Here is a 110156-nt window from a genome sequence, read left to right on the forward strand (position 1 = left end):
AGGTCGAGCGGCTGGTGCGGCGCGGCCTGCTCGACGCGGCGGTGATCGACGCCGACAGCCGCGCCGCCATGCCCTTCGCCGTCGCCGACTGGCTGGCCGCCGAGGAGGTGCCCTTCGCCCTCATGGTGGGCGAGGGGACTGAGCTGCCGCGCGAACACGCGCTGCGACCGCAGCTCACGCGGCCGGTCTCGCCGCGGGCGCTGGTCGACACGGTCGAGCAGATGATCGAGGGCAACCCGGCGGCGATGCCGGTGTCAGCCCCCCGGTGGCCGCGCCTGTTCCCGCAACTTTGACGCCGGCCCGTCCGCGCCCGTCAGTCTCCCGGGGCGGGCGGGGCGGCCGTGTTGGCCGCATTCAGGAGCTGCGACACCGCCGTCAGCACCTGCGTGGGCGCGAACGGCTTGGTGATCAGGATGGAATTGGGCACGCCCAGGGCGGCCCAGTCGGAACCCTCGGTCCCCGTCATGTAGACGACCGGCATGTCGGCCTTGAGCTGGCGGGCATGACGCGCCACGTCCCAGCCGGTGGCCTTTCCGCCCAGGTTGATGTCGCTCACGACGGCGCGGAGGTTGTCGCCCTGTTCGTCGAGCGCGGCGATCGCCTCCTCGCCGGTCGAGACGAGATAGACGTCGAACCCGCCGTCTTCGAAGGTGTCCTGCAGGAGATTGCGAATCTCCGCTTCGTCCTCGGCGATCAGCACGAGGACCGACGTCTTTTCCATCGCCCACACTCCCAAGCCGACCGTCCGGAAACAGTCCGGACTCCCCGCGCGGCTAAAACACCCGCGCGAGCAACGCCCGAGGGCTTGGGTTTGTTCCCGTACCTACGAAGAATGTGACGTCGGCGATCACACCAGCAGAAAGTCGTGCGGCGCCTCGGGCAGGACCGGGAGGGCGGGGGGCGGATCGCCGATCAGGATGCTGCCGAAGAAGCCGTTTCCGATCGGTGCCGTCACCATCGAGAAGGCGATGCTGAACTCCAGCAAGCCATCCTCGTTCAGGTCGAGTTCGGAGATCGGGCCGTAGTCGACGAAGTTGTCCGAGAAGAAGGCGAGGGCATCCTCCGGGTCGTTCCAGTCGAAGTCGGTGACCTCGACGCCGTCGACGGAAATGGTGAACGACATGGTCGTGAAGCCGTCGAGCTCGATATTCCCGTCGTAGAAGCCCATCAGCAGGTTGTCGACCGCCGGCAGGGCCGAGAGGTTGACGACGAAGTCGAGGGTGCCTCCGGCGGTCTGGTCGGTCGTGCCGTTGGCGCCGCTCGTCGCGCCCAGTTCCACGATCGCGAAGTACGAAGTGGCGTCCGAGAAGCCGGTGGCGATGTTCGGATTGCCGTCCAGGATCGCATCGACGTCGGCGGACGAGGGCGAGGCGGTGACATGGCCTAGCAGGGTCGCATCGATCGGGTCGGCGTCGTAGCCGTAGGAGGCGAGGGCCGACGCCGTCTGCAGGCCGTCGCCGGATCCATCCAGCTCGATGGAAATCGAGGTCACGACGTCGCCATCGACCGAGCCGGCTGCGAAGGCGTTCGCCGAGACGGTCGACGGGCCGGCGGCGCCACTGTCCATCGAGGCGGTCGCCCAGGCGGAGCCCGAAACGGAGTCGCCCCGACCACCATGGGCCGTGGCCGCCGCCGTGCTCGCTTGGGTCGACATGCCGCTGGCAAAGGCGAAGGCATTGCCGCCCACCTCGCCGTCGCCGGCCTCGGCATACGCGGAGACCTCGGCCAACTGCCCGCTCTCCACGCCGGGCACTGTCGCATGGGCCTCGGAGTCGCCGCCGTTGCCGCGCTCCACGCCCATGCCGCCGTCGCCGCCGAAGGCGTAGGCAGCCACGGCCAGGGTGGCGCTGTGCGTGGGTGCGGATTGATCGTCGAAACTCAGGGACGAGTAGGCGTCGCCGCCGTCGCCGCCCAGCCCGTCGGTCGCGTCGCCGCCGCCGCCGGCAAAGACAGTTTGGGAGAGCGTGGCCTCGCCGCCGTCGGTGAAGGCCCGTGCCGAGTCGGTCAGGCTGACGCTCGCGCCGTTGCCGCCCCGCCCGGACGTGGCGCCATCGCCGCCCTGGCCGCCCCAGGCTTCCGCGGTCGCCGTGGCTTGCGTGGTGCCGGTCGCGATCGCGAGCAGGTTGCTCACGGTGCCGCCGTTGCCGCCGGTCGGCCCGGCGCCGCCCTCGCCGCCGCGGCCGGCGACGGCGGCCGTCGCCGTGGAGCCGCCCGTGGCCGTGGCCGTAACGCCGTCGGCCGCCCCGCCGGCGCCGCCCGCGGAGAGCGTGGCGTTGGTCGCGCCGCCCCGGCCGCCCTGTGCGCTGGCCGTCGCCCCGGTGCTGGGCGTCGCGCCGGTTGCGTTGGAGATGGCCGACGCACTTGCGGCGGCTGCTCCGCCGGCGCCCGCGCGACCGAGGTCGGTGGTGGTCCCCTCGCCGGCACTCGCCTCGGCGAAGGCGGCAACCTGGTCGGTACCGGTCATCGACGTGGAAGCGAGGGCGTTGGCGCCCATCTTTCCGTTTGCCGTACCCGACATGACTTTGCCGTTGTCTCCCGAAACCGCCAGGGTCTTGCCGTTCAGCTCGGTCGGAAGATCATCGGTGGTCTTGTTCACCGACAGGATGGAACTGGCGGCGCCGCCCAGCCCGGCATAGCCGCCGCTGCTGTCGCCGCCGCGGCCGCCGGTCGCGACCTGTTCGAGTTCGAGATGGCCCGAGGTCTCGCCCGAGACCGCATCGGTCATGGAACTGGCCCGGCCGGCGCCGCCGTCGGCGCCGGACGAGCCATTGCCGCCGTTGCCGCCGATCTGCTCGGCGCGCACGTCGACGATGCCGTTGGTCTGCGCAATGCCCTCCGCCGTCGCCATGGCCCAGCCGCCAGCGCCGCCGCGCATTCCCGCCATCGCCGAATCGCCGCCGGCGCCGCCCTGCGCAGTGACGTCGACGGTGGTACCGCCGACAGAGGCATTGGCCGAAACGGTCGCGATGGCGTTGCCGCCGGTCCCGCCCTTGGCCGTGCTGCTGTCGCCGCCGGCGCCGCCGGTGGCGCTGCCGTTGCTCTCCAGCGCGGAGGCCGTGACGTCACCGTCGAGCGTCGCACGGCCGCCGGACTGACCGACATTGCCGTCGCCACCCTCGCCCCCCGCCGCTTCGATCGAAACGGAAACGGAGGAGGCGCCGGCGTTCACCAGGTTCAGGTTCGAATAGGCGCGGCCGGCCGCGCCGCCGGTTCCGCCGTCGCTCGCGCCGCCGCGTCCGCCCGTGGCCGACTGCGAAAGGGTGACAGTGGTGTCTCCACTCGCCTCCACGGCATTGGCCAGCACGACCGTTGCGCCGTCGCCGCCCGTGGCGCCGTCCAGGCCCTGGCCGCCATCTCCGCCGATGGCGAGGACGCTGGCCGATGCATCGGTAACGGCGTCTGCATCCGCGGTGACGCCGCTCACGCTGCCACCTGCGCCGCCGGCACGTCCCGCGCCGCTTCCATCGCCGCCGTTTCCGCCGATGCCCGATGCCGAGGCGCTCGCGGTCGTACCGGTTGCGTTGGCATTGGCACTCGCGAGCGTGACATCGCCGCCGCGACCGCCGTCGCCCGGCGCTCGGACACCCGACGCGTCGACCACGTGGCCGCCGTCGCCGCCCTGCGCCACCGTTTCGGCGTCGGCCTCGGCGCCCGAGGCCGAAGCCGATCCTTCCGCCGAGCCTCCGGCGCCGGCATCCGCCGCCAGCAGGGCGTCGCCGCCGCTGCCGCCGAGTGCATCGGCAATGGCGCCAGCTTCGGTCGTCGTGAGCAGGGTGGCCGTCGCCTTTGCGTCGCCGCCCTTGCCGGCAGCCTCGGTCGTGTCCGCGGCCATGCCGCCGTGGCCGCCGTGGACCATCACGCTCATGTCGATCGAATTGCTCAACTCCGCTTCCGCGTTCGCGTCGAAGCTCAGGAGAGAGGTGGCGGAGCCGCCAGCGCCGGCCGCTCCGCCCGTGCTGTCGCCGCCCCAGCCACCATCCGCGATCTGCCCCAGAATCAGGGCGCCACCCGCGCTGTACCCGGAGACGGCGTCGTTCTGGAAAACGGCGGCACCCGCGCCGCCGTCGGCGCCTTCGTTGCCTGAACCGCCGTCGCCGCCGGCCGACTCGGCGCCGACCAGGACGTCGAGGCCGAAATCGGACGTGCCGCGCGAGGTTGCCGAGGCCGATCCGCCGCTGCCGCCGGAAAAGCCGTCGCCCTCGCCGCTGCCGCCGCTGCCGCCCTGGGCGGAAGCAGAGGCGAAGACCGCACCGGTGTCGGGGTCCGTCCCCGAAGAGCTGACATTCGTCGAAGCCGTGGCCACGCCGCCATCGGCGCCGTGGCCAACACCGGTGCTGTCGACCGAGCCGCCGTCGCCACCGGTCGCGAGGGTGCTGCCGCGCACCAGGTTGGTCGCCGACAGGACGAGGGTGGCGGTGCCGGTGGCGCCGGTGCGGGCAGTCCCGATGCCGCCGCCGCCATTGCCGCCGGCCGCCGCGAGATTCACTTCCAGTTGGTAGGTGACGGCATCGTTGAGGGTGAGGGTGGAGGCCGCCGCGCCGCCGCGGCCGGCATAGACGCCGGCGGTGCCGGAATCGCCGCCGTTGCCGCCGATTGCGCCCTGGTTGAGGGTGAGGTTGGCGGTGCCGCCGCTGGTGAGGGCCGTGCTGAGCGTACTGGTGCCGCCCATGCCGCCGCCCGCGCCGGCCAACCCGTTGCCGCCGTTGCCGCCGATCTGAGTGAGGTTGGCCGCTGCCGTAGCGTCCGAGAGGGCCTGGGCGGTGCCGGCGTTCGTGAGGCTCGCCCCCATGCCGCCGTACTCGCCAGCGCCCGATCCGTTGCCGCCGGCGCCGCCGACGATGGCAACATTCGCCGCCGCGAGGCCAGAGCCGTTCGCGATGGCCGAGCCGCTGGCGCTGCCGCCGGCACCGCCCGTGACGGGGTTGGTACCGAGGGTAGAGCCACCCCTGCCGCCGACCGCCGTGACGTTCGCGGTCACGATGAAGCCGGTGCCGGACGACGAAGCGTCGGCCGTGCCGCCCTTGCCGCCGGTCCCGGCCGCGGTGTCGCTGCCGCCGCCTCCGGTCGCCAGGGTATTGGCCGTCACCACACTCACGGCTTCGGCGGTCGCGTCGGCATGGGCCGAACCGCCGGTGCGGCTGCGTCCCGCCGTGTCGACGCTGCCGGCGTTGCCGCCCTGGGCCATGGAGGTCAGCGCTGCATTGTGGTTGGTGGCGGTCCCGCCCTCGAGGCTGGAAGAGGCGGAGCCCGCGATACCGGCATAGCCGCCGCCGGTCGCCGCGCCGCCGTCGCCACCCGTTGCATACTGTTCGAGGCCGATAGAATAGGTCGACGGGCGGGCCGAAGCGGTGTTCGTCGCGTCGATGGACGCGCCCCTGCCACCGTTGGCGCCGGCGAGACCCAGGCCGCCGTCGCCGCCCGTGAGGGCCGCGATCGCCGTCATGTCGCTGAGCGCCGCCTCGACACAGGCGGTGGCGTCCGCCATGCCGCCGGTGCCGCCGGTTAGGCCTGCACCGCTGGCCGTTCCGCCGGTGCCGCCCTGGGCACTTGCACCGATCGAGAAAACGCCGCTTGCGGCGGTTGTGAGACCCGTCGCAGAGGCGGTCGCGCTGCCGCCAGCCGAGCCGTTGCCCGCAGCCGATGCGCCGGCATCGCCACCGACGGCTGCAGCGCCGCCGAAAAGCCAACCGGCGGCGGTAACGTCGAGGATTGCCGCGCCGGCGCCGCCGGTGCGGCCGGTCTGGCCGTCGCCGCCATCGCCGCCCGCGCCTGTCACCTGGACTTCCACGATGTTGCTGATGTCAGCCTGGATCGTGTCGTCGAAGTTCAGCATCGAGGTGCCGTTGCCCGCCAGGCCGCCAATGCCCGTGCCGCCCGCAGTGCCGCCGTCGCCGCCGGTCGCGGTCTGCCTCAAGATCAGCACGCCGTTTGGCGTCGAGCCGCTAACCGCATCGATCAGCGTGCTGGAGGCGCCGACTCCACCGGCATTGGCGCCGCTCGAATCGCCGCCATTGCCCCCGGTCTGGTTCACCGTCGCGCGTGCGTCGATGCCGGGGCCGGCGCCGGCGCGCGCTTCGGCCGTCGAGCCCACGGCGGCGCCGCCCGACCCGCCGATCGCTCCATTGCCGCCATTGCCGCCGGTGGCCGTGCTGGTGGCCTGGGCGGTGCCATCCGTGTTGCGCGCGGTCGACGTCGCGCGGGCGCTGCCGCCGCCGCCGCCCGCAGCGCCAAGACCGCCCGAAGCGGGCACGCCGGCATCGCCGCCATCGCCCGCCGCGGCCGTCGACGTGGCGGTCACCGGGGACGGATCGTTGATCCAGGCCCGCGCCGCGGAGATTGCCGAGCCGCCCTTGCCGCCCGCACCCGAGTCGCCGGTCGTCTCGGCACCGTTACCGCCGGCGCCGCCGGCGCCGCCATTGGCTGTCGCAATGGATCGGTTGTCGGTCGGAAGGGAGTTCGGGGCCGTCGCCTTGCCGCCGGCGCCGCCGGCGGTGCCGGGCGCGTTGACCGTGGCACCGTTTTCGCCGGCCAGTCCGGCAGTACCGTCGACGATGACTTCACTCATGACACACTCCACTCAGCCGTAGCTCTGCTGTTATCTGCAGCCACTGCGAAATTTACGCATTGTCCCTTAGCGAACAGACAGGAACTAGGGAAGCTCTTCGCGAGAGTGTGTCCGGACTTTCAGGAACGGCACGCGCCGGGGATCGATCGAGAATTGTGGCAACAGCGCGAGGACTTGGCGCCCGCTGCTACCGCACGCGATCGCCTACAAGATTCGCGGGGCGCATCATCAGGAAGGCGACGAGCGTGATCAGGATCAGCATGCCGATGCTGGCGAAGGCGAGGCCCCAGGCCATCGGCGACATGCCGCCCGCGAGGTCGAGGGTCCAGCCGACGACGAGGGGGCCGACGAAGCCGCCAGCATAGCCCAGCGTCGAATGCACCGCGAGAGTGGCGCCGCGGCGCGCGGGATCGGCGTTGCCGGCGGCGCCCGCCGTCACCGACGAGGAATCGAGCCACACGACCATGCCGTAGGCGATCAGCAGGCCGACCGCGAGCCAGTAGCTGGTCGAGCCCGCGAAGCCCACGATGGCGGCAAAGCCGATCGACAGGATCATCGCGGTGGCGACGAGGCGGCGGCGGCCGAAGCGGATCGAGGCCTCGTTGCCCACGACGCTGGCCAGCGTGCCGAGCAGCGCCAGCACCGTGACGACGAGGGCGGGCGAGAGCGTCTCGTCCTTGAGGCCGGTATGGGTGGCGACGAAGGCGAGGAAGGCCACGCCCCAGCCGCGCAGCGCGCTCATCTCCAGCGTGTGCACGCAATAGACGACCGAGTAGGCGAAGGACGATCTGTTGCGGATCACCGGCCGGAAGTCGAACAGGCCGCCGCCCGCCGATTTGCCCGGTGCCGATTTACCCGTCGTCGATGCCTGCGGCGCTGGCCGCGACGGCACGACCGAGGCCACCATCACCCAGGCGATGAAGGCGGTCGCGGCCGAGAACACGAAGGCCGAGCGCCAGCCGAACTGGTCGGCCAGCACGTCGCCCAGCAGGTACGATGCCGCGCCCGAGATGCCGATGCTGGCGGCATGGCCGGTGACGGCGCGCGACATCAGCTTGGGCGACACCTGGTCGGCGAGCAGCTTCAGCCCGGTCATGTAGGTGCCGGCCCAGCCCAGCCCGGCCAGCGCGCGCGTGGCCATCGCCGACCAGAAGCCGTCGGCCGTCAGCCCGAACAGCAGGTGCCCCGCCACGGTGCAGGCGACGCCGAACAGGTAGATGCGCTTGGCGTCGACACGGTCGGTGAGCGTCACCAGCACCGGCACCGAGACCATGTAGGCGCCGAAAAAGATGGCGGTGATCCAGCCGGCCTCGCTGTTGGAAAGGCTCCAGCGCTCCATCATCTGCGGCAGCAGCGCGGGCCAGAAGCCGGCGCCGAGCTGCACGAAGATCTGCGCCGCGCAGACGACCGCGACGAGGCGTGCACCCGATTTCATCCCTCCCGTCTCCGTCACTTTTTCTTACCTCCCGATCGCATGTCGACGAAGCCGAGTGTGGCAGCAACGACGGCGAACCCCAGAAAAACCGTATAGGCCGTCGGCGGGGACCACAGGAACGCCAGCGGTCCGGCTGCCGCGCCGGACACGCCGATCACGAACAGGGTGCCGCGGATGCTCCCGAGGTGCCTGAGGCCGAAGGACTCGGCGAGCCCGGCCGAATAGACGATCTGCAAGGTGCCGATCATGGCACCCAGCGTGGCCGCGTAGGCTGTCCCGCCCCCGAGCGTTGGCCGGGTCCACAGGCAGATGATGGAAAAGGCGAGGAAGCAGAGGCCAAGAAGCCCGACCGGCCGGGCTCCGAGGCGGTCCACGAGCGCGCCGCTGCACAGGGTGGCGATCGCCTGGGCCAAGGTCATCGCGCCCAGCAGGTGGATGGCGCTGTCGCGCGCGAGGCCCGCCTCGCCCATGGCGCGAACATGGTCGAGCATGAGCGCCGTGCCGACACCGTTGGAGAGTACGGTGATGAAACCGAAATACCAGAACGCGACCGTCCGCACGCTCTCGGCCAAGGTGAAGCCGATTGCCGGCATGGCTCTGCCGCCACGCGGCCGGCCGAAATCGCGGGTGTTGCCGTTGTCTTCGGGCTTGTTGCGATAGAATGCCAATCCAACGGGGAGCATGATCGCCAGCACGCCGCCGGCCAGTGCCAGATAGGCCGTTCGCCAGCCGTCGCTCTGGATGATGGGTTCGACCAGCGGTGGAATGACGAGGCCGCCCAGCGCCAGCCCCATCATCGCCAGCGCCGTGATGCGCCCGCGAAAGCGGTCAAACCAGAGATTGACCATCTGCATGGTGACAAGGCTCAACCCGGCAATGGCCGAAGCGCGCAGGACCAGGAAGCCGAGGCCCAGCGACCAAGCATTGCCGATCATGCTCATGACGGCACAGGCGCCGGCGACCGCGGCGACCACCGGCACGATCAGGCGGCGCGGACCGAAGCGGTCGACGAGCCGGCCGATCAAGGGCGCCGTCAGGATGCCCAGGAACGTGCCCAGGCTGTAGAGTATCAGGACCTGTCCGCGGTCGAGCCCGAGGTCCGACGCGATCGGATCGATGAAGGCAGAGACGCCGACGGTTTGGCCGGGCGTCGTGGCGAAGACGCCGATCAGGGAAGCAATCGCGACGAACATGCCGCGCCGCGCCGAGGGTTTTGACTGGTCAGTCGCCATGGTTCGCCTGCGCCGCAGGCTGGCGGATCATCCAGAGACCCACGAACGCCGCGACGCACAGAGCGGAGGAAACGAACAGGACCCCGGCGCCGAGCCGGTCGATCAAGAGGGCGAACACGAAGGGCGCGCCGGCCGACAGGAAGCGCGAGGGTGCGCCGAGGATGCCGAGTCGATAGCCGTAGTTGGCCGGGCCGTAGAGCGAGAGTGGCACCGTCCCGCGCGCGATGGTGAGGATGCCGTTGCCCGAGCCGTGCAGCACGGCGAAGGCGCTGGCCGCGACGCCGCCGCCCGCCGCCAGGATGACGGCCGCGCCTATGGGATGGGTCACGCAGGCGAGCCGCGCCGAGGTCAGCGGATGGAAGCGGCCGAGCGGTCCGGCTTCGAGCAGACGCGCGGCGACCTGCGCGGGGCCGATCAGCACGCCGGCGGCGATGGCCTGTGCCGGCGAGGCGCCCGCCGCTTCGAGGATGCGCGGGAAGTGCGCGGCCATGCCGGCCGACACGATCCAGACCGCCGAGAAGGCGAAGGCCAGCAGGATCATCGTGCGGTCGAGCGGCACGGCTTCGACCGAAGCCGCCTTGCCTGCCGGGCCGACTGCGAGTCCCGCGGGGCGCGGCAGCATCCAGTAATTGAGCGGCAGGCCGACGAAGAGATGCACGGCGGCCCACAGGAGGCAGGTCTCGCGCCATCCCAGCGTGGCGGCGCCCCAGGCGGTGAGCGGCCAGCCGATGGTGCTGGCGAAGCCCGCGATCAGCGTGATGCCGGTGATCGGCTTGCGCGCCGCCATGCCGTAGAGGCGGCCGAGCACGGCAAAGGCGGCATCGTAGAGACCGAGGCCCATGCCGATGCCGATGACGATCCACGCCGCGACCAGCAGCGCGAGCGAGTGCGCTGCGGCGAGCAGGCAGAGGCCGGTCGCGAACAGCACGCTCGACGCCGCGAGCACGCCGTTGCCGCCGGCGCGATCGATCGCCCGCCCGACCTTCGGCCCGAGCAGGGCCGACAGGACGAGGGAGGCCGAGAAGGTGCCGAACACCCAGTTGGTCGACACGCCGGTATCGCCGGCGATCCTGTCGGCGATGATCGCGGGCAGGTAGTAGCTCGAGGCCCAGGCCAGGGTCTGTGTCGATCCCAGGACGACAACGGTCAGGAATCGACTGTTATGCATCGAGGCCCGGTGCGATCACTGGACTTTAGGGCCGCAACAGCCCGTGGCCTGCGCGGCGGGCTTGGCGGGCGCGCCGCAGCTCGACGCGGTGGTGGTGGCGGCGGGCGCGGCACAGCCGGAGGTGGCCACGGGTCCGCAGCAGCCCGATGCGGCGGCGGCGGTACCCGCGAGCGCTGATGTGAGCGATGCGGGGGCACCGTTGCACACGCCGGTTTCCGGCAGGACCAGTTCGACCTTGCGCGCGGCTTCATGGTCGCCCGCGATCTCGGCGGCGATCGAGCGGACCTGCTCGTAGCCCGTCATCATCAGGAAGGTGGGCGCGCGGCCGTAGGACTTCATGCCGGCGAAGTAGAAGCCGGATTCGGGCTGGGCCAGCTCGCGCGCGCCGTGGGGGCGCACGCTGCCGCAGCTATGCTCGTTGGGATCGATCAGCGGCGCCAGCGCCGGCGGGCATTCGAGCGCGGGATCGAGCGACAGCCGGATCTCGCGCAGGAAGTCGAGGTCGGGCCGGAAGCCGGTCGAGACGACGAGTTCGTCGACCGCGACGTGGCGACCGGGGCAGCCCGCGGCCGCGACGATGATGCGCTCGCCCTCGCGCGCGATGCGGTTCACGCGGAAGCCGCTCTCGGTCTGGATGCGGCCGCTCGTCACCAGGTTGGCGAAGGCGGTGCCCAGCGCGCCGCGCGCCGAGAGCTGGTCGGCCGCGCCACCGCCGAACGACTTCTCCGGCGACTCGCCGCGCAAGAGCCAGACGATCTCGGTCGTTGGCACCTCGTCCTTCAGCCGGGCGAGGTCGATCAGTGTGCCGACGGCGGAATGGCCGGCGCCCAGCACGGCCACGCAGCGCCCGGCATAGCGCGCGCGGTCGCGGCCTAGCACGTCGGGCATGCCGTAGGCGATGCGGTCCTGCGCCTCGTGCTCGCCGACCGCGGGCAGGCCGTTGGCGCCGGCGGGGTTGGGCGAGAACCAGGTGCCGGTGGCGTCGATGACGGCGTCGGCGCGCAGCACCTCGGGGCCTTTGCCGTTCTGGTAGCGGATCTCGAACGGCGCGGCGTCACGGCCCTTCGTCTTCACCTTGTCGAAGCCGGCGCGGCCGATCGCCGTCACCAGGCTCTGGGTACGGATGCGGTCCTTGAGCGGCGTGCGCGTCGCCAGCGGTTCGAGATACTGCTCCACCAGCTCCGCGCCGGTCGGATAGTGGTCGGGTTGCGGCCGGTTCCAGCCGGCGCCCGCCAGCAGCCGCTCCGCCGCCTTGTCGATATTGTATTCCCAGGGCGAGAACATGCGGACATGGCGCCACTGGCGCACCGCATGGCCGACCGAGGAACCTGCCTCGAGCACGACGGGCTCCAGCCCGCGCTCCAGAAGATGCGCGGCAGCGGCGAGGCCGACGGGGCCGGCGCCGATGACGGCGACCGTCTTCGGACGGGTGATCGAATCGGGCATGTCTGATCTCCTATACTTCTAGAATATTGGAAGGACTGGGCGCAACAAAATCGTCATCTAGGCGACGCGCGCCGCCACGTTGGGCGGGCAGACACCGTCGGCGCAGCATTGCTCGGCCATGTAGCCCAGCAACTCGTGCATCAGCTCGTAGTTGGCATGGCACACCAGCGTCGCACCTTCGCGCACCTGCGTGACGAGGCCCACGATCACCAGCGACTTGATGTGATGCGAGAGGGTCGAGGCGGCGACGTCGAGTTTGGTCTGAAGCCGGCCGACCGGCATGCCCTCGGCACCGGCCCGCACCAGGGCGCGATAGATCTTCAGGCGGGTCGGATTGCCCAGCGCTTCGAGCCGGGCGGCGGCGTCGTCGAGTTTCATACTGTCGAATGTAGGCACGGCGCCCGGAGAGTCAAACCATATTTCTAGAATCTTGGAAATACTACGAGGCGTCGGTGGATGGGCGGAGTCTGCACCGTTCTAGACGACGAGGCCTGCCAAGGCCGTGGGCCCCTCGGGCGGGGCCGCCTGCCAGGGCAGCATGTAGAGTCGCCGCGCGAGGCCCTGCCGGACCCGGTCGATCTGTGCGCGCTCGCCGCGCAGGCGCCGGACGAGCAGGGGATCGCGTGTCCCGCTCCCCACCAGGCTGCGGTTGATGACCCATGCGTAGGGCTCGATGTTTGCCCGGCGCAGATCCTCCTGCAGCGCGGCGGCTTCCGAAACCGGCGTCGTCTCCGGCAGCGAGACCAGCACGATCCGCGAATAGTCCGGATCCTGAAGCCGCATCAGGGGCGTCACGATCCGTCCCGCGGCCGGGCTGCCGCCTGCGCCGACGCTGCGGATCATCTCGCGATGATAGGCGCCGGCCGCGTCCATCAGCAGCAGCGTGTGGCCGGTCGGCGCGGTGTCGAGCACGACGAAAGCGCTTCGTGCCTCCATCACGATTCGCGAGAAGGCATGGAAGACCGCGACTTCCTCCGTGCAGGGCGAAGCGAGGTCCTCGCGCAGCAGGGCGAGCCCCGCCGTGTCGAGATCGGCGGCGCGGGACGCCATGACCCGCGCAACGTAGCGCTGCGTTTCCTCGCGCGGATCGATGCGGTCGACCCGCAGGCCTTCCATCGTCGCTTCGATTGTCGAGGCGAGATGGGCGGCCGGATCGGTCGTGCTGAGGTGAACGCTGTGCCCGCGCTTCACCAGGCCGACCGCGAGCGCGGCGGCGATGGTCGTCTTGCCCACGCCGCCCTTGCCCATGACCATGATCAGCCCGCGGCCGGCCGCGGCGAGTTCGTCGACCAGCCGGCCCAGCGCCGGAATCGCCGCTGCCGCGGCTGGCTCCGCGTCGGCGACGGCTTCGATGCGGAGTTGCGGCTCGCCGGCGAGGACCTGTCGCAGTGCGTCCAGCCCCACCATGTCGAAGGACCGTAGCGGTACGCGGTCCTGCGGCAGGCTCCGCAGCGCCTCGGGCAACGCGGCGAGGACCTGCTCGCCGAGCGCCTCGATCGATCGTGCGACCGCATCGCCGCGATCCGTCGCGGCGAAGACGCCGTTGATGGCGAGATGCTGGTTGGTGAGGCCGAGCGCCCGCAGTTCGGCGCTGGTCCTCGCCGCTTCGCGCATGGCGCCGCGGTCCGGGCGGCTGACCAGCACGATCGTCGTGCTCTTCGGGTCGCCCAGCGTGGCGAGTGCTGCCTTGAATCTCTCCTCCTGCATCTTGAGGCCGGAATGCGGGCCGAGGCACGAAGCGCCGCGATCGTTGCCCTTGAGGAAGCCGGTCCAGGCGCGGGGCAGGCTGAGGAGGCGCAGCGTGTGCCCGGTGGGCGCGGTGTCGAACACGACGTGATCGAACGCGTCGACGCGGGTGGCCAGAAGGCCCACGAACTCGTCGAAGGCGGCGATCTCCGTCGTGCAGGCGCCGGAAAGCCGTTCACGCACGGACTCGCGTTCGGCGTCTGTGACCTCGGCGCCGAGCTGCGCCAGGACGCGAAGCCGATAGGATTCCGCGGCGGCTTCCGGATCGATGTTCATCGCCGACAGGCGGGGAACGCCCGGCACCGGCCGCGGCTCGTTCGACAGCGTCGTGGCGAACATCTCGTCGAGGTTCGATGCCGGGTCGGTGCTGATCAGCAGGACGGACCGGCCCCGGTCGGCCAGCGCGAGGGCGGTGGCGCAGGCCAGCGTCGTCTTCCCGACGCCGCCCTTGCCGGTGAAGAACAGGTGGCGCGTGGGACTCGCGAGGAGGCTGAGCGTGATCGCGGAAGGCATGTGTTCGCTCCGAGCGTGAACGGCCTGCCGGAAGGCCCGTGACAATCGTGACTTGGACCACGGCAATCGGACCCGCGCCTTGCGCCAGCGCAAGGCGGCGCGGCGCGGGTGCGACGGGTGTCAGGCCGTCCGCGGGCCGGGCACGTCGCCGCGCCGGGACGGCAGCAGGAAGGTGACGATCCAGCAGGCGAGCAGCATCGCCGCCGACGCCAGAAGGCAGCCCGCGATGCCGCCCCATTGATAGAAGAGTCCCGAGAGCAGCGTGCCGGCCAGCCGGCCGGCGGCGTTGGCGGCGTAGTAGAAGCCGACATCCTCGGCGGCCTTCTCCGAGCCGGCATAGGCCAGGATCAGGTAGGAGTGCAGCGAGGAGTTGACCGCGAAGGGCAGCGCGAACAGGGCGAGCCCCGCGGTGACGACGAGATCGGGCCGCAGTCCCGTCGGCTGGGCGAGCAGGAGGGCGATCGCCAGCGGCACGGCGAGCAGGAGGCCCGCCCACAGGCGCGCGCCCGGCACTTCGCGGCTGAGACCGTCGTCGCTGCGCGTCACGAGTGCGGGCGCCACCGCCTGCAGCCCGCCATAGGCGATCGTCCAGGCGGCGAGGAAGGCGCCCACTTCCACGAAGCGCCAGCCCGAAGCGTAGAGGAACACCGGGAGGCCGACGACGAACCAGACGTCGCGCGCGCCGAACAGGAAGATGCGCGCCGCCGCCAGCAGGTTCACGCCGGCCGATTTGGCAAACAGCTCGCGCATCGACTTCGAGGCCTTGGCCTTGCCGAGCTCGCGCGGCAGCAGCACCAGCCCGGCGACGAGCACGACCAGCAGCAGGCCCGCCATCAGCCAGAGCGCGGGCCGGAAGCCCACCGCGTCGAGCAGCAGCCCGCCCAGGAAGAAGCCGATGCCCTTCATTGCGTTCTTCGAGCCGGTGAACCACGCCACCCACTTGAAGAGACGCCCCGCGCCGTCGCCGGCCGTGGCCTTGATGGCCGACTTCGACGCGGTCTTGGTGAAGTCCTTGGCCAGTCCCGCGATGCCTTGCGCTGCGACCACCCAGGCGATGGAGACGATGGCGGTCCACGCGGGATCGAGCGCCGAGAGCAGCAGCAGGCTCGCGATCTGCAGCACCTGGCCGGTCATCAGCATGCGCGGGATGCCGAAGCGCGTCGCCAGCCAGCCGCCCGCGAGATTGGCGACGATGCCCGCGAACTCGTAGAGCAGGAACAGGAAGGCCAGCGTGAAGGGCGAGTAGCCCAGCTTGAAGAAGTGCAGCAGCACCAGCATGCGCAGCGCGCCGTCGACCAGCGTGAAGCCCCAGTAGGAGGCCGTGACGACCAGGTAGTTGCGCGCCGACGTTGCCATCACCGGCCCGCGTCGATCACCTGGCGGGCGAGATCGACCATGCGGCAGACATAGCCGACCTCGTTGTCGTACCAGGCATAGACCTTGAGCAGCGTGCCGTCGGTCACCATCGTGCTCGGCCCGTCGACGATCGAGCTGCGCGTGTCGTTGCAATAGTCGGCAGAGACCAGGGGACGCGTCTCGAAGCCCAGGATGCCGGCCAGTGGTCCGTGCGCCGCCGCGCGAAAGAGATCGTTGACCTCCTGTTCGGTAGTCGCGCGCGAGAGTTCGAACACGCAGTCGGTGAGGCTGGCGTTCAGCACCGGCGCGCGTACCGCATGGCCGTTCAACTTTCCCTTCAGCTCGGGATAGATGACCGTGATCGCCGTGGCGCTGCCGGTCGTCGTCGGTTGCAGCGAGAGCATCGCCGAGCGGGCGCGGCGCAGGTCCTTGTGCGGCGCGTCGACCACGACATTGGTGTTGGTCGGCGCATGGATGGTCGTGATCTGGCCGTGCCGGATTCCGATCTGCTCATGCACAACCTTGACCACGGGCGCGAGGCAGTTGGTCGTGCAGGAAGCCGCCGTCAGCAGATGGTGCCGGTCGGGCTCGTAGAGCCGATCGTTGACGCCGACCACGACGTTCAGCGCGCGCTCGTCCTTGACCGGCGCGGCCACGATCACCTTCTTCACGCCGCGGTCGAAATACGCCTGCAGCTGCTCGGGCTTCAGGAACTTGCCGGTGCATTCCAGCACCATCTCGCAGCCGAGATCGCCCCAGGCGACGTCGCCCGGCACGGCTGCGGCGCTGAAGCCCAGATAGGTGCCGCCGACCGCGAGGCCACGATCGCGATCGACCTCGAACGAGGTGTGCCAGCGGCCGTGCATGCTGTCGAACTCGAGGAGATGCGCCGTTGCCTCCACGCCGCCCTTGATCTCGTTGAGATGGACGACCTCGAGGCGGTTGTCGCGCCGCGGATCGTCGGCGGGCCGGGGGATGCCGCCCAGCGCCGCGCGCAGCGCCAGCCGCCCCATGCGGCCCATGCCGTTGATGCCGATCTTCATCGCCGTCTCTGCTCCTAGGCCGGCACGCGGGCGGAATCGCCGATCTCGTCGAGCCGCTTCTTCAGCGCCATCCGGTCGAGCGAGGCGTAGGGCAGGTTGACGAAGATCTCGAGGCGCCGGCGGATCATGCCGTAGAGCTCGTTGATCATCGTCGCGCGCTCGATCTCCGAGCCCATGAACTTGGCGGGGTCGGGCAGCGGCCACGCGCCCGTCACCGGCCGCTCGCCGAAGTCGGGACAGTGCTGGCCCTGCAGGATGTCGCAGAGCGTGATGACGAAATCCATGCGCGGCGCATCCGGTCCGGTGAACTCGTCCCACGACTTGCAGCGCAGCCCGTCGACCGGATGACCGAGGACCCGGAGCTTGGCGAGCACCTCGGGCATCGGCTGTCCGGCCGGGTCGGAGCCGGCCGAGTAGGCGTTGAAGCGGCCCTTGCCCACTTGCCCGAGGATCGCCTCGGCCATGAGGGATCGGGCGGAGTTGTGCGTGCACAGGAAGAGGACGTTGAAGGCGGGAGTCATGTGAACCTCGGGTTGATCCTCGGGGAGGAGTCGCGCCAGGTCGCCACAGAGGTCCGGTCGTCCGCCACAGCACGTCTCGGTCAGGAAGCTGAAGAGCGCGCGCAGGCCGGCGAAGCGGACCGCATAGATGATGTTGCGGCCCTGCCGGGTGGACTGGACGAGGCCGGACTGTTCGAGAGCGGCCAGATGGAACGACAGCGTCGAGGGCACCTGCCCCAGCGCGCTGGCGAGTTCGCCGGCCGCCATGCCGGACGCCCCCTTGCTCGCCAGAAGCCGCATCAGGTTGAGGCGGGTCTCTTGCGAAAGGGCAGCAAATCCGGCAGCTACGTCCGACGATTCCATAGTTCTCGAATAGTCCAATTATGTGACATAGGTATTACGCGGCCGGCCGGCGGGAGTCGACGGGCAATGGGCCGGGCGGGGGAGCGGGAGACGGCGAGATGTCCCTTTTTGAGCGTTACCTGACCCTTTGGGTCGCCGCCTGCATCGTCGTGGGCATCGGGCTGGGGCACCTGTTCCCGCAGGCGTTCCATGCCGTCGGCGCGGCGGAAGTGGCGCATGTGAACCTGCCGGTCGCGGCGCTGATCTGGCTGATGATCGTGCCGATGCTGGTCAAGGTCGACTTCGCGGCCATCGCCGAGGTGCGCCGGCACTGGCGCGGGATCGGCGTGACGCTGTTCATCAACTGGGCGGTCAAGCCCTTCTCGATGGCGGCGCTGGGCTGGCTGTTCATCGGCCATCTGTTCCGGCCGTGGCTGCCGGCCGACCAGATCGACAGTTACATCGCCGGCCTCATTCTGCTGGCGGCGGCGCCCTGCACCGCAATGGTGTTCGTGTGGAGCAACCTGTCCGACGGCGAGCCCGACTTCACGCTGACGCAGGTGGCGCTGAACGACGCGATCATGCTCGTGGCCTTCGCGCCGATCGTGGGTCTGCTGCTCGGCCTCTCCGCCATCGTCGTGCCGTGGCAGACGCTGATCCTGTCGGTCGTGCTCTACATCCTCGTGCCGGTGGTGCTGGCCCAGCTCGTGCGCCGTGCGGCGCTGGCGCGCGGTGGACAGGCGGGACTCGCACGTTTGCTTGCACGCCTGCAGCCCGCCTCGCTGGTCGCGCTGCTGGCGACGCTGGTGCTGCTGTTCGGCTTCCAGGGCGAGCAGATCATCGCCCAGCCGCTGATCATCGCATTGCTGGCGGTGCCGATCCTGATCCAGGTCTATTTCAACTCAGGCCTCGCCTATCTGCTGAACCGCGCGGCGGGCGAGCAGCATTGCGTCGCCGCGCCCTCGGCACTGATCGGCGCCAGCAACTTCTTCGAACTCGCGGTCGCCGCCGCCATCGGCCTGTTCGGCTTCTCCTCCGGCGCCGCGCTCGCCACCGTGGTCGGCGTCCTGATCGAGGTGCCGGTCATGCTCTCGGTGGTGAAGATCGTGAACGCGAGCAAGGGCTGGTACGAACGTGGCCCCTCCGTCGCCCGCCACCGCGACCCGAACGGCTGAACTTAGCTACGCGACGAGCAGGCCGCTGCCGGCGGTGCTGGTGAAGTCGAGCTGGACGACGAGGTCGTTGAAGTCGCGGTCGCCGCCGCCGTGCAGGTCTTCCCAGCCCCAGGTGTTGGCGCCGTAGTTCCACAGATGGGCGACATGCTCGCCGCCGACCATCTCGTTGGCCTGGCTGAACGCCCAGAACGTGTCGCCGTTGGTGACGTTGGTGAGCTGCATGGCGATCAGGTCGCCGGCATCGACGCCGGTGATCTGGCTCTGCCCGGCATTGCCGTCGCCCGGGCCGGCGATGGTCGTGCCGCCGCCCAGCATGGCGTAGGCGCGGGCCGCGGCCGCGGCGGCGTACCCTGCCTGGTCGGGGGCGAGGCCACCGATCGTGCCGTTATAGTCGTCGACCTTGTAGAGCATCAGTGTGAGGTCGGCACCGGCCACCTGGCGCATGCGCACCACGACGTTCATGTCGTCGGCGCCGCCTGCGGTCTCCGCAACGGCGACCGCCTGCGCGAGACGCACGGAGTTGGAGGCATCGGAGAAGAAGTCGGCGAAGCCGAACGAGGCGCTGAGATTGGCCTGTGCGGCGACGGCGGTACCGCTGTTGAAGGTGACCGAAACGCTGTCGCCGCTTGCGACGATGGCCTGGGTGAGCGCTCCCTGCGTCTGGCCGTCGAACAGTGCGAGCAGCGCGCCGTCGAAGTCGCTCTGCAGCGATTGCTGCGCGAGCTGGCTGGTCCAGGCGAAGGTGCCGGACGCGGCGCTGCTGGCGTCGGTTGCGGTCGAGCCGGTGTCGACGGTCACGGTCGCGGCGGCCGTCGCCGTGGTCTGCAGCAGCAGCGTCTGCGCCGTGCCGCTGGTCCAGCCGCCCGCGTCCGAATCGATCACGTCGGGCGTGGCGCTGAAGTAGACCTGCGAATGGGCGATCTCGGTCAGCGCACGCGCCAGCAGCATGCCGTTGGGCGAGCCCAGTCCGGAGGTGAGGTCGTAGCCCGCGGCGGCTTCGTAGCCATAGCCGGTCGGGTTGATGCCGCCATAGTCCGAGCCTTCCAGGGTGAAGCTCGATATGTTGTTGCCGAGCGTCACGTCGTTGAACGAGCCCGGCGTGATCACCGACGCGAGATAGAGCAGGTCGGTCATGTAGCCGAGGTTGGGCAGGCCCTGGTCGTTGAACACGTAGTTGATCTGCGTGATCAGGCCCGCCCAGAACGGCGTGGCGGCGCTGGTGCCGCCTTCGGTCGTCAGGTTCTCCATGTTCGCGCTGGGTGTCGTGTAGGCCAGGTTGCCGTCGGACGGCGCCACCACGTCGGGCGTACCGCGTCCGGTGAGGCCGAGGGCGGTGTAGATGGCCGAGGTGAGGCCGTAATCGAGCTGGTAGCCCGGCGTGGCCTGGGTCATGTCCATGCCGCCGGAGCCGGTATTGTTCTCCAGGTAGGATGAGCCGCTGACGAAGGTCTGGTGGTCCGTGGTCTCGTATTCGTTCCACACCGTCTCGACCAGCCAGTCGCCGAGCGCGGCCGTGCTCGGCAGTTGCGAGAGGCCGCCGCTCATCAGGCGCCACAGCGTGGCGGCATCGCCGGCCATGGCGAGGTTGTAGATCGGCGTGAAGTTGGCGTTGGTACCGTTCAGCGTCGGATCCTGCGCCGCCGTATTGAGGGTCGAGAGCGACGAGCCGCCGACCAGCAGGTTGTAGGGGCTGGTCTGGTTGTTCTCGACGGTGGTCAGGCCGTTGGCGGTCTGGAAACCCGAGCCGCTGTCGCCCAGCGCAATCAGCGTCGTCTGGTTGATCAGCGCCGCGTCGACGTAGAGCTGCATGTAGGCGTAGTAGAAGGGCGAATCCGGCGCCAGGAACTGGCCGTCGCCCCACGAATCTGTGGTGACCGGCGCGGGCCCCACGGACTGCGTGTTGCCGAGATTGGACGCCGTGCCAAAGATCGAGCTCTGGATGGCGGTGAAGACGGAGGCTTGGGCGTTGCCGGTCGCGTCCGTGTAGCCCGAGCCGTTGTACAGGGCGAGGTTGCTGTTGGGATTGACGGCCGCGACGATGCCGACGTCGAGCGAACGCTCGCCGGACTGGCCGCTCTGGCCGTTGATGCCCTGCACGAAGACGCTGCCGGTGCCGCTGGTGCCCATGGTGGTGAGATAGTCGGTCAGCCGGGCCTCGAACTGGGTGCCGGTCGGGTCGCCGGAGAGGTAGGTCCCTTCGCCCGGCTCGATCAGGCCGACCATGCCGGTCTGGTAATCGGCGCCGTTCAGGGGAAAGTCGTAGAGTTCGCCGATCCTCCGCGGGTTGGTGCCGTCCGCATCGAGTGTGTTGCCCATGCTCTGCATGCCCTCGAGCAGCGTCACCGACACGCCGGGCGCCATGTTGGTCGCCGCAGGCGCCGTGGACTGGTCGACCCACAGGCCGGCGACCGTGAGTTCGCTGGGCAGCGACAGCGAGCCGTTCCAGTACCAGACCTCGCCCTGCTGGCCGCCGGTCGGCGAGTATTTCAGCGTGCTACCTGGCCCGAACAGGGACTGCCATTCGGCCTGGGTGTTGATCTCGACCCAGATGGTCCGCGATTCCGCCGAGCTGACATAGTTGCTGTTGGTGCTGTCGAGCACCTTGAGGTCGAGCGTGTCTTTGATGAAGGCGACGGAGCTGGCGTACTGCGTGGCGTCGGCGCCGTAGGTGGTCCACAGCGAGTTGGTGTTGTTCAGCGCTTGCAGCGCTGCCTGCCGGCTGCCCCAGTCGCCCGCCAGCATCGCGGTCGGATCGTTGGCCCGCTCCAGCACCAGCGCCACGTTGATGCCGTAGGAGGCGCCATGGGGGAAATCCCCGCCGTCGGTCATCTGATAGGCCTGCTCGACCGTCTGGTTCTGGTCGGCGATGCCGTAGCCCGCATATTCCAGGAACGTCGAATTACCAATGGGATTGTACGTCGTCATGGCTACGCTTTCGCAAGGGAGTCGGACGGGCCGGATCATGCCGAAGGCTCATCATCCAAGCCACGTCGAAGTGCTCAGTCCCGGTGCAGAAATGCAGTCAAACTGAGGCGACAAAGCGTCTCAGCGAGCGATGACAGGAAAACGACGGACTTTCGTCTGCGCCACACCCTTGCCGGGAGGTCGGAAAGGCTGACGGACCGGCGTCACCGGCTCACGCGCACCGGCCGGGACGATGGAGGCGGCCTGGGGTCAGGCGACCGGGAAGGTCACCGTGAAGCGGGCGCCGTGGCTGGTGGGATGGTTGGTGGCGGAGAGGGCGCCGCCGAGCTGGGCCGCCAGCGCGTTCACCACCTTCATGCCGAGGCCCTTGCCCGCCGCATCTGTCGGCACGAACCCCGCCGGCAGGCCCGGCCCGCTGTCGAGCACGCTGAGCTCGTTCTGCGTCGGGTCGACACGCCGAAAAGCGACGCTGATCGGATCGCCGGCATGCTTGTGCGCGTTGGTGACCAGCTCGTTCACGATCAGGCCGATCGACAGGACCTGTGCCTTGGACACCTCGACCTCGTCGCGGCTCTCCAGCCGGATCTCGCTGCCGACGCTGCTCGACAGTTCCGCGCAGAGGGTGCGGAGATGGTCGAGGATCGGTACGCGGTCGGTCGTGCCGATCGTGGTGAAGGTGCGATGGACGCGCGCCACCGCCAGCACGCGATTGGCTGCCGCGCGCAACTGCTGCGCCGTCTCGGGCAGCACGGCGGCGCGGCTCTGCAACTGCAGCAGGCTGGCCACGAACTGCAGGCTGTTCATCGCCCGGTGATCGACCTCGCTGCTGGTCATCTCGGCCTGCGCCAGCGCGCGGCGCGCGGCGAGCCGCATCGCCAGCATGTCGGTCACCACGCCGCCCAGCGCGCGCAGGCGGCGCAACTGTTGCTCGTCGACGCGGCGCGAGCGCCGGTCGATCACGCACAGCGTGCCGATCTCGTGCCCGTCCGCGCAGTGCAGCGGCACGCCGGCATGGAAGCCGTTGGCGAACTGGGCGCGCAGCCACGGCGTCATGACCGGCGCGGCCGGGTCGGCGCCGCGGACGGCCTGCGTCGCGTCGAGCCCGTGATGCGACTTGAAGAAGACATGGTCGGTGCCGATGAAGCCCAGCACCGCGATCGGGGCGCTGAAGATGTCGGCGGCCAGCGCGGTGATGTGGTCGAAGGCGGGCTCCGGCGGCGTGTCGAGGATGCCGTAGCGCTCGACCGCCGCGAGCCGTGCGGCCTCGATCCCGGAGCGGAGCGCCGGGTCGGAGGAACGGTCGTGTGACGTCGAGCCCTGCGTGGGCGTTACGAGATGCAGCATGGAATGCGCCCCCCGGCGAGCATCGCGGGAAAGGTCCCCTGTCGCGATACACCACCAAGCTAGGTCCTGCGGTGCATCGAGTCTGTCCAATAGTGACCACGGGGACAGACGCCGCACCCGTTCATCGCGACGTCTACTCCTCCAACAGCACCGAGAGCAGCGAGCTGTGGACCTGCAGATGGCCGTTGTATTCGATGAAGCCCAGCTTCCTGAACTTGTTCATGAAATGGCTGACGCGCGGACGCGTCGTGCCGATGATCTCGGCCAGCGTCTCTTGGCTGATCTTCGTCGCGATCGGCTGCGGTCCGCCTTCCTTGCCGAAGTTCGCCAGCAGCAGCAGCGTGCGGGCCAGCCGCTTCTCGCTGGAATTGAACAGCTGGTCGACCAGGTCCTCCTCGACCCGGCTGTTGCGCGTCAGCAGGTGCTTCATGAACAGTTCGCCGAACGTCGGCTCCTCATGCAGCACGCGCATCATCTCGGTCTTGCCGACGCGCATGACCTCGCAATCGACCATCGCCTTGGCGGTCGCCAGGCGCAGCGGCTGGCCGATCAGGCAGCCTTCGCCGAAGAACTCGCCGGGGCCCATGATCCCGACCACGGCTTCCTTGCCCTGTTTCGAGGTGACGACCATCTTCACGCGGCCGCGCATGACGTAGAACACCGCGTCCGCCGGCATGGACTGGCGGTAGATCACGCCGTTCCTGCCATGCTCCGCCACCGTGCGGCCGCGGCTCACCGTGGCCAGGAAGGCCTTGGCATCGAAGCTGGGCGTTGCTTTCCTGGCCATGGAGTCTCCTTCGGCAGTGACCCCCGAGGCCGCAATGTAGTCTTCCAGACATAGCCTGTCCGATTAATCGCTGGCTATTGCAGGACTGAATCCCCATCTTGCAGATACGCGCCGCACCGCGGCCCGATCAGGTCTGCACATGCAGACCGACTCATTTTCAGAACACCTACTCGGGGGCGAAACGCCATGTCCGCTAAGGAAGTCCGCTTCGGCGGCGACGCGCGCGCGCGCATGATGCGCGGGGTCGACATGCTGGCCGATTCCGTGAAGGTCACGCTCGGTCCCAAGGGCCGCAACGTCGTGCTGGCCAAATCCTACGGCGCGCCGCGCATCACCAAGGACGGCGTCACCGTCGCGCGCGAGATCGATCTCTCCGACCGCTTCGAGAACATGGGCGCGCAGCTCGTGCGCGAAGTCGCGACCCGGACCTCCGACACCGCCGGCGATGGCACCACCACCGCCACCGTGCTCGCCCAGGCGATCGCCCGCGAGGGCGCCAAGTCGGTCGCCGCCGGCATGAACCCGCTCGACCTCAAGCGCGGCATCGATCTCGCCACCGGCTGGGTGATCGAGGAGCTGAAGCGCCGCGCCCGCAAGGTCTCGACCAGCGAGGAGATCGCCCAGGTCGGCACCGTGTCGGCCAACGGCGAAAAGGCGATCGGCAAGATGATCGCCGACGCCATGAAGAGGGTCGGCAACGAGGGCGTCATCACTATCGAGGAGGCGACCACCCTCGAATCCGAGCTGGAGGTCGTGGAGGGCATGCAGTTCGACCGCGGCTTCCTGTCGCCGTACTTCGTGACCAACGCCGCGAAGATGAACTGCGAGCTGGAGAATCCCTACATCCTGATCCACGACAAGAAGCTCTCGGGCCTCTCGACCGTGCTGCCGCTGCTCGAACTGGTGGCACAATCGGGCAAGCCGCTGCTGATCATCGCGGAGGATGTCGACGCCGAGGTGCTGGCCACGCTGGTCGTCAACAAGCTGCGGGGCGGCCTCAAGGTCGCGGCCGTCAAGGCGCCGGGCTTCGGCGACCGCCGCAAGGACATGATGGGCGACATCGCCATCCTCACGGCGGCGCAGGAGATTTCCGAGGATCTCGGCACCAAGCTCGAGGGCGTGACGCTCGAGATGCTGGGCACCGCCAAGCGCGTCGTCATCGACAAGGACAACACCACCATCATCGACGGCGCCGGCAACAAGAAGGCCATCGAGGCGCGCGTGAAGCAGATCCGCGCCCAGGTCGAGAAGGTCGAGTCCGACTACGACCGTGAGAAGCTGCAGGAACGCCTGGCCAAGCTCGCGGGCGGCGTCGCCATCATCAAGGTGGGCGGCGGTTCGGAGTTCGCGGTCAAGGAGAAGAAGGACCGCGTCGAGGACGCGATGCATGCGACCAAGGCGGCGGTCGAGGAGGGCGTGGTCGCCGGCGGCGGCGCGGCGCTTCTTTACGCCACCCGCGTGCTCAAGGATTGCCGCGGCGCCAATCCCGACCAGCAGGTCGGTGTCGAGATCGTGCGCCGGGCGCTGCAGGCGCCGGTGCGCCAGATCGCGCAGAACGCCGGACATGACGGCGCCGTGGTGGCCGGGCACATGCTGGAGCAGAAGGACGCCAATTTCGGCTTCGATGCCCAGAAGGGCGAGTACGGCGACATGATCAAGGCCGGCATCATCGATCCGGTGAAGATCGTGCGCACCGCCCTGCAGGGCGCGGCTTCGGTCGCGGGCCTGATCGTCACCACCGAGGCGATGATCGCCGAACTGCCTGGCGAAGGCGGCGGCATGCCGGGTGGCATGGGTGGCGGCATGGGCGGCGGCGGCATGGGCGGCATGGGCTTCTAGCGCGGGACCTCGTCCGGTCGACCCGGCCGGACGAGGTCCAGGCAAGAGCTTCCGTCGTCCTGCGCGCAGCGAAGCGAAGCATGGTCGAAGGACGACGGTGATACCTGCCGATCCCGAACTCACATCGCTGCGGTGCGCCCGCGCGATCCGGGAAACCCCAACCGAGAGGTCCCGTGACCCTGCGTCCGGAATATTCGCTCGGCCATTCGGCCTACAACGACTTCCTGTTCGGCTCGCTGGGCCCGGGCGAAGGCGGGACGGAGATCACCGTCCTGTCCGCCCTGTCGCGGCTCGGCATCGATCCGTGGCAGGAGGCCGAGCGTCTCGCGGCGCTGCCGCGCGAGGCCGCGGCGCAAGCGCTGTCCGACACCATCGCGCGCCTGCCGGCCGGCACCTGCGGCGCGTCGCCGGACTCGGCAGCCTCGATCGCCGCGCGGCTGGTCGCGCTGCTGCCGTCGGGCGTCGTCGCGGCTGTCCCGCAGACCGAGGAGGCCCGCGTCGCCTCGCTTGCCGCGGCCAAGTCGGAGCGCACGGCCCGGCCGGCTCCGGTTGCCAAGCCGTCGGTCGAGGCGAAAGCGCCGGCCGCGAAGACCGGCCTGACCTTCTGGCTGATGTGGGCCGCGCTGGGGCTCGCCTTCTACTTCCTGATCGTCACCCTGACGCCCAGCAACACGTTCGATACCTACGAGCCCTGGACGCCGCCACGCGCCTCTTCGGACTGACAGGCGCGAGCCGGCAGGCGTTCAGGCCGGCCGTCGGTGCTGCAGGAAGAAGCGCATGAACTCGGCGCTGGCATCGGGACCCGACGGGGCAGTGAAGGATCCGTCCACGCTGCCGCCGGACCAGGCGTGACCGATCCCCTCCAGTACCCAGTGTTCGCCGATCGAGCGATCCCGCGCGTCGTACCGGACGGTGCGCGCGAAGGCGACACCGTGCGCGGAGCGCCCGCGTGAGATGTCCGCCCGCCCGCCCGCTGCGCCGAATGCCTGTTCGCTGGCCTGGTCGCCGTTGACGGGATTGACGGTCGTGTCGCGATCGCCATGGAAAACGATGGTCGGCACGATCCGTTCGTTGCGTGCAAGCGTGGGCGCGGCGGGCGCGCCGCGGCGCATGGCGGAGAAGGCGCCCGGAATATCGCGCGCGGCGCCGCAGGCCAGGCCCGAATGGATGCCGACCGCGGCATAGAGATCGGGATAGGTGGCGCCCATGATCGCCGCCGCCGCGCCGCCGGCCGAGAGGCCCGCCACGTAGATGCGCGACTCGTCAACGGCATTGTCGAGCACGATCTGTCGCGTGAGGTGGGCGATCAACTGGGGCTCGCCCGCGTCGCGGCCTTGATCACCGGTGTTGAACCAGTTCCAGCACTTGTTGGGGTTTGCCGACTTCGGCTGCTCCGGATAGGCCACGAGGAACGTCTGCGCCTCGGCGAGGTCGTTCATGCGCGTGCCCGTCGCGAAATCTTCCGGCGACTGCGTGCAGCCGTGCAGCATGACGAGCAGCGGCACCGGCTGCCCGCGATGGCCGGCGGGGACGTAGAGCTTGAAACGGCGATCGCCGCCGGCGTTCCGCACCGGGTGATAGTCGAAAGACGATGCCGCGGCGGGCGGGACGATGCTGATCGCCGGCGCGCGCGGCGCCGCGAACATGTCGATCTGGGAAAACAGCCTGGAGAACAGCATCGGGGTACTCGCATTACGCTTTTGGAAAGAAACTCTTCGAAGAAGGCGTGTCCCCGAACAGACATCGTGGGCAGTAACTCTACCGACGGTGATCGAGTTGCCGACGGCCGGTGAGGTCTTTTAGCGCATCGGCTCGTCGCGCGCGCGTGGATGACAAGGGATGGCGCGCAGGCGCATAAAGAACTGGCCGTGCGCCTCCCTCGTCACCATATACGAGGTGCGCGGCCCGCGATCGCGCTCCCATCCGTCCGATCTGTTGCATGCTCCGGTGAGGGTCGTCGCCCGGCTCCTTGGCGTTCGCAATCCCAAGGAGTGCCATGACCGTCCGTCCCGACTATTCCCTGAGCCGCGCGCGCTACACGCACTTTCTCTTCACCGTGGTCGGCACCGAGACACACGAGGCCAGCAATCGCGGCGAGGACATCACCGTCCTGACGGCGCTGTCTCGGGTGGGCGTCGATCCGTGGCAGGAAGCGGCACGCCTGGCGCGACTGCCGCGCGGCGACGCGGCGCGCTCGCTGGCCGACACCTTCACGAATCTGCCGGATACGCACTGGGCCGAAGGCGATGCCCAAGGCACCGCGCATCGCATGATCGAGACGCTGCCGCAGACTGCGCCACGCGCACCGGCGACGCTCGGCGTCTGGATCTTCCTGACCTGGCGCTTCTGGGCCGCGGTGGCACTGGCGCTGGCAATGGTCGCGCTCAACGCCTTTGCCGAGAATCTCGGGCCACTGATCTGATCGTCAGCGCCTGGACGGAGTTTTAATCTTCTCGATCTGCCGGCAGATGAGCAACGTCGCTGTGCGGGGCACGTAGAAGCGCATGTCCCATGAATCGTCAAAGCAAGTGAAAGCCAATAGGGCCATGGCGGAACGCGCCCGGCGCCTCTCTCAGGTCGTGCCCGACGCCGATCGCGCGAAGCTGCTGGAACTGGCGGCCGAGAAGGAAGGCGAGGCCGACGCGCTGGAGCGCAACGGCGACGCTTGAGACGGGCCGGCAGGCCGTCCGTCCTAGCCAGCGGCGCGTGCGCGGGTGTGCTGCTTCACCAGGTCGTCACCCCGCCGTGTGCGGATGGGCATGCGCGACAGTCCGTTGCGCTCGATCAGTCCGAGGGAGCGCAACCGGATCTCGATCTCGGTGGATGGGCGTCGCTGCCCCAGGGTGCCGTCTATCGCCAGCAGGCCGGTGAACTCGTCGGGACTGAGATCGTGACCGCTCATTAGACGGGCGGCGTCCGCAGCAGGGCGTAGGAGACGATCAGCACGGCGAGAATCACCGGCAGCAGGAAGGGCGGATCATACCAATGGTTCATGCGTGCTCCTCCGGGAGGCGGGAGCACTGTCATCTCTCAGCCATCGCAAGCCAGGTGGTCGCGGGCGATGGTGACCCTAAGTACACGCTGGGCTTCGCCGTGTCGATGAAGCCGGCCGACCGACAAAGGTGTCCTGCCGAACGCAGCGACCGGCCGTTCGCATCTCTCCCGAAGGACTACGCGACCAGCAGGCCGCTGCCGGCGGTACTGGTGAAGTCGAGCTGGACGACGAGGTCGTTGAAGTCGCGGTCGCCGCCGCCGTGCAGGTCTTCCCAACCCCATGTGTTGGCGCCGTAATTCCAAAGGTGAGAGACGTGCTCGCCGCCGACCACCTCGTTGGCCTGGCTGAACGCCCAGAACGTGTCGCCGTTTGTGACGTTGGTGAGCTGCATGGCGATCAGGTCGCCGGCATCGACGCCGGTGATCTCGACCTGATTGTAGTTGCCGTTGCCGGGACCGGCGATCACGGAGCCGCCGCCCTGGACGCTGTAGGCGGCCGCCGCGGCGAGGGAGGCGTAGCTCGCCTGGTCGGGCGCCACGCCGTCGATCGTGCCGTTGTAGTCGTCGACCTTGTAGAGCATCAGCGAAAGGTCGGCGCCCGCCACCTGGCGCATGCGCACCACGACGTTCGCGTCATCGGCATGGTTGGCGGTCTCTGCGACGGCTACTGCTTGTGCAATCCGCACCGAGTTGCCGCCATCCGAGTAGAAATCGGCAAAGCCGAACGAGGCGCTCATGCCGGCCTGGGCAGCGACCGCGGAGTTGCCGTTGAACTCGACCGACACGCTGACGCCATCGGCGACGATCGCCTGGGTCAGGGTGCCCTGGGTCTGGCCGTCGAAGAGGGAGAGCAGGGCGGAGTCGAAGTCGGTGTTGCTCTGCAATGATTGCTGCGCGAGCTGGCTGGTCCAGGCGTAGGACGCGTGCGCCGCGCTGCTGGCGTCGGTGGTGTTCGCGCCGGTGTCGACGGTCACGGTCGCGTCGGCCGTCGCGGTGGTCTGCAGCAGCAGGGTCTGGGCGGTACCGCTGGTCCATCCGGCGGCGCCATTGGAATCGATCACGTCGGGCACCAGCGTGCTGACGCCTGGAACATCGGCGCTATAGAACGTCTGCGAATGCGCGATAGTGCTGATCGTCCGTGCCAGGAAAAGGCCGTCGGGTGACCCGAGGCCGCTCGCCAGATCGTACCCCACGTCCGCCTCGTAGCCGGAGCCGGTCGGGTTCATGCCGCCGTAGTCCGAGCCACGGTAGCTGAAGCTCGACGTGTTGTTGCCGACCTGCACGTCCTTGAAAGAGGCAGGCGCGATGACCGACGCCATGTAAAGCAGGTCGGTCATGTAGCCCAGGTTGTTGCTCAGCCCCTGGTCGTGAAGGACGTAGTTGATCTGCGTGATCAGGCCAGCCCAGAACGGCGTCGCCGCACTGGTCCCGCCCATGCCTGCGACGCCGTCCATGCCTGCGTTTGGAACGTAGTAGAACAGATTGCCGCCGGCATTCGCCGAGACGTCGGGCAGGGCGCGTCCGGTGAGGTTGAGATTGCTGTAGGAGGGCGAACTCAAACCGAAGGCGACCTGGTAATCGGGCGTGCCTTGCGATTGATCGACGCCGCCAGCGCCGGCGTTGTTGACATTGTAGGAATGGCCGCTCGGTCCGTTACCACCCTCGAACGTGTTGCCGGCCACGGTCTCGTATTCATTCCACACCGTTTCAATGAACCAGTCGGTGGCGGCGGCCGTTCCCGGCATATGGCGCAGTCCGCCGGCCAGGAGCATCCAGATCGTGCCGGGATCGAGCGCCATCGCCAGCGTGTAGATGGCCGTGAAGTTCGCGTTGGTGCCGTTCAGCGTCGGGTCGAGCGAGGCCTGATCAAAATTTGAAAGCGACGTCCCGCCAACCAGGATGTTGTAGGGGCTGGTGACGTTGTTGACGACGTTCGCCAGGCCGTTGCCGATCATGGCGCCCGACCCGCCGTCGCCGTTCGCGACCAGCACCGTCTGGTTCATCAGCGCGGCATCGATGAAGAGTTGCATGTACGCCTGATAAAAGGGCGACAAGGGCGACAGGCCCTGGAGGTCGGTATCCGAGCTAGAGATGACCGGTGCAGCTCCCACTGTCTCGGTGTCGGCATAGTTGGAGGCGGTAGCCCAGATCGCGGCCTGAAAGGCCGTAAAGACGGTCGAATTGGAGTTGGCGTTGGCGCCGTTCCCTCGTCCCGATCCGTTGTAGAGGGCGAGATCGCTGTTCGGGTTGATTGCGGAGGCGACGCCGACATCCAGAGAGCGTTCGCTCGAAGCCTCGACCTGACCACAGGCCCCTTGCACGAAGATGCCGCCGGTGCCCTGCGTGCCAACCGTGTCCAGGTACTGCGTCAGCAGGGTCTCAAACGTGGAGCCGCCCGGGTCGCTGCTGGAGACGTAGCTTCCCTGGGCCGGCTCGATCAGGCCGATCATCCCTGTCTGGTAGGTCGAGCCGTCGAGAGGGAAGTTGTAGGACCTGGCTACGGACTGAGGTGCCAGCGGCGGAATGTCCGCCGAATTGCCGGCGCTTTGTGGGCCAACCAGGAGGGTCTCGGTGGCGCCGCCCGCCATGTCCATGGGGCCCGGCCGCGCCTCCATGTCGACCCACAGGCCCGCGATCGTGAGTTCGTCGGGCAACGAGAGCCCGCCTTCCCAGTACCACAGCTCGTACCCTTGCCCGGTCGCGGGCGTGTACATCAGCGTGCTGTCGGGGCCGAACAGGGACTGCCATTCGGCCTGGGTGTTGATCTCGACCCAGATCGTCCGCGACTCCGCGGTGCTGACATAGTTGCTGTTGCTGGCGTCGAGCACCGTGAGGCCGAGCGTGTTCTCCAGGTAGGTCTGCGCGGCACTGTAGATCCCGGCGTTGGTGCCGTAGGTCGTCCACAATGAGTCGGTGGCGTTCAGGCTGTCGATTGTCGACTGCCGGCTGCCCCAGTCTCCGGCCAACATTGTGGTCGGATCGTTGGCGCGCTCGAGGACCAGCGCCACGTTGATGCCCGCCGGCGCGCCGTTGGGAAAAGCACCCGTATTCGTGATGTCGAAGGCTTCGGCGGCGGTAAAGGTCTGGTCGGTGATGCCGTAACCGGTGAAGTCAATGAAGGTCGAGTTGAGAATCGGGTTGTACGTCGTCGGCATCGTTATGCTCTCGGCGAAGGGAAGACGCGGACGGGAGTATGCCCGCCGGCATTCTCAGCGCCTAGCCTCGCAACGAAGCGCCACTGGCCGCGTTCTGCCGGTCCAACAAAGCAGGAGGCGTGTCGTGGGGTTGCTCGACGTCTTGACGGGAATGCGCAACGGTCCGCGCGGTGGCGGGGGCGGCATGTCGCCGATCACCATGGCCCTGCTGGGCCTGCTTGCCTACAAGGCGGTGAAGGGCTTCAGCGCGACCAAACCCGCAGGGCCGGGCATGGCGCCGGCTGGCGGTGGGCTGGGCGACATCCTGAAGGATGCGTTCGGCAATGCCGGCCAGGGCGGCCTCGGATCGATCCTCAATGGCGGGCTGGGCGATCTGCTGAAGCAGTTCCAGGGCGCGGGCAAGTCGGAGGTCGCCGACTCGTGGGTCGGCCGCGACGAGAACAAGCCGATCGGTCCGGGCGATCTCAGCCGCATCCTGACGCCCGAGCAGATCGAGTTCCTGAGCGAACGCACGGGGCTCACGCGCGAGCAACTGCTCGCCGGCCTGGCGGCGCAACTGCCGGCGGCGGTCGACGAGCTGACGCCGCAGGGCCGCCTGCCGGCGCCCGACGAGTTCGACCGTCCCGCCGGCAAGACTGCCTGACGGGGCTTCGCCATGGGCATTCTCTGGATCGTCGTCATCGGCTTCGTCGCGGGCATCGTTGCCCGTCTCGTCTCGCCCGTTCCCAACAAGCCGGCGGGTTTCCTGCTGACCACCCTGCTGGGTATCGGCGGCGCCTTCGTCGCGACCTTCCTCGGTCAGGCCGTGGGCTGGTATCGAGCCGAGCAGGGCGCAGGCTTCGTTGCCGCAACGCTCGGGGCGCTGCTTGTCCTGTTCATCTGGAACCGCTTCGCGGTGCGTCGTCCCGCGCGATGAGTCCGCTTCTCAGTCCGGTTCGACCGGATCCAGTGCGGGCTCGCGGTCGTAGAAATCGATCTGCATGCGCAGCTTGGACAGCGGCTCGACGCGATGCGTCTGCTGCGGTTGCACAAGGCCCGGCCGATCGGGCGTGAGGATCGTCTCGGTGCCGCTTTCGGCGAGAACGAACTTCAGTTCGCCCTCGAGCACGCGGATCACGCCCCACACGCCGTCCTTGGTGCGATGCTCCCGCTTCAGCGCCTCGGGCAGCGTCGTCTCGTCGAAGACGGGCGTCGAGCGGTAGGGCCCGATCATGCCGCCAGCCTGATCTCGTCGGCATGCTCGGGGTAGGGCGCCGTCGCCGTCGCGGCGGGGCGGCCGGCCAGCACGTCGGCGAAGCCGTGGTTGACGTCGCGGTGATGGGCTTCGTCGGCCCGCACCACCAGCACCACGTCGCGCAGGGTGGCGTCGTCCGGCAGCTTCCAGTAGTGCCGCGCGATGGCCGGCGCCGCCACGTTGGCCGCGCGGCCCTCGTCCAGCTCGGCGAGGAAGTGCGTGTAGCTGATAACCGCCTCCTCCTCGAAGTAACCGACGACGCGGTGCGCCGTGCGCGCGCTCACCAGATAGAGCGCGAAGAAGGCGAGGTAGAACACCCATTGCACGCCCAGGATCACGCAACGCTCGAACAGCGTGGGCTTCGCCACCTCGATGAAGGTCATGAGATGCATGCGCTCGTTCTCGGCCTCTTCCATGAGCGTGCGGATCCAGCCCTGGTCGTCGCACATGTTCCTGAGGCAGCGCAGGTGGGTGAGGGTCGCGCCGACCATGCCCGGCACCGCCGCCACGGTCTCCAGCACGATGGCGCGATGGCCGTAGCGCTTCGCGAAGAAGGTGTCGGCGCAGAAGCGCAGGGTCTTGGTGAAGCCGTAGGCCAGCCGGTCGCCGAAGCCGCGCGCCTTGTGGTGCATGCCGAGATCGACTTCGGGAATCTGGACGGGGTTCCGGGCGGCGATGGTCATGACACTCTCCTTGCTCAGCGTATGTTCGCGAGCGCCCGGCTTCCGAGCGCCAGTTTGAAGTTCTCGGCGATGCGGCTGGCCTTCGCCTGCATCGAGACCGCGACCGCGGGCGGCATCTCCGCCTCGGTGGCCTCGCGCCACAGCGCAAGCCAGCGGTCGAACATCGCCGGCGTGATCCGGTCGCGGTGCCGCAGGTGCGCGGCCATCGGCATGCCCTTGTAGCGGCCGCTGCCCAGCATCAGGGACGACCAGAAGGCGGCGAGTTTGCCGAGATGATCGGGCCAGTCGTGGATGGCGTCGTTGAACAGCGGGCCGATCATGTCGTCGGCGCGGACGGCGGCGTAGAAGCGATCCACGAGACGGGCCAGGCCCGCTTCGTCCACACAGTCGATCTCACCGTCCAGGCCGTCCATCGCCCGCTCCATTAATCATGTATCTTGCGTGCATGTATGGCAATCCTATAAACATGTAAATCCAATACATGTATTGTGAACGCCCATTCTCCAACGTGTCGCAGGACCCGACCGATGCGCCTGACCCGCTACACCGACTACGCGCTGCGCGTGCTGACCTATCTCGGCGCCCAGCCCGATCGGGTCTGCTCGATCGCCGAGATCGCGCGCGCCTACGGAATCTCGCAGAACCATCTGATGAAGGTGGCGCACGATCTTGGGAAGGCAGGCTACATCGAGGGCGTGCGCGGCCGTGCGGGCGGCATCCGTCTCGCCCGGCCGGCCGACCGCATCGGCATCGGTGCCGTGGTCCGCCAGACCGAGGAGGGGTTCGAGCTGGTCGAGTGTGGCGCCTGCGCGATCGCCCCGGCCTGCGAACTGACCGGCGTGCTGGACGAGGCGCTCGCCGCCTTCATGGCGGTGCTCGACTGCTACACATTGAGTGACCTCGTGAAGCGCCCGGCGAAACTGATGCGGCTCCTTGCAGCGGAAGCCCCTTGAATAGCCGCTACAATTGCGTAGCCTGTGCCAAATGTTGCGTCGGAATAACGTCCTGCTGCTTTTCGGCACCCTGCTCCTTGCGGTCGCGGTGTTCCTGCGGCCGGACGCCGTCAGCGCGCAACCCTGCCATCCCCACATGCACGCCGCGAGCGAGGCGCCTCCCGCCGCGCCGCTGGCTGAGGCCGAGGCAACTTCGCCGGCCCTGCGCGCGCCGGCCCACGCGCACATGACACTCGTGTCGAACGCCTTCGACAATGCCCCCGCCGTTTCCGGCGAAGTCCAGCTACACGCCGCACCTTTCGTCTCGATGGCCGACTGGAGCTGCTGTGGCGCGGGCTGCAAGAATGCGCGATGCGTGGGCGGCAAGAGCATGAGCGTTGCCACATTGTCCGTAGTGTCGGTCCCGGGCGGCGAGGCGCCACCGTTCGCCGTCGACGCCGGGCCTCTCGTCGGACGCACCCCGCAAGGGCCAAGGAAACCCCCCAGATCCTTCGTCTGAATCGTCCCGCGTGCGCCCGCGCACGCCCAGCGAATCACGATGAAGGATCACAATCATGTCTATCTCTTCAGCCGTCGCGCTTGCGGCGGCCCTGTCGCCGCATCCTCGTCCTGCGGAGCGGTGAGCCATGCCTCTTCACTGGACCATCGATTCACAGAAAGCCCTGTTCCACGTGATAGCTGAGGGATTCGTCGACAAGGCCGACGCGGACCGGATGATCGACGTCATGGTCGCCTCGGACATCCTGCATTACCGCAAGCTGTTCGACGGCAGTGCCGGCGACACCCGGTTGAGCCCGATGGATGTCTTCACCATCGGCGTACGCCTGCGCGAATTGCATGCGACCGGCCCGATGGGCCCGCTGGCGGTCGTCGTGCCCGAAGACAAGTACGTGCTGCTGTCGCGCGTGCTGGGCATGCTGGCCGTCGCGAAACGCCCGATGAGGATCTTCAACGATCCCGCGAAGGCGCGCGCATGGATGGAATCCGCCGCCATCCGCGCGAGCACGCCCGTGCCAGTGTCCGTCGTGGACGAGGGCGCCTCGCGCGAGAGTGACGAGGGCACCGGCCACCCGGAGGAGCGCCCGTCGCCATCGTGACACGCGCGCTCCGGGATCGCCGGTCGCCGGCGTTATGGAGTCAATCGAGGCTGGGCGTGGCTCGCCCGCTTTCGGCGTCGCGCCACTGCGAGGGGGCGCTGCCCGCACGGCTTCGAAAGGCGCGGGTGAACGCGGCAGCGTCGCTGTAGGAGAGCAGCGACGCGATGTCCCGCACCGGGAGGTCGGTGGCGGCGAGCAGTTGTCGTGCCACCTGGAGCTTGACCCGTTGCAGCTCGAAGCGCGCGGTTGTGCCGAAGACTGCCAGATGGCGGTTGAGCGAACGGTGGCTGAAGCCGGCCAGCCGTGCCAGTCGTTCCACGCTGGCATCGCCGATAAGGATCGCCGTCACGCACGCGCGACGGACCCGCAATGGCAGATCGACCGGATGAGCCTTGGCCATCTCCACCAGCGCCTCGACGCGCGGACCGCTGCGCTCGCGCACCGGCCGGGACAGCCAGCGCCGCTCGAAGGCCAGCGCATTGTGGTCGGCGTCGAAGCGCACCGGCGCCCGGAAGATGCGTCGGTAGGGCTGCGGATTGGCCGGAGCGCGGCGGGCGAGTTGCACTTCCCGCGGCCGCCAGCCGGGACCGCAGAGTTCCCGTACGAGATTGTGGCACGCCATCATCGTGAGATCGGCGACCTCCGCGCCACCCGCCGCCAGTTCCCCCAGGGGCACCGTGCCGAAGATGGCCGTGTCGCCGGCGGTGGAGAGGTTCGGCACGGTGGCCCGGTCGTGCAGGTGGAGCGCCAGGAGCAGCCCGCGCAGCGCCGCGCCCGCGGTCAGGGCCTGCCGCGCCAGAGAGCCGATCGCGCCGAGAGTCTCCAGTCCGATGGAGGCGCCCACGAGAAGGCCGAGATGGGGGCAGGCCGTGCGCTGCGCACAGGCGGCCAGCAGCCGGCCTCCGACCTCGATCGAAACCGCTGTTTCGGGACTGTCCACGAGATCGGCCGGCAGCCCCAGCTCCGTGCAGATGTCTTCGAAGGAGTGGCCGAAGTCCGCCACGACCCGTGGCAGGGCGCCGAGCGGCGCCGCGCGCAGCATGCCTTCCTGCAGGATGGGAAAGCCGGTGAGATCGTTGATCATGGGTCTTTGCCCGTCAGCCCGTCGCGTGCCGCCTTCGCGAGGCTTTATTGCAGCGGTGGCGCAAAAGGACAAGTCCCCGGAGGAGGCGAGCGGATAGTCTTGGCGGCCCTTGGAAAGGACCGATGATGGCGAGAAAGTTCAACATTTTGCGTGCGTTATTCGCAGGTGCCGCGCTGGCAACCGCGGTGGCTTCTGCCCCCACCTCGCACGCCATCGCGCAAACCGCAGCTGCGCCGCCGCCATCAACCGCCTTGACGGGGCCCTGCGAGGTCCGGGCGCTGAATTGGCGCGGCAGGGCCTTCTACGAAGTCCTGTTCATGAACCGCGTTCCCGGCGGGCCGGCCGGTAGCGGCAATTACTTCAACTCGATCGGGAGCCCGCTCGAAGCGCCCGGCGATGTGACGGATGCGCGCTTCCGGGAACTGAACGCCGACACGCTGCGGCGTGAGTATGGCGGCGACGGGGTCTTCTTCAACGGGCCGCGGCGTTTCGTGGCGAACGGCGTCACCGGCATTGCCTACAACAACTGCGCGCCGCGGGTGATGAACTCGATCACCTTCTATCTGTATGGCACCTTCGAAGTTCCCAATCTGGAGGCATTCGTTACCACCGCGCCGCCGGCCTATCGGCCGCTGGTTTCCAAGCGCACCAATACCTTCATATTCAATGCCGGCGAGAAGGTGCACGAGCTGATCACGCCCGAGGGCGAGGTCTACACGATGTTCAGCCTCTCCCTGAAAGTGGACCCCCAAAACTCCATCGAGAGGCTTGCAACCCTTGGGGAGCGCCTGACCTTGCCGGCGGGATGGCGGTACCGGGTCCGAACGCTGGACCGGGAACTGACCCTGTCGTCCAGCTACGACGCCAACCCGCCCAACACCATTGTTCTTGACCAGTTCGAGGGCAACTATCAGCACAACCCCGGCCAGCGATAGTGGCCTGCGTGCCGCGCGGCCGACCAAGGCGATGAGGGAAGAGCTGAAGAAGAAGCGCGACTGACGTGGCGCCCCCAAAAAATACCCGCGCCGCATCGCCTCGGTGAGGCGGGCGGGCGGGGCTGTGTTCGTCGAGCCGTCGCGGCTGCTACATGCACTGCGCCTGGAGGTTCATGGCCGTCTCGAGGCTCTTCATGACCTTGGGCGTCATCTCCGGCGAGGCGGGCGTGCCGCCCTTGGCCATCACGGCGTTCGTCGTGGTCATCGCCTGGATCACGTCGCCGCGATCCGCGCCGGTGACCTTGCTCGACATGCACGTGCAGATCTTTTCGGACTCCGGGCCCGGCGTGCCAATCTTGCACTGAGCCATGAAATCGTCGCCGGCCGCGGTCGCGATGAAGCCGGCCGACAGCGCGATGGCCACCGCGATGGCGCGGAAGCCTGTTCCCAAAATACGCATTGATTGTCCCGTGATGGCCGGTGCCGGAAGCGGCGCCGCGCGCCGTGACCTGCTCACAGGCGGCGCGCTGGCTCAAGCGGGAAAGGCGGCGCCCGGCCTGCGGCGTCAGGCCACGAACCGGTCCCGCACATGCCCGTCTGCGCGGGGCGTGCCTGTTTCCCGTGACGTCGCGGGCGAGCGCCACCTGTCGCTGTCGATCTCGGCGATCTGCCGCGCCATCTCGCGCGACACGACGCGCGAGAAGGGACCGAGATGGAGGTAGAAGGCGGCCATCGTGCCGACCGCCTGCAACGCACCGGGATTGGTGCGCCGGCAGTCGAGCAACGCTTTGACGTAATGGCCAATCAGCAGCGGCTGGCGTCGCATCACCGCGCGCAGGAGACGGTAGAGCGCGGTCCAGTCGCCGCGCCCGAGGCCAAGCACGCGCCGGGGCGGCTTCGATCCCGGCACCGGCTTCCTCGCTGGCCAGAAGCAGTCGAGCTGGCGCGCCGCGCGGCTCACCCGCCCGAAGAAGGCGCTCGGACTGTAGATGCGATCGATCACGCTCTTGTAGTCGGCCAGCACGTCGCGCCGCTGCCGCAGGGTCTCGAAGTTGAGCCCCAGAAGGCACTGGTCGCCGCCTTCGCGCAGCTTCTTCTGACTCCAGTCCTCGGGGAACATGCGGTTCTCGCGCTCGAGGCGCCGGGTGAGCTGCGTGTTCGGCAGCGCGGTCAGCAGCCCCGCCATGCAGATCGCAATGTTGGCGTCCTCGATGCAGTCGACCATGCCGTCTGCGATGCCTGCCTTCTCGCTGTCGAAGCCCACGATGAATCCCGCGATCACGAACATGCCATGGCGATGGATCCGGGCGACGCTGTCGGCGAGCGCACGACGGGTATTCTGTTTCTTCTGCATCGCCGTCAGCGTGTCGCCGTCGGGACTTTCGATGCCCACGAACACCACGAAGAAGCCGGCTTCGCGCATCATCGCCAGAAGTGCCTCGTCGTCGGCAAGGTTCACGGAGGCCTCTGTCGAGAAGACGAACGGATAATCGTGTTTCTTCTGCCATGCGATGAGCGCGGGCAGGAATTCCTTCACGGCCTTCTTGTTGCCGATGAAATTGTCGTCGACGAAATCGACGTGGCCGCGATAGCCGCTGCGGCGGATGGCGTCGAGTTCGGCCAGCATCTGCGCCGCGGTCTTCACGCGCGGCCGGCGGCCATAGAGCTCGATGATGTCGCAGAACTCGCAGTTGAACGGGCAGCCGCGCGAGAACTGGACGGCGAGGTAGAGATAGTCGCCGCGCTTCAGCAGGTCATAGCGCGGCACCGGAGTCGTGGTGACGTCGGTCTTGAACTTCTCGGCGGTGAAGGTGCCGCAGCGCTCGCCGGATTCCCATGCAGCGATGAAATCGTGGATGACGGACTCGGCCTCGCCGATCACGACGAAGTCCGCATGGGCATAGTATTTCGGCTCAGAGGTGACGTCGGGACCGCCCACGGCCACCGGCTTGCCGCTGGCCTGCGCCAGTGCGATCACATCCATGCAATCCGGCCGTTGCACGACCATCCCGCCCGTCATGACCAGATCGGCCCAGGCGAGGTCCGCCGCGCCGACGGCGTGGATATTCCGGTCTATCAGCCGGCACGTCCATCCGGGCGGCAGCATGGCCGCAACCGTCAACAGCCCGAGCGGGATCGCCGAATGGCGCGCGCCACCCGCTTCGCAGGTCGCCTTGTTGTTCCAGAATGTCGCCGCCGGAAACCGTGGCGCCACGAGGAGAACGTTGCAGCGTGTCATGCGATCCGATCACCCAGATCGGGCTGCCGATCGAGCGGAAGCCCATGACGCTATCGGCCACCCTATTGCGCCGAATTGTGGCTGCAGCAGGGCTGGCCGCGTGCTTTGGCGTCTGACACGGCGCAAGGCGGCGCTGCGGGAATGCCATGGTTCGTGCGGCGTCATCCGGGAGGGACCCCGACATGCGAAACCGGTGCCGGCATCTCCTTCAGCAGTTTGTCGAGGGTGATCGGATAGTCGCGCACGCGGACACCGGTGGCGTTGTGGATGGCGTTGGCGATGGCGGCGGCGGCGCCGCAGATGCCGAGTTCACCCACGCCCTTGGCCTTCATCGGCGAGGACAGCGGATCGGTCTCGTCGAGGAAGATCACCTCCTGGTGCGGGATGTCGGCATGGACCGGCACCTCGTAAGCCGCGAGGTCGTGATTGACGAAGAAGCCGTGCCGCGTGTCGACCGCCAGCTCCTCCATCAGCGCCGCGCCCGCGCCCATGGTCATGGCGCCGATCACCTGGCTGCGCGCGGATTTCGGATTGAGGATGCGGCCGGCGGCGCAGACCGCCAGCATGCGCCGGAGCCGCACCTCGGCCGTCGCCGCATCGACGCCGACCTCGACGAAATGCCCGCCGAAGGTCGAAAGCTGATACTTCTTGTCGAGACCGCCGAACTCGATCGTGTCCTCGGCCGCCAGCTCACCATCCCGGGCCGCCTCGACGAGGGCGATGCTTCTGTCACCCGAGCGGACCTTGCCGTCGGCGAACTCGGCGGCGGCGGCGTTGAGGCCGAGCTTGCCTGTCACCGCGTCACGCAGCTTGACGCAGGCGGCGTAGACGCCGGCGGTGGCGGAGTTGGCGCCGAACTGCCCGCCCGACCCCGCCGAGACGGGAAAGTTCGAATCGGCAAGCCGCACCACCACCCGGTGCAGCGGGACCCCCATCATCTCGGCCGCGGTCTGCGCGATGATCGTGTAGCTGCCGGTGCCGATGTCGGTCATGTCGGTCTCGACCGTGACGATGCCCTTGGCATCGAGCCGAACGCGCGCCGCTGACTTCACCACCGGCGCGCCGCGATAGGCAGCGGCCATGCCGAGGCCGACCAGCCAGCGCCCGTCGCGCACCTCGCCGGGCCGGGCCTTGCGCCGGGCCCAGCCGAATCGCTCGGCGCCGATGCGCAGGCATTCGGTGAGCTGGCGCTGCGAGAACTTGCGCCCGGGGTGCTCGGGATCGACCTGCGTGTCGTTGCGGATTCGGAACTCGACCGGATCGAGGCCGAGCTTTCCGGCCATCTCGTCCATGGCGATCTCCAGCGCCATCATGCCCGGTGCCTCGCCGGGCGCGCGCATCGAATTGCCTTCGGGCAGGTCGAGTTCGGCCAGCCGCTGCCGCGTCAGGCGATTGGCGCCGGCATAGAGCAGCCGCGTCTGCATGATCGCGGTCTCCGGCTTGCCGCCGGGCAGGTCGCCCGACCAGCTGTCATGGCCGATCGCCAGGAGGGCGCCGTCCGTGTTCGCTCCGAGCCGGATGCGCTGGATCGTGGCCGGCCGATGGGTCGTGTTGTTGAACATCAGGGGCCGGTGCAGCGCCACCTTGACCGGCCGCCGCGCCGCGCGTGCGCCCAGCGCGGCCAGCAGCGCATCGGCGCGCACCCACAGTTTGCCGCCGAAGCCGCCGCCGACATAGGGCGACATGAGGTGGACCTTGTCCTTCGCGATGCCCAACGTCTTGGCCACGTCGCCGACGCTCCAGGCCACCATCTGGTTCGAGGTCCAGAGCGACAGCCTGTCGCCCTGCCACGCGGCGACGGTGGCGTGCGGCTCCATCATCGCGTGCGACTGGTCGGGCGTGGTGTAGGTGGCGTCGACCTGTACGGCTGTGGCGGCGAAGGCGGCGTCGAAATCGCCGACGCGGCTGTCGGCCGGCTCGTCGTCCTTGCCGGAGGGCTTGGCCAAGTCGCGCGCCGCGGCGAGATCGTAGGCCCCTTTGGTCGGAGCATACTCGATCTTCACCAGGGCGGCCGCGTCGCGTGCCTGTTCGAAGCCTTCGGCGACCACCAAGGCGACGGCCTGGTGGTAGTGCTCGATCTCGGGCCCGCCCAGCAGCGTCGCGGTGTTGTACTCGCCCTTGCCGAGCTTGCCGGCGGTCTCGGCCGTCACGATGGCCAGTACGCCCGGTGCCGCCTTCGCCGCGGTGAGGTCCATCGAGGCAATCCGGCCTTTGGCGATAGCGGCACCGACGACATGGCCGTAGGCCGCATCGGGCGCCGCATCGTGACGCTCATAGGCATAGTGCGCTGTCCCGGTGGTCTTGTAGCGACCGTCGATGCGATCGACCGGCTGGCCGACGACCGTGAGGCGGTCGATGGGATTGGTGGTGGCGGGCGTGTCGAACTTCATGGCTCAGCCTCTCGCGTCGGCCAACACGGACGCGAGCGCGCGCTCGGCCAGCGGCAGTTTGAATTCGTTGTGTTCGGTGGGCCTGGCTTCCGCGAACAGCTGGTCCGCGACCGCCTTGGCGCCCTTGGGCATCTCGGCGTCGGCGGCGTCGAGGCGCCACGGCTTGGGCGCCACGCCGCCCAGCGCCACGCGGCCGCTGCCGTCGGGCTGGACGATGGCGGCCACCGAGACCAGTGCAAAGGCGTAGGAGGCGCGGTCGCGCACCTTGCGATAATGCTGCGTGCCGCCAGCCGGCCCGGGCAGCGTCACCGCGGTGATCAACTCGCCGGCCTCCAGCACCGTCTCGACCTCGGGCGTGTCGCCGGGCTGGCGATGCAGCTCCGCGATCGGGATCGTGCGGGTGGCGCCCTGCGGCTTCACCGTCTCGACGCGGGCGTCGAGCGCGCGCATCGCCACCGCCATGTCGCTGGGATGTGTGGCGATGCAGGCCTCGCTGGCGCCGACCACGGCATGCTGGCGGTTGATGCCGCCGATCGCCGAGCAGCCACTGCCGGGTAGGCGTTTGTTGCACGCCATGTTGGTGTCGTAGAAGTAAGGACAGCGCGTGCGCTGGAGCAGGTTGCCCGCCGTCGTCGCGCGATTGCGCAACTGGCCCGACGCGCCGGCCAGCAGCGCGCGCGACAGGACGGCGTAGTCGCGCCGCACCCGCGCATCGGCCGCGAGATCGGTGTTGCGCACCAGCGCGCCGATCCGTAGCCCGCCCTCCGGCGTGGCTTCGATCCGGTCGAGCGCCAGAGCATTCACGTCGATCAGATGGGCTGGCGCCTCGATCTGCAGCTTCATCAGGTCGAGAAGGTTGGTGCCGCCGGCGATGAACTTCGCCCCGGGCCGGCGCGCCGCCGCTGCCGCGGCCTCGGCGGGGGAGTTCGCGCGCTCGTAGGTGAAGGGCTTCATGCCTTGCTCCCGGCGACTTCTGTGATCGCGTCGACGATGTTGGAATAGGCGCCGCAGCGGCAGATGTTGCCGCTCATGCGTTCGCGCAGTTCGGCGCCGGTGAGCTGCGGCCTGGCATTGAGGTCGGCGGTGACGTGGCTCGGGATGCCGGCTTCGATCTCTTCCAGGACGGAGACGGCGGAGCAGATCTGGCCCGGCGTGCAATAGCCGCACTGGTAGCCGTCATGCTTCACGAAGGCGGCCTGCATCGGATGCAGGTTGTCGGGTTGGCCGAGCCCCTCGACCGTGGTGATGGCGGCACCGGGATGCATGACCGCCAGGGTCAGGCAGGAGTTGATGCGGCGGCCGTCAAGCAGCACCGTGCAGGCGCCGCACTGGCCATGGTCGCAGCCCTTCTTCGTTCCGGTGAGGCGCAGCCTCTCGCGCAGCGCGTCGAGGAGGGTGGTGCGAGGGTCGAGCTCGAGGTCGTGGGGCTGGCCATTCACGGTGAAGGAGACCTTGAACGCTGTGACCTTCGCGCCCCTGCTCGGCGTATCGGCGGGCGGCGTGCCGCCGGGCGATTGCGCCCGAGCGCCTGGAACCGTGCCGATCGCCGCCGTGGTCGCGGCCACGGCGATCACGCTGCGGCGGCGCAACTCCTGTTGCGGGGGGCTTGCCATGGCTGGCTCTCCTCTTGAGGGGGGCGCCGGCGATGGGTGGCGCTGCGTCGACCAAACGCTCGGCGTGAGGCGATCGTTGCCCGCAATTCGTGCCGCTTCGGCGCGTGCCACCTGCACGGACCGCGCTTCGGCATTTGACATGGCGCAAGGCGGGTTTCCCTCCGCAGGCCCACATTGACAGGGCGCCATCCCGGAGGGACCCCGACATGCGAGCCAGCGAGATCATGACGACCAACATCGTCAGCGTGAACGTCAAGGACACGGTATTCGACGCTGCCGAGATGCTTCTCGGCGCGCGGGTCAGTGCCGCACCGGTGGTCGACGAAGAGGGGCATGTGCTCGGCATCGTGAGCGAGGCCGATCTCATCCATCGAGCGGAGATTGGGGCCGGGGCCCGCAAGTCTTGGCTTGCCCGCCTTCTAGAGACGAACGCCGGCGCCGCCCGCGAGTTCGTGGCGACGCATGCGCGCAATGTCGCCGACGTGATGACGCGCAACGTCGTCACCGCCTCCGCCGATGCGACCCTGGGCGAACTCGTGGCCCTGATCGAAAAGCACAAGGTGAAGCGTATCCCGGTGGTGCGCGACGGCGTGCTGGTGGGCATCGTCAGCAGGGCCAACCTGCTCGAGGCGCTGCTTTCCCACGAACCCGGCGGTGCTGCGGCGGGCGCCGCGCCCGACGACAAGATGCTGCGCGAGGCGGTGTCCAAGGCCCTGGACGGTCAACCCTGGGCGTCCCGCTGGCCAACCACCGTCGTGGTCAGCGACGGCGTGGTCCATCTCTGGGGCTTCGTCGAGGGAGGCGCGGTGCGCCAGGCTTATCGGGTTGCCGCCGAGAACGTTCCCGGCGTCCGCCGCGTGAAAATCCACCTGCGGACGATGCCGGGCAGTGTGGGTATGGGCACCTGAGGCGCGAGCCGCCGGAGGGTCTACATCGCGTTCATGGAGCTGAGGTCGGCGATGGCGCCGGCGATCAGCCGGGTGCCGATGGCCATCAGCAGGATGTCGTTGGCGACGCGAACGTATTGGTAGCCTGCCGGAGCGGGAGCCAGTTGGCCGAGCAGGGTGCCGGGCAGCGGATAGAAAACGATGCTGGTCGGCAACGGCTGGCCGATGGCCCACAGCTTCTTCGCCTGACCTGGAGGCAGGCAGCCATTGTTCTTTTTTGCGAGCCCCGGCGGGCAGTTGCCTGCGGCGTATAGCGGTCGGTAGTAGCCGTATATCGCGCTTCGGTCGCCATCGGTCACGACGACGGCAGGAGCTGCGGCCTGGCTGGGCCCTTTGTCCTGACCCTGCCCGCGGCCCTGACCCGGGCCGTCCCCGCCCGGATTCTTTGGGCCGCCTTTGTCTGCCTTGTCGGCCTTGTCTGCCTTGTCGGCGCCGCGGCCATGACCGGAATTCTGAGCCGCTGCGGGCAGCGCGAGCGAAGCGGCGCACAGAAGGGCCACCGCAAGGTTGATCGTCTTCATGTCACGCGCTCCCAGTAAGCCGACATGTAGGAGCGCGTCCTCGCTATTGCTGTGACGGTCCTATTGGTCGGCAGCGAACCAACGCTGACCTTGGAGGAATGTTCCGGCTGAGAATGGTTTGCATGGGACGTCAAACACGGAAACCTTCCAACGGCGAAGCCGTTTGATTTGCATCACATCCGGTCATTCGGCGCAGGGCTACGGTATGGCCCACGGAAGGAACCATCATGCGTGCCTTGCAACAGATCGTGCGAACAGCCTTGGCGCCATTGGCGTTGACCATGGCGGTTGCCGGACCGGTTCTCGCGGAAGGCGCCGGGTGGACCGCGGAGCGTGATGTCGAGGCGCCTAGTTACGCCTATGTCGAACCGCGCAGGAGCGATCTCAACATCGACACGGTGGTGCTGGCCTGCGAGCCGGCGGATGATCGGCGCGTCCTGCAGCTCCAACTCTATCTTGTGAACGACGGTCCTCTCATCCCGGCCAACGCGACGGAGAACCGCCTGAAGACCGATCCGCGCGCGGAAATCTCGATCGACGGCAAAGTCTTCCCGGTTGAACTGCTGTTCGCAGGCGACCACGTCGTGCTGGCTGACGAAACGGACAAGATGTTTCCGCGCCTGTCCGAGCGGCTCCTGGATGCTCTGGAAGAGGGCCGTCTGATGAGCCTGCGGTTCGATCTCGTCGCCGAGCCAGGCGGTCAGCCGGCCGCCTTTGACGGCGAGGCGGTCGTCGAACTCCGGGATGCGGGCAGTGGCAGCACCGTTGCCGCCGTTCGACGCTGCGGCGCGAAAGCCGATCTGCAGAGCGCCGCGCTGGATGCGCGGCAGCGCTGAGGCCGGGGCGACCCACGCTCCGGGAACCTCAGTCGCGTCGATGTTCAGCGAAAGACGAGGACCGGTATGGTGCTGTGGGTGAGCACCTTCGCTGTCTCACTGCCCAGAATCAATGCGGCCGCGCCGCGGCGGCCATGCGAGGCCATGGCGATCAGATCGCAGCCCTTTTCCGTAGCGGTATCGATGATGGCTTTCCACGGCTGGGCGTGGGTGACTTGGAGGAGTGCGTGCGGGACGCCGAGAGCCTTCGCCTCACGCTCGGCTTCCGCGAGATACCGGTCGCCGGCCTGTTTCGCATGGGCCTCGTACTCCGACTTCGTATCGGAAAGCTGGGTGCTGTCCATCGAGATGATCTGGAACGGCTCCATCACGGTAAGGACCGTAACCTTTGCCCCGGCATCGCGCGCGAAGGCCACCGCGTTTCGAATGGCAGTACTGGAGAGCGTCGAGCCGTCCGTGGGAACAAGAATGTGACGATACATTTCCTGGATCCTCCCTCCTGCAATCCGGAAACAGTAGTGGTTCCCGGGTGCCCGTTCGTTGATCTGGGTCAATCGGCGAATGGCATTGCTTTGCGGCCGGTCGCGAGGCTCGCGCGATGTCGGGCCTCATGCATGTGGGCAGGGTCGAACGTCCGACCAGCGACCGCCTGTGGGGCAGGACAACGCGGTCGCGTGCCGCTAGATGATCAGGGACAAGATGGCTTGGATGCCACTGCCGGGAGAAAACGATGCCCATTCACATGGACATAATGCGGATTGACCGGCTGGTGGTCTTCGTCGCGCGCGGTCACGTCACGGCGGAAGAGATCGCCGAGAGTATCCGGGCGCTCGTGGAAGCCAATGTCCCGGGATTCGCCAAGATCGTCGATGTCGCGGGATCGGCGTCCGATCTCACGCGCGAGCAGGTCGAACGCATCGCGGCGCTGCTGCGCGGCGGTCCCGACGGGTCGCCGCGGGGGCCGGTCGCCTTCGTGGTCAATCCGCAGCGCACGGGATTTGCGGAGGCTTTCGCGGAGGTGACGCAGGGCGAGCGGCCGGTCGAACTCTTCAGCAGCCTGCACGCCGCGCGCCGCTGGCTGAAAGAGGCGGCGGTCGGTGTGCCCTCCGCGCCCGGTTCGCTCCATCAGGGTGTGCGCATCCGTGACTGACGCAGGTCAGTGCTTGATGATGCTGATGCGGCCATCGGCTTCGATGTAGGCAGCCTTTATCTCCCCGCAGTCCTCGCATCCTTTTTCCCGGATTTGCGCCATCAGCTCCTCCTCGGTCACGAACTCCCGACGCATGTTTTGCCGCAGCAGGTGGCCGTCCTCGATCAGCTTCAGCTTGGGCTCGCGGGTCAGGCGTTCGAAGGCGGGGAACCGGTATTGCAGCCACTCGATGGTGTAGCTGCAGGACAGGATCACCAGAATCACGATGGCGCTGTCGACGATGGAGCGAGAGTCGGGCAGGAACCCCTGGCCGGCCACTTCCGACACCAGCACGATCACGAGGACGTCCATCGTGCCGATGCCCCCAACGTTCCGCCGCAGCACCAGCCGCAGCAGCACGAAGACGATGACGTACATCAGCACGCCCCTGACCAGCAGCTCGGCCACGCCAAGTTCGGGCATGAAGATCGACCGCCAGTCGATCGAGGACAGCCAGGGCATCGCGCGCTCCTCCGTTTCAGCCGGCGTTCCAGCGGGCCGCTAAACGCTTTGGACTTGCCGTCGTTGCTCATGCGCTGCGGCGGGCCCGCGCTTTTGTCCGGAAGCGGGCGAGAGCTCACGTGTTCGTCGCGCGCCCGCAGCCTCGCGCAGGATGCAGCGTTGTGGCACCATGCTCGGGAACAGAATAGCGGTGTGTGCCAGCGGCGCGGGAGAAGACGCCCAGGACCTGCGGGCGCTGGCCGCGCGCATCGAGGCGCCGCCGCTCGCCATCGATGATGACGCCGACGAGGCCCAGCTCGAGGCGGCGGCGCTCGAGCTTCGCCGGCACTGCCTCGCGCTGGCCCATCGCCAGGCCGATCCCAGGCTGAAGAGTCCCTGTGCCGGCACCGTGGCGCGGCTGCCCTCGGGCAGCCGCGTGTCGCTGGGCTACGAACGCGATCTCGATGTGTCGGTGCTGGAGCGGCGCGGCGGCGAGGACTATCCCCCACCGCCCGGCTGGCGCTCGGTGCGCGTGCTCTGCCGCAGCGGACAGGCGGCGCTGGCTTGCCTGCTCCACCTCGCCCTGTCGATGGCACGGGACGGCACGCTAAGCACCCGGCACGCGGGACGCTACTTCGAGACCAAGGCGCTGCTCGACCTGTGGCCGCCTGGCGTGCTGCCGCGCGTGCCGGCCGGAGCCCACGACGTCGAGATGCTGATCGGCGAGCCCGCCGCGTGCAGCGGCCGCTTCGAGGTCGCCCGGCCCGAAGCGCTGCCGCGGGTACATCATGCGCTGCTGCTTGACACGACGCTGAGCGGGCCGGCGGTCGATCTCGCGCCGTGGTTCGCGCGTCACGACGGTGCGATCGCGGCCGTGTTTCGCTCGGGCCTGAAGCTCGACCAGGCGGGCCTGGAGCTGGCCAATGTCGGCATCGTCCAGCTCATGGTGCGCGAGGGCTCGGGGCTCGATCTCGAGGCGCTGGCCGAGAAGCTTCGCCACATCCGCGGCCTTACCGCCACGGGGCTGACGCTCGACGAGCTGGGCGCGCTCTCCGCGCCGTGGTTCCTCGACCGCGACTACTTCCACCGCTACACCGCGCGGCTGTTTGCCCACAACGAGGCGCTGGCGCGGGCGATCGGCCGGGAATCGCCCGTATTCGCACCGGACTGCCATCCCTGCCTGCTCTCCGACACCGCGCCGCCGGCAGCCTTCTGCGCCATCCGGTTGCGCGACGGCGACCTGGCCGACCATCACCGCCTGCTCGCGTGCGTCGAACGTGAAGTCGGGCGGCGCGGGATCGTGGCGACCAAGGGTGGCTCCTTCGGTTTTCGCGGCATCCGCTATGAACTGGTCGAGCCGGACCCGAAGGACGGCGTGCCTTTCCTGCGCGTGGCGCTGGGCCTTCGCGGCGGCACCGGCACCGCGGCGATGATCGACCTGCTCGCCGAACTCGCGCGCGGCAACTTTACGGCGGGCCGCGACGTTCATAGGCTCGCATCGACGAGGTGAAGCATGAGCAGTCTGGATGACGCGGTCAGGGTGGCGAGTGCCTTGCGCGAACAGAAGAAATATCCCGAGGCGATCGACCTGCTCCAGAAGGCGCTGGCCGCCGCCGCGCCCGACGACTTCCACCGCCTCGCTGCGAACCGCGAGGGCGTTCGCGCCGCGGAGGAAGCGGGCCTGCCCGCGGTCGCCAAACGCTTCGCCGACGCCATCGCGATCCGCGAAGAAGAGGGCGAGGAGGAGGCGTAGCGGCCTCTTGCTAGCCGCGCGTCTCGACATGACGGGCGAGCTTGTCCAGCGTCTGGCCGCCATAGGCCACGGCGCCGAAGCCGATGGCTGTGGCCCGCCGCTCCTTCGAGGGATGCATCTGGCGGAGCGTGAGCACCGTCTTGCCGTCGCGTTGCTGGTCGAAGGTGACGAGCATTCGGAACCTGTCGGGATCGGCGTCCCGGTCCGAACCGTGCTCGACCTCGATGAACGACGGTGCTTCCAGGCGCAGGAAGACCATGCGGTTGCCGTAGCGCGTGCCGTCGGGTGCCACCATGTCGAAGCGCCAGGCGCCGCCGGGCCGGAGGTCGATGGCGTGAGTCTCGATGGCGAACCCCTCGGGCCCGAACCAGGCCTGGATCTGCCCCGGGTCGGTCCAGGCGGCATAGACCAGTTCGCGCGGCGCATCGATCACGCGCGCGAGCACGATCTCGCGGTCCAGCGGCCAGTCGCGCCACGGAGAGGCGGTCTGCGGCGAGGATTCACTCATGGTCTCAGTTACTCTTCATTTTCATGCGCTGGATATGGGCCTCCAGCCGATCGAGGCGCTTCTCCCAGGCTGTCACATGCCGGTGGATCCACGACTCTGCTGCCAGCAGCGCGTGCGGCTCGATCCGGCAGGTCCGTACCCGCCCGGTTTTCTCGGAACTGACCAGCCCGCTCTGCTCGAGCACGCGCACGTGCTTCAGCAGCGAGGGCAGGGCCATGTCGAACGGCTCGGAGAGTTCGCTTACGGATTGGGGTCCCTCGCACAGCCGGCTGACGATCGCCCGGCGCGTCGGATCGGCGAGTGCGGCAAAGGCGCTGTCGAGATCGGGTAAATACTTAGCCATGTGAGAAAGTATCTACCGAATCGCGACGCCGATCAATAATTGTTTCTCAAATGGCTAACTATTACGTGCCGTCGCGCGACGCTGCCGCGTTAGGCCCGTGCCGGCAGCGCGCCCTTCGAGGCGCGGATCTGGGCGACGGCCTGATCCCAGGCGGCGATGCGCTCGGGGCCGGCGGGATGGGTGTCGAGCAGGCCGGTGTCGCGGCGGCCGGTGGCGCGCGCGAGCGTGACCAGCATGCCGCGTGCCTTGTCGAGGTCGACGTTGGAGCGATAGAGGATCACCGCGGCGAGATAGTCGGCCTCGCGCTCCTGCTCCTTGGAGAAGGAAATGCGGCCGATCGAGCGACCGACGGCGGCGCCGGTATCCGCCGCGGAGCGTGTCACCGTGCCGGCATAGGGGCTGCGGTACGAGGCGGCGGCGCCGACCGCACCCATCAGTACGGCGCCGATCAGCGCACCGGTCGCCTGGTTGCGCTGGTTGTTGGCCACGTGGTTCGCTGCCTGATGGCCGATCTCGTGCGCGAACACCAGGCAGACCTCTTCTTCGTTGGCGGCATACTCGACGACGCCGCGGTTGATAAAGATCAGGCCGTTGGGGCCGGCGCCGGCATTCATCGAGCGGTTCGCCGAGGCCCTGATGTTCCACTGGCACACGCCGACGTTCATCTCGGCGCACAACTGGTCGGCCGGCGGACGGATGCGGGCGAGGGCGGAGCGCATCATGTCGCCGGCTTCCTCGTCGGTCAGCACGCGGCGCGCCGGCGGCCCACCGGCACCCTGCACCTCGCTCTGCGCCAGGCTGAGATTGTTGTCGCTGATCTGCGGCAACTGATGCACGGCCCCCGCACAGCCGCAGAGGGCACAGGCGCCGCCCAGCGCGAAGAAAGTTCGCCGTTTCATTGCTCCCCCGTGCTGCCCCTGGTTGCGGAGTCCCGGCGAACGCTACCCAGAGGTATGTCGGCGAGTCAACGACGGCTCGCGCCGACCTCCTGTTTTGTATCAATCGTAACCGGGCGGCGCCGCGTGCACCCCGGAAACAGCCGTCCGTGATATTCTGTCCACAGCGGTTGCGAGGGTTGCCGGTGACCAGGGACGACAGAAAACTTGCCGAGCTCGAGAAGGGCCTCAATCAGTTGCGCGACGATCTCAACGATCTGTCGAAGGCGCTGAACGTCAATCCACGGAACACCAGCCTCGTCATCCGGCGCGTCAATCTGATGGGCCGCATCGTGGCCACGCAGTCCAGCGTCGAACAACTGCGCGGCACGCTGCGCCACGCCTGATCGCCACGCCTTATCGCCAAGCGATTTCGATTCGACACCTTGCCGCAGCGAAGGGCCCGTCGTCGCACTTCACAGCCGCGTTTCAGCGGTTATAAGGTGCCGATGTCCGATATTGAAACCCTGCGTAAGTCGCTGGCCCATTCCACCGAAGGGCTCTCCTCCGAAGACAAGAAGAAGATGGCCGTTTCCGCCATCACCACGATCCTCGATGCGCTGGGACGCGGCGTCGGCCCGTTCGGCGAATGGGAACAGCGTTGCCTGGCGGCGTCGATCATCGCGCTGCGTGCGAGCAAGTACGACGATTCGCGCGCGCTGGCGCGGCGGGCGATCTGGCCCGAGGAAAACCGCCGCAATTCCGGCGTCGCGCGCCTGCTGCTGCGTCCCGGCATGCTGACGCTGGACGAACTCGCCCGCGAACTGAAGATTGCCCAGGCGATGCCGCCGCGGCGCTTGCAGGCCGCCGCCTAACAAACCCGATCCGACGTCCGGCGCATGCTCCTCCCTCGTCGGGGAGGAGGAGCCGGCATTGGCGCGCCCGCGTCACCTGTATAGACGGGACGCGTCATGTCGATCGGCGATCCAGACCACGCGGAGACGAAGTCCGCCGCAGCGGCTGCCGTGCCGTCCGGCCGGTGGATGCTCGCGCGCTGGGCGATCGCCTCGTCGACGCTCGGCTTCCCGCAGGCAGCAGGCCCCGTCGCCTTCGCACTGGTGGCCGTCGCTCTCACGGGCGACGCGAGCGGCGGCGCGGCGATGATCCTCGCCATGACGCTGGCCCAGGTAGCCGGCGCCATTCCGCTCACGCGACTCGGGCGCGGCTTCGCGATGGCCACGTTCCTGCGGCTGCTGGTCGCCGTCCGCACCGTGGCGCTGGTGGCGATTGCGGTTGGCGCCGCATCGGGAGTCTCGCTGGCGTGGCTGATCGCTCTCGCCGCGGGCGCGGGGCTGGTGAACGGCGCGGCCTACGGCTACCTGCGCGCGGTGCTGAACCGGCTCGCGCCGGCCTCGGGCCTGTCACGCGCGCTGGGAATCGCCGCGACGCTGAACGAGCTCACCTTCGTGGCCGCGCCCGTGGTCGCCTCGGGCCTCGGCTCGATCTCGCCGGTGTTCGGCATCGTGGCAATGGCGGCCCTCGGCGCGCTACCGGCGCTGCTGGTGCCGAACCTCGGCCCGGCAGCCGCGGCATCGGGCGAGGGGGCGGACGAGGCGTCGCATCGCGCGGCGGGATCGATCCTGCGGCCCGCGATCCTGCTCTGGCTGCTGTGCGCAGCGGCTGGCGGCGCGACCGTGGCCGCCATCGAGATCGGCGCCGTCGCCCTCGCCTTGAACTTCGGTTACCAGCCCGCGCTCGCGATCCTGTTTACCGTGCTACTGTGCATCGCCTCGGTGGCCGGCGGCCTGTGGGTCAGCGTGCGCAATCGCCGCGCGCCGCGTGGCGTCGTGGTAGCGCAACTCGTCGTCATGAGCTCGGGCGCGGCCCTTGCGGCCTCCTGCCACTCCGTCGCCACCACGCTCGCGGGCGCGATTCTGATCGGCCTCGTGCTGGCGCCGCTCGCGACCCACTATTCGCTGATCCTCGATTCGCTCGCACCGCCGCACCGGCGTCCCGAGGTCTTCGCCCTCCTGCGCACCGCCAATGCGAGTGGAGTCATCCTCGCCAGCGCAATGCTGACGGCGGCGTCATTGTCCACCGCACTGCTCGTCATCGCGGGCGTGATGGCCGTCGCGACCCTTGCCGTGGGTATCGCATCGGCGAGACGCCGCTGACCGGTCGCCCGGGCCTGTCGTCCAGCCTTCTTTCCTTGTTGGGCAGGGCCGTCGTTGCTAGGTTCGATACAACCATCAGGCGCTCTGCGGTGATAAATTGCGATCCCCGGTCATGCGGCCGCTAACGCAAGGGAAGGAAGCACGTCGTCATGAGTACGTTGTTCCGGCTTCCGGACGATACGACCCTGACTCTCGAGCTCTACTACCTGCTCGTGACCTCCGGCTACGAAGACGAAGACGGAAACTGGATTCCATTCGCTTGGGGCCGTTCGGCACAACCATCGAGCTCGATCCGGGCAACCACACGCAAACGATAAACTACCCCGGCCAAGACGAATCCGATGTGTGGTTCGAGGAATACGACATCCCGATCGCCGGGGATGGCATCTATCGGCTGGGCATCGCCTACAGCGGCGCGGCGTTCGCGGAAGAAGGCGATGCGAGCGAGTTCAATATCGTCCTTGCCCGGAACGCGGCCTCCGGCGGCGTCTTTACGGCCCTCGACATGGGCAACGTCTTCTGGGGTTCGGCCTTCGCCGACAGCTTCACCGGACTGGGCTGGCGAGACCAGCTTGCGGGCCTCGATGGCAATGACTTGCTCACGGGCGGTGCGGGAGACGATTCCCTGGACGGCGGCAGTGGCGACGACCGGTTGACGGGAGGCGCCGGGATCGACGTGCTGTTCGGCGGAACGGGCGTCGACAGGATGGCCGGTGGCGCGGGTAACGACACCTATTATGTCGATGATGCCGCGGATCGCACCGTCGAGTTCGCCGGCGAAGGCATCGATCGCGTCTATTCGTCCATCGACATGACGATGAGGGCCGACATCGAGGAATTGAGGCTCACCGGGACTGCGGATCTCTTCGGCACGGGCAACCCACTCGACAACGACATGATGGGCAATGCCGGCGACAACCTGCTCTCCGGCCGCGGCGGCGACGACCGTATCGAGGGCGGCGACGGCGACGATACGCTCGATGGCGGGCAGGGCAACGACGAGCTTTACGGCGGCAACGGCAACGACAGCTTCCGCCTGTCCGCGGGCAACGACGAATATTACGGTGGTGGTGGAATCGACACGATCAATTTCTCCGCAACGTCGGGCGCCACGGTCTTTATGGGCGTTCTCGGCGCGGTGAATGGCGGCGCCGCGGCCGGCACCTACATGTCCGGTATCGAGACCTATATCGGCTCGAAGACCGGCGCCGACTGGGTTCAGGGTGGCGGTTTCGACGACAACACATTCACGGGTTATGGCGGCGACGACACACTGATCGGCCGCGGAGGCGAGGACGTCCTGAAGGGCGGCGACGGCAACGACCGCCTGTCCGGGGGTGCGGAGGCCGACATCCTGCGCGGCGATGCCGGACAGGACACGTTCGTGTTCGACGTGGCGCTCTCGCACGCCGATCCGGCCTTTGCGGCCGGCCGTGACCGCATGGTCGATTTCGAGACCGGGGTCGACAGGATCGAGATCGACGCTTCGGTGTTCGGAGGCGGTCTGGCCGCCGGCGGTGCCGTCGACCTCGTGACAAACGGCACCCCGAGTTCGGCCGGCCACCCGGGCGGCACGTTCCTCTACGACACCGATAGCGGGATGCTGAGTTTCGATGCAGACGGCGGCGGCGCCGGCGCGGCCATCACCTTCGCCTGGCTCCAGTTCGCGCCGACGCTCGTGGCGGGCGACTTCGTCCTCGTTGCCTGACGGGCGCGCACGCCCGCTCTACGGAAGGGAGCGCGACGGGTTCGTGGTCCTCGCGCCGTTGCGGCTGCTACTCTCGTCCCCACGACAATGGGTGTGGGGACGGAATGGACTTCAAGGAACTGGTGCACAGCCGGCGCAGCACGCGCGGCTTCGCGGACAAGGCGATCCCGAAGGCGGTGATCCAGGAGATCATCGAGGACGCCAAGCGTGCGCCGTCGTCGATGAACAGCCAGCCGTGGCACGTCCATGTGCTGACCGGCGCGCCGCTCGACGAGGTGCGCCGGCGCAACATGGAGGAGATGGTTGCGGGCAAGCCGTCGAAGCGGGACATCTTCACCCACGGCCCCTACGAGGGCGCCCATCGCGAGCGCCAGGTCGGCGTCGCCAAGCAGCTGTTCGCCGCCATGGGTATCGCGCGCGACGACAAGGCGATGCGTCAGGACTGGGTGCTGCGCGGCTTCCGCCAGTTCGACGCGCCGGTCTCGCTTGTGCTGACCTACGACCGCGTGCTCGATCCCGGCGCCACCTGCCACTTCGACCTGGGGGCGCTGTGCTACGGCATCGTGCTGGCCGCGTGGAACCGCGGCATCGGCGCGGTGGTGAACGGCCAGGGTATCGCCCGCTCCGACATCGTGCGCGAAGTCGCCAGCATCCCCGAGGACGAGGCGATCATGACCTGCGTGGCACTCGGGTATCCCGACGAGTCCTTCGCGGCCAACGCCGTGCGCTCCGAGCGCGTCCCGGCCGAGGCGTTCGTGCGCTACGTCGGGTTCGGGGAAGACTGATTTAATGGATGAATTTTTCGCCAGCGCGTGGTGGGGCGGCTCGGCCTGCGGCCTGAAAATTTCAGCAGCGGATCGAAATCGGTTTCTCAAGCGAGAGTGGGGTTCGGTCGATCTCTTGATACCGGATGAGCCGCATCCGACGCCGGTGAACATCGACAAGCCGTCGATGTGGGAAGGTACCTGCCGCGAATTGATTCATATCAAAATAAAATCTTGGTTCGTTCGATCCGGGAAGTTCCCTTGGCCCATGGGGAAGCCGCCACGTGTGCGATTACTACATAGTGGCCCCCGGTCGTTTACGTTGTCTTTCCTTGAAGATTGACAGCGTGCGTAAGGTCGCGTCGCCTTACTGCGATGCTGAATCGCCAACTAGCCAGCAGCGATTGCAACCTCGTTTCCAGCAATATTGAATCGAATGACTGAGATATTAGACCGCTGGAAAGCGGCCGCGATGTCAGCAGGAATAGTTTCGCCAGCTGGCAGGACAATATGACGTTTGCACGTGCCGTCTGCGTATCTATCGTACACCATTAGCTGCCCGAGGGCGGAATAGAGTTCGGAACGCTCGCAAGTTGGCTTAACCTCATAGAGTTCGATCAATCTCCGCTCCTTGAGAACGCCAAGATCGATGTACCGATTCTTGACCGTGCGGTCGCCAGGGCGCAGCGATGGGCGGCGCCACTCGTGGAGTGCAGCGACAATGTCTCCATGCCTTGAGACATACTCGAGAGCGTCAATTCGAGCTCGCTTTGAGCGTCCGGAGAACTCAGCGTAGTAATCCTTGTAGCTTTGCTCAATCTGCTGGAATTCGGTGCTTGCCGTGGCGCCGTTTCTGACTGCCGCTTTGAAGTCAATGACCTGTTGTACGAAGCGTGCAACATTTGCGCCTACCTTAGGCGAATCAATTCTCGTCACGACTAATCCGAGACGGGGGCCATTCTTGGAGGTGGCGACTTCAAGTGGCCGAGCGCCAGTTTTCGCCAGGAAAGCGCTGCGACCGATTCCAGGTTGACCGCCGCCGACGCCGCCGTCGTGCATAAGGAGGGTTGCTCCGCTCAATGCGTCTCTCGCGAAGAATGCTGACACCCGCCTTGAATTTGTATCTGTGGGCACATTTGTTTCTACTGTGATGCCGAGGCTGCCACTCTCACGATACTCTCCAAATGGTGTCCAATATCTCTGGACTATACTTTCATTGCTAGGAGATGGATGTCGCGAGCCAAACCAGAATCGGCCATTGTGATTGATGCGAAGATCGACGCCGCTCGGTCTCCAGCTGATTCTGCGTATCTCACGGTCCGACCAAGACGAGCGCAGCGACTGCTCAAACATTCGCTGCGCTTCGTCTTTCCCGCCTCGAGATTCAATCTGGATCAACATTCTTAGTCTTCCCTTTTCTCGCGTTTTTTGCCGCTCATTGAAGAGATTCACATCAGGGTAGTGATACAGGTCCCTTTCCCAAGGCTTCACGCGTTGCGGCGTTCGGTCGGAAGCTACTGTTGGTATTGAGGCAGCGTTCAAGGCCCTTCCGGTCGCGTGGCTAAGTGGGCGCTACTTATTATAGTACAACTATAAGGAGATGAAGTGGTCTCGCGTTTGCTGACCGGCGCGCCGTTCGACGAGGTGCGCCGGCGCAACATGGAGGAGATGGTTGCGGGCAAGCCGTCGAAGCGGGACATCTTCACCCACGGCCCCTACGAGGGCGCCCATCGCGAGCGCCAGGTCGGCGTCGCCAAGCAGCTGTTCGCCGCCATGGGTATCGCGCGCGACGACAAGGCGATGCGTCAGGACTGGGTGCTGCGCGGCTTCCGCCAGTTCGACGCGCCGGTCTCGCTTGTGCTGACCTACGACCGCGTGCTCGATCCCGGCGCCACCTGCCACTTCGACCTGGGGGCGCTGTGCTATGGCATCGTGCTGGCCGCGTGGAACCGCGGCATCGGCGCGGTGGTGAACGGCCAGGGCATCGCCCGTTCCGATATCGTGCGCGAAGTCGCCAGCATCCCCGAGGACGAGGCGATCATGACCTGCGTGGCACTCGGCTATCCCGACGATTCGTTTCCCGCGAACGCCGTGAAGTCGGAGCGCACGCCGACCGAGCAGTTCGTGCGCTACGTCGGCTTCGACTGAGGCGGTCGGGCGCTGGCCGGGCACCCAATCGGCCCGGTCATTGCAATGAGGGAGCGGCAGGAGAAGGGGACCCGGGCATGCTCACGACGGATACGGCTGTAATGCTCGCCCGCTATGGCGACTGGGCGGACGGGATCCTCTTCGAAGCCATGCGAGACCTTCCTGGCGACGCCGTCTATCGGTCGCGCCAGACCCTGTTCGGGTCGATGATCGGCACGCTCAACCATAACTACCAGGTCGACCTGATCTGGCGTGCCCATCTGCTGGGCGAGAAGCACGGCTTCTCGACGCGGCGCGACCTGCTGCACCCTGACCTCGACTCGCTGGTCGAGGAGCAGACCGCCATCAACGGGTGGTACATCGATTGGGCGAAAACGCAGACACCTGAAAGCCTCCGCGAGCGAATCAGGTTCAACTTCGTGTCGGGCAAGGGCGGGGAGATGACTCGCGGCGGGATGTTCCTGCACGTCGTCAACCACAAGACCTACCATCGCGGATGGGTCGCCGAGATGTTCTTCGATTCAAGCGTAAACCCGCCGGAGACCGATCTCTGCGTCTTTCTCTGTGAAGGCTGAGGACTTCACCGTGGCACCGCGTCCTGCCACGGATCGGCGAAGCGCGGATCCTCGACGAAACGGCGATCGGTGAGCGCGCGCAGGAAAGCAATCAGGTCCTGGGTCTCCTCTGCCGACAGCATGAAGCCCGGCAGGAATTCGCTGGTGAGCGGACTGCGGCGCCGGCCGCCGGCGGCGTAGTGGGCGATCGCCTCCTCGAGCGTGGCGATGCTGCCGTCGTGCATGTAGGGCGCGGTCAGCTCGACATTGCGCAGGCTGGGCGTGCGGAAGCGGCCCATGTCCTCGGGCCGGCCGGTATGTTCGACGAGACCCGTATTGTCCGGCGGGTAGGCGCCCTTTCCGTCGCGGTCGTGGAGACCGGTATTGTGGAAGGCATATTCGGCGAACGGCTTGCGGCTGTGGACGAGGTTGTCGGTGAGATGGACGCCGCCGTGGCAGTGGAAGCACTCCAGCCGCTCGCTGAAGAACAGTGCCTCGCCGCGTTTGGCGGCCGGTGAGATCGCGTCGGCCTGCCCGCCGTAGCGATAGCGGTCGTAGGGCGAATCGGCGGAGACGAGCGTGCGCTGGAAAGCGGCGAGCGCGCGGGTGATGCTGGCGAGATCGATCCTGCCGCCGGTTTCGGGGAAGGCGGCGCGGAAGCGGGGCGGATAGGCCGGATCGGACGCGAGCCGGGCGAACAATTCGTCTTCGCGGCCGACCATTCCCATCTCGACCGGCGATTCGCCGAATATCGGAATCAGGGCCTGGTGTTCGAGGCGCGTCAGCAGGGGGTTCGCCCAGGTCAGGACGGGCAGGTAGGCGACGTTGGCGAGCGACATCGAATTGCGCGGATGCGACTCGCCCGTGACGCCGCTCGGCGTCCGTCGCCCGTCCGAGAAGGCGCGCGCCTGCTCGTGACAGCTTGCGCAGGACATCGATCCGTCGGCCGACAGGCGCTTGTCGTAGAAGAGGCGCCGGCCGAGGTCGACCTTGGCTTCCGACATCGGATTGTCGGCCGGCACGACGGGCGGCGGCAGCCAGGCCGGCAGCCGCCAGGTCCAGGCAGCGTCCGGAGCGGCCAGTGCCGCCGTCGCAGCACCGAGGGCGGCCGCGAGGATCAGTGCAGCCGCCCGACGCATTGCTTACTTCTTCACGCGGAAGAACTTCTGCTGCGCCGGCTGGCCCGCGAAGACCAGGCCGAAATTGCGCAGCAGCGGATTGCAGTCCCCGTCGGTCGGCGTCGACATGCAGCCGGCCGGGCTCTCGGCCTGGTTGGTGTCGACGTCGACGCCTTCGAGCACCGACTTCAGGTCGGCCAGCACCACATCCTTTTCGGGATCGAACGAGCTGAACTCGATCGTCGGCCGGTTCGGGTTGCCGCAGTTGGCCGGCGCCTTGTTCGTTCCCTCGGCGGCGCACATCGTGCTGCCGAGATGGATGGCGAAGCCCAGGCGGTTGCTGGCGGCCCGGTCGCCGAAGCGCGGCATGTCGCCCGGCTTGATGTCCTGCGGACGGCCTTTGGTCGACAGGTCGACGCGCAGGAACTTGTAGCCGGCCTGCCAGTTCCAGAAGAGCGAGGTGAGGTTGAGCGGCGAGGGCGCGATCGTGGCGTCCGCGTGATTGAGCTCGAACGGCACGCCCAGGGTGAAGCGCAGGCCGCGATAGGTCCCCGCCGGCACGGTGCCGGCGACGATGTCGCGCGTCTCCTGCGTGCCCGTGAGGCAGGGGCCCGTCCGGTTCTCGAAGTCGAGCAGCGCCACGTCGCGATGCTGCCAGCGTTCGTCCTGGTCGAGCTTCACCGGCACGGCCTTGCCGGCCGCGTCGATCAGCTCGACGCCCGAGACGTAGAAGCGGAAGTCAGACGGCGTGACCTTCGAGGCGGTCGTTCCGATCCCCTCATAGCTGTTGCCGCAGGTGAAAGGCTGGTCGCCGATCACGGCGGCAAAGCGGATCGACACCTTACGATCCTGCTGCGCCACGGCCGTCTGCGTAAGAAGCGCCATTGCGACGAATGTCGCGAGCGCGATGCCGGACTTGTTCATTCGTGTTCTCCCTTTGTTGAATTCTCTGCGTTCTGCGTCTCGCTGAAGTCGACCATCAGAACGAGGATCATCGCGCCCAGACCCAGCAGCGTGATCGGCGTCGCGAACTCGACATTGGCGAGGTTGGCGGCGATCACGCCCAGCGCGGCGAGGTTGGCGAGGCCCAGCGGCGTGAACAGCCGGGTGCCGATCGCCGAGGCGGCGCGGCCGAACAGATCGGCCGCAACCATCAGGGCAAAGCGCAGCATCAGCCCTGGAAACCGCAGCGCCCGCGCCAGCGGCGAGAGGAGCGCGCCGAGCCCGTCGAAGAAGCGTTGCGCCATGGCGATGGCCGAACCCGAGAGCTGGGTCCAGACGAAGCGGAGCATGCCGTTGGGGCGTGCCAGCCATCCGGCCATCGCTCGCATTGCGAGCGGCAGTACCGCCAGCACGATGCCGATAACCACGCCGCCCTTGATGCCGCGCGTGCCGTCGGCCAGTCCGCCGATCGCAGCGCAAAGCGCGACGTTCGCGGCGGCGGCGATGCCGAAGGCACCGCCGGACCGGTCGAGGAAGCTTCTCATGGGTTCCATCCTCAATGTTTGGACGAGGCGGCGCCGAGGGCCTCGATCTTGAGTTCGACGTCGATGCTGCCGGCCTTCTCGAAGACCAGCGTGACGGGCGCCTTGCCGCCCTGCGCGAGCGGGGCCTTCAGCTCCATGAACATGATGTGGTAGCCGCCGGGCTTCAGCGTCACCGTCGCGCCGGGCGGGATCTCGATGCCGCCATCGACCTCGCGCATGCGCATGACGCTGCCGTCCATCTTCATCTCGTGGACCTCGACCTTCAGCGAGACCGGGCTGCGGGCGGCGATCAGCCGGTCGGGCGTGGTGCCCTTGTTGGTGATGGTGAGGAAGCCGCCGCCCGTTTTGGCGGTCGGCGCGGTGGCGCGCGTCCACGGATGTTCGATCTCCAGCGCGCCGATCTTGTAGTCGTGCGCGGCGGCCGGGAGACCGAACAGGAGGGCCGGCAGGGCGGCGAGGAAGAGTCTGCGTTGGGTCATGTCGATGGTCCTTTCTTTCACGGGGTAATGGGACGACGGTGGGAGAACAGCTTCTCGAGGCCGATCAGCAGCAGGACGGAGGCGCCGAAGATCGGCATGAGCACGCACATGGCGGTCGCGGCGACGATCATGCCGCGCGGCCAGCGCAGCTCGACCTTGCGCGGGACGCCGAGGCTGCGGGCAGGACGGCGCAGCCACCAGGAGGCGATGCCGCTGACGGTGAGCCACACCAGCGACAGTGCGAAGGCGGTGTTGAGCCAGAGGTTCCAGGCACCGAAGTCGCCCTGGTGGACGTGGATGCCGAAGCCGACCATGCGCGGGATCAGCGGCTGGTCCGAGCGCAGCGTGTCGCGCGTCACCTGGCCGGTCTTCGGATCGGCCAGCAGGACGCGATCGGCGGACGGCGGGCCGTCGCGGTTGGAGAGATAGAGCGGTGCGCCGGGCCACGGCGCGAGACGCACGCTCAGGCTCTGGGTGAAGCCGCGGCGGCGTGCCTCGGCCGCGATCTCGTCGACCGGTCCGCTGATTGAGGCCATCTGCGCCGCCGGTGCACCGCCCGGCGAGAAGCCCGCGGTGCTCTTCTGGCCGGTCGCCGCCTGCACGCGCGAGAGAACCTCGCCGCCCCAGAACGAGGTCCAGGGCAGGGCGCTCACGAGGAAGAACAGGAAGATCGCCGAGAACAGCACGGCGACCGTGGCGTGCAGGTCGCGCATCATGAGGCGCGGACCGCGGTCGAAGCGCGGCCACAGCGAGGCGAGGAAGCCGCGATGGCGCGGCCACCAGAGGTAAAGACCGGACACGATCATGAAGATCGCCCAGCCGTCCGCCAGTTCGAGCAGCCAGCTTCCCGGCTTGCCCAGCGGCCAGCCGCCATGCAGCGCCCGCGACAGGCCGGGCAGCCATTCGACGCTGGACAGCGAGCCCAGCACCTTCGCATCGCGCGGATCGACGAAGATCGGATAGGGGAGTCCCTGCTCGTCGAGCAGGATCACCGTCGTGCTGCGGCCGGGATCGTTCGGCAGGATGATCTCCTGCACCGGCGGGCCGCGATCGGGCGCGGCATGCTGCGCGTGGCCGCCGCCGCCATGGCCGTGGCCGCCGGAATGCCGGGCAGTATAGGTCTTCGGCGCGGCCGCCAGCGCCGCCGCCAGCTGGGCGCTGGGCGGAGTCGCTTCGGGGGCGGGCGTCACGAAACGCAGCTCGGGATGGCGGTTGTCGATCCACCATTCGGCCCAGAGGTAGAGCGTGCCGGTCGTGCTCTGCCATAGCACGAAGGGGATCACGAGCAGTGCGGCCAGGAAGTGCCAGCGCCACAGCGTGGCATAGAGGCGAAGCCGCGACGGCGGCGCGTCGGCGTCGGTGTTGTGCATCGTGGTCATCGGACGGGCTCGCTGACGAAAGCGATCCTGGAGAGACCGCCCTTGGAGGCGTCGGCCAGTGTCTCCATCACGTAGCGGTAGGGCACGGTCGCGTCGGCGCGAAGATAGACCTCCGGCTGTGGCCGCTTGCGGCCGGCCTCGGCGAACTTCTCCAGCGCATCGTCGCGGGTCAGCCGCTCGCCGCCCCAGTACAGGGCGCCCTGCGCGTCGATCGCGAACTCGATCTTCTCCGGTTTCTGCAGGTCGGCGTTGGCGGTCGCCTTGGGCAGGTCGAGCTTGACCACGTTGGTGAGCAGCGGCGCGGTCACGATGAAGATGACCAGCAGCACCAGCACCACGTCGATCAGCGGCACCATGTTGATCTCGGCCATCGGCTGGGACGAGGTCTTGCGTTCGAAACTTCCGAAAGCCATGACCCGCGCCCTCAGTTCACGGCCGCAAGCGGCACGCCCGGCTTGCGGCCGGCCTGCAGCGCACGGCCCATCGACAGGAAGGTCAGCAACTCGAAGGCGAAGGCGTCGAGCCTGGCCGTCAGCACGCGGTTGGAGCGGGTCAGCCAGTTGTAGCCCATCACCGCCGGCAGGGCGACGGCGAGGCCGATGCCGGTCATGATCAGCGCCTCGCCGACCGGACCGGCCACCTTGTCGAGCATGCCCGAGCCCGACATGCCGATGGCGATCAGCGCGTGATAGATGCCCCAGACCGTGCCGAACAGGCCGACGAACGGCGCGGTCGCGCCGATGGTCGCCAGCATGGTGAGGCCGTTCTCCAGCGACGTCGTCTCCTCGTCGAGCACCTTCTTGATGGTGCGCGTCAGGAACTCGGTCTCGCTGCCGGCCTCCTCGAGCTTGGCCGCGCCGAACCTGGCGTGATGCGCCTGGGCGTGCAGCGAATGCGCCGTGAGATGGCCGAACGGCTCGCGTACGCCCTGTCGACCGAGTTCGTTCTGCACCTGCTCGAGCGACGTGGCGCTCCAGAAGAAGTTCAGGAACCTGCGACTGCGTTCCTGGCGGATGACCTGCCCGATCCCCTTGTAGATGATCAGGTACCACGAGATCGCCGACATCAACGTCAGCACGCCCAGCAGGACCTTCGCGACGATGTCGGCCTGCGCGAGGAAATGGCCGAAGCCCAAACTCGATGCGTCGCCCATGCGTTACGCTCCTACTGCAACGTGAACTTGATCGGGACGTGGACCCACACGGGCTGCGCGCGGCCGCCCTCGGCATAGGCCCGGAACTGCGCGGCGCGCACGGCGCTCACCGCCGCCTCGTCGAGTGCGGCATGGCCAGACGAGGCCTGCAGCGACACCTGAGAGGGACGCCCAGCGATGTCGACGAACGCGCGGACCATCGCTGTTCCCTGTTCGCCCGCGCGGCGGGAGCGCGACGGGTAGACGGGACTGGGTGCGACCAGCCAACCCAACTGCGAGACCTGCACCGTGCGCGGCGCCGTGGACGCAGCAGCCGCAGCCTGCTGTGGCTGGCTGTCGACCGGTGCGGCCGGCGTGGCCGGGCGTGGCGCGGCCTTCTGCACGGGACGCGGTTCGGGCGGCTTCGGCTTGACCACCGGCGGCGGAATCACCGGTTCGGGCAATTCGGGTGGTGGGGGAATATCGATCTTCGCCACTGGGAATTCGGGCGGCGGCAGGTCGGGCGGCGGTGGCTCGACGATCGCAGCGAGCTCCGGAGGCGGCGGCGTCAGCTCCACCGGCGGCGGCGGTTCCGCAGTCTCGATCTCGGGCTGCGCCGGCCCTTCCGGCGCCACCATCCGGACTTCCATCGGCGCCACGTCGCCCACGACCAGGCGCGCGGGCTCGACGCGGGCGAGCGCCCAGGCGCCGCCCGCGTGCAGGAGGATCACGACCGCCAGGATCGTGCGCTTCACCGCCGGCGACAGCGGTTCGGGCAGATCCTGGCGCTGCAGGTTCGTCACGTGGACGTCTCAGAACCGGGCCTGGATGCCGGCATAGACCGACGCCCCGTCGCCCGGATTGTAGAGCTGGCTGGTGGCGTTCGCCGTGCTCGTCACGCCGACGTTCGAGACGTACATCTGGTTGGTGAGGTTGCGGGCATCGACGAAGAACTCGAAGCCCTTGAGGCCGGTATAACCCGCCTTCAGCCCCAGCAGCGCGTAGGGCGCCGTCATGAACGCCGTGTTGTTGAGGTTGTCGACGTAGTAGCCCTGCGGCGACCATTCGAGGTTCGGGCCGATATAGAAGCCGCCCGGCGAATCGTAGCGGGCCTCGGCGCGGAGGTAGTAGGGCGGCGCGCCGGGGAGCTGGTTGTTGCCGTAGGTCGGATTGTTGTCGAAGCGGTAGTCGCTCACCGTCAGCGCCATGCGGCCGGTGATGCGGTCGTTGCGCTCGCTGCGCCACGCCGTGCCGTTGAGGCCGAGCTCGATGCCCTGGTGGATCGCGTTCGGGATGTTGATCGCGATGGCCGAGCCGCCGAAGCCGGGCACGACGAGGAGCTGCAGCTCGTTCTTCACCCACGACCGGTAGAGCGAGAGGTCCCACCCCACATTTTCACCCAGCTTGCCGCGCGTGCCGATCTCGGCTGTCCATGAGGTCTGCGGTGCGAGCGGCGCGAAGCCCGGCGCGAAGCTGGGATTGAGTTCCGACCATGTCGGCGGCTCGGAGGCGCGCGAGACGTTGGCGAAGAATTGCAGCCCCGGACGAGGCTCCCAGAGCGCGCCGATCTTCGGGTTGATCTCAAAGTAGGACGCGGCGCCGGAATCGTTGCCGTTGACGAGGTAGTTGTCGGTCAGCACGCGGTTGGCCCAGTTGAACTGGATACCGGTGACGATCGACAATTCCGGCGTCGCGTAGAACCAGTTCTCGCCGTAGATCTCGACGCTGCTCGAGAACTCGGTGTTGTCGTTCGTGAGCGGTCCCGGCATGCCGAACCGGTTGACGAACTGCCGGTTGCGGTTGGTGCCGCCGAAATAGTTGGCGCCGACGATGAAATCGTTGCGGTGGCCGAACAGCTGGCGCGAGCCCTTGTATTGGCCGGTGACGCCCCAATCGAGCAGGTTGTTGTCGATGACCGCGAAGGTCAGCGGATGGAACAGCGACTTGGACTTCACGTAGCTCTGCAGGGTGAAGGCATCATCACCAACATCGACGACCGTGGTATTGGCGAATCGGAAGGAATCGATATCGCGCCGCGTGTTCTGCAGCACGTTGGCGAGCGGCCCCTGGCGCGGGTCGGTCCAGAATTGCTGCTGGGTCAGTGAGCCGGGGATCTGGTTGCGGACCTGGTTGCCCGAGAAGAAGAACCGCGTCTCGACGTTCGAGCCGATCTGCGCGCCGACATTGCCGTTGAGGCGCTGCAGGCTCTGGTTGGTATGCTCGCGGAAGCCGTTGCCGCTCAGGTTGGTGAAGGACAGCCACGCGTCCCACGGACCCTCGCCGAAGCCCGCCGCCGCCTGCTGGCCGAAGGTCTGATAGCTACCACCGTAAACGCGGGCGGCGAGGCCGGGATTGCTGCGGCCTGTGGGAGATACGAAGTTGATCGCACCGCCCAGCGTCATGGCACCATAGCGCAGCGCGTTCGCGCCCTTGTAGACCTCGATATATTGCTGGGCGAGCGGATCGATCTCGTGGAAGTCGCCGCTACCGTCGGCCTGGTTGATCGGCGATCCGTCCTGCAGGAGCCGCACGCCGCGCAGGTGAAAGTTACGCGACAGACCGGAGCCGCGGATCACCAGCTTCGAATCCTCCTGGCCGTACTTGCTCTGGATCCAGACACCCGGCGTGTAGTCGAGCATGTCCTTCATCGTGGTGGCGCGGCCGTCGAGATAGCGCGAGGCCGGCACGACCTCGACGCCACCTGGCGTCTTGTTGATCTGCTCCTCGGCATCCTTGATCGACGGGACCGTCAGTGATGCGGTGCCCGTGACGGTAATGGCCGGCATCGTGACCTGTGCCTGGTTGACCTCCTCGGCGGAGGCTTCGAATGCCCCGGCCGCCAGCAGCAGGCCGGCGGCGATGTGCCTAGCGCGCATGGGCACCTCCCGACGTCAGGAGCGCGTAGAAGATCGTCGAGGGGACGGGTGTAAGCAGGGCGGAAACGGGCGGCGGCACGGCGGCCAGCCCCGTCGGGGCGACGCAAGTCGCCTGGGGAATCGAGAACATGAGAGCTTCCTTGAATGGCTGACGCGAGACAGCACGCGCGCCGGCGGCGCGCGCGTTGCACGAGGTAGGTCAGTCCTTACGGAAGCGGGGGTGCGCGCGGCTGCTGCGGACCGTCGCGAATCGCGCCGGTCGTGGGATGCTGATGGTGCGAGGCGACCCGGTCGGATGACTGGATCTGTTCGACGAAGATGGATGCAACCGACGGCCCGAGCAGCACGGGCGAATGTGCCAGGCCGAAGCAGCAATCGTGAACCTTGGCCGACGACTGGCCGGAGCTATCGGCGTCGCCGTCCTTGCCGGTCTGGCAGATCGCGCCCCACAGGCTCGCGGCGGCTTCCGGCCCGCCCGTGCGCAACATCACGGCATGCGCCAGCGGTTGCAGGATCGCCAGCGTCACGCCGAACAGAGCCGCCATCAACACGAAGGCGCGAATCTGTGACGGGGACCGCGGAGCAGACATCAGTGCAATTATGGCGGTGACGCCGCAATTCACAAAGAATGATTTTCATCCACGATGCCGCACGCAGGGCAGCGTGGGCGTTCCGCTCCCCTCAGCTGCGGCCCATCGCATAGAACTCTTTGTTGGGACGCATGCTGGTGACGTTGGCCATGCGGTTGGACAGGCCGAAGAAGGACGCGATGGCGGCGATATCCCAGACGTCTTCCTCGTCGAAGCCGTGGCCTTTCAGAGTCTCGATGTCGGCGTCGCCGACGAGATGCGCCGACTGGCTCACCTTCACCGCGAAGTCGAGCATCGCCGTCTGCCGCGGCGAGATGTCGGCCTTGCGGTAGTTGATGGCAACCTGGTCGGCGATCAGCGGGTCCTTGGCGCGTATGCGCAGGATCGCGCCGTGGGCGATCACGCAGTACTGGCACTGGTTGAGGTTCGAGGTCGCCACCACGATCATCTCGCGCTCGGCCTTGGTGAGATTGCCTTTCTTGTCCATCAGCGCGTCGTGGTAGGCGAAGAAGGCGCGGAACTCCTCGGGGCGATGGGCGAGCACGAGGAAGACGTTGGGAACGAAGCCCGACTTCTCCTGCACCTTCTCGATGCGCTCGCGAATGTCGGCCGGCAGGTCGGCGAGGCGCGGTACGGGGAAGCGGCTGATGGCGGGGGCTTCGGCGGATGCTGACTCTGGCGCGGACATGGCGTGTCTCCGGGACTCTCGTGATGCTGTACCGTGCGGCGCGCGGCGGCCGCGCGCCGCTCAGCGTTCGTCTTCGTCGTCGCTGTCGAGGCGTTCGACGACACGGACCATGCGGCCGTTCTCGTCGAACAGGATCTTCAGACTGTCATATTCCGTCCCGCCCGGCGTGTCCTTCAGGTAATGCCAGTGGGCCACGGTGCGGTCGCCCTGGCCCCTGATGCGGGTCGCCTTGCCGAACTGCGTCACGGCATCCTGGTAGGTCGAGAGCCCCGGCCTCAGCCGGTCGGCCGCATCGACGTCGAACGGCTGGCCGATCGAGCGGGCGCAGGCGCCGAGTGCCAGCAGGCAGGCGAAGGCGGCAAGGCCGCGGCGGATCAAGCTGGAAGCGGGCGGGGGCGGGGGCACGCCATGATCTCCTGAGGGCTGCGCATGGGGCGGTCATTCGGGTCACAGATGGGGTGCGATTTTCCCAGCGCAACCCGGACGCAACGCCCTGGCCTGCCGCCGCGTTGACGGACATGGATATCAAGGATTTTGCCGGCACCTCGCCGGTACTGCTTCCCGAGGCATTTCTCGTCGGCGAACTCGAAGGCTGGGGCGTCATCGAGCGCGTGACCGGCGGGTTGCTGCAGCGCTTCACCGTGAAGGCGCGCGGCAGCTGGGACGAGACGTCGGGTGTTCTCGCCTTCACAGAGACGTGGACTTTCGACGACGGGCGGCAGGATACGCTCTCCTGGCGAATCGCCCGGCGGGCGGACGGACGCTATGCCGGCCAGGAGCCGCGGCTCGAGGGCGAGGCGGAAGGCGACGCGCTAGGCTGTGCCTTCCATTGGCGTTACACGCGCGACACGCCGCAGAAGGGCGATGGGCCGGGCGACGGGGAGAACTCGATGGTGTTGAACTTCAATGACTGGTTCTACCGTATAGACGAGCGCGTCGTGATGGTGCGCGGCAGCGCCGGCCGCGCGGGCATCCCTTTCACCATCATTCATGCCGCGTATCGCCGGCTGTAGCGCTCAGGCTTCGTCCGAGACGGTCGACGATGTGCCGACCGCGTCGTCATGCCCGGCCATGAGCCGGGCGTAGGACTCCTCGAACCATCCGATCCGTTCCTCCAGCACCGACAGCAGCGGCGCCCGGTGGACCTGGTGTGCCACGAGTTGCAGGCGCTCGCAGGCCTGGTGGTCCTCGCGCATGATCCGGCGGACAGTGCGCCAGATCAGGCGTCTGCGAATCGGGTCGCTGAGCGGTCGCGTCCAGCGGATGGGCCAGGGGTGCTCGGCCGGAAAGGCCACCGGATGGATCGAGACACGCTGGACCGAACGATCGTGCGCGACGGGAACATATTGCTGGATGCAGCAATGGAAGAAGGCGCCGCCGGAATGAAACAGCGAGACGACGAGGTTCGGCAGGATCTGGAAGATGCAATAGTGGCTCGGCCTGAACGAGCCGTTGGCACAGGCTTCGGCCATCTTCTCCAGCGCCTGCGGCTCCTTGGTGACGAGAAGGGCGCTGTGCAGGCCGAAGCGGAGATAGCTGACGTCGGCCCGGTGCATATAGCCGTTCCGGCCGATGGTCGTCGGATGAACGGCGACACCGTGATAGTCGTCGAGGGTGATCTGAAGGTTGAGCTTCCAGTTGGCCGCGACCGGCGTCGAAATCGCCTGCGGCGACGGTCCACCCGAACGCGACAGGGCCTCGAGGATCGGGAAGCCGGTGCCGAGGAACTCAGAAAGCGATTCGCGCGGCCCTTCCGATGCGAAGCGGCCGAAGATGAGCGCGCCGCAGGTCGCGATCTCGACAGGCGTCAGACGTGCGCCCAGCGCGCGCGATACGGTGCCGAACTGTTCCTGGCACATCGGGATGCCGATGGCGCAGCCGTCGTTGACGTAGCGCCAGCCATGAAAGCCGCAGACGATCGGTCCATGGCCCTTGTCGCCGGTTCGCAGCGGATAGAAGCGATGGGCGCAGACATTCTCGAAGCCCTTCAGCGTCGCGTCGAAGCGCTGCACGAAAACGGAGCGGGTGGCCAGCGAGGCACGGAACCAGTCGCCGTCCTTCGCCAGGTCGCTGGTGAATCCCAGGAAGGTCCAGACCGAAGCGAGGCGGTGCTGCTCGTCGGAGAAGGCTTGTGGATCGACCAGCGTCCGCGCCCAATTCGGTGTAAAGGCGGATGCGCCGCGCTGGGGCGTCTTCGGTGACATACGAGAATCCTGCACATTCGTTCGGTGCCTGCAAGCTCGGGCATTCCCGGGGCAAGATGTTCAGATCTTCCTGGCAGCGAGCGCCTGCAACTGACCGCCCAGCGCATTGGCGACCAACCGCACGCCCTGGATGACGCCGGCGATATTCTCCCTCAGTCGGGTCTGCACGGCATCGTGGAAGGTGCCGCGCTAGGTGACGATCGCGTCGCTGATCTTGACCTCGATTGCGGTGCCGCCATCGATCTTGCCCGACAGGCAGTCGCGCATGTCCTGGAGGATGCTGTCATAGCTTCGCGCATGCCCCTTGATTGCCGCTGCCGGCCACTCCTTCATCGCCCCGCATCGTCCCCTGGTGAGCAACGAATGTTCCGGCGGGCAAAGCGTTGCAGGGCGACCGCTCTCGGAGCGGCGACTGTCGACGTCGCGGGTCGGTGGCGGCGCATCGGTCCGACTTCGCACGGAGGAGGCCAGCGCTTGCCCCGAGTGCCGCTCGCGGGCATTGTCGACCTTCTGCGTCGCTCGCACTGGACTCTCGACATGCCCCTGCACTGGACCATCGACTCGCGCCTTCGGCTGTTCGCGGCCGTCTGCGATGGCGATGTGGTCCTGGAGGAGGTTCATCGGATGATCGACGTGGCCGTGGCGTCGAACGCGCTGGGCTATCGCAAGATATTCGACGGCACCCATGGCGACACCCGGATGGGCCCTATCGACATTCTGGCGATCGGCGTCCGCATGCGGGCGCTGGAGAAGGAGGCGGAGTTTCACGGGCCCCTGGCCGTGATCCTGCCGGAAGACAAACATCTGATCCTGACGCGGCTTCTCGGGATCCTGGCGGCCAGCAAGCGTCCGTTGCGTGTGTTCGGGGATGCGGACCGCGCCCGCAAGTGGCTTGACTCCGTTTCGCATCGACGCGCGCCGCCTGAGCCTCGGGGATTGCCGGTTCCGGCGCTCTGAAAAGCGGACCGTCTCGTCTCAGCCCTCCGAAGCGGCGCTCATCAGATCGGCCATGACCGCCTTCTGCGCCTCGGTCAGCGCAACGCTGCGGCGCGTCTCGGCCTCGACATAGACATGGACGAAATGGCCCACGGCGGCAGGCGCCTCGCCGTCGCGCCTGAAGATCGCCAGCTCGTAGCGCAGCGAGCTGTTGCCGATGCGGCCGAGGCGGATGCCGACATCGACCGTCTCCGGAAAGCCGACCGGCGCCAGGAACTCGCAGCCGCTGGCGATGCAGAGGCCGATCGAGGTCTGGCCGGGCGCCCGCAGGATGCCACGCTCTATCGCGAGCGTGGTGAGCGCCGTGTCGAACCAGTTGTAGTAGACGGCGTTGTTGACGTGGCCGTAGGCGTCGCAGTCGGCCCAGCGGCTCGCGATCGGCAGCCACCACCCGTAATCGCCGCGCCGCTCGTCCTTCGCCGTCTTCACGCCCGCCATCACGATCTCCTTGGTCCTCGTCCCACACTCTCCTGTATCATCGAAGCCGGTCGAGGAGTGGTGTGCAAATGAGCGTTACGATGCGGAGCGAACAGGCGTGCTTTGGCGGCACGATCGGATTCTACAGCCATGCCTCGCAGGAGACGGGCACCGAGATGAAGTTCTCGGTCTTCGTGCCGTCGGGCGCGGCGGCGCGGCCCCGTCCGGCGCTCTATTTCCTCGCAGGGCTTACCTGCACGGAAGAGACCTTCATGATCAAGGCGGGGGCCCTGCGCCACGCCGCCGAACACGGGCTCGTACTCGTGGCGCCGGACACCAGCCCGCGCGGGCTCGGCCTGCCGGGCGAGGAGGATGGTTGGGACTTCGGCACGGGCGCGGGATTCTATCTCGACGCCGAAGCCGAGCCGTGGCGGCCGCACTACCGCATGTATTCCTACGTGACGCGGGAGCTGCCCGCGTTGGTCGAGGCCAGCTTCCCGGTCGTGGCCGGGCGGCGCGGCGTGTTCGGCCATTCGATGGGCGGCCACGGCGCGCTGGTGATCGCGCTGCGCAACCCGCAGAGCTATCGCTCGGTATCGGCGTTCGCGCCGATCTGCAATCCCGTCGCCGTGCCGTGGGGCGAGAAGGCGTTCGGCAATTATCTGGGGCCCGATCGCAAAGGCTGGGCGGCGTGGGACGCGAGCCTGCTGATGCGCGACCGGCCTTTTCCCGATTCGATCCTCGTCGACCAAGGGCTGACGGATCAGTTCCTCGCCGCGCAGTTGCGGCCCGAGGCGCTGGAGAGCGCCGCCGCCGCCGCGGGCCAGAAGCTGCTGCTGCGCCGGCACGAGGGCTACGACCATTCCTACTGGTTCATCCAGAGCTTCGTCGCCGACCATATCGCCTGGCACGCCGAACGGCTCGGCGCCTGAGGGCGGATCAGGCCGCGCGCGCGGGCATGCGGAAGAGGAAGGTGGTCCTGTCGGGCGTCGACCTGGCCGTGAGCGTGCCGCCATGGGCGCGGGCGATCTCGCTGCAGATGTAGAGGCCGAGGCCCAGCCCCTGCTGGCTGGCGCGGACCTCGCCGCGAAAGAAGGGCTGGAACAGTTTTGCCAGCGCCTCGGCGGGAATCGGATCGCCGTGGTTGCTCACCGACAGTTCGAACGTGCCGTCCTCGACCCTGGCGTCGATCGCGATCGGGGTGCCTGGCGCGCCGTACACGACGGCGTTGCCGAGCAGGTTCGACAGGAGCTGGCCGATGCGACCGGCATCGCACGAGACCGGCTGGTCCATCGCGATGTGGCTGACGAAGCTGCGGTCGGGCGAGGCCGCGTGCAACTCGTCGACGACTTGGGCGAGTAGCGGCGTCAGCTCGACGTCGCGCCGCTCGAGGTCGATGCCGTTGCCCAGCCGGCCGCGTGCGAAGTCGAGGATGTTGTCGATCAGCGTCGACATACGCGAAATGCTGCCCTGGGTGAGGTGCAGCATCTCGTCGAGCGTGAGCCGGCCGCGCTTCACGAGTTCGGCGCCCGCCTGGATGGAAGCCAGCGGATTGCGCAGGTCGTGACCCAGCACGGCGATGAACTGCTCACGCAGCTCGGACTCGCGGTTGGCGTGTGCCAGTCGGGCGGAGGTCGCCTCGGCGCGGGTCTCGGCCTTCTCGCGGGCGGTGCGCTCCATTGCGTTCAGCCGGCGCAGCTCCATCATCTTCATGATCTGCCGCGCGGTCAGGCGCAGCAGCGCCTTCTGGTTGTCGTCGAGTTCGCGCGGCTGGTAGTCGAGCACGCAGATCGTGCCGAGCGGCAGGCCCTCCGGCGATTCGAGGAGCGCGCCGGCATAGAATCGCAGGTGCGGCTCGCCGGTGACCAGCGGGTTGTCGGCGAACCGGGGGTCCTGCAGCGTGTCGGGCACGATGAAGAGGTCCGGCTGCAGGATGGCATGGGCGCAGATCGAGGCGGGCAGCGGCGTCTCGCGCACGCCGAGGCCGACCTCGGCCTTGAACCACTGGCGGCTCGAATCGATCAGGTTGATGACAGAGATCGGCGTGCCGCAGATTGCGCTCACGACCCGCACCACCTCGTCGAACTCCTCCTCGCGCGGCGTGTCGAGGATCTCGTACGCCCGAAGGGCGGCGACGCGCCGGATTTCGTCGGAGTGTCGGCGGGCTTCCATCAGCCCGTCGTAACAGATCGGGCCGTCCCCGTCCCATCCGCCGGCGCCGGGTCGCCGATCAGCTCGTGCACCGCGCGTGCGACGATCTCCAGCGTGTAGGGCTTCTGGACGACGATTCGGCTGCGATGCTCCATCGGCAGCTGGGCCTGCTCGCCGTAGCCGGTGGCGAAGAACAGCGGGATGCCGAGATCGTTCAGCCGGTGGGCGATCGGGAAGCTGTTGCGATCGCCCAGGTTGATGTCGAGCAGGGCGAGGTCGGGCCGCGCATTCTCGATGGCGTCGAGGGCGGCCTCGATGGTCGCCGCGGTGACGACGCTCTCCGCCCCCAGCCGGTACAGGATGTCCTCGGCGTCGAGCGCGATGATCAGACTGTCCTCGACCAGCAGCACCGTCTGGTCTTTCAGGATCTGCCCCGGCAGCGCCTGCGGATGGTCGGGGGCGGAACGCTTGAAGCGCACGGGCCGCGCCTGGCCCGGACGCGGCTCGACCACATGGCGTGCGGGAATGCAGAACTTGGCGCGGATGCCGGCCGGGTCGTAGGCGATCTCGGCGGTGCCGCCCAGATCGTAGGGGATCGAGCGCTCGATGATGGTGGTGCCGAAGCCCTTGCGCTTGGGCGGCGTCACCGGCGGGCCGCCGCTCTCGGACCATTCGAGTTGCAGGTCGCCCTTGGCGTCGAGATGCCAGCCCAGCCGCGTGCGGCCGTCCGGCACCGACAGGCTGCCGTACTTGGTCGAGTTGGTGACGAGTTCGTGCAGCAGCAGCGCCAGCGTCGAATAGGCCTGCGGCTTGAGGAGCAGGGGTTTGCCCTCGGAGACCAGCCGTTCCTTGTCGCCCACGATCGCCGCGGTCTCCGCGTCGATCAGCGCCTGCATCGGCGCAGGCCCCCAATGATCGTCGGTGATCTGGTTGTGGGCGCGCGCCAGCGCGTGGATGCGGCCGTCGACCAGCCGCACGAAGTCGCGCACCGCCGGCGTGCCCAAAGGATCATTGGCGGGCTGCGACTGGCGGATCAGGCCCCGGATCACGCCCAGGATGTTGCGCACGCGATGGTTCAGCTCCGCGATCAGCATCTCCTGCCGCGCGCTGGCCTGCTGGCGCTCCGCCGTCGCCTCGTCGGCGAGGCGCAGCACGACCTCGATCAGGGTCGCGCGCAGCGTCTCGGCGACGCGCAACTCGGCGGGACTGAAGGGCTGCGACTTGCCCTGCACCAGTTCCTTCCATTCCTCGAAGCTCTGGCGCGGCGTGAGGCGCGGACCGTTGGGCCCGTACTCTACCGGCTTGTGCGGATCGCCACCCCAGCGCACCGCGCGCACCAGCTCGGAGCGGAACAGCACGACGTAGTCGCGCGGCGAGCGTGAGATCGGGATCGCGAGCATCCCGGCCGCGGTCGAGGCGAAGGCGCCGGCGCCGTCGAGGATCGAGCCGATATGGTCGGTGGCGAACACCTTGCCGGCCGCCGTGCCGTTCAGGGCGCGGATGATGCGGCGGAACTCCTCGGTGGGCGGGGTGACGCCGGAGAAGGCATAGGAGCCGGCGATCCAGATGCCCATGCCGTCGGCCGGGATGGCGCGCATCAGGATGTCGGCCAGCCACTCGGGATCCTGCAACAGCGTCTCGTTCGAGGCGATGGCGCCCAGGAGCTGGTCTGAGATGTCGCGCGCGCGGCGTTCGTAGGCCACGTGCTCCCGCCGCTCGCGCGCTTCCAGCCGCATCGAGAACATCTGCGAGAACAGCTCGCACACGGAGCGGCGCTCGAAGCTCGGGCAGCGCGGCGAATAGTGATGGCAGGCGAACAGGCCCCACAGCCGGTCCTCGACGATGATCGAGATCGACATCGAGGCGCCGACGCCCATGTTGCGCAGGTATTCGATGTGGATCGGCGAGACCGAGCGCAGCATCGAAAGCGACAGGTCGAGCGGCCGGCCCGACGGGTCCATTTGCGGCACGATCGGCACCGGCTTGGCGTCGACGTCGGCGATGACGCGCAGCAGGTTGCGCCTGTAGAGCTCGCGCGCCTGCTGGGGGATGTCGCTGGCGGGATAGCGCAGGCCGAAAAATGTGCCGATGCCGGGCTTGCAGGCCTCGCCCACGACTTCGCCCGAGCCGTCCGGCGCAAAGCGGTAGACCATCACGCGGTCGAAGCCGGTGAGGCCGCGCACCTGGCGGGCGCCCTCGCGGAAGAAGGTGTTGAGATCCGTGCACTGGTCGAGGCGCCCGATCATCGAGCGGACGAGGCTGGTGGAATCCTGCTGCTCGCCGGAAGAGGGCTCGCCCTCGATGACGACGCTGCCGCCCGACAGATGGAGCGCGAGGTCGAGAGGCGGCCGGCCCGCCACCACCTCGACGCTGAACAGCCGTTCGACGGAGTCGGGACCACGCAGCATGATCGTGCGGTTGCGCAGGTCGTGAACGGAATCGGCGGAGAACACTTCCGACAGCGCCTTGCCGAGGATTTCCTCGGGGCCTTTGCCGAGCCACGTCTCGACGTTGGCCGAGGCGCGCGCCACCATCCAGTCGGAGGTCAGCGCGATCAGGAAACCGATGGACTGGACGGCGCCCAGAATGTGAATGGGCTCACGGTCGCAATTGGTGAGATCTACGCTCTGAACAGGCTCGTTCACCCAGGACTCCAAGTTCGTCGCCGGGGACGAGTCCCACACTCATCGCGTACCCGAACCCATGCTCCCCCGAGCCTTCTTCAACGCCGCCAGGCCGCCAGGGTTGCAGACCGGCCACCATCGCATAGAGTCGCGCGCATGCTCACTGCCCTGGCTCTGCTTGCCATTTCGGCCGTTTACGCCAGCGTCGGTCAGGCCGGAGGCACGGGGTTTCTCGCGATCATGGCCGTCTCGGGCGTTCCGATCGACCAGCTGCGTCCGACGGCGCTCGCCATGAACGTCGTGGCGTCGGCCTATACGACGTGGCGTCTGCACGTGGCGGGGCTGATCGACTGGCGGCGGCTGGCCACGCTCGTCGTGCCCGCGCTTCCGGCGGCTTTCGTCGGCGGGCTCATCGCGCTTTCGCCGGGCGTCTATACGATGGTGACCGGCGCTCTGCTGCTCGTTGCCGCGACCTTGATGGTGGTGCGGCCGAAGGAGGCGCCATGGGCCGGTGGCCCTCTCTCGCGCCGTAGCACCCAAGCGGGATGGGCGGTGCTCGGCACGGCGGCGGGTCTCCTGTCGGGCTTGTCGGGCATCGGTGGCGGCGTGTTCGTGGCGCCAGCCCTGATCGTGTTGGGGTGGGCGCGGTCCCGGGAAGCGGCAGGCCTGTCCGCGCCTTTCATCCTCGGCAATTCGATTGCGGGCCTGGCCGGCGCCCTGCTGTCGGGGCAGCAACTCGCGCCAGAGTTTCCGCTTTTCGCGGCCGTTGCGCTGCTCGGCGCCGCCCTCGGCGTCGTCTTCACACGGCGCCTTTCCGAGCGCGCGATCCGCCTCGTCCTTGCGGGCATCGTATCGATCGCCGGCCTTCGCCTGCTGTCGCGATGACCCGTTGCCGGGCCGGCCTCAGCGATCGCGTGTATTCTCGCTGTCCGTGGGCCGCTTCGGGCTGCGGTCGTTGCGGTACTGGATGCTGCTCACGTTCGGCCAGAGCGGTTTCGCCATGCTGTTCCCTCGAAGCCCCTTGTGGACTTGTTGAAACGATGACGCTTGGTCCTTACGCACCGCTTACGATGAGACCGGCGGTGCGGCGCCGTTTCGAACCATGAAACATGTGCCTTCGGAACGGCTAACCGCAGGCCGCGTAGAGGAGTGATGCAGAGTCTCTATCCGGTGATATCGGCGCTGGGCGTCGGCGTGGCGGTGGCGCTCGTGGCGCAGTTCACGAAGGGACGCAGCGTGACGAGACGGTTCGTCCTGGGTTTCGTAGCAGCGCTTGCCGTCGGTGCCGGGTTTGCCGTTGCGCGGCCTCAGTTCGAGTTGTTCGCCTTCGAACGCAGCGACGATTATGCTTGGTCGATCGTGCGGGGGCGCATGATTGCCCAGGATCCTGTCCTGCTCGACGTATTCGCGCTCGACCCCGCCATCGAGACCGATCTCCGGAAGGGTCTGCTGCCGATCCTGCGCGAGCAGCGCGGGGGTATGAACGATCCCGCGATGTTGCAGGCCGTCGCGAAGGCCGCCGCCTCCACCTTCCGCAGCAAGGTGATGCCGGTGGCCCAGCGCGGCTCCGACGACGCGGTCGCGGCCTGGGGCGACGGCACGGTGGCAACGTTACTGGCGTTCCGTACCGTCTCGGACGAGGCCTGCGCCGACTATGCGATGACCGGCGTCAACCGCACCTCGCCCAACCTGCGGGTCGATGCGGCGCTGTCGGCCCGCCAGCGCGCCATGGTCGCGGCTTACAAGTCGAGCGATCCCGGCAACAAGCTTCCATCGGGCGAGGAACTGGGCGCCGCCTACGAGCATGCGCGCACGCTCGCGCAGCCGCCGTTCGAGGAGGCCGACATGGCCGCGTTCCGCGATCTCAAGGATCAGCCGAAGGCCCGGCAGTGCGATCTGATGCTGCGCCTGTTCGGTGCCATCGATCGTTTGCCGCTGCGGGAGAAGGCCGCGATCTACCGAACGATCATGGCCAACGGGTGAGAAGGCGAGCGGGCGTCCTTACTGCGGGGAGAGCCTGACCGCCGTGATGTAGCGCTGGCGGTAGTAGTCGGCGTCGAGGTTCGTCACCATCACGGGCGATCCGCGATGCGTGGCATGAACGAACTGGTCGTTGCCCGCGTAGATGCCGATATGGGTGAAGGTGCCGCGATAGCCGAACAGGACGAGGTCGCCGCGCTGCAGGTCGTTGCGTGCGACCGGCGTACCCTGGCGCACCATGTCGTGCGGCATGCGCGGGATGCGCTGCCCGAAGACCGCGCCGTAGAGATAATAGACGAAGCCGCTGCAGTCGAAGCCGGTCTGGGGCGAGATGCCGCCGTAGCGATAGGGCGTGCCGAGATAGTTCATGGCGCGCGTCACCAGCCGGTCGCCCCACTCGTTCGCGATCGCAGGCGTGGCGCCGGCAGCGGTGGTGGAAGGGGGGACGGAATAGGCCGCCGCCTGGACCGAAGCCGGAGCGGCACTGGTGAAGCCGCCGAACGCGGCATTGTCCTGCTGCCACTTGGCATTGAGCTGGTCGGCAACCTTGTCCGTCGGGTCCGACTGGACGACCGGCCGGGCCTTGGCCTTCACGGCCTGCTTCACCTGGGGCGCCTTGACCTGCGCGCTGGCCGGCGCGAAGGCGGCGATGCCGAACGTCGTGAGAACGGCCAGGATCGTGAACGAAAAGGCTTTCGCCTTGAGAAGGGGGCGTGCGCGGGAAAAAAGGCGTCGTCCGTTTCTCAAGGTCATGAAATTCTTCTCCGGTTGGAACCACGGGGTGGGCCGGCGGCCGGAGGCATAGTGGCCAAGCGAGCTACCCGCGTCCAACAAATGTTGCAAATTTGCCACATTGGTCACAGGCAGGTTAACCATCTGTAATTACTGGTATTTTGCGATATTTCCACAGCGCGGCTCAGCAGCGTGCACGGTCCGCGAAGGCATCTGCAGGTGCGCATCGCCGCAATCCGGCCGGTCATGCCGGCGGCTTCTCCTCGCGTATTCCTGTCAGGGTTGTCGTTGCCGCTCCCCGGACCGGCTCAGGTAGCCGCGACTTTCTCCCGGCGGCGCAGCGACCAGTTGCTCTGGATGCGGATTTCCGGATTGGGAACGGTCCAGCAGGCGCCGCCTTCGTCGAGGAAAACGACCCAGAGGAGATGGGACTCGGACCCATAGTCGATGACGAAATGGGCCAGGCCCGGTCCCTTGGACGTCTCGAGCGGCAGGGGCGGGTTCAGTTGGGTGATCATGCCTGTTGAACGAGCGCGCATGCCCCTCGTTGCCAAGGGTTGCGAGCATTCCGCCCAAAGGCCGTGGCGAGAACTGTCCTTCGACGGTCGACACCGCCAAGCACCCGGGGCGCGCTCAACTGCAGGGGGAGGTTGAAAACGTGCTTTTTGTCCCGGTACGGCTGGCCGGCGGGGACGCGCTGTGGGGCCGCGCCGGCGCCGACGTCTATGCGGGTTATGCCGACAGCTACCAGGTGACGGGCTACGATGTGATCGACGACTTCGCTCGGGCACCTCGAAACTCGACCTGACGGCGGTAGGCATCAATGCGAGCCGGATCGTGATCCAGTCGGACGGCGGATCGACCAGTCTCTATGTCGAGGCGACTCCCGGCGCGTTCGACCCCGCTACCGATCTCGTGGCCTCATTCACCGGCGCGAAAGCGTTCGGTCTGGGAGATATCCTTTTGCGAGGCCGCCCGGCTCTCGCCGGCATTGGTGCGCGCATCACGCGAATGGTTGCACCGGCGACTGCCAGTGAGTTGTGCCTGTGTTCGGGTGCAAACATGCGTAGATGCAGCTTGAAGTAGCACCTCAGAATATGGTGCGGTAAAACGTATACGCTCGACGGGTCTGGGGAGTCCGCGATCGAGCGTGACGGGGGTACGCGTGGCGTTTCCGGCGAATATCGACGTGGTGAGCCTCGATGGCCTCAATGGCACGAGGTTGGAAGGCACTTTGTACGATGCGAGCGGCGCCTCGGTCGCCTCGGCCGGCGACATCAACGGCGACGGCTTCGACGACGTGATCATCAACGCCGCGGGCGGTTACGGGACATACATCAACAACCCGGGCGGCAGCTACGTGGTGTTCGGCAAGGCCGGGGGGCTGGGCGCGCTCGTCGAACTCTCGGGCCTCGACGGGAGCGACGGCTTCAAGCTGAGCGGCAGCAGCTACGGCGTCCAGTCCGTCGCTTCGGCAGGCGACGTGAACGGCGACGGCTACGATGACCTGATCCTCGGCGCGCCCTCGGACGGCGTGGGTGGCGCCAACAACGGCGTAAGTTACGTGGTCTTCGGCAAGGCGTCGGGCTTTGCCGCCGATATCCACCTCTCCACCCTCAACGGCGCCAATGGCTTTGCGCTGAACGGTGTGGCGTTGGGCAACGAGGCGGGCTGGTCGGTGGCATCGGCTGGCGACGTGAACAACGACGGCTATGACGATCTCATCATCGGTGCCACCTCTGCCGGCACCCCCGGCGTCTGGCAGGGCGCGAGCTACGTGGTGTTCGGAAAGGCTGCGGGCTTCAGCGCCTCGATGAACCTCTCGTCCCTGAATGGCACGAACGGCTTCGCGATCATCGGCGGCAAGGCCAACGACGAAGGCGGCTGGTCGGTCGCTTCGGCCGGCGACGTGAACGGCGACGGATACGACGACGTGATCGTCGGCGCCCGGAGTGCCGATCCCAATGGCGACCAGTCGGGTGCCAGCTACGTCGTTTTCGGCAAGGGTTCGGGCTTCACGTCCACCCTCAACATTTCCACGCTGAACGGCACCAACGGCTTCAAGCTGAGCGGCGGCGCAATCAGTGATTTCAGCGGTTTCTCGGTTTCGTCGGCCGGCGACATCAACGGCGACGGCTTTGCCGACCTGATTGTCGGCGCTCCGGGCGTATCCCTGAACGGCTCCGGCTCCGGCGCGAGCTATGTCGTGTTCGGCAAGGCATCGGGCTTCACCGCCAACCTCAACCTGTCGACCCTGACCGGCAGCAATGGTTTCAGGATCGTCGGTGCGCCGGCGAGCGACGGTCAGTCGATCGGCTACTCCGTTGCATCGGCGGGCGACTTCAACGGCGACGGCTACGACGACCTGATCATCGGCGCCATCGGCGACGATTCGCGTTCCCAGAATTCGGGAGCGAGCTACGTGCTGTTCGGCAAGGCAGCGGGCTTCGGCGCCAGCTTCGACCTCTCCACCGTGAACGGCGCGAACGGCTTCAAGGTGATCGGCGCTGGCGGGTGGGACATGACCGGCTGGTCGGTCGCGTCAGCGGGCGACGTGAACAACGACGGCTACGACGATCTGATCATCGGCGCTCCCCAGCACATCGCCGGCCTTCCCGGCGAAGGGCGGAGCTACGTGATCTACGGCCATGCCGGTGCGCTCGGAACGGACCAGCCGCCGCCGTCGCTGGCCTATCTCGATGGGTCCAACGGCTTCAAGCTGAGCGGCGCCGTCGACAGCGACTATGCCGGAAAGTCGGTGGCCTCGGCGGGCGACATCAACGGCGATGGGTTCGACGACGTAATCGTCGGCGCCTGGCGCGCCGATGCGGGGGCAGCCGATGCCGGTGCGAGTTACGTGGTGTTCGGCAAGGCGGGCGGATTCCTCTCCGACATCCAGCTCTCCGCCCTGAACGGCAACGACGGGTTCAAGCTGAGCGGCGTGGCGGCCAACGACCGGAGTGGCTACTCGGTCGCCTCGGCCGGTGATATCAATGGCGACGGCTACGACGACCTGATCGTCGGCGCCGCCCTGGCCGATCCGAACGGCAACTCCTCCGGCGCAAGCTACGTCGTCTTCGGCAAGGCCTCCGGATTCACAGCGAACTTCAATCTCTCCACCCTGAACGGCAGCAACGGCTTCAAGCTGAGCGGCGGCGCTGCCAGCGACAAGTCCGGCTTCTCGGTCGCCTCGGCCGGTGACTTCAACGGCGACGGGTTCGACGACCTGATCGTCGGCGCTCCGGGCGCGAAGGTCGGCAGCGCATACGGCGCCGGATCGGCCTATATCGTCTACGGCAAGGCGTCGGGCTTTGCCGCCAACTTCAGTCTTTCTTCCCTGAGCGGCGGCAACGGCTTCAAGCTGACCGGCGTCGTGGGTGCCGACGCGGCGGGCACATCCGTGGCTGCGGCGGGCGACGTGAACGGCGACGGCTATGACGACGTCATCGTCGGCGCGCCCTGGACCGGCGGGACGGGCGGAAGCTACGTGTTGTTCGGCCAGGCCTCCGGGTTGGGCGCCAGCTTCGCGCTTTCCACCCTGAACGGCAGCAACGGGTTCAAGCTGAGCGGTGTGGCGGGTGCCGACGGGAGCGGCGTCTCGGTGGCGTCGGCAGGCGACGTGAACGGTGACGGTTTCGCGGACCTGATCGTCGGCGCGCCCAATGCCGATCCGCACGGCACGTCATCCGGCACCAGCTACGTGGTGTTCGGCAAGGCATCCGGCTTCGCCGCCAACATCGATCTCTCGACACTGAGCGGGAGCAACGGGTTCAGGTTGACCGGCGCTGCGGCGGACGATTCGAGTGGCGTCTCGGTCTCGTCCGCGGGCGATTTCAATGGCGACGGCGTGGACGATCTCGTGATCGGTGCGGTCCGAGCCGACAGCAATGGCACCAATTCGGGCACCACGTACGTCATCTTCGGCCGGACATCGGGCTTCTCCGCCGAGATCGATCTTTCCAGCCTGGACGCCAGCGCGGGCTTCGCGCTGAAGGGTGGACGGGCAGGCGATTGGAGCGGCGGATCGGTCGCTTCGGCGGGTGACGTGAACGGCGACGGCTACGACGACCTGATCATCGGCGCCGAGCGTGGCATGCCGAACGGCCTGAACTCTGGAGCGGCCTACGTCGTGTTCGGCGGCGCCTTCGGCGGGACCGTTACGACGACCGGCACGGCGGCGGCCGAGATGCTGATTGGCGGTGCCAGCAACGACGCGCTGACGGGCGGCGGTGGCGGCGACGTGTTCCACGCCGGCGCGGGCAACGACCGGCTGGTCGTGGCCGATCTGGCCTTCCGCATGGCCGACGGCGGTGGCGGTGCCGACACGCTGGCGCTTTCGGGCGTCGGTTTGACGCTCGACCTCTCGAACCCGCTGGTCGCGGCGAAGCTCGAGGATATCGAGCGCATCGATCTTACCGGCACCGGCAACAACACGCTCATCGTCAACCAGCGTGCCGTCCTGGGCGGCGTGGGCGCCGAGACGGCCGGCGGCAAGCATATCCTCGTCGTCGAGCGCGATGCCGGCGACGTCGTTCAATTCGTCGAAGCGGGCTGGGCCAAGACCGGATCGGTCACCAACGCCGACGGCACGTTCGACCGCTGGGTGCTCGGCAACGCCGAAGTCCATGTCGAGCAGGTTGCCCCGACCACCGGCGCCGTCATCGTGGGGACCGCCGGTAACGACGTCATCTCGACGACAGTAACCGTGCCCGGACAGCTTCTGGCGACCGATCTTGCCGATACGATCGACGGCGGCGCCGGCGACGACGTGCTGGACAGCGGCGGCGGCAACGACGCGCTGTATGGCGGCGCCGACAACGACACGCTGATCGGTGGCGCAGCGACGGCCGGTGGGACCAACCAGCTCTGGGGCGGGACGGGCAGCGACACCGCCTCTTATGCCGGCACAACCGGGGCCGTGCATGCCGACCTGGCGGCGCAGGTTGCCTATATCGACGGCGTGCTGGTCGACCAGATGAACTCGATCGAGAACCTGATCGGCGGATCGGGCGACGACGTGCTGACGGGAGATGCCGGGGCCAACGTGCTGGCCGGCAAGTTGGGCAACGACACCTACGTGATCGGTGCCGGCGATACGGTCGTGGAGGCCGCGGGCGAAGGCACCGATACGGTGCGCGCCTCGATCGACTACACGCTCGGCGCCAACCTCGAGAATCTAGTCCTCATCGGGATGGCCAATCTGAGTGGCACCGGCAATGGCCTCGTCAACGTGCTGACGGGCAATGCCGGCCACAACCTGCTCGACGGCGGCGCTGGCGCCGACACGATGGTGGGCGGGCTGGGCGACGATACCTATGTCGTGGGCAGCGTCGCCGACCTCGTGGTCGAGGAGATGGGCGCCGGCACCGACACGGTCCTGTCGTCCATCACCTATACCCTGACCGCGAACGTCGAGAATCTCGAACTGACCGGCACCGATGCGATCAACGGTACGGGCAACGCACTGGACAACTGGCTGACCGGCAACGCAGCCGTCAACATTCTGTCCGGCGGGCTCGGCAAAGACACTTACTTGATCGATTCGCTCGACGACACGATCGTCGAGGTCGCAGGCGAAGGCACCGACACGGTCCGCGCGTCGATCGACTATACTCTGGGCTCGAACCTCGAGAACCTCGTCCTCACCGGGACGGCCAATCTCAACGGCACCGGCAACGGCCTGGTCAACATCCTGACCGGCAACGCCGGCGACAACCTGCTCGACGGCGGTGCGGGTGCCGACACGATGGCGGGCGGGTTGGGCAACGACACCTATGTGATCGGCGCCGGCGACGTGATCCTGGAGGCCGCGGGCGAAGGCACCGATACGGTGCGGTCGTCGATCTCCTACACGCTGACCGCGAACGTCGAGGAGCTGGTCCTTATTGGTATTGGGACGTTGAGTGGCACTGGCAACGCCCTGGCCAATAACCTTATTGGGGGTGACGGGCTCAACGTGCTCGATGGCGGTGAGGGTGCCGACACGATGGCGGGCCGGCTGGGCAACGACACTTATGTCGTGGACGATCTGGGCGACGTGGTGGTTGAGGCCGCGAACGAAGGCGTCGACACGGTGCGTGCGTGGGTCGACCATACGCTGACCGCCAATGTCGAGAAGATCGTGCTGCAGGGGACGGCGCACCTGAAGGGCACTGGCAACGCGCTCGACAATGGCTTGACGGGCAACGCGGGCAATAACCTGCTCGACGGCGGCACCGGCGCGGACACGATGGTCGGCGGTCTCGGAGACGACACCTACATCGTCGACAATGCTGGCGATGTCGCGAGCGAAGAGGCGGACGCCGGTCTGGATACGGTACGGTCGTCCGTGAGCCTGCGACTACGCTCCCATGTCGAGAACCTGGCGCTGGCAGGCTCGGACGGCATCAACGGCACGGGCAACGATCTCGCAAACGTGCTGACTGGCAATGCCGGTAACAACGTGCTCGATGGCGGTGTGGGCGACGACACGATGGCGGGTGGCGTTGGCGATGACACCTATGTGATGGACGTCGCGACCGACAAGATCACTGAGCTGGTCGGGCAGGGTATGGACACTGTGCAGGCATCGTTCACCTACGTGCTGCGTACGAACTTCGAGAATCTGACGTTGACGGGCAGCTCTGCCATCAGCGCGGTAGGCAACGCGGTGGACAACGTGCTGATTGGCAATGCTGGCGCCAACGCGCTCGATGGACGGGCAGGCGCGGATACGATGCAGGGCGGCGCCGGCGACGATACGTATTATGTGGAAAATGCCGGTGACGTCGTGATCGAGGTGGCGGGCAAGGGTGCTGACGCGGTGAAGGCGTGGCTTGACTACACGCTGAGCGAACATGTCGAGAAGCTGGTGCTGCAGGGCACGGATGACCTGAATGGCACGGGCAACTCGCTGGACAACACGCTGGTCGGCAATGCCGGCAACAACGTGCTCGACGGCGGTGCGGGTGCCGACTCGATGAGTGGCGAGGAGGGGGACGACACCTTTTTCATCGACAATGCCGGGGACCGCGCCAGCGAGGATGCAGGCGAAGGTTTCGACACGCTGTTCTCATCGCTTTCCTACGTGTTGCGGCCGAACCTCGAGAAGCTGGTGCTGACAGGCACGGCGGACATTAACGGTGTGGGCAACGCAGAGAACAACACGCTGGACGGCAACGACGGCGGCAACACGCTGGACGGCCGCGCGGGCGCTGACACGATGACCGGTGGCTTGGGTGACGACAAGTACGTGGTCGACAGTGCCGGCGACGTGGTCGTCGAACTGGCCGATCAGGGCATCGACTCGGTTCGCTCGTGGATCAGCTACACCTTGGGCGGCAACCTCGAGAAGCTCACCCTGTATGGGGCGGCCAACCTCGACGGCGCCGGCAACGACCTGATCAATACGGTCATCGGCAATAGTGGCCGCAACATTCTGGACGGCGGCTTGGGCAGTGACACGCTGAGCGGCGAGGGCGGGGGCGACACGTTCCGTTTCAGCACCGCGCTGGGCACCAGTAACGTCGACAAGATTCTCGTGTTCGACCACGCCGCCGACACGATCCAGCTCGACGACGCGATCTTCGCGGCCCTCGGCACCGGCGCGCTGGGCGCCGGGGCGTTCAACACCGGCACCGTGGCAACCCAGGCCGACGACCGCATCCTGTTCGATACCGCGTCGAAGAGCCTCTACTACGACGCCGATGGCGTGGGCGGCGTGGCGGCGATCAGGTTCGCCACCATCGCCACCCTAACCGGCACCCTCGATCACACCGACTTCTTCGTCGTCTAGGGGGCTTTCCGGTCGAGGAAGAATCACCACTGCAAAGACCACCTCACCCTGAGGAGCGCTCCGTAGGAGCGCGTCTCGAAGGGTGGGCACGCGCACCGAGTTTGTTGCCCATCCTTCGAGACGGCGCTTCGCGCCTCCTCAGGATGAGGTCGGTGGGTCAATCTGAGACGGAAAGACTCTAGGACGCGGACTCCCTGGCGGCGCGGATCGTTTCCAGCAGCGCCTTGCGCTCGTCGACCAGCGCCTTCACCTCTGCGGCCAAGAGCGGCAACCGCTGCCGCATATAGGAGATCCGGTTTCGCAGATGCTTGACGGCAAGCTTGTCCGTCAGGGTCTTCAGCTGGGGGACGGCCGCATGCAGTTCCGCCCTGATTCGCTCCCGCTCCTTGAACAATTCGGGCAGGTGACCGCTCACGTACATCCGCCGGCGCTGCGCGGCTCGCTTCTCACTCTGGTCGACTGTCTCGGTCATCGCATTTCCTTTGTTGTATCGACCGGGAGAATGGCAGCCCGTGGACGCCGGTCAATATGGCGGTCGTGCAACTTTGGATCTCGAGGCTCCGCTGCGACGGGTCGCTCGAAAGACAGCAACCTATCGGACCTTCGTGAATTGAATGGGCGATACTTTCCGGAGGTCCTTCATGAAGCTGGCATTTCCCGGCGGCGCTGCTCTGGCAATTCTGGTGGCGCTGTCCGCCCAGGCGCAGACCCCCGATACGCCCGCCGCCCCGCCGCCGTCGCTCTCCCTCGACTGCCATCTCCTTTATCGCGGCATGCCGATGAAGGAACCCACCACCTATCAGGTGATCGGCAAGGAATTGTATGGCGTGAGCGGTCCCCTCAGGACCAGGCTCTCGGAGGAAGGTACGCCGGTAATGCTCGGCAAGGCCAAGGAGGCCGATGGCACGATCATCGAATCCTTCGCCTCCCATAGGCTGAATGGCACGACACTGGAGCGGACCGTCTATTGGAAGAAGGAAAGCGGATCCATGAAGCAGGCGTTCACTGAAACCTACGACTTCAGGGCCCGCACCGTCACGAGTTCGACGGACCGCGCCGATTTCTGTCACGCCGACGGAAAGTGACGAATTCGCTGTCGACGGCACCGCATTTGGCCCGGCGCTGTAGCTGTCAGCGCGGCGCGCACGAAGCATGAATGAAGTTCGGGTGCTGCCGTTCGGGGTGGAACGACCGGAGCAGGTGCGTTATCACCCTCGGCATGGCGCCAGAAGCGACACGTCAATCTCTTTCCCAGCGCGTTCATCGCTTCGTGGCGGTGCTTGAACGCTACAAGCGCAATCCCAATCGCAGGGAGGCCTATCATGTCCTCTCGGCGATCGATTGCCTCAGGGAGGAGCGTTACGAGGCCGGCCTCGACGCTATCCAGGCCGCCGAGCATGTCGAACCCATTCCCGACGGGGTCGTCCTGATGCGTGGCCTGCATGACAACATCACCGTCGCCGAGCTGAGCGAAGCACTCCGCAAGGTACTGCACGCTCCGGACAACTCGGGATCCTGACGGCCGACAACGGGCTGGCAGGGCGGTCGGTAAGCGCCCAGCGCGGGTCCGGCGCGGGCCTCAAAGGCTGGCTCGCCAGCCTCTTTTGCCGCCCGAACCGGGCATTGTCCTGAAAATCGCAGCGGCCTGTTCCGCGGGTGCCGTCCTTTTTATCACGCCAACCGTGCAACCCCGGCGCGAAGTTTTCGTTGCGCTCCTGTATTCGTGTAGGCGGAGCGTACGATGCCAAGCAGCTTCAACTCCTCGATCGGCATAGAGCTCGCTTCGTTGCGCGCTTTGGGAGCTATCCGGCGTCGCGTTTCAGCGCGGGAACGGCTGCTCCGAGAACGCCGCAACCCTGCGCTTGTGCCCCAGAAACCCCAAGGCGAAGCGGGGTCGGCAGACGACTGGGTCGCGGCCGGGCTTTTCCCCTCTGCGGGCGGAGGGATTTGAATGGCACGTACCGTCTGGAGCGACTTGGGAACACGGCCCGGGAGCGCGTTCCTCATCGTTGCCGAAATCGCAGCCGATTTCGGCGGCGGACCGACTGCCGACGATCCGTTCGACACGGCGCGCTTGCGGTTCGCCGCCAATCTGATGGTGCGCACCTGCACCCAGTCGAAGCTCGGGGGTGACTTCGCCGTCCAGCCCCTGCGCGACAGCGGCGCGCTGCTCATTCATTGCGCGGTAACCGAACCCGCCGACTTCGCGCGGCTTTGCGAAATCGTGGGTGGCCGCGACCACGAGGCGGCGCCGTGGCGTGGCCTGCGTCGTTTCCTGCTGGACGAAGCACGACATGAGTCGCTTCTCGCCGTGGCGGGGCCGCCGGACTCGCGCGGGGCCGGCCGTCGCGTTCGCGCCGCCAGGGAGCGCGAGGCGGCGGATCGTCAGCAGTGGGGGCGGATCTGAGCACGGAGCGCTTCCCGGCACTTCGGGCGAAGACACGTAAAGAGAGAATCTGGCGCATTGACAAAACCTCCGCGCGAAACAGCCGAAGAGCAGGGAATACTTGAGGTGTGTGGAGGACAATTCTAAAGTCCACCCATGCGAAAGCGATCGGTCACAATCGATGGTCACCGCACCAGCATCTCGCTGGAGGATGCTTTCTGGACCGAACTGGTGCGGCTGGCACGCGAGCGGCCGGTGTCGCTGAATACGCTGGTCTCGGAAGTCGATCGCGCAAGAACGTCGGAGGACGTTAACCTCTCGAGCGCCTTGCGCCTTTACGTGCTGGGTGAACTCGTGAAGAAGCGGGATGCGACCCGCGTCGACTTGATCGCTCTTTGAGGCCACGCCGGGGCTCGCCCTGAATCGGATTTCTGCGGTCCGGGCGTTCGCGTTCCTGAAACTCTGTAGTAAGGGTCGGACATGAGCGGACCGTCCCGACTTTCGCCGTGTCGCGCCCCACCCGGAATTAACGAACACGCCTGGAGCCTGCTCGCGCCCGAATTGCGGAAGACCCGGGTGAGCGCAGGCCAGCGCGTGCGTACCTGGGACTCGGAGCCTGCCCTCACCTTGTTTCCCGTCAGCCTTCTGCTGAGCTTCGTGTCGCCGCAGAGCGGTGTTGAAATTCTCAGTCTCGGCGCGGGCGGTGCCAGCGTACCGGATCTCCTGCTGGGATCCGACGCGCTCGGTCTCGATGCCGTCGTGACCGTAGAAGGTGAGGCCTGGTCGATCCCGTCATTCATTCTGCGTCAGTTGGCGGGCGAACATCCTTCGGTCCACGAGGCGATGCTGGCCCAATGCCGTGTGGCGTTGCGTGAAGCGGTGCGGCATGCGGAGGAGCGGACCCGCTCCCTGCAGATATCGAACCTGGCGCGATGGCTGAGCCGCGCAGTGGCCCTGACCGGGCAGGCGAGCTTTGCCCTGACGCACGAGACGCTGGCGCGGTTGCTCGGCACGCGCCGCACCTCGGTCACGGAGGGACTGGCCTATCTCGCCGACCGACGCTTCCTGCTGATTGGCCGCCGCTGGATCACCGTCATCGATGCAGCCGGTCTTGAGCGCCAGGGTCGTGCCGCGCGCGGTGGCCAAGCGCTGCCCGATCCCGCGGAGAAAAGGCCTCCCGTCCAGACGCACAATCCGCCGTTGGGCGGCGACGTCTGCTAGGGTCTTTCCCGTCGAGAAAGAATCACCATTGTAATGACCACCTCACCCTGAGGAGCGCTCCGCAGGAGCGCGTCTCGAAGGGTGCGCACGCGCACCGAGTTTGTTGCCCATCCTTCGAGACGGCGCTTCGCGCCTCCTCAGGATGAGTTCGGTGGGTCGATCCGAGACGGAAAGACTCCAGCACCCAGAACGGCCATTCAGCGTAGGGCCCCTGCAGGGGCACACGATCTCCGCGCCATCGCGCTCCGCGCCATCGCGGGCCGATGCGTACGGGTTCGTACGCATCGATTTGCGCGGCAACCTTTGCGCCAAAGCGCGTTGAAGGCGCGCGGCTGAATTGATCAGCCACGAACAAAATCAACGAGGTCACGTCATGAAGAAGATTTTTGCTGCCGCCGCTTTCGCCACGATGATCGCCGCCGCGCCTTCCTTTGCCGCCACCGACGCCGAGTGCACCGAGATGTGGAAGAAGGCCGACGTCAACAGCGACGGCAACGTCTCGGGCGGCGAGGCCATCCGCTACGTGTCGTTCATGCGCGTCGCCGGCATGACGGTCGCTACCGAAGGCACGATCACGCAGACCGAGTTCATGAACGCCTGCAAGGCCGATGCCTACAAGCCGAAGCAGGCCGACGCCGGCGCGCCGCTCAAGGGATCGAACTCGTTCACCGAGGCCCAGGCCAAGGACCGCGTGATCGCGCAGGGCATGGACGGCGTGACGGCCATGACGAAGGACGGCGACGGCATCTGGCGCGGCACCGCGCAGCAGGCCGGCAAGCCGGTGCAGGTTGCCGTCGACTACAAGGGCAACGTCGTCACGGCGAACCAGTAGTCGCACTCCCCCCAATCATCACAAAGGAAATCGAACATGAAGACCGTTAGCCGCGCTTACGACAGCTATGCCCAGGCCCGCGCCGCCGTCGACGCCGTCGAGAAGGCGGGCGTGCCCAGCAAGGACGTCAGCATCGTTGCCAACAAGTATGTCAGCGCCGAGTACGCCGACGTCGATGACGTGAACAAGGCCGCGGCCGGCGCCGGCATCGGCGGCGCGCTGGGCGCGGGCGCGGGCCTGCTGGCCGGCCTTGGCCTGCTGGCGATCCCGGGCATCGGCCCGGTCGTCGCGGCGGGCTGGCTCGCCTCGACGGCGGCCGTCGCCGCGGGCGGTGCTGCCGCCGGCGGCATCGTCGGCGCGCTGGTGGATGCCGGCACCGACAAGGAGCACGCCGAAGTCTATTCGGAATCCGTCCGTCGTGGCGGCACGCTGGTGACGGCGCGCGTCAACGATGCCGATGCGAGCCGCATCGAGGCGATCCTCGCCACCTACAAGCCGATCGATCCGGTCTCGCGCGGCTCGGATTATCGCAAGGAAGGCTGGACCAACTTCGATCCGAAGGCCGCTCCGTATCGCCCGAACCAGACCGAAGTCGACCGCATGCGCGCCAACTGGCCGGGCTAAGTCCGACCCGTCAGCGTTCGAGACAGAGGAGGCCCGGCATCGCCGGGCCTCTTTTCGTTGGGTCCAAGCGTGCGAATCCACTCACCCAACCGCTCCGCCTGCCGGGGGAGAGGAGTCTGAAAGCCGCGTTTCATGTCCCTCTCCCCCGGTAGGGCGAGAGGCTAGGTGAGGGGGCGTCGCACGTCCTGGCGCCTCGCTTTCCCCTTGCCTTCGCAGAGTCCGGGTCATCAGGAACCGGCATCGTGGCCGATGAACCCGACGTCCCTCCCGAGCCCGTCCTCGATCCGCTCGGCATCGAGGTCGGCAGCTTCGCACACGATCCGCTGGGCTTCGTGCTGTTCGCGTTCCCATGGGGCGAGGCGGGGACGCCGCTGGAGCGCGAGCAGGGGCCCGAGGCGTGGCAGCGCGAGGTGCTGGCGGAGATCGGCCGTTCGCTGGCCAGCGTCTCCGACGCGATCCGCATCGCCGTCGCCTCGGGCCATGGTGTCGGCAAGTCGGCGCTGGTCGCCTGGATCATCGTCTGGGCGCTCGCCACCTTCCGCGACACGCGCGGCATCGTGACGGCCAACACCGCCACACAGCTCAAGACCAAGACCTGGCCCGAGCTCGTCAAATGGCTGCGTCTGGCCGCCTGCGCCGACTGGTTCGAGGTTGCGGCCACCGCAATCCACAGCGTCGATCCCGCGCACGAGCGGACCTGGCGCATCGACGCGGTGCCCTGGAGCCTGCGCACCACCGAGGCCTTCGCCGGCCTGCACAACCAGGGCCGCCGCCTGTTCGTCGCCTTCGACGAGGCCTCGGCCATTCCCGATCCGGTGTGGGAGACGATCGAGGGCGCACTGACCGATCGCGACACCGAGATCCTGTGGCTGGCCACCGGCAACCCGACACGCAACACCGGCCGTTTCCGCGAATGCTTCGGCCGCTTCCGCCACCGCTGGCACCGCCACCAGGTCGACGGCCGCAAGGTTTCCCTCACCGACAAGGACGAGATCGCGCGCTGGGCCGCCGACTATGGCGACGATAGCGACTTCTTCCGCGTCCGCGTGAAGGGCGAGTTTCCAAGAGGGGGCGCCATGCAGTTCATCGACAGCGAGACGGTGGAGGAGGCCTCGCGCCGCCCCGCCGAGAGCCATCTGCTCCAGCCGCTGATCATGGGTGTCGACTGCGCGCGCGGCGGCGACGACCAGAGCGCCATCTGGTTCCGCCGCGGGCGCGACGCGCGCACGGTGCCGGCGATCAAGCTGCGGGTCGGCGATCTCATGGTCCTGTCGGGCAAGGTGGCGGAGCAGGCGATGCAGCATCGTGTGGCGGCGGTGTTCATCGACGAGGGCGGCATCGGCGCCGGCGTGGTCGATCGCGTGCGCCAGATGCTGCCGGGCCGGCTGGTGGTCGGCGTCAATTTCGGCGGCCGCGCCGACCGCTACACGCTGGGCGACGGGATGCCGCTCACCGCCAACAAGGCCGCCGAGATGTGGGCCTCGATGCGCGCCTGGCTCCGGACCGGCGCCATCCCCGACGATCCCGAGCTGAAGGCCGAGCTGACGGGCCGCGAATACGGCTTCGACCTGCACAACGCCATCCGCCTCGAGAAGAAGGAGGACATGAAGAAGCGCGGCCTGTCCTCGCCCGACAATGCCGACGGGCTCTGCCTGACCTTCGCCTATCCAGTGGCCGACCTTCCCGACGACATGCGCTTCGACGGTCGCGGCGAGGGGGAGGGTGGAAGCGTCGCCGCCAACACCATCCAGTCCGACTACGACCCGCACGGGGATCTGTAGAGCGGCCGGTCAGGCTGGACTCACAGCGACTGCAATGCCAAGGTCGGACCAACCGTCCCCAGAGGCGGCAGGGAGGCATCCTGGGCGACCGTTTCGACCGGCCGACCCGATGTCTGGAGGCCCGCCGTTCTCATCATCCCCGATCGAGCGGCGGGCCTTTTCCGATTGAGGCACCGAGTAAACTTCGCCCGCCATAGCGTGATTGTGTGGGGCCTCAGCATTGAGTTTGGGGGCCAGACACTTTGTGTAAGGCCACTCCCCAAACTCTTCTGCGCCTGCCTAAGAGGGCTGGCTGGTGGGACGCAAAGGTACGTACGAAATATGTAGCTTATCCCAATGATGGGGGATGCCCGCATTGCCCATTGTTCTTAGAAATGCCCCGTACATCGGTATCGGAAACTCCGTAGGGCCAATAATGACTCGGTCGAGGAGCTTGGACGGCTCAAGCCCCTCAACATTGCGAGCCGGATCGTCTGCGAGTGGAAGCTCAATAATCTCTTGCGGTACCCCATCTATGACTTTGATTGGCTTGTTCAATGGGCAAGGGAATGGGGATGTCGGGAGGCGGATTACTCGCCACTCGCGCTCTTCTCTGAAGCCTGGATGCTTTGTAGAAACAGCCGCTACCGAAAATGCGTGAATCACCGCGTTAAGTGTTTGCTCCTCGCCGATCGACCTAACGAACTCTGCGTTGGACCTGAGGCTCGCCGCAAGTTCAAAAAGCTCGTGACCAAATTCCTTAGCGTCAAGATAGGCCACCGGAGAAGAAAATATCCCAAGGGAGTCAAAATTTCCCCAAAGATGATCCTGGTTAATGACGAGCGCGACGCCATTGCCGCGACCGTAAGCACGCCACATCGATAAACGACCAATCCGATCTTCATACTGGTGATTGGGACCTGCATGTTCAGAAAGGCAGGTTATGTAAGTGTCGTATAGAAGCCGCTTCTGGTCGGCGTTGAACTTTTCTTCAATCTTCTTTGAAATGCCCGGATAGATCGAATTTAGAAAAGATTGAAGATTATTGCCATGTTCGCCGCGGTAGGCTTGCGCTAAACACTCTAGACCAAACTGCACCTCCAAAACGTCATTCATGCAGCTTACCTGCCGCATCCATATGACCTTGTTGGAAAGTATTTCGTGCGCTACGTGGGCGCTAGTGTAGTAGACGAAGCGCGTTTTTAGCCTCTCGACCTCAATGAGGCGACGCACTGCATGAGGCATAAAGGTTTCCATGTACTGAGCAACTAACGAGGGTACTCGAGCTGGACGCCTCTGCATAAAATCTCCTGCGAACCCAATCTGGCTCAGTGTTTTCGTCTTCATATTCTCATACGCAAGCTAGCGAAAAAGACGATCACTGGCTTTGTGGAACTAGTGGGCCCGCAATAGCGCTGTGGTCATGGGTTCCGGCGAATTAACAGTCGCCAATTTTCCCGCTTGCATCTTCAAAGTCCGCTTCATCAGTAACTCAGGGGCTCGCTTCTCACAGGAGAAAGCCCCTTGGGAATTTTTGGTGGCGGTCAGGCCGCTTATCCTCCGATCTCGCCGCCGGCGCTGCCGCCGGCACCTGCGCCCGTTCCGTCGATGGCCGATCCGTCGGTGCGCGAGGCGCGGGAGGCGCAGAAGAAGCGCGCCGCGGCCATGGCGGGCTATGCCTCGACCATCGCCACCGGCGGGCTGGGGGTCACCGGTAACGCCTCGACCACCGCGTCGGGTGCTTCAGGCGTCGGTGGCGCCGGCCTGGCCGGCGGCAAGACCCTGTTGGGGGCCTGAGCGATGGCGCACGATCCCGCGCTTCGCCGCCACATCGACGCCCGCCTCGCGGTCCTGAAGCGCCAGCGCCAGTCCTGGGAACCGGGCTGGCGCGACCTCTCGCGCTTCATCAATCCGCGGCGCGGCCAGTTCTTCACCTCGCCCAACCAGGGCGGTCGCGGCGCGCAGGCCAACGGCGCGATCCTCGATCCCACCGCACTTTTCGCGCTGCGCACGCTGGTGGCGGGCCTGATGTCGGGCGTCACCTCACCGGCGCGGCCCTGGTTCCGGCTCTCGATCCCCGACCGCCGCGTGGCCTCGCTGGCGCCGGTGAAGATCTGGCTCGACGAGTGCGCCGAGCGCATGCGCATGGTGTTCAACGCCGGCAACCTCTATTCGGCGCTGCCGCTGATCTACGAGGAACTGGGCCAGTTCGGCACCGGCTGCGCGATCGTCGAGTTCGACCGCGAGGACGTGATCCGCCTCTACACGCTGTCGACCGGCGAATACTGGCTGGGCCTCGACTGGCGCGGCCGGGTCGACACGCTGGCGCGGCGCTTCATGTATTCGTACCGCCAGATCGAGGAGCGCTGGCCCGACCACGGCATCGCCGAGATCGCCGACAAGGCGCGCGGCGACGAGGCCGACAGCGAGATCGCGATCCTGCACCTGATCGAGCCCAACACCGGCTTCGAGAAGGGCCGGCTCGACTGGGGCGGCAAGAAGTTCCGCTCGGTCTACTGGCGCGAGGGCGCCGGGCAGTCGGGGGGCCAGGCCGACGGCGAGTTCATCCATCGCGGCGGCTATTCGGAGTTCCCGGCGCTGACGCCGCGCTGGGCGCCGGTCGGCAACGACGCCTATTCCAAGGGGCCCGGCCACGACGCGCTGCCCGACGTGAAGTCGCTGCAGATCCTGAAGAAGCGCGAGCACAACGCGGTCGACAAGCATGTGAACCCGCCGATGGGCGCTCACATCAGCCTGCGGGGTTCGGCCTCGTCGGTGCTGCCCGGCGCCATCAACTACTTCACCACGCAGGAGAGGGGAGCGGGGATGTGGCCGCTCTACCAGACCGCTCCCGGCGCCATCGCCGAGGTCGAGCGTCTGGTCACGCGCACCCAGGCCGTCATCAAGTCGGCCTTCTTCGCGGACCTCTTCCTGATGTTCGACCAGATGGACGGCGTGCAGCCGCGCAACCAGCTCGAGATCAGCACGCGCCGCGAGGAGAAGATGCAGATGCTGGGGCCCGTGCTGGAGAACCTGCACGACGACCTGCTGCAGCCGCTGGTCCAGCGGACCTTCACCATCATGGGCGAGAACGGGCTGTTTAGCGAGCCGCCGCGGGAGTTGCACGGCTATCCGCTCGACGTCGAGCTGATCTCGATCCTGGCGCAGGCACAGAAGGCCGCCGATCTCGGCTCGGTCGAGCGGCTGTGGGCTTTCGCCGGCAACATCGCGGCGGCGCGGCCCGAGGTGCTCGACAAGCTGAACGCCGACGAGAGCATCGACGTCTATGCCGACAAGCTGGGCGCCCCGGCCGCCATCACCGTCGCCGACGACGTCGTGGCGCAGCTACGCGCGGCGAGGGCGCAGCAGGCGCAGGCCGCGCAGGCAATGCAGGCTGCCTCCGCCATCACCCAGGGCGCCAAGACCCTGAGCGAGACCGAGGTCGGCGGCGGCCGCAACGCCCTCCAATCCATCCTGGGAGTTTGAGCCATGCACGATCCCAACGACGCAAGGCAGGTCCGCCACGCCGAGCAGCTCGAGAAGCTCGAACGGCAGCGTGTCGCCGACGACCTGGGTGAGGTGATGGGCAGCGAGCCGGGTCGCCGCTTTGTGAACGGCCTGCTGGGCCTCTGCGACATCCGCAGCGATGGCTACGTGCCGGGCGGCCCCGACGCGCAGCGCCACCAGGACTACATGGCCGGCCGCCGCAGCATCGGCATCGAGCTGCTGAGCGAACTCGAACGCTACGCGCCGCACCTGACCGAGCTGATGACCGAGGAGGCCCGCCTGATGCAGGCCGAGGCCGAACTCGCCGACCTGATCGCAGAGGAGCAGAACGATGGCTGACACGATCTACACGATCACACCGGCACCCGAAGCCGATACCGCTCCGGAAACGGCAGCGGTCCGCGAGCGCGAGCTCCAGCCGGCGCCGGCGAGCGCAGAGCCTGGCACCGAAGCAACGGCGACTGCCCCGGCTGACTATTCCGGTCTCGCGCTGCCCGACGGCTACCGTGCCGACGATCCGGTGTTCGGCGAAGCGATCAAGCTGTTCGAGGGCGAGAAGATCGCGCCGGAGACGGCGCAGCGGCTGATCGATTTCACCATCGAGCGCGACAAGGAGATCGCGCGCGCGGTCAACGACCACTCGGCCGCTTCGTGGACGAAGCAGACGGGCGAATGGCGTGCGACCGCCGAGAAGGAGTTCTCGCCCGAGGCACTGGGCAATGCCCGCACCGCGCTCGCCCGGGTGTTCGACCGGCAGACCATCGCCTATCTCGAAAGCCTGGGCTTCACCAACCATCCCGGCCTGATCCGCGGGATGGTGAAGGTGGCCAACGCCATCAAGGACGACTCGTTCGTGGGCGGCAATGCCGGCCGCGGCAGCGGCGCGATGGACCCGAAGTCCCTCTATCCCAACTCCCAGCACAACTAGGAAGCAATCTTCATGGCAACGCTTTCCGTGACCAATCCGACCCTGGCCGACTGGTCCAAGGTCCTCGATCCGAACGGCAGCATCGCGCAGGTGATCGGGCTGCTGTCGCAGATGAACGAGATCACCGACGACATGGTGTGGAACGAGGGCAACCTGCCCACCGGCCATCGCACCAGCGTCCAGACCTCGCTGCCGACCGGCACCTGGCGCCGGTTCAACGAGGGCATCGTGCCGACCAAGAGCACGAGCACGCAGATCACCGATTCGTGCGGCATGCTCGAAACCTATTCGGAGATCGACAAGGCGCTGGCCGACCTCAACGGCAACACCGCCGCCTATCGCCTCTCCGAGGATCGCGCCTTCCTCGAAGGGCTGACGCAGCAGCTGGCCGGCGTGCTGTTCTACGGCAACACCGCGACCAATCCCGAGCGCTTCATGGGATTCTCGCCGCGCTACAACACGACCTCGACGGCGACGTCACAGACCGCCAACAACTTCATCTCCGGCGGCGGCGCGGGCTCGGACAACACATCGATCTGGCTGGTCGGCTGGGGCGACCTCACCGTGCACGGCATCTTCCCCAAGGGAAGCAAGGCCGGCCTGTCGATGAAGGACCTGGGCGAGCAGACGCTGCTCGATGCCGCGGGCAACCGCTACCAGGGCTATCGCACGCACTACAAGTGGGACGCGGGCCTCACGGTGCGCGATTGGCGCTACGTCGTGCGCATCGGGAACATCGACGTGTCGGACCTCGCCGGCGCGACGCCGGCCGACCTCGTCAAGCTGATGATGCGGGCGATGAACAAGATCCCGAACATCAAGATGTGCAAGCCCGCCTGGTACATGAACCGTACCGTCAAGCAGTGGCTCGACATCCAGCGCAACCTCGGCGCCGCCGTCTCGAACACGACCAACAACAGCAACATCCGCCGCACGCTCGACGAGAGCGACGGCCGCATCTTCGACAGCTTCGGCGGCATCCCGATCCGCAAGTGCGACCAGATCACGCTGGCCGAAGCGACCGTGTCGTAGGCGGCCCAGTCGCAAGCGGTATCCCAGGAAAGGAACCCTCATCCATGATGTACGACAAGCTCAACACGTTCGGCACCGACCAGGCGGTCACCACGACCGCCGCGTCGACCGACATCATCGACTTCGGCGCCGTGCGCGACGTCGGCAACGGCGAGCCGCTGGAGCTGGTGATCCTCTGCACGGAGACCGTCACCGCCTCGGGTGCCGCGACCGTCACCTTCAGCCTGGAGACCGACGACAATGCCGGCTTCTCCTCGAGCCTGGTCCTTGCGAGTTCGGGCGCCATCGGCAAGGCCGCGCTGACGGCCGGCACCGAGGTGCTGCGCGTGAAGGTGCCGCTCGATGCCGAGCGCTACCTGCGCACCAACTACACGGTGGCCACCGGCCCGCTGACGGCCGGCAAGTTCACCGCGTTCCTCGCCCACGACCGTCAGGCCAGCAGGGCCTACGCGTCCGGCTTCACCGTGAGCTGAGCGGAGGCATCGACATGGCCCAGAAGAACGACAAGAGCGAGAAGAGCGAAAAGTCCACGGAGTACGTCGTCGTCGACAATCCCTTCTACGACGGCGTGCAGCTCCATCCGATCGGCGCGCGCATCCTGTGGTCCGGCCCGCCGGGCCTCTCCCTGGTCCCGGTCGGCGCGCCGCGCCGCCGCAGCGGGGCCGAGGCGCCGATCTTCGGCGATCCGCTGGCCGGCCGTGGCGACGGCACGCCCGTCAAGGCCGCCCGTCCGGGCGATCAGGTCGTCCTCGTTCAGTGAAGAAGCAGGGGCCGGTCGAGGAGGCCGGCCCCACCTCTCCGCAGGAGAAGCATATGGCTCAAGACATCGCCTACCAGTCGTCGACCGGCCGCGGCAACGTGCCGGTCTCCGAGGCGCGGCCGCTGCCGGTCGTGCTCACCGGCCTCACGGGGGCGTCATTGACGCGATCGACCGTGACCATGACGGGCGCCTCGGCGCCGCTGGTCGCCGCCGACGCCGCGCGCCGCGTCGTCATCGTCTGCAGTGCGAGGGGCAATGGCGACGCCGCCTTCGATCCCACGGGCGGCACCTGCGCGCTCGACGCCGGCATTCCCCTGTCTGGCGGCGACACGGTGCAGATCACGGGCAAGGAGGCGCAGAGCGCCATGACGCAGTTCGGCACGAACGGCCAGACGCTCACCGTCTTCGTGGGGTCCTGACGATGCCGGTCGCATTCCTCAACCGCGTGCGCGGAGGCGCCTCGCGCGCCTTCGATGCCGACGTGCTGGCCTGGGAGGCGACGGTGATCGCCGCAGGCGGCTCGGTGTCGCTCGCACGCCGTGTCGTGGTCGATCAGTTCGTGTTCAGCGAGAAGGCCTCGGGCGCCTGGATGCTGACCGACGATTACTGGGCGCTGTGGGCGGAGAATGCCCCACAGGCGCTGGTATCGCTGAAGCAGAAGCGCACGGCCACGCCGGTGAACACGCCGGCATTCACGGCCGACCGGCACTATACGTTCGACGGCGCCACGAGCTACCTCAACACCGGCTTCATTCCCGGTTCGCACGGGATCAACTACACCGGGACGAGCCAGCGGATCGCCGCCTACGAACGAACCAACCTCAGTGCATCGGGTGCTGTGGCAGGAACGCGGATCGGCACCAGCAGCAGTATTTCGATCATCCCGCGCAATGGCACCGCATTCTCCGGATCCACGAACAATAGTGCCGGCAGCGTGAGCTTCACGCTTTCCGTCGTCGACAGCCGCGGCCTCAAGGCGCTCAGCCGCGCTGGCGGTGGAACGACGGCGCTCGGCTACGATCGCGGTGTGCGGCTTACCGACGCCACCGGGCTCACCGTCGGTTCGTCGGCGCCGGCAGTGGCGCTTTCGATCGGCTGCATCAACAGCAACGGCACGCCGATTTCGCTTCGGGCCGCATCGGTCGGGTTCGTGGCGATCGGCGGCCCGCTCTCCGATGCCCAGGAACTGGCCCAGTACAGCGCCGTGCAGGCGTGGGCGACCTCCGTCGGAGCCAACGTATGAGCCTGTTCATCATCCTGACGGCTGCGCAGGCCGATGCGGTGCGCGGGTCCACGATGCCTCCGGCCGCGCTCGATCCGATCGAGCGCCGCGACGGCGTATTCATCCTGGGCCTCACCGTCCTCTCCGATCCGGCGCACGCGATGCACCACCCACTGTTGTCGGGCCTTCCGCGGCTGGACAGCGCCGATCCCGCGTTTCCGCCGGAGATCGAGGCATGAGCATGGAGCGGGACCACATCATCCTCCCGCGCGAGGCGCTCGACGCCATGCTCGAGGATGCCGCGGAGCGCGGGGCGCGCAAGGCACTGACCGGCATCGGGCTCGGCGACGAGAAGGCACCGGAGCACATCCGTGGCCTGCGCGACCTGTTCAACATGTACCGCACCGTCCGCGACGGCGCGCTGAAGCAGATCGGCCAGGGGCTCGCGCTCGTGCTGATCGGTGCGCTGGTCTTCTTCGCGTCGACCAAACTCCCCAACAAGTAGGTGAAGCATGAGCCATGCGGCCAATTCCCTGCTGGTCACGTCCGAAGCAGGCCTCGCCCTGATCAAGGCGTTCGAGGGGCTGGAGACGGCGGCCTATCCCGATCCAGGCAACAGGATCACCGGCGAGCCCTGGACGATCGGCTACGGCCATACGCGCGGCGTCCGCCGCGGCGACACCTGCACCGAGGAGCAGGCCACGGCCTGGCTGCGCGAGGACCTGCATGCCGCCGAGGGCGCGGTGCGGCACCTGGTCGACGTGCCGCTGGCGCAGGGCCAGTTCGATGCGCTGGCGAGCTTCGTCTTTAACTGCGGGGCCACGGCCTTCAGCAACTCCACGCTGCTGCGGCTGCTCAATGCCGGCGACGTCGCGGCAGCGGCGGGGCAGTTCAAGCGCTGGAATCGAGGGGGCGATGGCGTGCTGCCGGGCCTTGTCCGCCGTCGCGCCGCCGAACGCGACCTTTTCATCTCACAGGAGACTGACTGATGCCTTTTCTGCCGATGCTGCTCGGCCTCGCGCCGACCGTCGCCTCGTGGATCCTGGGCGACAAGACCGGCGCCGCCGTGTCGAAGGTGACCGGCATCGCCCGCGACATCCTGGGCACCGACACGGCCGATGGAATCGAGCGCGCGATCGCCGCCGACCCCAATCTGGCGCTGCAGTTCCGCATGGCCGTGATCCAGGCCGAGGCTGATTCGCGCCGGCAGGAGTTCGATACGCTGCAGGCGCAACTCGCCGACGTCCAGAGCGCCCGCAACCAGACCGTCGAGCTGGCGAAAGCGGGCTCGGCCATCGCCTGGGGCGCGGTCGTGGTCAGCGTGCTGGTGACGGCTGCCTTCATGTCGGCGCTGTGGTTCATCGTGCGCCAGGAGATCCCGCTCGCCTCGCGCGAGATCGCCTACATCCTGCTGGGCACGCTCGGCGCCAAGTTCGGCGACATCGTCGCCTATTGGGTCGGCTCCAGCTCGGGTTCGGCGCAGAAGAGTGCGGCCCTCGAGAAGGCCGTGGCCGGGGGAGGGCGCTAGATGCCGGCCGACACCGACATCGCGAACATGGCGCTGAGCCGTCTCGGCACGCGCGCCACCATCGCCGATCTCTCCGAGAACAGCACCGAGGCCCGCCAGATCAAGCTCTGGTACGCCACCGTGCGCGACGACCTTCAGTCGCTGGTCGACTGGAACTTCAATCGCGTGAGCCAGGCGCTCGCCTCGTTGGGCACGCCGCCGGCACGCTGGGCGTCGAGCTACGCCTATCCGTCGGATTGCCTGAAGATGCGGCGGCTCGACTTCGGCACCGCGAGCTGGGTCGCTGGCGACCCGGCGAGCGACTTCGAGATCGCGTCGGACGGCAGCGGCACCTTCCTCTACTGCAACGAGGACAGGGTCTCGGCGGTCTACGCCCAGCGGGTGACCGATCCGGCCCGCTTCACGCCGGGCTTTGTCCTGGCCCTCGTCGATTGCCTCGCCGCGGCGGTGGCCCATGCCATCACCCAGAAGGCCGATCTCGCCGAGATGCTGCTCAGACGAGCACAGGAGCGCATCGAGCGCGCCCGTGCCGACAGTGCCAACGAAGGCATCGCGCAGGGTGATGCCGAGCGTTTGGCGCAGAGCCTGGTCGTCCGCGATTTCGACTGGATGGGAGACGGTACATGACGACTCCGACCATCCTGCCGAGCTTCGCCGCCGGGGAACTCTCCCCGGCGCTTCATGGCCGCGTCGATCTCGCGAAGTACCAGGTCGGGCTGGCGACGTGCCTGAACTGGTTCGTGCATCCCTTCGGTGGCGTCAGCACGCGCGCCGGCACGGCGTTCGTCGGCGAGGTCTATCGCCATACCGGCCGCTCGCGGCTGGTCCCGTTCGCCTTCAACACGACGCAGACCTACGTGCTGGAGTTCGCCGATCAGAAGATGCGCGTCATCAAGGACGGCGGATACGTGCTGGAATCGGCGCTCACGATCACCGGCATCACGCAAGCCAACCCGGGCGTGGTGAGCGCCAGCGGCGCGCATGGCTTCTCCAACGGAGACATGGTCTGGCTGCAAGACATCTCCGGGATGCCGGAGTTGAACCGCCGCCGCTACACGATCAACGGCGTCACGGGCTCGACCTTCGAGCTGGGCGTCAGCACGGTCGGGCTCGGCCCCTGGACCTCCGGCGGCACCGCGGCGCGGATCTACACGCTCGGCACGCCCTACCTGACGGCCGATCTCGCCCGCCTGAAGTACGTGCAAAGCGCCGATACCATGACGCTCACCCACCCGTCCTATGCGCCGCGCACCCTGACCCGCACCGGGCACACCTCGTGGACGCTGACGACGACGACCTTCGCCCCGACACAGCAGCCGCCGACCTCCGTCGCGTCCGACAGCCCCGGCGCCTCGTACAGCTACGTCGTGACCGCGGTGAGCGAGGAGACCGGCGAGGAAAGCGTCGCCTCGTCCGTCGTCACCTCGGCCGACCAGACCTCGACCGTCTCGTGGACCGATGCCACCGACGCCGGCTCCTACAACGTCTACAAGGCCAGGAACGGGGTGTACGGCTTCATCGGCCGCGCGCCGGATGGGTCGCCGGGCTTCACCGACACCTCGATCGAGCCCGACACGTCGGATGGCCCGCCGCAGGCCAAGAACCCGTTCGACGCCGCCGACAAGTATCCCGGCTGCTCGACCTATCACGAGGGCCGGCAGTGGTATGCCCGCACCAACACCAAGCCGCAGACGCTCTATTCGTCGGCCTCGGCCGCCTTCAACAACATGAACACCAGCACGCCGTCGAAGGACAGCGACGCCATCACCCGCACCATCGCCAGCCGCGAGGTGAACGAGATCCGGCACCTGCTCAGCCTCAACGTGCTGCTGGTCTGGACCTCGGGCGCCGTCTGGAAGGCGTGGGCCGGCGCACAGGCCGATGTGATGACGCCGGCCAATTGCGCGGTGAAGCCGCAGAGCTACGAGGGTATCGCCGATATCCCGCCGATCGCCACGGAGAGCAGCGCGGTCTACGTCACGGCGTCGGGCAAGAAGGTCCGCGACGTCGCCTATGAGTTCGCGTCGGACAGCTTCCAGGGCCGCAACGTCTCGATCCTGGCTGGCCACCTGTTCGAGGGCCGCACGATCGAGGAATGGGCCTATGCCAAGGACCCCGACGGCATCATCTGGTGCGTGCGGTCCGATGGCGTCCTGCTGGGCTTCACCTACCTGAAGGAGCACGACGTCTACGCCTGGCACCGGCATGTGACCGATGGCCTCGTGGAAAGCGTGGCCTGCATCACCGAGGGCAGCGAGACGATCCTCTATCTCGCCGTGAAGCGCACCGTGAACGGCCAGACCGTCCGCTACGTCGAGCGCATGGCCTCGCGCTACTTCCCCGACGTCCATTCGTCGTGGTGCGTCGATTCCGGCACCGGCTACAACGGCTGGAACACCGACGCCACCCGCACCCTGACCCTGAGCGGGGCGGCCTGGAATGCCGGCGACACCGTCACCGTCACCGCCGACGGCCACACGCCGTTCACCGCGGCCTCGCTCGGCACGCAGTACATCCTTCGCAGCGGCCAGAACCAGGTCACGGTGACGGTGACCGCCTACACCGACTCCAGCCATGTGAGCGCCACCCTCGACATGGCGCCCGATGTCTCCATGCAGGCGACGGCGATCCCGGATTGGGCGCTGGCGTCGATCACGCTGGACGGGCTGTGGCACCTCGAGGGCCGGGCCCTCGCCATCCTGGCCGACGGGTCGGTGCAGCCCACGGCGACGGTGAGCCGCGGCAGGATCACGCTCACCCGCGCCGCCGGCCGGATCGTGGCAGGGCTGCCCTATGTCTGCGATCTCGAAACCCTCAACATCGAGGCCGGTCCGCCGACGCTGCAGGGCCGCCTCAAGGTCATCAACGAGGTGACGCTCCGGGTGAAGGATACCCGCGGCCTGTCGGTCGGTCCGACCTCGTCGCGCCTCGTCGATATCAAGGAACGGCTGGGCGAGAACTACGGCTATCCCACCATGCTGGTGACCGGCGACGAGAAGGTCCTGATCGATCCCTCGTGGAACACGCAGGGCCGGGTGTTCGTCCGCCAGTCCAACCCGCTGCCCGCCACCGTCGTCGCCATCATCCCCCGCCTCGAAGCAGGAGCCTGATCCCATGGCCCTCAGCACCACGACCCGCAAGGTCATCTTCAACGGGAACGGCTCCGCGACCGTCTTCCCCTACACCTTCCCGATTCCCGCCGCGTCCTGCCTGTCGGTGATCTACACCGACGACGCCGACGTCGAGACCACGCTGTCGCCCAGCGAGTACACGGTGACCGGCATCGGTTCGGCCTCGGGCGGCAATGTGACCTACACCCGGTCGGGTTCCGCGATCGCCAGCGGGACCAAGCTGACGATCGTGCGCACGGTGCCCTATACCCAGCTCACGGTTCTGTCGAACCAGGGCGGCTACTATCCGGAGATCGTCGAGGGCCGGTTTGATCTGGTCTACATGGCGCTGCAGCAGCTCGCCGAGATCGTCGAGCGCTACACCGTCAGCAGCATCAGCGACCCCGCCACGGAGCAGAGCAACTATGCCCTGATCCAGGCGCTGCAGCAGATGGACCTGCTGACCACGGATGCCGACCTGCTGACCCGCGTCTCCGGCGCCTATGCCCGGCTGGCGCGCGGCAATCCCGGCCAGTATCTCGGCGTCTCCGGTGGCGGCGCGCTGCAATGGCAGACGCCGTCGTCTCTCTCCTTCTCCGGGGTGCGTCAGACCGTGAGCGCCGGGCCCGTCACCTCTGCGGGCCTGCCCAGCCTGCTGCCCTCGACCACCACGGCGACGCTCAATCTGACATCGCAGAACGTCTCCTCGACCTATCCGCTGGTCGCCACGGCGGCGGGCGGCTGGTCGAACGCGACCGGCGCCCCTGTCGACACCATCGGCTACAGCACGACGAACCTGACCTGGACCGGCCTGACCGCCAGCCGCGCGACGGCGACGCCGAACTTCCTCTACGTCACGATCTCCGGTGGCACGATGACCCCCGGCAAGACCCTGCTGGCGCCGATCTACCAATGGGGCGGCACGCCCAGCACGACGAGCGGACAGTTCACCTTCAACATCAGCGAAATGCGCGGCTACCTCGGCAACGGCACGACGGCGCCGCAGGTCAACCTCGTGTTCGTCGGCGAGGCCGCGACGGACGGCAGCGCCGTCATCTCGACCGTGGCCTATGCCTATAGCGGGCGGTACGCGTCGGACTGGACGGCCACGCTCACGAATTCCGGCACGACGGCGCCTTGCAACATCGGAGCGGAACCGTCGCTCTACCTCACGAAGTACGTCGTGAAATGCACGACCACTGACCTCAACTATGCTGTCGGTGAGATGCTGGTGAACGGGGTGTTCACGGCCTCGACGAACTCATCGCAGGTCGTGCCCTACGTCGGGACGCGCAACGTCATCGGTATCCCCGTCGTCGCCAATCAGGCCGCCATCAACAAGACCTCCGGCGCGTTGACGGTTGCCTTCACGTCGGCAAACTGGTCGTACAAGTTCGTCGCGGAGCGCGGCTGGTGATCACGATGCTGCCCGCCACCGAGGACGACGCGCGCGAGCTCGCACCGCTGCTGCGGGCGGAGGATCGGGCCGAAGTGCTGGCGCTCGGCTGCGATCCCGTCGATGGCCTGCTGCAGAGCCTGTCGGGCTCCTGCGAGGCTTGGACCTATCGGGACGACGAGCGAATGATCTGCATGGCCGGCGTCGCGCCCTTGAGCCTGATCGGCCGGACCGGTGTGCCGTGGCTGCTGGGCTCCGACCTCGTGCAGGTGCATCGCCGCGCCTTCATGCTCGAAACCCGGCGCATGGTCGCCCGCTGGCTCGACATGTTCGCCGTCTTGCGCAACACCGTCGATTGCCGGTACGAAGCCGCACTCCGCTGGCTGCGATGGTTGGGGTTCACCTTCGGCGAGCCGTTTCCCATGGGTCGGGGCTTGTTTCGGTGCGCCGAAAAGAGGGCCACATGATCCGCCCCTGCACCGTAGCCGAACTGGAGGCCGCGCCGACGTTCGCCGACATGCTCGCAGAATACGCCGCGGAGTCGGCCATCGAGGGCATGCCGCCGCCGTCGGCCAGGATGGAGACCTATCACGCGCTGAGCGACATGGGCGCGTTGCACGTCCTGGCCGCATGGGCGGGCGACACCCTGGCGGGCTTCATCACCGTGCTGGCCGCGCCGCTGCCGCACTACGGGCGGACCGTGGCCGTCAGCGAGAGCTTCTTCGTGGCCAAGGCCCACCGCTCGACAGGCGCCGGGCTGAAGCTGCTGCACGCCGCGGAGGACAGGGCCCGCGAGTTGGGTTCGCCCGGCCTGCTGGTTAGCGCCCCCTTCGAGGGCGACCTGTTCAAGGTCCTGCCGCGTGTCGGCTACGCCGAGACCAACCGCGTCTTCTTCAAGAAGGTGAGCCATGAATGAACTGGCCGCGCCGCGCCTGCACATCGCGCCGATGAGCGCGACGACGATCGAGAAGGTGCGCGAACTCGAATTGCTCGTGGCGACCCTCTCGCAGCTGTCGATCCCGACGGACCATGCCTTTCATGCCGGCGTCTACGCGCGCACCGTCATGGTGCCAGCGGGAGCAGTGATCACCGGCGTCCTGATCAAGATTCCGACGCTGCTGATCGTGAATGGCGACGCCGTCCTGCACACCGAACGCGGCCCGGTCGAGGTCCACGGCTACAACGTCATCCCCGCGGCCGCCGGTCGCAAGCAGGCTCTCGTCGCGATCACGGATACCCATCTCACGATGATCTTCGCGACCGCCGCCAGGGACATCGACGCCGCGGAGCGCGAGTTCACCGACGAAACCGACATGCTCATGTCGCGCAAGGAGGCTTAACCCATGTCTGGTCTCAGCACGGCCGCCATCCTCTCGCTCAGCGCCACGGCGCTCAGCACCGGCATGGGCGTCATGGGCCAAATCAGCCAGCAGAACGCCCAGGCGCAGGCCGCCAGTGCCGCCCAGGCGCAGGCCGTCTACCAATCGCAGGTCGCCCGCCAGAATCAGAAGCTGATGGACCAGCGAGCGGCTGACGCGAAGCGGCACGGGCAGGTGGCCGAGGAGAATCGGCGCCGATTGATGCAGCAGCAGCTTGGTCAGCAGACGGCAAGGCTCGCCGCGCAAGGCACCGACTTGGAAGGCAGCCCGCTCGACATCCTTGGCGACACCAGAGCGGCGGGTGAACTCGAAGGTCTGACAATCCGCGCCAACGCTGCCCGCGAGTCTTACGGCTATCAGACCCAAGGTTTGGGCTACAGCAACCAGTCGATCCTGGAGAGCACGCGCGCCGCAAACTCGGTCTACACGCCGAATTATCTGGGAGCGGGGGGCTCGCTATTGGCGGGGGCCAGCACGCTCGCGGAACGCTGGAAGTCCTTCCAGAACAACAATCTTGCGTCGACCGTTGACGACAATATGGGCACCGGCAGCGGATGGACCTATTAGTACGAATGCTACTGGAACATGCTCGAGGAGGCGGCATTGGCACCGTCGCCCTTGAAGCCAGTCACGCGCTTGTTGGTGTCGGAGAAGACCTGTACTCGACAGTGGATCGTGACTGGCGTCGGGGCCGTCGTTGTGGCGAACACCTGCGCATTGTCGATGAAACCCATCGTCGAGCTGGTCGACACGGCCGTCGAATCGTATTCGCTGCAAAGGTGTAGACTGGGCCGTTCTGGTTCCGGGACTCGCTCACCGGCGCGCCACACACCGGCGTGATCGCCTTGATGGGCTGCCCTTGGTAGTGCGAGATTGCGCGCATCGAATCGGCTTGCGCATCGACGCCGCCCGCCGACGCCAGAGCCATCAGAACGACGTCCCTCATTGGTATCCTCTCCGCGCCGCGGTCGGAACGCTATCGCAGGGAGCCGCCTATCAGCCGACGGTCGAGGCCAAGCCGCTGCCGGTCGTAGCTACCTCCAGCAGCGCGCCGGCGGGCGCTTTTGGCAACACGATGCAGACGGAGGGCGACGCGAAGGCCCTGCTGTTGGCTGGTGAACAACCCGGCGACGGGCCTCGCGGGCCGCGATCCCGAAACTGGGCTTGCCGGAGTCGCCGGTACCGTCCCGTTGCTGGGCGCGCTGAAGTACCGCTATCTCGCGCGGGCGAAGGGGACGCGCCAGAAGGCGCTGCTCGAACCGCTGATCGACCGCCGTCTCGACCGCGCCG

General features: G+C 67.4%; 117 protein-coding genes (2 of these 117 running past the window's edge). 61 read left to right on the plus strand and 56 right to left on the minus strand.

The genetic code is table 11. The features are described 5' to 3' along the window. Positions 1 to 293, plus strand: partial view of a response regulator gene (locus KQ910_RS12835; protein ID WP_216960576.1) — the 3' portion only. It extends 238 nt beyond the left edge of the window; 293 of the gene's 531 nt are visible here — the last part of the coding sequence; its start codon lies off the left edge, out of view; the stop codon is at positions 291 to 293. Positions 294 to 313: 20 nt separating this feature from the next. Here the strand turns inward: KQ910_RS12835 and KQ910_RS12840 are convergent, their stop codons facing one another. From KQ910_RS12840 to KQ910_RS12890, 11 genes are all read right to left on the minus strand, one after another. Further along, positions 314 to 721: a response regulator gene (locus KQ910_RS12840; RefSeq protein ID WP_216960578.1), complete on the minus strand. Its 408-nt coding sequence runs from the start codon at positions 719 to 721 to the stop codon at positions 314 to 316. 126 nt (positions 722 to 847) lie between these two features. Then, positions 848 to 6565 carry a beta strand repeat-containing protein gene (locus KQ910_RS12845; RefSeq protein ID WP_216960581.1) on the minus strand — a complete coding sequence of 1906 codons (5718 nt, stop codon included), beginning with the start codon at positions 6563 to 6565 and terminating at the stop codon, positions 848 to 850. 187 nt (positions 6566 to 6752) lie between these two features. After that, the gene (locus KQ910_RS12850; protein WP_216960583.1) at positions 6753 to 8000 is read right to left on the minus strand and encodes an MFS transporter; all 1248 of its coding nucleotides are present in this window, start codon (positions 7998 to 8000) and stop codon (positions 6753 to 6755) included. Positions 8001 to 8014: 14 nt separating this feature from the next. Continuing rightward, positions 8015 to 9232: an MFS transporter gene (locus KQ910_RS12855; RefSeq protein ID WP_216960586.1), complete on the minus strand. Its 1218-nt coding sequence runs from the start codon at positions 9230 to 9232 to the stop codon at positions 8015 to 8017. After that, on the minus strand, positions 9222 to 10400 hold the full coding sequence (locus tag KQ910_RS12860) for an MFS transporter (protein ID WP_216960588.1): 1179 nt from the start codon (positions 10398 to 10400) through the stop codon (positions 9222 to 9224). The genes KQ910_RS12855 and KQ910_RS12860 overlap by 11 nt, the downstream gene beginning before the upstream one ends. 15 nt (positions 10401 to 10415) lie before the next feature. Continuing rightward, positions 10416 to 11846: an FAD-dependent oxidoreductase gene (locus KQ910_RS12865; protein ID WP_229600393.1), complete on the minus strand. Its 1431-nt coding sequence runs from the start codon at positions 11844 to 11846 to the stop codon at positions 10416 to 10418. A 57-nt stretch (positions 11847 to 11903) separates the two neighbouring features. Continuing rightward, positions 11904 to 12224 carry an ArsR/SmtB family transcription factor gene (locus KQ910_RS12870; RefSeq protein ID WP_216960591.1) on the minus strand — a complete coding sequence of 107 codons (321 nt, stop codon included), beginning with the start codon at positions 12222 to 12224 and terminating at the stop codon, positions 11904 to 11906. Between the two features lie 99 nt (positions 12225 to 12323). Next, on the minus strand, positions 12324 to 14105 hold the full coding sequence (arsA, locus tag KQ910_RS12875) for an arsenical pump-driving ATPase (RefSeq protein ID WP_216960594.1): 1782 nt from the start codon (positions 14103 to 14105) through the stop codon (positions 12324 to 12326). 120 nt (positions 14106 to 14225) lie between these two features. After that, entirely contained in the window at positions 14226 to 15461 is a 1236-nt protein-coding gene (gene arsJ / locus KQ910_RS12880) for an organoarsenical effux MFS transporter ArsJ (RefSeq protein WP_216960597.1), read from the minus strand. Next, positions 15461 to 16504: an ArsJ-associated glyceraldehyde-3-phosphate dehydrogenase gene (locus KQ910_RS12885; RefSeq protein ID WP_216960599.1), complete on the minus strand. Its 1044-nt coding sequence runs from the start codon at positions 16502 to 16504 to the stop codon at positions 15461 to 15463. Before KQ910_RS12885 ends, arsJ begins: the two co-directional genes overlap by 1 nt. A 14-nt stretch (positions 16505 to 16518) precedes the next feature. Further along, entirely contained in the window at positions 16519 to 17367 is an 849-nt protein-coding gene (locus KQ910_RS12890) for a metalloregulator ArsR/SmtB family transcription factor (RefSeq protein WP_255560195.1), read from the minus strand. A gap of 98 nt (positions 17368 to 17465) precedes the next feature. Between KQ910_RS12890 and arsB the strand changes: the two genes are divergently transcribed. Beyond that, positions 17466 to 18521 (plus strand): ACR3 family arsenite efflux transporter, encoded by a 1056-nt coding sequence (arsB, locus tag KQ910_RS12895; protein ID WP_216960602.1) that lies wholly within the window; start codon positions 17466 to 17468, stop codon positions 18519 to 18521. Positions 18522 to 18527: 6 nt separating this feature from the next. Here the strand turns inward: arsB and KQ910_RS12900 are convergent, their stop codons facing one another. The 3 genes from KQ910_RS12900 to KQ910_RS12910 all read right to left on the minus strand — a co-directional run bounded on the left by KQ910_RS12900 (position 18528) and on the right by KQ910_RS12910 (position 23577). Further along, complete coding sequence (locus KQ910_RS12900; RefSeq protein WP_216960604.1) at positions 18528 to 21446, minus strand: DUF4114 domain-containing protein; 2919 nt, start codon at positions 21444 to 21446, stop codon at positions 18528 to 18530. 249 nt (positions 21447 to 21695) lie between these two features. After that, positions 21696 to 22790 (minus strand): sensor histidine kinase, encoded by a 1095-nt coding sequence (locus KQ910_RS12905; RefSeq protein ID WP_216960606.1) that lies wholly within the window; start codon positions 22788 to 22790, stop codon positions 21696 to 21698. A 133-nt stretch (positions 22791 to 22923) separates the two neighbouring features. Beyond that, entirely contained in the window at positions 22924 to 23577 is a 654-nt protein-coding gene (locus KQ910_RS12910) for a Crp/Fnr family transcriptional regulator (protein ID WP_216960608.1), read from the minus strand. A 186-nt stretch (positions 23578 to 23763) separates the two neighbouring features. Between KQ910_RS12910 and groL the strand changes: the two genes are divergently transcribed. Together groL and KQ910_RS12920 are read left to right on the plus strand one after the other, a co-directional pair. After that, complete coding sequence (gene groL / locus KQ910_RS12915; protein ID WP_216960610.1) at positions 23764 to 25416, plus strand: chaperonin GroEL; 1653 nt, start codon at positions 23764 to 23766, stop codon at positions 25414 to 25416. Positions 25417 to 25589: 173 nt separating this feature from the next. Continuing rightward, entirely contained in the window at positions 25590 to 26138 is a 549-nt protein-coding gene (locus KQ910_RS12920) for a hypothetical protein (RefSeq protein WP_216960612.1), read from the plus strand. Between the two features lie 21 nt (positions 26139 to 26159). Here the strand turns inward: KQ910_RS12920 and KQ910_RS12925 are convergent, their stop codons facing one another. Continuing rightward, positions 26160 to 27095 carry an extracellular catalytic domain type 1 short-chain-length polyhydroxyalkanoate depolymerase gene (locus tag KQ910_RS12925; RefSeq protein ID WP_216960614.1) on the minus strand — a complete coding sequence of 312 codons (936 nt, stop codon included), beginning with the start codon at positions 27093 to 27095 and terminating at the stop codon, positions 26160 to 26162. Between the two features lie 317 nt (positions 27096 to 27412). Here KQ910_RS12925 and KQ910_RS12930 point away from each other — a divergent pair, with 317 nt between their 5' ends. Both KQ910_RS12930 and KQ910_RS12935 read left to right on the plus strand, forming a co-directional pair. Beyond that, a complete protein-coding gene (locus KQ910_RS12930) occupies positions 27413 to 27838 on the plus strand; it encodes a hypothetical protein (RefSeq protein WP_216960616.1) in 426 nt (141 codons plus the stop codon). Between the two features lie 106 nt (positions 27839 to 27944). After that, positions 27945 to 28085, plus strand: a complete 141-nt coding sequence (locus KQ910_RS12935; protein WP_216960618.1) for a hypothetical protein — start codon at positions 27945 to 27947, stop codon at positions 28083 to 28085. A gap of 23 nt (positions 28086 to 28108) precedes the next feature. Here KQ910_RS12935 and KQ910_RS12940 read toward each other — a convergent pair whose 3' ends face one another. Together KQ910_RS12940 and KQ910_RS12945 are read right to left on the minus strand one after the other, a co-directional pair. Then, positions 28109 to 28318, minus strand: a complete 210-nt coding sequence (locus KQ910_RS12940; RefSeq protein ID WP_216960620.1) for a hypothetical protein — start codon at positions 28316 to 28318, stop codon at positions 28109 to 28111. 268 nt (positions 28319 to 28586) lie between these two features. Further along, positions 28587 to 31565 (minus strand): DUF4114 domain-containing protein, encoded by a 2979-nt coding sequence (locus KQ910_RS12945; protein ID WP_216960622.1) that lies wholly within the window; start codon positions 31563 to 31565, stop codon positions 28587 to 28589. Between the two features lie 124 nt (positions 31566 to 31689). Here KQ910_RS12945 and KQ910_RS12950 point away from each other — a divergent pair, with 124 nt between their 5' ends. Together KQ910_RS12950 and KQ910_RS12955 are read left to right on the plus strand one after the other, a co-directional pair. Next, positions 31690 to 32208 (plus strand): YidB family protein, encoded by a 519-nt coding sequence (locus tag KQ910_RS12950; RefSeq protein WP_216960624.1) that lies wholly within the window; start codon positions 31690 to 31692, stop codon positions 32206 to 32208. A 12-nt stretch (positions 32209 to 32220) separates the two neighbouring features. After that, positions 32221 to 32481, plus strand: coding sequence for a GlsB/YeaQ/YmgE family stress response membrane protein (locus KQ910_RS12955; protein WP_216960626.1), 261 nt, complete (start codon positions 32221 to 32223; stop codon positions 32479 to 32481). 9 nt (positions 32482 to 32490) lie between these two features. Here the strand turns inward: KQ910_RS12955 and KQ910_RS12960 are convergent, their stop codons facing one another. The 3 genes from KQ910_RS12960 to KQ910_RS12970 are packed head-to-tail and all read right to left on the minus strand — an operon-like array spanning position 32491 to position 33895. After that, the gene (locus KQ910_RS12960) at positions 32491 to 32778 is read right to left on the minus strand and encodes a TehB family protein (protein WP_216960628.1); all 288 of its coding nucleotides are present in this window, start codon (positions 32776 to 32778) and stop codon (positions 32491 to 32493) included. Continuing rightward, positions 32775 to 33482 (minus strand): alternative oxidase, encoded by a 708-nt coding sequence (locus KQ910_RS12965; RefSeq protein ID WP_229600395.1) that lies wholly within the window; start codon positions 33480 to 33482, stop codon positions 32775 to 32777. Before KQ910_RS12965 ends, KQ910_RS12960 begins: the two co-directional genes overlap by 4 nt. A gap of 14 nt (positions 33483 to 33496) precedes the next feature. Continuing rightward, positions 33497 to 33895 carry a group III truncated hemoglobin gene (locus KQ910_RS12970; protein WP_229600396.1) on the minus strand — a complete coding sequence of 133 codons (399 nt, stop codon included), beginning with the start codon at positions 33893 to 33895 and terminating at the stop codon, positions 33497 to 33499. 114 nt (positions 33896 to 34009) lie between these two features. On the opposite strand from KQ910_RS12970, the gene KQ910_RS12975 reads away from it, so the two are divergent. The 3 genes from KQ910_RS12975 (at position 34010) to KQ910_RS12985 (ending at position 35532) form a co-directional block, all read left to right on the plus strand. Further along, positions 34010 to 34435: an Rrf2 family transcriptional regulator gene (locus KQ910_RS12975; protein WP_216960631.1), complete on the plus strand. Its 426-nt coding sequence runs from the start codon at positions 34010 to 34012 to the stop codon at positions 34433 to 34435. Between the two features lie 31 nt (positions 34436 to 34466). After that, the gene (locus KQ910_RS12980) at positions 34467 to 34934 is read left to right on the plus strand and encodes a hypothetical protein (RefSeq protein ID WP_216960633.1); all 468 of its coding nucleotides are present in this window, start codon (positions 34467 to 34469) and stop codon (positions 34932 to 34934) included. Between the two features lie 127 nt (positions 34935 to 35061). Then, a complete protein-coding gene (locus tag KQ910_RS12985) occupies positions 35062 to 35532 on the plus strand; it encodes a hypothetical protein (RefSeq protein WP_216960635.1) in 471 nt (156 codons plus the stop codon). Between the two features lie 40 nt (positions 35533 to 35572). Here the strand turns inward: KQ910_RS12985 and KQ910_RS12990 are convergent, their stop codons facing one another. Then, on the minus strand, positions 35573 to 36616 hold the full coding sequence (locus tag KQ910_RS12990; protein ID WP_216960636.1) for an AraC family transcriptional regulator: 1044 nt from the start codon (positions 36614 to 36616) through the stop codon (positions 35573 to 35575). A 122-nt stretch (positions 36617 to 36738) separates the two neighbouring features. On the opposite strand from KQ910_RS12990, the gene KQ910_RS12995 reads away from it, so the two are divergent. Next, entirely contained in the window at positions 36739 to 37551 is an 813-nt protein-coding gene (locus KQ910_RS12995; RefSeq protein WP_216960638.1) for a hypothetical protein, read from the plus strand. 148 nt (positions 37552 to 37699) lie between these two features. On the opposite strand, the gene KQ910_RS13000 is transcribed toward KQ910_RS12995, so the two are convergent. The 5 genes from KQ910_RS13000 to paoA all read right to left on the minus strand — a co-directional run bounded on the left by KQ910_RS13000 (position 37700) and on the right by paoA (position 43793). Continuing rightward, positions 37700 to 38011 carry a hypothetical protein gene (locus KQ910_RS13000; protein WP_216960641.1) on the minus strand — a complete coding sequence of 104 codons (312 nt, stop codon included), beginning with the start codon at positions 38009 to 38011 and terminating at the stop codon, positions 37700 to 37702. 105 nt (positions 38012 to 38116) lie between these two features. Further along, positions 38117 to 39790, minus strand: a complete 1674-nt coding sequence (locus KQ910_RS13005; RefSeq protein WP_216960643.1) for a B12-binding domain-containing radical SAM protein — start codon at positions 39788 to 39790, stop codon at positions 38117 to 38119. 161 nt (positions 39791 to 39951) lie between these two features. After that, the gene (gene paoC / locus KQ910_RS13010; protein WP_216960645.1) at positions 39952 to 42180 is read right to left on the minus strand and encodes an aldehyde oxidoreductase molybdenum-binding subunit PaoC; all 2229 of its coding nucleotides are present in this window, start codon (positions 42178 to 42180) and stop codon (positions 39952 to 39954) included. 3 nt (positions 42181 to 42183) lie between these two features. Beyond that, complete coding sequence (locus KQ910_RS13015) at positions 42184 to 43134, minus strand: FAD binding domain-containing protein (protein WP_216960647.1); 951 nt, start codon at positions 43132 to 43134, stop codon at positions 42184 to 42186. After that, on the minus strand, positions 43131 to 43793 hold the full coding sequence (gene paoA / locus KQ910_RS13020; RefSeq protein ID WP_216960649.1) for an aldehyde dehydrogenase iron-sulfur subunit PaoA: 663 nt from the start codon (positions 43791 to 43793) through the stop codon (positions 43131 to 43133). Before paoA ends, KQ910_RS13015 begins: the two co-directional genes overlap by 4 nt. Positions 43794 to 43999: 206 nt before the next feature. On the opposite strand from paoA, the gene KQ910_RS13025 reads away from it, so the two are divergent. After that, positions 44000 to 44701, plus strand: coding sequence for a CBS domain-containing protein (locus KQ910_RS13025; protein WP_216960651.1), 702 nt, complete (start codon positions 44000 to 44002; stop codon positions 44699 to 44701). Between the two features lie 20 nt (positions 44702 to 44721). On the opposite strand, the gene KQ910_RS13030 is transcribed toward KQ910_RS13025, so the two are convergent. Then, entirely contained in the window at positions 44722 to 45261 is a 540-nt protein-coding gene (locus KQ910_RS13030) for a hypothetical protein (RefSeq protein ID WP_216960653.1), read from the minus strand. A 227-nt stretch (positions 45262 to 45488) separates the two neighbouring features. Between KQ910_RS13030 and KQ910_RS13035 the strand changes: the two genes are divergently transcribed. Further along, the gene (locus KQ910_RS13035; RefSeq protein ID WP_216960655.1) at positions 45489 to 46097 is read left to right on the plus strand and encodes a hypothetical protein; all 609 of its coding nucleotides are present in this window, start codon (positions 45489 to 45491) and stop codon (positions 46095 to 46097) included. A 44-nt stretch (positions 46098 to 46141) separates the two neighbouring features. Here the strand turns inward: KQ910_RS13035 and KQ910_RS13040 are convergent, their stop codons facing one another. Beyond that, on the minus strand, positions 46142 to 46579 hold the full coding sequence (locus tag KQ910_RS13040; RefSeq protein ID WP_216960656.1) for a universal stress protein: 438 nt from the start codon (positions 46577 to 46579) through the stop codon (positions 46142 to 46144). Between the two features lie 248 nt (positions 46580 to 46827). On the opposite strand from KQ910_RS13040, the gene KQ910_RS13045 reads away from it, so the two are divergent. Continuing rightward, the gene (locus KQ910_RS13045) at positions 46828 to 47247 is read left to right on the plus strand and encodes a hypothetical protein (RefSeq protein WP_216960659.1); all 420 of its coding nucleotides are present in this window, start codon (positions 46828 to 46830) and stop codon (positions 47245 to 47247) included. Between the two features lie 6 nt (positions 47248 to 47253). Here KQ910_RS13045 and KQ910_RS13050 read toward each other — a convergent pair whose 3' ends face one another. Next, complete coding sequence (locus tag KQ910_RS13050; protein WP_216960662.1) at positions 47254 to 47748, minus strand: DUF421 domain-containing protein; 495 nt, start codon at positions 47746 to 47748, stop codon at positions 47254 to 47256. A gap of 169 nt (positions 47749 to 47917) precedes the next feature. On the opposite strand from KQ910_RS13050, the gene KQ910_RS13055 reads away from it, so the two are divergent. Continuing rightward, complete coding sequence (locus KQ910_RS13055) at positions 47918 to 49237, plus strand: hypothetical protein (protein WP_216960665.1); 1320 nt, start codon at positions 47918 to 47920, stop codon at positions 49235 to 49237. A 3-nt stretch (positions 49238 to 49240) separates the two neighbouring features. Next, positions 49241 to 49480 (plus strand): hypothetical protein, encoded by a 240-nt coding sequence (locus tag KQ910_RS13060; RefSeq protein ID WP_216960668.1) that lies wholly within the window; start codon positions 49241 to 49243, stop codon positions 49478 to 49480. A gap of 10 nt (positions 49481 to 49490) precedes the next feature. Here KQ910_RS13060 and KQ910_RS13065 read toward each other — a convergent pair whose 3' ends face one another. The 3 genes from KQ910_RS13065 to KQ910_RS13075 form a co-directional block, all read right to left on the minus strand. Beyond that, the gene (locus KQ910_RS13065; RefSeq protein WP_216960671.1) at positions 49491 to 49988 is read right to left on the minus strand and encodes an SRPBCC family protein; all 498 of its coding nucleotides are present in this window, start codon (positions 49986 to 49988) and stop codon (positions 49491 to 49493) included. A 4-nt stretch (positions 49989 to 49992) separates the two neighbouring features. Beyond that, on the minus strand, positions 49993 to 50331 hold the full coding sequence (locus KQ910_RS13070; protein WP_216960673.1) for an ArsR/SmtB family transcription factor: 339 nt from the start codon (positions 50329 to 50331) through the stop codon (positions 49993 to 49995). Between the two features lie 89 nt (positions 50332 to 50420). Then, a complete protein-coding gene (locus KQ910_RS13075) occupies positions 50421 to 51230 on the minus strand; it encodes a M48 family metallopeptidase (RefSeq protein ID WP_216960676.1) in 810 nt (269 codons plus the stop codon). 182 nt (positions 51231 to 51412) lie between these two features. On the opposite strand from KQ910_RS13075, the gene KQ910_RS13080 reads away from it, so the two are divergent. The 6 genes from KQ910_RS13080 (at position 51413) to KQ910_RS13105 (ending at position 56195) form a co-directional block, all read left to right on the plus strand. After that, entirely contained in the window at positions 51413 to 51613 is a 201-nt protein-coding gene (locus KQ910_RS13080; RefSeq protein ID WP_068197356.1) for a hypothetical protein, read from the plus strand. A 102-nt stretch (positions 51614 to 51715) separates the two neighbouring features. After that, positions 51716 to 52081: a hypothetical protein gene (locus KQ910_RS13085; RefSeq protein ID WP_216960678.1), complete on the plus strand. Its 366-nt coding sequence runs from the start codon at positions 51716 to 51718 to the stop codon at positions 52079 to 52081. Positions 52082 to 52177: 96 nt separating this feature from the next. Next, the gene (locus KQ910_RS13090) at positions 52178 to 53380 is read left to right on the plus strand and encodes an MFS transporter (RefSeq protein WP_216960680.1); all 1203 of its coding nucleotides are present in this window, start codon (positions 52178 to 52180) and stop codon (positions 53378 to 53380) included. 343 nt (positions 53381 to 53723) lie between these two features. After that, complete coding sequence (locus KQ910_RS13095; RefSeq protein WP_216960682.1) at positions 53724 to 55088, plus strand: calcium-binding protein; 1365 nt, start codon at positions 53724 to 53726, stop codon at positions 55086 to 55088. A 104-nt stretch (positions 55089 to 55192) separates the two neighbouring features. Continuing rightward, positions 55193 to 55873, plus strand: a complete 681-nt coding sequence (locus KQ910_RS13100; protein WP_216960683.1) for a nitroreductase — start codon at positions 55193 to 55195, stop codon at positions 55871 to 55873. A 4-nt stretch (positions 55874 to 55877) separates the two neighbouring features. After that, complete coding sequence (locus KQ910_RS13105; protein WP_216960685.1) at positions 55878 to 56195, plus strand: hypothetical protein; 318 nt, start codon at positions 55878 to 55880, stop codon at positions 56193 to 56195. A gap of 47 nt (positions 56196 to 56242) precedes the next feature. On the opposite strand, the gene KQ910_RS13110 is transcribed toward KQ910_RS13105, so the two are convergent. Further along, positions 56243 to 57253, minus strand: a complete 1011-nt coding sequence (locus tag KQ910_RS13110) for a hypothetical protein (protein ID WP_216960687.1) — start codon at positions 57251 to 57253, stop codon at positions 56243 to 56245. A 204-nt stretch (positions 57254 to 57457) separates the two neighbouring features. Between KQ910_RS13110 and KQ910_RS13115 the strand changes: the two genes are divergently transcribed. Together KQ910_RS13115 and KQ910_RS13120 are read left to right on the plus strand one after the other, a co-directional pair. Further along, positions 57458 to 58000 carry a nitroreductase family protein gene (locus KQ910_RS13115; protein ID WP_369408330.1) on the plus strand — a complete coding sequence of 181 codons (543 nt, stop codon included), beginning with the start codon at positions 57458 to 57460 and terminating at the stop codon, positions 57998 to 58000. 77 nt (positions 58001 to 58077) lie between these two features. Beyond that, positions 58078 to 58575, plus strand: a complete 498-nt coding sequence (locus KQ910_RS13120; RefSeq protein WP_216960690.1) for a DinB family protein — start codon at positions 58078 to 58080, stop codon at positions 58573 to 58575. Positions 58576 to 58580: 5 nt separating this feature from the next. Here KQ910_RS13120 and KQ910_RS13125 read toward each other — a convergent pair whose 3' ends face one another. From KQ910_RS13125 to KQ910_RS13185, 13 genes are all read right to left on the minus strand, one after another. Beyond that, positions 58581 to 59693 carry a methanobactin export MATE transporter MbnM gene (locus tag KQ910_RS13125; protein ID WP_216960693.1) on the minus strand — a complete coding sequence of 371 codons (1113 nt, stop codon included), beginning with the start codon at positions 59691 to 59693 and terminating at the stop codon, positions 58581 to 58583. Positions 59694 to 59696: 3 nt separating this feature from the next. Beyond that, positions 59697 to 60596 (minus strand): MbnP family copper-binding protein, encoded by a 900-nt coding sequence (locus tag KQ910_RS13130; RefSeq protein ID WP_216960698.1) that lies wholly within the window; start codon positions 60594 to 60596, stop codon positions 59697 to 59699. Further along, entirely contained in the window at positions 60593 to 61159 is a 567-nt protein-coding gene (locus tag KQ910_RS13135) for a hypothetical protein (RefSeq protein ID WP_216960701.1), read from the minus strand. Before KQ910_RS13135 ends, KQ910_RS13130 begins: the two co-directional genes overlap by 4 nt. Positions 61160 to 61170: 11 nt before the next feature. Continuing rightward, positions 61171 to 61638, minus strand: a complete 468-nt coding sequence (locus tag KQ910_RS13140; protein WP_216960704.1) for a copper chaperone PCu(A)C — start codon at positions 61636 to 61638, stop codon at positions 61171 to 61173. 17 nt (positions 61639 to 61655) lie between these two features. Beyond that, positions 61656 to 63017 (minus strand): PepSY-associated TM helix domain-containing protein, encoded by a 1362-nt coding sequence (locus KQ910_RS13145; protein ID WP_216960707.1) that lies wholly within the window; start codon positions 63015 to 63017, stop codon positions 61656 to 61658. Continuing rightward, positions 63014 to 63430 carry an ExbD/TolR family protein gene (locus KQ910_RS13150; RefSeq protein ID WP_216960710.1) on the minus strand — a complete coding sequence of 139 codons (417 nt, stop codon included), beginning with the start codon at positions 63428 to 63430 and terminating at the stop codon, positions 63014 to 63016. Before KQ910_RS13150 ends, KQ910_RS13145 begins: the two co-directional genes overlap by 4 nt. A gap of 11 nt (positions 63431 to 63441) precedes the next feature. After that, complete coding sequence (locus KQ910_RS13155) at positions 63442 to 64170, minus strand: MotA/TolQ/ExbB proton channel family protein (protein WP_216960712.1); 729 nt, start codon at positions 64168 to 64170, stop codon at positions 63442 to 63444. Positions 64171 to 64181: 11 nt separating this feature from the next. Continuing rightward, the gene (locus KQ910_RS13160) at positions 64182 to 64952 is read right to left on the minus strand and encodes an energy transducer TonB (protein WP_216960715.1); all 771 of its coding nucleotides are present in this window, start codon (positions 64950 to 64952) and stop codon (positions 64182 to 64184) included. 9 nt (positions 64953 to 64961) lie between these two features. Then, positions 64962 to 67025 carry a TonB-dependent receptor family protein gene (locus tag KQ910_RS13165; protein ID WP_216960718.1) on the minus strand — a complete coding sequence of 688 codons (2064 nt, stop codon included), beginning with the start codon at positions 67023 to 67025 and terminating at the stop codon, positions 64962 to 64964. Then, positions 67015 to 67155 (minus strand): hypothetical protein, encoded by a 141-nt coding sequence (locus KQ910_RS13170; RefSeq protein ID WP_216960721.1) that lies wholly within the window; start codon positions 67153 to 67155, stop codon positions 67015 to 67017. The genes KQ910_RS13165 and KQ910_RS13170 overlap by 11 nt, the downstream gene beginning before the upstream one ends. 76 nt (positions 67156 to 67231) lie before the next feature. Beyond that, entirely contained in the window at positions 67232 to 67615 is a 384-nt protein-coding gene (locus KQ910_RS13175; protein WP_216960724.1) for a DUF2946 family protein, read from the minus strand. A gap of 91 nt (positions 67616 to 67706) precedes the next feature. After that, a complete protein-coding gene (locus KQ910_RS13180; RefSeq protein ID WP_216960726.1) occupies positions 67707 to 68303 on the minus strand; it encodes a peroxidase-related enzyme in 597 nt (198 codons plus the stop codon). A 60-nt stretch (positions 68304 to 68363) separates the two neighbouring features. Next, positions 68364 to 68708 (minus strand): hypothetical protein, encoded by a 345-nt coding sequence (locus tag KQ910_RS13185; RefSeq protein WP_216960730.1) that lies wholly within the window; start codon positions 68706 to 68708, stop codon positions 68364 to 68366. A gap of 113 nt (positions 68709 to 68821) precedes the next feature. On the opposite strand from KQ910_RS13185, the gene KQ910_RS13190 reads away from it, so the two are divergent. Continuing rightward, on the plus strand, positions 68822 to 69316 hold the full coding sequence (locus KQ910_RS13190; protein WP_216960733.1) for a DUF3833 family protein: 495 nt from the start codon (positions 68822 to 68824) through the stop codon (positions 69314 to 69316). A 3-nt stretch (positions 69317 to 69319) separates the two neighbouring features. Here the strand turns inward: KQ910_RS13190 and KQ910_RS13195 are convergent, their stop codons facing one another. Continuing rightward, positions 69320 to 70507, minus strand: coding sequence for an aromatic ring-hydroxylating oxygenase subunit alpha (locus tag KQ910_RS13195; protein ID WP_216960736.1), 1188 nt, complete (start codon positions 70505 to 70507; stop codon positions 69320 to 69322). Between the two features lie 189 nt (positions 70508 to 70696). Next, a complete protein-coding gene (locus KQ910_RS13200; RefSeq protein ID WP_216960738.1) occupies positions 70697 to 70840 on the minus strand; it encodes a hypothetical protein in 144 nt (47 codons plus the stop codon). Positions 70841 to 70981: 141 nt separating this feature from the next. Here KQ910_RS13200 and KQ910_RS13205 point away from each other — a divergent pair, with 141 nt between their 5' ends. Continuing rightward, entirely contained in the window at positions 70982 to 71464 is a 483-nt protein-coding gene (locus KQ910_RS13205) for a hypothetical protein (RefSeq protein ID WP_216960741.1), read from the plus strand. An 18-nt stretch (positions 71465 to 71482) separates the two neighbouring features. Here KQ910_RS13205 and KQ910_RS13210 read toward each other — a convergent pair whose 3' ends face one another. Further along, positions 71483 to 71941 carry an acyl-CoA thioesterase gene (locus KQ910_RS13210; RefSeq protein ID WP_216960744.1) on the minus strand — a complete coding sequence of 153 codons (459 nt, stop codon included), beginning with the start codon at positions 71939 to 71941 and terminating at the stop codon, positions 71483 to 71485. A 68-nt stretch (positions 71942 to 72009) separates the two neighbouring features. Here KQ910_RS13210 and fghA point away from each other — a divergent pair, with 68 nt between their 5' ends. Next, positions 72010 to 72852 (plus strand): S-formylglutathione hydrolase, encoded by an 843-nt coding sequence (gene fghA, locus KQ910_RS13215; protein WP_216960747.1) that lies wholly within the window; start codon positions 72010 to 72012, stop codon positions 72850 to 72852. Positions 72853 to 72859: 7 nt separating this feature from the next. Here fghA and KQ910_RS26750 read toward each other — a convergent pair whose 3' ends face one another. Both KQ910_RS26750 and KQ910_RS13230 read right to left on the minus strand, forming a co-directional pair. Next, positions 72860 to 74092 (minus strand): GAF domain-containing sensor histidine kinase, encoded by a 1233-nt coding sequence (locus tag KQ910_RS26750; RefSeq protein WP_229600397.1) that lies wholly within the window; start codon positions 74090 to 74092, stop codon positions 72860 to 72862. Continuing rightward, complete coding sequence (locus KQ910_RS13230; RefSeq protein ID WP_216960749.1) at positions 74092 to 76716, minus strand: GAF domain-containing protein; 2625 nt, start codon at positions 76714 to 76716, stop codon at positions 74092 to 74094. Before KQ910_RS13230 ends, KQ910_RS26750 begins: the two co-directional genes overlap by 1 nt. A 135-nt stretch (positions 76717 to 76851) precedes the next feature. On the opposite strand from KQ910_RS13230, the gene KQ910_RS13235 reads away from it, so the two are divergent. Both KQ910_RS13235 and KQ910_RS13240 read left to right on the plus strand, forming a co-directional pair. Further along, on the plus strand, positions 76852 to 77580 hold the full coding sequence (locus KQ910_RS13235) for a sulfite exporter TauE/SafE family protein (protein ID WP_216960752.1): 729 nt from the start codon (positions 76852 to 76854) through the stop codon (positions 77578 to 77580). A 267-nt stretch (positions 77581 to 77847) separates the two neighbouring features. Continuing rightward, entirely contained in the window at positions 77848 to 78678 is an 831-nt protein-coding gene (locus tag KQ910_RS13240) for a hypothetical protein (RefSeq protein ID WP_216960754.1), read from the plus strand. An 18-nt stretch (positions 78679 to 78696) separates the two neighbouring features. On the opposite strand, the gene KQ910_RS13245 is transcribed toward KQ910_RS13240, so the two are convergent. Then, on the minus strand, positions 78697 to 79428 hold the full coding sequence (locus KQ910_RS13245; RefSeq protein WP_216960757.1) for a C40 family peptidase: 732 nt from the start codon (positions 79426 to 79428) through the stop codon (positions 78697 to 78699). A gap of 287 nt (positions 79429 to 79715) precedes the next feature. Then, the gene (locus KQ910_RS13250; protein WP_216960760.1) at positions 79716 to 79925 is read right to left on the minus strand and encodes a hypothetical protein; all 210 of its coding nucleotides are present in this window, start codon (positions 79923 to 79925) and stop codon (positions 79716 to 79718) included. A 140-nt stretch (positions 79926 to 80065) separates the two neighbouring features. On the opposite strand from KQ910_RS13250, the gene KQ910_RS13255 reads away from it, so the two are divergent. Both KQ910_RS13255 and KQ910_RS13260 read left to right on the plus strand, forming a co-directional pair. Further along, entirely contained in the window at positions 80066 to 80215 is a 150-nt protein-coding gene (locus KQ910_RS13255) for a hypothetical protein (RefSeq protein ID WP_216960763.1), read from the plus strand. Positions 80216 to 80557: 342 nt separating this feature from the next. Beyond that, positions 80558 to 87181: an FG-GAP-like repeat-containing protein gene (locus KQ910_RS13260; RefSeq protein ID WP_216960766.1), complete on the plus strand. Its 6624-nt coding sequence runs from the start codon at positions 80558 to 80560 to the stop codon at positions 87179 to 87181. Positions 87182 to 87359: 178 nt separating this feature from the next. Here KQ910_RS13260 and KQ910_RS13265 read toward each other — a convergent pair whose 3' ends face one another. Next, positions 87360 to 87653, minus strand: coding sequence for a hypothetical protein (locus KQ910_RS13265; protein WP_216960768.1), 294 nt, complete (start codon positions 87651 to 87653; stop codon positions 87360 to 87362). A 169-nt stretch (positions 87654 to 87822) separates the two neighbouring features. Between KQ910_RS13265 and KQ910_RS13270 the strand changes: the two genes are divergently transcribed. The 8 genes from KQ910_RS13270 to KQ910_RS13305 all read left to right on the plus strand — a co-directional run bounded on the left by KQ910_RS13270 (position 87823) and on the right by KQ910_RS13305 (position 94025). Then, positions 87823 to 88266, plus strand: coding sequence for a hypothetical protein (locus KQ910_RS13270; protein WP_216960771.1), 444 nt, complete (start codon positions 87823 to 87825; stop codon positions 88264 to 88266). A 71-nt stretch (positions 88267 to 88337) separates the two neighbouring features. Further along, complete coding sequence (locus KQ910_RS13275) at positions 88338 to 88700, plus strand: hypothetical protein (RefSeq protein WP_216960774.1); 363 nt, start codon at positions 88338 to 88340, stop codon at positions 88698 to 88700. Between the two features lie 432 nt (positions 88701 to 89132). After that, positions 89133 to 89588: a hypothetical protein gene (locus tag KQ910_RS13280; RefSeq protein WP_216960777.1), complete on the plus strand. Its 456-nt coding sequence runs from the start codon at positions 89133 to 89135 to the stop codon at positions 89586 to 89588. A 135-nt stretch (positions 89589 to 89723) separates the two neighbouring features. Then, on the plus strand, positions 89724 to 89966 hold the full coding sequence (locus tag KQ910_RS13285) for a ribbon-helix-helix domain-containing protein (RefSeq protein WP_216960780.1): 243 nt from the start codon (positions 89724 to 89726) through the stop codon (positions 89964 to 89966). A 177-nt stretch (positions 89967 to 90143) separates the two neighbouring features. Then, positions 90144 to 90788: a Crp/Fnr family transcriptional regulator gene (locus tag KQ910_RS27220; protein WP_216960784.1), complete on the plus strand. Its 645-nt coding sequence runs from the start codon at positions 90144 to 90146 to the stop codon at positions 90786 to 90788. Between the two features lie 373 nt (positions 90789 to 91161). Continuing rightward, positions 91162 to 91620 carry a hypothetical protein gene (locus KQ910_RS13295; protein ID WP_216960787.1) on the plus strand — a complete coding sequence of 153 codons (459 nt, stop codon included), beginning with the start codon at positions 91162 to 91164 and terminating at the stop codon, positions 91618 to 91620. 36 nt (positions 91621 to 91656) lie between these two features. After that, complete coding sequence (locus KQ910_RS13300) at positions 91657 to 92244, plus strand: hypothetical protein (RefSeq protein WP_216960790.1); 588 nt, start codon at positions 91657 to 91659, stop codon at positions 92242 to 92244. 242 nt (positions 92245 to 92486) lie between these two features. Continuing rightward, positions 92487 to 94025 carry a terminase gene (locus tag KQ910_RS13305; protein WP_216960793.1) on the plus strand — a complete coding sequence of 513 codons (1539 nt, stop codon included), beginning with the start codon at positions 92487 to 92489 and terminating at the stop codon, positions 94023 to 94025. A 279-nt stretch (positions 94026 to 94304) separates the two neighbouring features. On the opposite strand, the gene KQ910_RS13310 is transcribed toward KQ910_RS13305, so the two are convergent. Next, positions 94305 to 95120, minus strand: a complete 816-nt coding sequence (locus tag KQ910_RS13310; protein ID WP_216960795.1) for a DUF2971 domain-containing protein — start codon at positions 95118 to 95120, stop codon at positions 94305 to 94307. Positions 95121 to 95528: 408 nt separating this feature from the next. Between KQ910_RS13310 and KQ910_RS13315 the strand changes: the two genes are divergently transcribed. From KQ910_RS13315 to KQ910_RS13410, 20 genes are read left to right on the plus strand one after another with little or no spacing between them, the layout of a single operon-like run. Next, complete coding sequence (locus KQ910_RS13315) at positions 95529 to 95801, plus strand: hypothetical protein (protein ID WP_216960798.1); 273 nt, start codon at positions 95529 to 95531, stop codon at positions 95799 to 95801. 3 nt (positions 95802 to 95804) lie between these two features. Next, a complete protein-coding gene (locus KQ910_RS13320) occupies positions 95805 to 97490 on the plus strand; it encodes a portal protein (RefSeq protein ID WP_216960801.1) in 1686 nt (561 codons plus the stop codon). 3 nt (positions 97491 to 97493) lie between these two features. Further along, the gene (locus KQ910_RS13325; protein ID WP_216960804.1) at positions 97494 to 97850 is read left to right on the plus strand and encodes a hypothetical protein; all 357 of its coding nucleotides are present in this window, start codon (positions 97494 to 97496) and stop codon (positions 97848 to 97850) included. Beyond that, positions 97843 to 98439 carry a hypothetical protein gene (locus KQ910_RS13330; protein WP_216960806.1) on the plus strand — a complete coding sequence of 199 codons (597 nt, stop codon included), beginning with the start codon at positions 97843 to 97845 and terminating at the stop codon, positions 98437 to 98439. The genes KQ910_RS13325 and KQ910_RS13330 overlap by 8 nt, the downstream gene beginning before the upstream one ends. A gap of 12 nt (positions 98440 to 98451) precedes the next feature. Continuing rightward, entirely contained in the window at positions 98452 to 99471 is a 1020-nt protein-coding gene (locus KQ910_RS13335) for a major capsid protein (RefSeq protein WP_216960810.1), read from the plus strand. A 44-nt stretch (positions 99472 to 99515) separates the two neighbouring features. Continuing rightward, a complete protein-coding gene (locus tag KQ910_RS13340; RefSeq protein WP_216960814.1) occupies positions 99516 to 99944 on the plus strand; it encodes a Bbp16 family capsid cement protein in 429 nt (142 codons plus the stop codon). Positions 99945 to 99958: 14 nt separating this feature from the next. Next, positions 99959 to 100231 (plus strand): hypothetical protein, encoded by a 273-nt coding sequence (locus KQ910_RS13345; RefSeq protein ID WP_216960819.1) that lies wholly within the window; start codon positions 99959 to 99961, stop codon positions 100229 to 100231. A gap of 53 nt (positions 100232 to 100284) precedes the next feature. Beyond that, positions 100285 to 100650, plus strand: a complete 366-nt coding sequence (locus tag KQ910_RS13350; RefSeq protein WP_216960823.1) for a hypothetical protein — start codon at positions 100285 to 100287, stop codon at positions 100648 to 100650. 2 nt (positions 100651 to 100652) lie between these two features. After that, positions 100653 to 101474: a hypothetical protein gene (locus KQ910_RS13355; protein ID WP_216960825.1), complete on the plus strand. Its 822-nt coding sequence runs from the start codon at positions 100653 to 100655 to the stop codon at positions 101472 to 101474. Beyond that, positions 101471 to 101692, plus strand: a complete 222-nt coding sequence (locus tag KQ910_RS13360; RefSeq protein WP_216960827.1) for a hypothetical protein — start codon at positions 101471 to 101473, stop codon at positions 101690 to 101692. Before KQ910_RS13355 ends, KQ910_RS13360 begins: the two co-directional genes overlap by 4 nt. Beyond that, positions 101689 to 101958 (plus strand): DUF6127 family protein, encoded by a 270-nt coding sequence (locus KQ910_RS13365; protein ID WP_216960830.1) that lies wholly within the window; start codon positions 101689 to 101691, stop codon positions 101956 to 101958. The genes KQ910_RS13360 and KQ910_RS13365 overlap by 4 nt, the downstream gene beginning before the upstream one ends. A 7-nt stretch (positions 101959 to 101965) precedes the next feature. Next, positions 101966 to 102442 (plus strand): lysozyme, encoded by a 477-nt coding sequence (locus KQ910_RS13370; RefSeq protein WP_216960834.1) that lies wholly within the window; start codon positions 101966 to 101968, stop codon positions 102440 to 102442. Beyond that, positions 102442 to 102981, plus strand: a complete 540-nt coding sequence (locus KQ910_RS13375; protein ID WP_216960836.1) for a hypothetical protein — start codon at positions 102442 to 102444, stop codon at positions 102979 to 102981. Before KQ910_RS13370 ends, KQ910_RS13375 begins: the two co-directional genes overlap by 1 nt. After that, positions 102982 to 103608, plus strand: a complete 627-nt coding sequence (locus KQ910_RS13380; RefSeq protein WP_216960839.1) for a phage connector family protein — start codon at positions 102982 to 102984, stop codon at positions 103606 to 103608. Beyond that, a complete protein-coding gene (locus tag KQ910_RS13385) occupies positions 103605 to 106091 on the plus strand; it encodes a ubiquitin-activating E1 FCCH domain-containing protein (protein ID WP_216960841.1) in 2487 nt (828 codons plus the stop codon). The genes KQ910_RS13380 and KQ910_RS13385 overlap by 4 nt, the downstream gene beginning before the upstream one ends. A gap of 4 nt (positions 106092 to 106095) precedes the next feature. After that, positions 106096 to 107508 carry a hypothetical protein gene (locus tag KQ910_RS13390; RefSeq protein WP_216960844.1) on the plus strand — a complete coding sequence of 471 codons (1413 nt, stop codon included), beginning with the start codon at positions 106096 to 106098 and terminating at the stop codon, positions 107506 to 107508. Further along, the gene (locus KQ910_RS13395) at positions 107505 to 107954 is read left to right on the plus strand and encodes a hypothetical protein (protein WP_216960847.1); all 450 of its coding nucleotides are present in this window, start codon (positions 107505 to 107507) and stop codon (positions 107952 to 107954) included. The genes KQ910_RS13390 and KQ910_RS13395 overlap by 4 nt, the downstream gene beginning before the upstream one ends. Then, positions 107951 to 108403 carry a GNAT family N-acetyltransferase gene (locus KQ910_RS13400; protein WP_216960850.1) on the plus strand — a complete coding sequence of 151 codons (453 nt, stop codon included), beginning with the start codon at positions 107951 to 107953 and terminating at the stop codon, positions 108401 to 108403. Before KQ910_RS13395 ends, KQ910_RS13400 begins: the two co-directional genes overlap by 4 nt. Further along, positions 108396 to 108827, plus strand: a complete 432-nt coding sequence (locus tag KQ910_RS13405; protein ID WP_216960853.1) for a hypothetical protein — start codon at positions 108396 to 108398, stop codon at positions 108825 to 108827. The genes KQ910_RS13400 and KQ910_RS13405 overlap by 8 nt, the downstream gene beginning before the upstream one ends. 3 nt (positions 108828 to 108830) lie before the next feature. Then, entirely contained in the window at positions 108831 to 109433 is a 603-nt protein-coding gene (locus tag KQ910_RS13410; protein WP_216960856.1) for a virion core protein, T7 gp14 family, read from the plus strand. 8 nt (positions 109434 to 109441) lie between these two features. On the opposite strand, the gene KQ910_RS13415 is transcribed toward KQ910_RS13410, so the two are convergent. Beyond that, a complete protein-coding gene (locus KQ910_RS13415) occupies positions 109442 to 109618 on the minus strand; it encodes a hypothetical protein (protein WP_216960859.1) in 177 nt (58 codons plus the stop codon). Positions 109619 to 109981: 363 nt separating this feature from the next. Between KQ910_RS13415 and KQ910_RS13420 the strand changes: the two genes are divergently transcribed. Beyond that, positions 109982 to 110156 carry the 5' portion of a hypothetical protein gene (locus KQ910_RS13420; RefSeq protein WP_216960862.1) on the plus strand. Its footprint extends 104 nt past the window's final position, so only the first 175 of its 279 coding nucleotides appear in the window; it begins with the start codon at positions 109982 to 109984; its stop codon lies off the right edge, out of view.

The sequence above is a fragment of the Reyranella humidisoli genome (genome assembly GCF_019039055.1).
In the GTDB taxonomy this organism is placed as follows: Bacteria; Pseudomonadota; Alphaproteobacteria; order Reyranellales; family Reyranellaceae; genus Reyranella; species Reyranella humidisoli.

Excerpts from the sequence above, each read along its gene's own strand:
- KQ910_RS13025 (WP_216960651.1), top strand. The coding sequence starts at position 44,000 with ATGCGAGCCAGCGAGATCATGACGACCAACATCGTCAGCGTGAACGTC.
- KQ910_RS12855 (WP_216960586.1), bottom strand. The coding sequence starts at position 9,232 with ATGGCGACTGACCAGTCAAAACCCTCGGCGCGGCGCGGCATGTTCGTC.
- KQ910_RS12850 (WP_216960583.1), bottom strand. The coding sequence starts at position 8,000 with ATGAAATCGGGTGCACGCCTCGTCGCGGTCGTCTGCGCGGCGCAGATC.
- KQ910_RS13130 (WP_216960698.1), bottom strand. The coding sequence starts at position 60,596 with ATGAACAAGTCCGGCATCGCGCTCGCGACATTCGTCGCAATGGCGCTT.
- KQ910_RS13330 (WP_216960806.1), top strand. The coding sequence starts at position 97,843 with ATGGCTGACACGATCTACACGATCACACCGGCACCCGAAGCCGATACC.
- KQ910_RS13300 (WP_216960790.1), top strand. The coding sequence starts at position 91,657 with ATGAAGACCGTTAGCCGCGCTTACGACAGCTATGCCCAGGCCCGCGCC.
- KQ910_RS13000 (WP_216960641.1), bottom strand. The coding sequence starts at position 38,011 with ATGCGTATTTTGGGAACAGGCTTCCGCGCCATCGCGGTGGCCATCGCG.
- KQ910_RS13150 (WP_216960710.1), bottom strand. The coding sequence starts at position 63,430 with ATGGCTTTCGGAAGTTTCGAACGCAAGACCTCGTCCCAGCCGATGGCC.
- KQ910_RS13190 (WP_216960733.1), top strand. The coding sequence starts at position 68,822 with ATGGATATCAAGGATTTTGCCGGCACCTCGCCGGTACTGCTTCCCGAG.
- arsJ (WP_216960597.1), bottom strand. The coding sequence starts at position 15,461 with ATGGCAACGTCGGCGCGCAACTACCTGGTCGTCACGGCCTCCTACTGG.
- KQ910_RS13050 (WP_216960662.1), bottom strand. The coding sequence starts at position 47,748 with ATGCCCTGGCTGTCCTCGATCGACTGGCGGTCGATCTTCATGCCCGAA.
- KQ910_RS12965 (WP_229600395.1), bottom strand. The coding sequence starts at position 33,482 with ATGACCATCGCCGCCCGGAACCCCGTCCAGATTCCCGAAGTCGATCTC.
- KQ910_RS13175 (WP_216960724.1), bottom strand. The coding sequence starts at position 67,615 with ATGTCTGCTCCGCGGTCCCCGTCACAGATTCGCGCCTTCGTGTTGATG.
- KQ910_RS13285 (WP_216960780.1), top strand. The coding sequence starts at position 89,724 with ATGCGAAAGCGATCGGTCACAATCGATGGTCACCGCACCAGCATCTCG.
- KQ910_RS12890 (WP_255560195.1), bottom strand. The coding sequence starts at position 17,367 with ATGGAATCGTCGGACGTAGCTGCCGGATTTGCTGCCCTTTCGCAAGAG.
- KQ910_RS12970 (WP_229600396.1), bottom strand. The coding sequence starts at position 33,895 with ATGGACGGCCTGGACGGTGAGATCGACTGTGTGGACGAAGCGGGCCTG.
- KQ910_RS13340 (WP_216960814.1), top strand. The coding sequence starts at position 99,516 with ATGATGTACGACAAGCTCAACACGTTCGGCACCGACCAGGCGGTCACC.
- KQ910_RS26750 (WP_229600397.1), bottom strand. The coding sequence starts at position 74,092 with ATGGAAGCCCGCCGACACTCCGACGAAATCCGGCGCGTCGCCGCCCTT.
- KQ910_RS13370 (WP_216960834.1), top strand. The coding sequence starts at position 101,966 with ATGAGCCATGCGGCCAATTCCCTGCTGGTCACGTCCGAAGCAGGCCTC.
- KQ910_RS13320 (WP_216960801.1), top strand. The coding sequence starts at position 95,805 with ATGGCGCACGATCCCGCGCTTCGCCGCCACATCGACGCCCGCCTCGCG.
- KQ910_RS13085 (WP_216960678.1), top strand. The coding sequence starts at position 51,716 with ATGTCCGATATTGAAACCCTGCGTAAGTCGCTGGCCCATTCCACCGAA.
- KQ910_RS13400 (WP_216960850.1), top strand. The coding sequence starts at position 107,951 with ATGATCCGCCCCTGCACCGTAGCCGAACTGGAGGCCGCGCCGACGTTC.
- KQ910_RS13380 (WP_216960839.1), top strand. The coding sequence starts at position 102,982 with ATGCCGGCCGACACCGACATCGCGAACATGGCGCTGAGCCGTCTCGGC.
- KQ910_RS13135 (WP_216960701.1), bottom strand. The coding sequence starts at position 61,159 with ATGAGAAGCTTCCTCGACCGGTCCGGCGGTGCCTTCGGCATCGCCGCC.
- KQ910_RS13310 (WP_216960795.1), bottom strand. The coding sequence starts at position 95,120 with ATGAATGACGTTTTGGAGGTGCAGTTTGGTCTAGAGTGTTTAGCGCAA.
- KQ910_RS13040 (WP_216960656.1), bottom strand. The coding sequence starts at position 46,579 with ATGTATCGTCACATTCTTGTTCCCACGGACGGCTCGACGCTCTCCAGT.
- KQ910_RS12860 (WP_216960588.1), bottom strand. The coding sequence starts at position 10,400 with ATGCATAACAGTCGATTCCTGACCGTTGTCGTCCTGGGATCGACACAG.
- KQ910_RS13345 (WP_216960819.1), top strand. The coding sequence starts at position 99,959 with ATGGCCCAGAAGAACGACAAGAGCGAGAAGAGCGAAAAGTCCACGGAG.
- KQ910_RS12995 (WP_216960638.1), top strand. The coding sequence starts at position 36,739 with ATGATGGCGAGAAAGTTCAACATTTTGCGTGCGTTATTCGCAGGTGCC.
- KQ910_RS12865 (WP_229600393.1), bottom strand. The coding sequence starts at position 11,846 with ATGCCCGATTCGATCACCCGTCCGAAGACGGTCGCCGTCATCGGCGCC.
- KQ910_RS13180 (WP_216960726.1), bottom strand. The coding sequence starts at position 68,303 with ATGTCCGCGCCAGAGTCAGCATCCGCCGAAGCCCCCGCCATCAGCCGC.
- KQ910_RS13335 (WP_216960810.1), top strand. The coding sequence starts at position 98,452 with ATGGCAACGCTTTCCGTGACCAATCCGACCCTGGCCGACTGGTCCAAG.
- KQ910_RS12980 (WP_216960633.1), top strand. The coding sequence starts at position 34,467 with ATGTTGCGTCGGAATAACGTCCTGCTGCTTTTCGGCACCCTGCTCCTT.
- KQ910_RS13105 (WP_216960685.1), top strand. The coding sequence starts at position 55,878 with ATGGATGAATTTTTCGCCAGCGCGTGGTGGGGCGGCTCGGCCTGCGGC.
- KQ910_RS12975 (WP_216960631.1), top strand. The coding sequence starts at position 34,010 with ATGCGCCTGACCCGCTACACCGACTACGCGCTGCGCGTGCTGACCTAT.
- KQ910_RS12955 (WP_216960626.1), top strand. The coding sequence starts at position 32,221 with ATGGGCATTCTCTGGATCGTCGTCATCGGCTTCGTCGCGGGCATCGTT.
- KQ910_RS12985 (WP_216960635.1), top strand. The coding sequence starts at position 35,062 with ATGCCTCTTCACTGGACCATCGATTCACAGAAAGCCCTGTTCCACGTG.
- KQ910_RS13140 (WP_216960704.1), bottom strand. The coding sequence starts at position 61,638 with ATGACCCAACGCAGACTCTTCCTCGCCGCCCTGCCGGCCCTCCTGTTC.
- KQ910_RS12940 (WP_216960620.1), bottom strand. The coding sequence starts at position 28,318 with ATGAGCGGTCACGATCTCAGTCCCGACGAGTTCACCGGCCTGCTGGCG.
- KQ910_RS13030 (WP_216960653.1), bottom strand. The coding sequence starts at position 45,261 with ATGAAGACGATCAACCTTGCGGTGGCCCTTCTGTGCGCCGCTTCGCTC.
- KQ910_RS13275 (WP_216960774.1), top strand. The coding sequence starts at position 88,338 with ATGAAGTTCGGGTGCTGCCGTTCGGGGTGGAACGACCGGAGCAGGTGC.
- KQ910_RS13145 (WP_216960707.1), bottom strand. The coding sequence starts at position 63,017 with ATGACCACGATGCACAACACCGACGCCGACGCGCCGCCGTCGCGGCTT.
- KQ910_RS12840 (WP_216960578.1), bottom strand. The coding sequence starts at position 721 with ATGGAAAAGACGTCGGTCCTCGTGCTGATCGCCGAGGACGAAGCGGAG.
- KQ910_RS12870 (WP_216960591.1), bottom strand. The coding sequence starts at position 12,224 with ATGAAACTCGACGACGCCGCCGCCCGGCTCGAAGCGCTGGGCAATCCG.
- KQ910_RS13170 (WP_216960721.1), bottom strand. The coding sequence starts at position 67,155 with ATGTTCTCGATTCCCCAGGCGACTTGCGTCGCCCCGACGGGGCTGGCC.
- KQ910_RS13405 (WP_216960853.1), top strand. The coding sequence starts at position 108,396 with ATGAATGAACTGGCCGCGCCGCGCCTGCACATCGCGCCGATGAGCGCG.
- KQ910_RS13240 (WP_216960754.1), top strand. The coding sequence starts at position 77,848 with ATGCAGAGTCTCTATCCGGTGATATCGGCGCTGGGCGTCGGCGTGGCG.
- KQ910_RS13235 (WP_216960752.1), top strand. The coding sequence starts at position 76,852 with ATGCTCACTGCCCTGGCTCTGCTTGCCATTTCGGCCGTTTACGCCAGC.
- KQ910_RS13120 (WP_216960690.1), top strand. The coding sequence starts at position 58,078 with ATGCTCACGACGGATACGGCTGTAATGCTCGCCCGCTATGGCGACTGG.
- KQ910_RS13390 (WP_216960844.1), top strand. The coding sequence starts at position 106,096 with ATGGCCCTCAGCACCACGACCCGCAAGGTCATCTTCAACGGGAACGGC.
- KQ910_RS13125 (WP_216960693.1), bottom strand. The coding sequence starts at position 59,693 with ATGCGTCGGGCGGCTGCACTGATCCTCGCGGCCGCCCTCGGTGCTGCG.
- KQ910_RS12905 (WP_216960606.1), bottom strand. The coding sequence starts at position 22,790 with ATGCTGCATCTCGTAACGCCCACGCAGGGCTCGACGTCACACGACCGT.
- KQ910_RS13090 (WP_216960680.1), top strand. The coding sequence starts at position 52,178 with ATGTCGATCGGCGATCCAGACCACGCGGAGACGAAGTCCGCCGCAGCG.
- KQ910_RS13060 (WP_216960668.1), top strand. The coding sequence starts at position 49,241 with ATGAGCAGTCTGGATGACGCGGTCAGGGTGGCGAGTGCCTTGCGCGAA.
- KQ910_RS12925 (WP_216960614.1), bottom strand. The coding sequence starts at position 27,095 with ATGCTGTTCTCCAGGCTGTTTTCCCAGATCGACATGTTCGCGGCGCCG.
- KQ910_RS13265 (WP_216960768.1), bottom strand. The coding sequence starts at position 87,653 with ATGACCGAGACAGTCGACCAGAGTGAGAAGCGAGCCGCGCAGCGCCGG.
- KQ910_RS13295 (WP_216960787.1), top strand. The coding sequence starts at position 91,162 with ATGAAGAAGATTTTTGCTGCCGCCGCTTTCGCCACGATGATCGCCGCC.
- KQ910_RS13100 (WP_216960683.1), top strand. The coding sequence starts at position 55,193 with ATGGACTTCAAGGAACTGGTGCACAGCCGGCGCAGCACGCGCGGCTTC.
- KQ910_RS13155 (WP_216960712.1), bottom strand. The coding sequence starts at position 64,170 with ATGGGCGACGCATCGAGTTTGGGCTTCGGCCATTTCCTCGCGCAGGCC.
- KQ910_RS12960 (WP_216960628.1), bottom strand. The coding sequence starts at position 32,778 with ATGATCGGGCCCTACCGCTCGACGCCCGTCTTCGACGAGACGACGCTG.
- KQ910_RS13270 (WP_216960771.1), top strand. The coding sequence starts at position 87,823 with ATGAAGCTGGCATTTCCCGGCGGCGCTGCTCTGGCAATTCTGGTGGCG.
- KQ910_RS13165 (WP_216960718.1), bottom strand. The coding sequence starts at position 67,025 with ATGCGCGCTAGGCACATCGCCGCCGGCCTGCTGCTGGCGGCCGGGGCA.
- KQ910_RS13365 (WP_216960830.1), top strand. The coding sequence starts at position 101,689 with ATGAGCATGGAGCGGGACCACATCATCCTCCCGCGCGAGGCGCTCGAC.
- KQ910_RS13110 (WP_216960687.1), bottom strand. The coding sequence starts at position 57,253 with ATGTTGATCCAGATTGAATCTCGAGGCGGGAAAGACGAAGCGCAGCGA.
- KQ910_RS13325 (WP_216960804.1), top strand. The coding sequence starts at position 97,494 with ATGCACGATCCCAACGACGCAAGGCAGGTCCGCCACGCCGAGCAGCTC.
- KQ910_RS13005 (WP_216960643.1), bottom strand. The coding sequence starts at position 39,790 with ATGACACGCTGCAACGTTCTCCTCGTGGCGCCACGGTTTCCGGCGGCG.
- arsA (WP_216960594.1), bottom strand. The coding sequence starts at position 14,105 with ATGCCTTCCGCGATCACGCTCAGCCTCCTCGCGAGTCCCACGCGCCAC.
- KQ910_RS12930 (WP_216960616.1), top strand. The coding sequence starts at position 27,413 with ATGACCGTCCGTCCCGACTATTCCCTGAGCCGCGCGCGCTACACGCAC.
- KQ910_RS13375 (WP_216960836.1), top strand. The coding sequence starts at position 102,442 with ATGCCTTTTCTGCCGATGCTGCTCGGCCTCGCGCCGACCGTCGCCTCG.
- KQ910_RS12990 (WP_216960636.1), bottom strand. The coding sequence starts at position 36,616 with ATGATCAACGATCTCACCGGCTTTCCCATCCTGCAGGAAGGCATGCTG.
- fghA (WP_216960747.1), top strand. The coding sequence starts at position 72,010 with ATGAGCGTTACGATGCGGAGCGAACAGGCGTGCTTTGGCGGCACGATC.
- KQ910_RS13360 (WP_216960827.1), top strand. The coding sequence starts at position 101,471 with ATGAGCCTGTTCATCATCCTGACGGCTGCGCAGGCCGATGCGGTGCGC.
- groL (WP_216960610.1), top strand. The coding sequence starts at position 23,764 with ATGTCCGCTAAGGAAGTCCGCTTCGGCGGCGACGCGCGCGCGCGCATG.
- KQ910_RS13045 (WP_216960659.1), top strand. The coding sequence starts at position 46,828 with ATGCCCATTCACATGGACATAATGCGGATTGACCGGCTGGTGGTCTTC.
- KQ910_RS12900 (WP_216960604.1), bottom strand. The coding sequence starts at position 21,446 with ATGACGACGTACAATCCCATTGGTAATTCGACGTTCCTGGAATATGCG.
- KQ910_RS12910 (WP_216960608.1), bottom strand. The coding sequence starts at position 23,577 with ATGGCCAGGAAAGCAACGCCCAGCTTCGATGCCAAGGCCTTCCTGGCC.
- KQ910_RS13200 (WP_216960738.1), bottom strand. The coding sequence starts at position 70,840 with ATGAAGGAGTGGCCGGCAGCGGCAATCAAGGGGCATGCGCGAAGCTAT.
- arsB (WP_216960602.1), top strand. The coding sequence starts at position 17,466 with ATGTCCCTTTTTGAGCGTTACCTGACCCTTTGGGTCGCCGCCTGCATC.
- KQ910_RS13075 (WP_216960676.1), bottom strand. The coding sequence starts at position 51,230 with ATGAAACGGCGAACTTTCTTCGCGCTGGGCGGCGCCTGTGCCCTCTGC.
- KQ910_RS12845 (WP_216960581.1), bottom strand. The coding sequence starts at position 6,565 with ATGAGTGAAGTCATCGTCGACGGTACTGCCGGACTGGCCGGCGAAAAC.
- KQ910_RS13015 (WP_216960647.1), bottom strand. The coding sequence starts at position 43,134 with ATGAAGCCCTTCACCTACGAGCGCGCGAACTCCCCCGCCGAGGCCGCG.
- KQ910_RS12945 (WP_216960622.1), bottom strand. The coding sequence starts at position 31,565 with ATGCCGACGACGTACAACCCGATTCTCAACTCGACCTTCATTGACTTC.
- KQ910_RS13385 (WP_216960841.1), top strand. The coding sequence starts at position 103,605 with ATGACGACTCCGACCATCCTGCCGAGCTTCGCCGCCGGGGAACTCTCC.
- KQ910_RS13055 (WP_216960665.1), top strand. The coding sequence starts at position 47,918 with ATGCTCGGGAACAGAATAGCGGTGTGTGCCAGCGGCGCGGGAGAAGAC.
- KQ910_RS13280 (WP_216960777.1), top strand. The coding sequence starts at position 89,133 with ATGGCACGTACCGTCTGGAGCGACTTGGGAACACGGCCCGGGAGCGCG.
- KQ910_RS13065 (WP_216960671.1), bottom strand. The coding sequence starts at position 49,988 with ATGAGTGAATCCTCGCCGCAGACCGCCTCTCCGTGGCGCGACTGGCCG.
- KQ910_RS13070 (WP_216960673.1), bottom strand. The coding sequence starts at position 50,331 with ATGGCTAAGTATTTACCCGATCTCGACAGCGCCTTTGCCGCACTCGCC.
- paoC (WP_216960645.1), bottom strand. The coding sequence starts at position 42,180 with ATGAAGTTCGACACGCCCGCCACCACCAATCCCATCGACCGCCTCACG.
- KQ910_RS13245 (WP_216960757.1), bottom strand. The coding sequence starts at position 79,428 with ATGACCTTGAGAAACGGACGACGCCTTTTTTCCCGCGCACGCCCCCTT.
- KQ910_RS13250 (WP_216960760.1), bottom strand. The coding sequence starts at position 79,925 with ATGATCACCCAACTGAACCCGCCCCTGCCGCTCGAGACGTCCAAGGGA.
- KQ910_RS12885 (WP_216960599.1), bottom strand. The coding sequence starts at position 16,504 with ATGAAGATCGGCATCAACGGCATGGGCCGCATGGGGCGGCTGGCGCTG.
- KQ910_RS13410 (WP_216960856.1), top strand. The coding sequence starts at position 108,831 with ATGTCTGGTCTCAGCACGGCCGCCATCCTCTCGCTCAGCGCCACGGCG.
- KQ910_RS13350 (WP_216960823.1), top strand. The coding sequence starts at position 100,285 with ATGGCTCAAGACATCGCCTACCAGTCGTCGACCGGCCGCGGCAACGTG.
- KQ910_RS13195 (WP_216960736.1), bottom strand. The coding sequence starts at position 70,507 with ATGTCACCGAAGACGCCCCAGCGCGGCGCATCCGCCTTTACACCGAAT.
- KQ910_RS13035 (WP_216960655.1), top strand. The coding sequence starts at position 45,489 with ATGCGTGCCTTGCAACAGATCGTGCGAACAGCCTTGGCGCCATTGGCG.
- KQ910_RS13210 (WP_216960744.1), bottom strand. The coding sequence starts at position 71,941 with ATGGCGGGCGTGAAGACGGCGAAGGACGAGCGGCGCGGCGATTACGGG.
- paoA (WP_216960649.1), bottom strand. The coding sequence starts at position 43,793 with ATGGCAAGCCCCCCGCAACAGGAGTTGCGCCGCCGCAGCGTGATCGCC.
- KQ910_RS13355 (WP_216960825.1), top strand. The coding sequence starts at position 100,653 with ATGCCGGTCGCATTCCTCAACCGCGTGCGCGGAGGCGCCTCGCGCGCC.